Source organism: Neobacillus cucumis (genome assembly GCF_002860255.1).
In the GTDB taxonomy this organism is placed as follows: domain Bacteria; phylum Bacillota; class Bacilli; order Bacillales; family Cytobacillaceae; genus Neobacillus; species Neobacillus cucumis_A.
Genome location: NZ_PGVE01000004.1, coordinates 1 through 81821 on the forward strand (window position 1 = coordinate 1; position 81821 = coordinate 81821).

The 81821-nt window shown below is 40.2% G+C and carries 97 protein-coding genes and 2 other annotated features; of the genes, 87 read left to right on the forward strand and 10 right to left on the reverse strand.

Annotation, left to right across the window (positions count from 1 at the left end; all coding sequences use genetic code 11):
• Positions 1-69 precede the first annotated feature (69 nt).
• On the reverse strand, positions 70-1221 hold the full coding sequence (locus tag CVD27_RS00215) for an acyltransferase family protein (protein WP_101645903.1): 1152 nt from the start codon (positions 1219-1221) through the stop codon (positions 70-72).
• 237 nt (positions 1222-1458) lie between these two features.
• Here CVD27_RS00215 and CVD27_RS00220 point away from each other — a divergent pair, with 237 nt between their 5' ends.
• The 31 genes from CVD27_RS00220 (at position 1459) to tuf (ending at position 34793) form a co-directional block, all read left to right on the forward strand.
• Positions 1459-1920 carry a CtsR family transcriptional regulator gene (locus CVD27_RS00220; RefSeq protein WP_101645904.1) on the forward strand — a complete coding sequence of 154 codons (462 nt, stop codon included), beginning with the start codon at positions 1459-1461 and terminating at the stop codon, positions 1918-1920.
• Positions 1921-1946: 26 nt separating this feature from the next.
• Entirely contained in the window at positions 1947-2495 is a 549-nt protein-coding gene (locus CVD27_RS00225; RefSeq protein ID WP_101645905.1) for a UvrB/UvrC motif-containing protein, read from the forward strand.
• Position 2496: 1 nt separating this feature from the next.
• Complete coding sequence (locus CVD27_RS00230; protein WP_101645906.1) at positions 2497-3567, forward strand: protein arginine kinase; 1071 nt, start codon at positions 2497-2499, stop codon at positions 3565-3567.
• Positions 3568-3584: 17 nt separating this feature from the next.
• Entirely contained in the window at positions 3585-6026 is a 2442-nt protein-coding gene (clpC, locus tag CVD27_RS00235; RefSeq protein ID WP_101645907.1) for an ATP-dependent protease ATP-binding subunit ClpC, read from the forward strand.
• A 132-nt stretch (positions 6027-6158) separates the two neighbouring features.
• A complete protein-coding gene (radA, locus tag CVD27_RS00240) occupies positions 6159-7541 on the forward strand; it encodes a DNA repair protein RadA (RefSeq protein ID WP_101645908.1) in 1383 nt (460 codons plus the stop codon).
• Between the two features lie 3 nt (positions 7542-7544).
• Entirely contained in the window at positions 7545-8618 is a 1074-nt protein-coding gene (disA, locus tag CVD27_RS00245; protein WP_101645909.1) for a DNA integrity scanning diadenylate cyclase DisA, read from the forward strand.
• A 204-nt stretch (positions 8619-8822) separates the two neighbouring features.
• Positions 8823-9911: a PIN/TRAM domain-containing protein gene (locus CVD27_RS00250; protein ID WP_101645910.1), complete on the forward strand. Its 1089-nt coding sequence runs from the start codon at positions 8823-8825 to the stop codon at positions 9909-9911.
• Positions 9912-9988: 77 nt separating this feature from the next.
• On the forward strand, positions 9989-10681 hold the full coding sequence (ispD, locus tag CVD27_RS00255; RefSeq protein ID WP_101645911.1) for a 2-C-methyl-D-erythritol 4-phosphate cytidylyltransferase: 693 nt from the start codon (positions 9989-9991) through the stop codon (positions 10679-10681).
• Complete coding sequence (gene ispF / locus CVD27_RS00260) at positions 10681-11163, forward strand: 2-C-methyl-D-erythritol 2,4-cyclodiphosphate synthase (RefSeq protein ID WP_101645912.1); 483 nt, start codon at positions 10681-10683, stop codon at positions 11161-11163. Before ispD ends, ispF begins: the two co-directional genes overlap by 1 nt.
• A 73-nt stretch (positions 11164-11236) precedes the next feature.
• Positions 11237-12694, forward strand: a complete 1458-nt coding sequence (gltX, locus tag CVD27_RS00265; protein ID WP_101645913.1) for a glutamate--tRNA ligase — start codon at positions 11237-11239, stop codon at positions 12692-12694.
• A 220-nt stretch (positions 12695-12914) separates the two neighbouring features.
• Positions 12915-13165: a binding site (T-box leader), on the forward strand.
• Between the two features lie 50 nt (positions 13166-13215).
• Positions 13216-13890: a serine O-acetyltransferase gene (cysE, locus tag CVD27_RS00270; RefSeq protein WP_101645914.1), complete on the forward strand. Its 675-nt coding sequence runs from the start codon at positions 13216-13218 to the stop codon at positions 13888-13890.
• Positions 13871-15268, forward strand: a complete 1398-nt coding sequence (gene cysS / locus CVD27_RS00275; RefSeq protein ID WP_101645915.1) for a cysteine--tRNA ligase — start codon at positions 13871-13873, stop codon at positions 15266-15268. The genes cysE and cysS overlap by 20 nt, the downstream gene beginning before the upstream one ends.
• A 3-nt stretch (positions 15269-15271) precedes the next feature.
• Positions 15272-15679 carry a Mini-ribonuclease 3 gene (locus tag CVD27_RS00280; RefSeq protein ID WP_101645916.1) on the forward strand — a complete coding sequence of 136 codons (408 nt, stop codon included), beginning with the start codon at positions 15272-15274 and terminating at the stop codon, positions 15677-15679.
• A 39-nt stretch (positions 15680-15718) separates the two neighbouring features.
• Positions 15719-16462, forward strand: a complete 744-nt coding sequence (rlmB, locus tag CVD27_RS00285; protein ID WP_101645917.1) for a 23S rRNA (guanosine(2251)-2'-O)-methyltransferase RlmB — start codon at positions 15719-15721, stop codon at positions 16460-16462.
• A gap of 3 nt (positions 16463-16465) precedes the next feature.
• Positions 16466-16975 (forward strand): NYN domain-containing protein, encoded by a 510-nt coding sequence (locus tag CVD27_RS00290; protein WP_101645918.1) that lies wholly within the window; start codon positions 16466-16468, stop codon positions 16973-16975.
• A gap of 70 nt (positions 16976-17045) precedes the next feature.
• Positions 17046-17696, forward strand: a complete 651-nt coding sequence (sigH, locus tag CVD27_RS00295; protein WP_101645919.1) for an RNA polymerase sporulation sigma factor SigH — start codon at positions 17046-17048, stop codon at positions 17694-17696.
• 116 nt (positions 17697-17812) lie between these two features.
• A complete protein-coding gene (gene rpmG / locus CVD27_RS00300) occupies positions 17813-17959 on the forward strand; it encodes a 50S ribosomal protein L33 (RefSeq protein WP_101645920.1) in 147 nt (48 codons plus the stop codon).
• 49 nt (positions 17960-18008) lie between these two features.
• On the forward strand, positions 18009-18191 hold the full coding sequence (gene secE / locus CVD27_RS00305; protein ID WP_101645921.1) for a preprotein translocase subunit SecE: 183 nt from the start codon (positions 18009-18011) through the stop codon (positions 18189-18191).
• A gap of 183 nt (positions 18192-18374) precedes the next feature.
• Positions 18375-18908, forward strand: coding sequence for a transcription termination/antitermination protein NusG (nusG, locus tag CVD27_RS00310; RefSeq protein ID WP_101645922.1), 534 nt, complete (start codon positions 18375-18377; stop codon positions 18906-18908).
• Between the two features lie 213 nt (positions 18909-19121).
• Entirely contained in the window at positions 19122-19547 is a 426-nt protein-coding gene (gene rplK / locus CVD27_RS00315; RefSeq protein ID WP_141561102.1) for a 50S ribosomal protein L11, read from the forward strand.
• Positions 19548-19659: 112 nt separating this feature from the next.
• Positions 19660-20358, forward strand: coding sequence for a 50S ribosomal protein L1 (gene rplA / locus CVD27_RS00320; RefSeq protein ID WP_101645924.1), 699 nt, complete (start codon positions 19660-19662; stop codon positions 20356-20358).
• Between the two features lie 53 nt (positions 20359-20411).
• Positions 20412-20559, forward strand: a sequence feature (ribosomal protein L10 leader region).
• A gap of 33 nt (positions 20560-20592) precedes the next feature.
• Positions 20593-21093, forward strand: a complete 501-nt coding sequence (rplJ, locus tag CVD27_RS00325) for a 50S ribosomal protein L10 (protein WP_101645925.1) — start codon at positions 20593-20595, stop codon at positions 21091-21093.
• A 59-nt stretch (positions 21094-21152) separates the two neighbouring features.
• The gene (rplL, locus tag CVD27_RS00330; protein ID WP_101645926.1) at positions 21153-21515 is read left to right on the forward strand and encodes a 50S ribosomal protein L7/L12; all 363 of its coding nucleotides are present in this window, start codon (positions 21153-21155) and stop codon (positions 21513-21515) included.
• A 151-nt stretch (positions 21516-21666) separates the two neighbouring features.
• On the forward strand, positions 21667-22266 hold the full coding sequence (locus tag CVD27_RS00335; RefSeq protein WP_101645927.1) for a class I SAM-dependent methyltransferase: 600 nt from the start codon (positions 21667-21669) through the stop codon (positions 22264-22266).
• 254 nt (positions 22267-22520) lie between these two features.
• A complete protein-coding gene (rpoB, locus tag CVD27_RS00340) occupies positions 22521-26081 on the forward strand; it encodes a DNA-directed RNA polymerase subunit beta (protein WP_101645928.1) in 3561 nt (1186 codons plus the stop codon).
• 215 nt (positions 26082-26296) lie between these two features.
• Positions 26297-29896 (forward strand): DNA-directed RNA polymerase subunit beta', encoded by a 3600-nt coding sequence (gene rpoC / locus CVD27_RS00345; protein ID WP_101645929.1) that lies wholly within the window; start codon positions 26297-26299, stop codon positions 29894-29896.
• Between the two features lie 163 nt (positions 29897-30059).
• Positions 30060-30308 carry a 50S ribosomal protein L7ae-like protein gene (locus CVD27_RS00350; protein WP_101645930.1) on the forward strand — a complete coding sequence of 83 codons (249 nt, stop codon included), beginning with the start codon at positions 30060-30062 and terminating at the stop codon, positions 30306-30308.
• Between the two features lie 102 nt (positions 30309-30410).
• On the forward strand, positions 30411-30833 hold the full coding sequence (rpsL, locus tag CVD27_RS00355) for a 30S ribosomal protein S12 (protein WP_101645931.1): 423 nt from the start codon (positions 30411-30413) through the stop codon (positions 30831-30833).
• A 41-nt stretch (positions 30834-30874) separates the two neighbouring features.
• Positions 30875-31345 (forward strand): 30S ribosomal protein S7, encoded by a 471-nt coding sequence (gene rpsG, locus CVD27_RS00360; RefSeq protein WP_101645932.1) that lies wholly within the window; start codon positions 30875-30877, stop codon positions 31343-31345.
• Positions 31346-31393: 48 nt separating this feature from the next.
• Positions 31394-33475, forward strand: coding sequence for an elongation factor G (gene fusA, locus CVD27_RS00365; protein WP_101645933.1), 2082 nt, complete (start codon positions 31394-31396; stop codon positions 33473-33475).
• A gap of 130 nt (positions 33476-33605) precedes the next feature.
• Entirely contained in the window at positions 33606-34793 is a 1188-nt protein-coding gene (tuf, locus tag CVD27_RS00370) for an elongation factor Tu (protein WP_101645934.1), read from the forward strand.
• A 198-nt stretch (positions 34794-34991) separates the two neighbouring features.
• Here tuf and CVD27_RS27825 read toward each other — a convergent pair whose 3' ends face one another.
• Complete coding sequence (locus CVD27_RS27825; protein ID WP_180960104.1) at positions 34992-35135, reverse strand: hypothetical protein; 144 nt, start codon at positions 35133-35135, stop codon at positions 34992-34994.
• A gap of 363 nt (positions 35136-35498) precedes the next feature.
• Here CVD27_RS27825 and rpsJ point away from each other — a divergent pair, with 363 nt between their 5' ends.
• The 50 genes from rpsJ (at position 35499) to CVD27_RS00620 (ending at position 70686) form a co-directional block, all read left to right on the forward strand.
• Positions 35499-35807 (forward strand): 30S ribosomal protein S10, encoded by a 309-nt coding sequence (gene rpsJ / locus CVD27_RS00375; RefSeq protein ID WP_007085291.1) that lies wholly within the window; start codon positions 35499-35501, stop codon positions 35805-35807.
• A 38-nt stretch (positions 35808-35845) separates the two neighbouring features.
• Entirely contained in the window at positions 35846-36472 is a 627-nt protein-coding gene (rplC, locus tag CVD27_RS00380) for a 50S ribosomal protein L3 (protein ID WP_101645935.1), read from the forward strand.
• A gap of 30 nt (positions 36473-36502) precedes the next feature.
• Complete coding sequence (gene rplD, locus CVD27_RS00385) at positions 36503-37126, forward strand: 50S ribosomal protein L4 (protein ID WP_101645936.1); 624 nt, start codon at positions 36503-36505, stop codon at positions 37124-37126.
• Entirely contained in the window at positions 37126-37410 is a 285-nt protein-coding gene (rplW, locus tag CVD27_RS00390; RefSeq protein WP_101645937.1) for a 50S ribosomal protein L23, read from the forward strand. Before rplD ends, rplW begins: the two co-directional genes overlap by 1 nt.
• A gap of 29 nt (positions 37411-37439) precedes the next feature.
• The gene (gene rplB, locus CVD27_RS00395) at positions 37440-38270 is read left to right on the forward strand and encodes a 50S ribosomal protein L2 (protein WP_101645938.1); all 831 of its coding nucleotides are present in this window, start codon (positions 37440-37442) and stop codon (positions 38268-38270) included.
• 60 nt (positions 38271-38330) lie between these two features.
• Positions 38331-38609, forward strand: a complete 279-nt coding sequence (gene rpsS / locus CVD27_RS00400) for a 30S ribosomal protein S19 (RefSeq protein ID WP_026565526.1) — start codon at positions 38331-38333, stop codon at positions 38607-38609.
• A gap of 17 nt (positions 38610-38626) precedes the next feature.
• Positions 38627-38968 (forward strand): 50S ribosomal protein L22, encoded by a 342-nt coding sequence (gene rplV / locus CVD27_RS00405; protein WP_098533214.1) that lies wholly within the window; start codon positions 38627-38629, stop codon positions 38966-38968.
• Positions 38969-38971: 3 nt separating this feature from the next.
• Positions 38972-39628, forward strand: coding sequence for a 30S ribosomal protein S3 (rpsC, locus tag CVD27_RS00410; RefSeq protein WP_101645939.1), 657 nt, complete (start codon positions 38972-38974; stop codon positions 39626-39628).
• Between the two features lie 2 nt (positions 39629-39630).
• On the forward strand, positions 39631-40065 hold the full coding sequence (rplP, locus tag CVD27_RS00415) for a 50S ribosomal protein L16 (RefSeq protein WP_098533210.1): 435 nt from the start codon (positions 39631-39633) through the stop codon (positions 40063-40065).
• Complete coding sequence (gene rpmC, locus CVD27_RS00420) at positions 40055-40255, forward strand: 50S ribosomal protein L29 (protein ID WP_098533209.1); 201 nt, start codon at positions 40055-40057, stop codon at positions 40253-40255. Before rplP ends, rpmC begins: the two co-directional genes overlap by 11 nt.
• Positions 40256-40278: 23 nt before the next feature.
• A complete protein-coding gene (gene rpsQ, locus CVD27_RS00425; RefSeq protein WP_101645940.1) occupies positions 40279-40542 on the forward strand; it encodes a 30S ribosomal protein S17 in 264 nt (87 codons plus the stop codon).
• A gap of 39 nt (positions 40543-40581) precedes the next feature.
• The gene (gene rplN, locus CVD27_RS00430) at positions 40582-40950 is read left to right on the forward strand and encodes a 50S ribosomal protein L14 (protein WP_034676100.1); all 369 of its coding nucleotides are present in this window, start codon (positions 40582-40584) and stop codon (positions 40948-40950) included.
• 36 nt (positions 40951-40986) lie between these two features.
• Positions 40987-41295 carry a 50S ribosomal protein L24 gene (rplX, locus tag CVD27_RS00435; RefSeq protein ID WP_101645983.1) on the forward strand — a complete coding sequence of 103 codons (309 nt, stop codon included), beginning with the start codon at positions 40987-40989 and terminating at the stop codon, positions 41293-41295.
• A gap of 26 nt (positions 41296-41321) precedes the next feature.
• Positions 41322-41861: a 50S ribosomal protein L5 gene (gene rplE / locus CVD27_RS00440; protein ID WP_101645941.1), complete on the forward strand. Its 540-nt coding sequence runs from the start codon at positions 41322-41324 to the stop codon at positions 41859-41861.
• A 24-nt stretch (positions 41862-41885) separates the two neighbouring features.
• On the forward strand, positions 41886-42071 hold the full coding sequence (rpsN, locus tag CVD27_RS00445; protein ID WP_007085277.1) for a 30S ribosomal protein S14: 186 nt from the start codon (positions 41886-41888) through the stop codon (positions 42069-42071).
• A gap of 29 nt (positions 42072-42100) precedes the next feature.
• The gene (gene rpsH / locus CVD27_RS00450) at positions 42101-42499 is read left to right on the forward strand and encodes a 30S ribosomal protein S8 (RefSeq protein ID WP_101645942.1); all 399 of its coding nucleotides are present in this window, start codon (positions 42101-42103) and stop codon (positions 42497-42499) included.
• Positions 42500-42530: 31 nt separating this feature from the next.
• A complete protein-coding gene (rplF, locus tag CVD27_RS00455) occupies positions 42531-43067 on the forward strand; it encodes a 50S ribosomal protein L6 (protein WP_101645943.1) in 537 nt (178 codons plus the stop codon).
• Between the two features lie 32 nt (positions 43068-43099).
• The gene (gene rplR / locus CVD27_RS00460; protein ID WP_101645944.1) at positions 43100-43462 is read left to right on the forward strand and encodes a 50S ribosomal protein L18; all 363 of its coding nucleotides are present in this window, start codon (positions 43100-43102) and stop codon (positions 43460-43462) included.
• A 24-nt stretch (positions 43463-43486) separates the two neighbouring features.
• Entirely contained in the window at positions 43487-43987 is a 501-nt protein-coding gene (gene rpsE, locus CVD27_RS00465) for a 30S ribosomal protein S5 (protein ID WP_101645945.1), read from the forward strand.
• Positions 43988-44000: 13 nt separating this feature from the next.
• Positions 44001-44183 carry a 50S ribosomal protein L30 gene (gene rpmD, locus CVD27_RS00470; protein WP_101645946.1) on the forward strand — a complete coding sequence of 61 codons (183 nt, stop codon included), beginning with the start codon at positions 44001-44003 and terminating at the stop codon, positions 44181-44183.
• 32 nt (positions 44184-44215) lie between these two features.
• On the forward strand, positions 44216-44656 hold the full coding sequence (rplO, locus tag CVD27_RS00475) for a 50S ribosomal protein L15 (protein WP_101645947.1): 441 nt from the start codon (positions 44216-44218) through the stop codon (positions 44654-44656).
• Positions 44656-45951 carry a preprotein translocase subunit SecY gene (secY, locus tag CVD27_RS00480; protein ID WP_101645948.1) on the forward strand — a complete coding sequence of 432 codons (1296 nt, stop codon included), beginning with the start codon at positions 44656-44658 and terminating at the stop codon, positions 45949-45951. Before rplO ends, secY begins: the two co-directional genes overlap by 1 nt.
• A 58-nt stretch (positions 45952-46009) precedes the next feature.
• Positions 46010-46660 carry an adenylate kinase gene (locus CVD27_RS00485; RefSeq protein ID WP_101645949.1) on the forward strand — a complete coding sequence of 217 codons (651 nt, stop codon included), beginning with the start codon at positions 46010-46012 and terminating at the stop codon, positions 46658-46660.
• Positions 46661-46936: 276 nt separating this feature from the next.
• Positions 46937-47155 carry a translation initiation factor IF-1 gene (gene infA, locus CVD27_RS00490; protein ID WP_007085268.1) on the forward strand — a complete coding sequence of 73 codons (219 nt, stop codon included), beginning with the start codon at positions 46937-46939 and terminating at the stop codon, positions 47153-47155.
• Between the two features lie 41 nt (positions 47156-47196).
• Complete coding sequence (gene rpmJ / locus CVD27_RS00495) at positions 47197-47310, forward strand: 50S ribosomal protein L36 (protein WP_000868344.1); 114 nt, start codon at positions 47197-47199, stop codon at positions 47308-47310.
• A 21-nt stretch (positions 47311-47331) separates the two neighbouring features.
• Positions 47332-47697 (forward strand): 30S ribosomal protein S13, encoded by a 366-nt coding sequence (rpsM, locus tag CVD27_RS00500; RefSeq protein ID WP_098533190.1) that lies wholly within the window; start codon positions 47332-47334, stop codon positions 47695-47697.
• A gap of 22 nt (positions 47698-47719) precedes the next feature.
• Positions 47720-48109: a 30S ribosomal protein S11 gene (rpsK, locus tag CVD27_RS00505; protein ID WP_026574109.1), complete on the forward strand. Its 390-nt coding sequence runs from the start codon at positions 47720-47722 to the stop codon at positions 48107-48109.
• Between the two features lie 173 nt (positions 48110-48282).
• On the forward strand, positions 48283-49227 hold the full coding sequence (locus tag CVD27_RS00510) for a DNA-directed RNA polymerase subunit alpha (RefSeq protein ID WP_101645950.1): 945 nt from the start codon (positions 48283-48285) through the stop codon (positions 49225-49227).
• 55 nt (positions 49228-49282) lie between these two features.
• A complete protein-coding gene (gene rplQ / locus CVD27_RS00515) occupies positions 49283-49645 on the forward strand; it encodes a 50S ribosomal protein L17 (RefSeq protein WP_101645951.1) in 363 nt (120 codons plus the stop codon).
• A 363-nt stretch (positions 49646-50008) separates the two neighbouring features.
• A complete protein-coding gene (locus CVD27_RS00520; protein ID WP_101645952.1) occupies positions 50009-50848 on the forward strand; it encodes an energy-coupling factor ABC transporter ATP-binding protein in 840 nt (279 codons plus the stop codon).
• Positions 50824-51690 (forward strand): energy-coupling factor ABC transporter ATP-binding protein, encoded by an 867-nt coding sequence (locus CVD27_RS00525; RefSeq protein ID WP_101645953.1) that lies wholly within the window; start codon positions 50824-50826, stop codon positions 51688-51690. Before CVD27_RS00520 ends, CVD27_RS00525 begins: the two co-directional genes overlap by 25 nt.
• The gene (locus tag CVD27_RS00530) at positions 51687-52484 is read left to right on the forward strand and encodes an energy-coupling factor transporter transmembrane component T family protein (protein ID WP_101645954.1); all 798 of its coding nucleotides are present in this window, start codon (positions 51687-51689) and stop codon (positions 52482-52484) included. The genes CVD27_RS00525 and CVD27_RS00530 overlap by 4 nt, the downstream gene beginning before the upstream one ends.
• 12 nt (positions 52485-52496) lie before the next feature.
• Positions 52497-53237 (forward strand): tRNA pseudouridine(38-40) synthase TruA, encoded by a 741-nt coding sequence (gene truA, locus CVD27_RS00535; RefSeq protein WP_180960105.1) that lies wholly within the window; start codon positions 52497-52499, stop codon positions 53235-53237.
• A gap of 252 nt (positions 53238-53489) precedes the next feature.
• Positions 53490-53927: a 50S ribosomal protein L13 gene (gene rplM, locus CVD27_RS00540; protein WP_098533177.1), complete on the forward strand. Its 438-nt coding sequence runs from the start codon at positions 53490-53492 to the stop codon at positions 53925-53927.
• Between the two features lie 22 nt (positions 53928-53949).
• Positions 53950-54342, forward strand: coding sequence for a 30S ribosomal protein S9 (rpsI, locus tag CVD27_RS00545; RefSeq protein ID WP_098533175.1), 393 nt, complete (start codon positions 53950-53952; stop codon positions 54340-54342).
• 356 nt (positions 54343-54698) lie between these two features.
• Entirely contained in the window at positions 54699-56621 is a 1923-nt protein-coding gene (locus CVD27_RS00550; RefSeq protein WP_257984211.1) for an outer membrane protein assembly factor BamB family protein, read from the forward strand.
• A 74-nt stretch (positions 56622-56695) separates the two neighbouring features.
• Positions 56696-57205, forward strand: a complete 510-nt coding sequence (locus CVD27_RS00555) for a hypothetical protein (protein ID WP_101645957.1) — start codon at positions 56696-56698, stop codon at positions 57203-57205.
• A 325-nt stretch (positions 57206-57530) separates the two neighbouring features.
• Positions 57531-57605 carry a pyrroloquinoline quinone precursor peptide PqqA gene (gene pqqA / locus CVD27_RS29025; RefSeq protein ID WP_205182009.1) on the forward strand — a complete coding sequence of 25 codons (75 nt, stop codon included), beginning with the start codon at positions 57531-57533 and terminating at the stop codon, positions 57603-57605.
• A 54-nt stretch (positions 57606-57659) separates the two neighbouring features.
• The gene (locus tag CVD27_RS00565; RefSeq protein WP_101645959.1) at positions 57660-57899 is read left to right on the forward strand and encodes a hypothetical protein; all 240 of its coding nucleotides are present in this window, start codon (positions 57660-57662) and stop codon (positions 57897-57899) included.
• Complete coding sequence (gene pqqB / locus CVD27_RS00570) at positions 57895-58821, forward strand: pyrroloquinoline quinone biosynthesis protein PqqB (RefSeq protein WP_257984212.1); 927 nt, start codon at positions 57895-57897, stop codon at positions 58819-58821. The genes CVD27_RS00565 and pqqB overlap by 5 nt, the downstream gene beginning before the upstream one ends.
• 2 nt (positions 58822-58823) lie before the next feature.
• Complete coding sequence (gene pqqC / locus CVD27_RS00575) at positions 58824-59552, forward strand: pyrroloquinoline-quinone synthase PqqC (protein WP_101645961.1); 729 nt, start codon at positions 58824-58826, stop codon at positions 59550-59552.
• Positions 59553-59580: 28 nt separating this feature from the next.
• Positions 59581-59919, forward strand: a complete 339-nt coding sequence (gene pqqD, locus CVD27_RS00580; protein WP_257984213.1) for a pyrroloquinoline quinone biosynthesis peptide chaperone PqqD — start codon at positions 59581-59583, stop codon at positions 59917-59919.
• Positions 59900-61042, forward strand: coding sequence for a pyrroloquinoline quinone biosynthesis protein PqqE (gene pqqE, locus CVD27_RS00585; protein WP_101645962.1), 1143 nt, complete (start codon positions 59900-59902; stop codon positions 61040-61042). Before pqqD ends, pqqE begins: the two co-directional genes overlap by 20 nt.
• Positions 61043-61412: 370 nt before the next feature.
• On the forward strand, positions 61413-62657 hold the full coding sequence (locus tag CVD27_RS00590) for an MFS transporter (protein ID WP_101645963.1): 1245 nt from the start codon (positions 61413-61415) through the stop codon (positions 62655-62657).
• Between the two features lie 923 nt (positions 62658-63580).
• Complete coding sequence (locus CVD27_RS00595; protein WP_101645964.1) at positions 63581-63874, forward strand: heterocycloanthracin/sonorensin family bacteriocin; 294 nt, start codon at positions 63581-63583, stop codon at positions 63872-63874.
• Between the two features lie 286 nt (positions 63875-64160).
• The gene (locus CVD27_RS29030; protein WP_101645965.1) at positions 64161-64502 is read left to right on the forward strand and encodes a heterocycloanthracin/sonorensin family bacteriocin; all 342 of its coding nucleotides are present in this window, start codon (positions 64161-64163) and stop codon (positions 64500-64502) included.
• A 173-nt stretch (positions 64503-64675) separates the two neighbouring features.
• Positions 64676-66640, forward strand: coding sequence for a putative thiazole-containing bacteriocin maturation protein (locus CVD27_RS00605; RefSeq protein WP_101645966.1), 1965 nt, complete (start codon positions 64676-64678; stop codon positions 66638-66640).
• The gene (locus CVD27_RS00610; protein WP_101645967.1) at positions 66637-68577 is read left to right on the forward strand and encodes a TOMM precursor leader peptide-binding protein; all 1941 of its coding nucleotides are present in this window, start codon (positions 66637-66639) and stop codon (positions 68575-68577) included. The genes CVD27_RS00605 and CVD27_RS00610 overlap by 4 nt, the downstream gene beginning before the upstream one ends.
• Before the next feature lie 22 nt (positions 68578-68599).
• Positions 68600-70183: a SagB family peptide dehydrogenase gene (locus CVD27_RS00615; RefSeq protein ID WP_101645968.1), complete on the forward strand. Its 1584-nt coding sequence runs from the start codon at positions 68600-68602 to the stop codon at positions 70181-70183.
• Between the two features lie 248 nt (positions 70184-70431).
• A complete protein-coding gene (locus tag CVD27_RS00620; RefSeq protein WP_101645969.1) occupies positions 70432-70686 on the forward strand; it encodes a hypothetical protein in 255 nt (84 codons plus the stop codon).
• Between the two features lie 35 nt (positions 70687-70721).
• Here CVD27_RS00620 and CVD27_RS00625 read toward each other — a convergent pair whose 3' ends face one another.
• Together CVD27_RS00625 and CVD27_RS00630 are read right to left on the reverse strand one after the other, a co-directional pair.
• Entirely contained in the window at positions 70722-70967 is a 246-nt protein-coding gene (locus tag CVD27_RS00625) for a hypothetical protein (RefSeq protein ID WP_180960106.1), read from the reverse strand.
• 18 nt (positions 70968-70985) lie between these two features.
• Positions 70986-71186, reverse strand: a complete 201-nt coding sequence (locus CVD27_RS00630) for a hypothetical protein (RefSeq protein WP_101645971.1) — start codon at positions 71184-71186, stop codon at positions 70986-70988.
• A 194-nt stretch (positions 71187-71380) separates the two neighbouring features.
• On the opposite strand from CVD27_RS00630, the gene CVD27_RS00635 reads away from it, so the two are divergent.
• Positions 71381-71893, forward strand: coding sequence for a hypothetical protein (locus CVD27_RS00635; protein WP_101645972.1), 513 nt, complete (start codon positions 71381-71383; stop codon positions 71891-71893).
• Between the two features lie 27 nt (positions 71894-71920).
• Here CVD27_RS00635 and CVD27_RS00640 read toward each other — a convergent pair whose 3' ends face one another.
• The 4 genes from CVD27_RS00640 to CVD27_RS00655 form a co-directional block, all read right to left on the reverse strand.
• Positions 71921-72313, reverse strand: a complete 393-nt coding sequence (locus CVD27_RS00640; protein ID WP_101645973.1) for a hypothetical protein — start codon at positions 72311-72313, stop codon at positions 71921-71923.
• Between the two features lie 280 nt (positions 72314-72593).
• Positions 72594-73655, reverse strand: a complete 1062-nt coding sequence (locus CVD27_RS00645; RefSeq protein ID WP_101645974.1) for a Ger(x)C family spore germination protein — start codon at positions 73653-73655, stop codon at positions 72594-72596.
• Entirely contained in the window at positions 73652-74740 is a 1089-nt protein-coding gene (locus tag CVD27_RS00650; protein ID WP_101645975.1) for a GerAB/ArcD/ProY family transporter, read from the reverse strand. Before CVD27_RS00650 ends, CVD27_RS00645 begins: the two co-directional genes overlap by 4 nt.
• Positions 74741-74757: 17 nt before the next feature.
• A complete protein-coding gene (locus CVD27_RS00655; protein WP_101645976.1) occupies positions 74758-76239 on the reverse strand; it encodes a spore germination protein in 1482 nt (493 codons plus the stop codon).
• Positions 76240-76460: 221 nt separating this feature from the next.
• Between CVD27_RS00655 and CVD27_RS00660 the strand changes: the two genes are divergently transcribed.
• The 3 genes from CVD27_RS00660 to CVD27_RS00670 all read left to right on the forward strand — a co-directional run bounded on the left by CVD27_RS00660 (position 76461) and on the right by CVD27_RS00670 (position 78955).
• Positions 76461-76904, forward strand: coding sequence for a YbaK family protein (locus CVD27_RS00660; protein ID WP_101645977.1), 444 nt, complete (start codon positions 76461-76463; stop codon positions 76902-76904).
• 159 nt (positions 76905-77063) lie between these two features.
• The gene (gene cwlD, locus CVD27_RS00665; protein ID WP_308301696.1) at positions 77064-77786 is read left to right on the forward strand and encodes an N-acetylmuramoyl-L-alanine amidase CwlD; all 723 of its coding nucleotides are present in this window, start codon (positions 77064-77066) and stop codon (positions 77784-77786) included.
• A 116-nt stretch (positions 77787-77902) separates the two neighbouring features.
• The gene (locus CVD27_RS00670; RefSeq protein WP_101645979.1) at positions 77903-78955 is read left to right on the forward strand and encodes a P-loop NTPase; all 1053 of its coding nucleotides are present in this window, start codon (positions 77903-77905) and stop codon (positions 78953-78955) included.
• Between the two features lie 49 nt (positions 78956-79004).
• On the opposite strand, the gene gerD is transcribed toward CVD27_RS00670, so the two are convergent.
• Positions 79005-79562, reverse strand: a complete 558-nt coding sequence (gene gerD / locus CVD27_RS00675) for a spore germination lipoprotein GerD (protein ID WP_180960107.1) — start codon at positions 79560-79562, stop codon at positions 79005-79007.
• 153 nt (positions 79563-79715) lie between these two features.
• Here gerD and CVD27_RS00680 point away from each other — a divergent pair, with 153 nt between their 5' ends.
• Positions 79716-80405, forward strand: coding sequence for a KinB-signaling pathway activation protein (locus tag CVD27_RS00680; protein WP_101645980.1), 690 nt, complete (start codon positions 79716-79718; stop codon positions 80403-80405).
• A gap of 22 nt (positions 80406-80427) precedes the next feature.
• On the opposite strand, the gene pdaB is transcribed toward CVD27_RS00680, so the two are convergent.
• Positions 80428-81180 carry a polysaccharide deacetylase family sporulation protein PdaB gene (gene pdaB / locus CVD27_RS00685; protein WP_101645981.1) on the reverse strand — a complete coding sequence of 251 codons (753 nt, stop codon included), beginning with the start codon at positions 81178-81180 and terminating at the stop codon, positions 80428-80430.
• 137 nt (positions 81181-81317) lie between these two features.
• Between pdaB and CVD27_RS00690 the strand changes: the two genes are divergently transcribed.
• The gene (locus CVD27_RS00690) at positions 81318-81548 is read left to right on the forward strand and encodes a hypothetical protein (protein ID WP_101645982.1); all 231 of its coding nucleotides are present in this window, start codon (positions 81318-81320) and stop codon (positions 81546-81548) included.
• Positions 81549-81821: the final 273 nt, after the last annotated feature.

The window sequence follows — 81821 nt, forward strand, 5'->3', positions numbered from 1 at the left end:
AGTAGGACGTTGCCAGGCAAGTAAAAGGACAATCCGGAAGGATTGTCCTTTTTTGTTCTTATTTTATCATCAAGATTTCAGATTTTTATTTTTAGAATCCTCCAACACAGAAATTATTTTTTTAATTTTAACTCCAAACAAAAGCCGTGTAATACTAGTGCGTTTTATAATGAATTCATAAATCAAAAGAGAAACAGTTAGAGTAGAAAACATGATCAATAGATATTTCAAAGGAACACCCAAATTTAGTCTTATCATATAATATCCAACAATCACTAGAGCGGTTTGATGAATGATGTAAACAGGAAAGGCTGCTTCATTCAGATATGGCAGCAATCTATGTTGAAAATTTAAAAACTTATACCCATACCCTAGAATCACCAGTAAGCCGACCCAAACATTAAACGATCTTAAGAGTGTTAATAAAATAGCCATTGCAGGAAAGTTATCAACATGTGGATAAACTCTAGCTAAAAAGATCCAGACAGGTACTAAAATCATTATTGATATAAGCAGTTTTGACCGAAGCCGGTTTAACATTTGTTGAAATCGCAGATCACTGCTTGATATATATCCCATAACAAAAAGTACAAAAAAGTAAAATGGGTTTTGTCCACCGGGGGCAGGCAAGGCTGTTGATAAAGCTAACAATATAAAAAGCATAATATAAACAAATGGTTGAGCAAGGAAATTGTTTATAGATGATCTCCTTTGTTCACTTTTTAAAATAAGAAAGATTGGCAATGCTGCTACTGAGAGAACAAAAAGATAGAGGATAAACCAAAGATGTGCGGGAGTAAAGCTTCCAAAATACCCTGATAAATCACTGAAATCAGTGAAGAATTTCTTTAGAAATATAAAATACGAGTCCGGTGCCTCCCCAGTGTGATCTAGAATGGCATAATAGCCTTGAGGAGGAACAATTAATATCACTCCTGTAACAAGCGGAATCAATAAACGTTGAATTCTCTCTTTTATGTAAAATGCACTAGATTTAGTTTTTAAGGCATACCAGCTTGCAGATCCCGCTAACCAAAAAAGCAGGGGCATAAACCATAAATTGGTGATAGAGATGAACCAGCTCAATCCCCAGCTTAATGTTTCATTTTTTACATAAAATGGATCCCAATGATCAAATACTCTGGCCGAGTGAAAAGGAAATAGAAGCAGGATCCCGAAAATTCTAAGCCAATCCATATCATATCTGCGAATTACACCCATTTTTTACCCCCGTTAAGTAATTTTACCTAATATTTATATTACATGCTGTACAGCAATTTAGATAGACCAGAATTACGAAAAAAGTCGAATCTTTTAGTGGCTTATTTTATAGGCTTTTTGGTTTTACAACCGTGAAATTTGGAGAAAATCAGTAGTAGTGAATCATTGCATATCCTTGAAGTTTTCAGTATAATTAAAGTCAAATATAGTCAAAGTCAGAAGATGGGGGGTGGGAAGATGAGAAACATCTCCGATATTATTGAAAAATATCTAAAGCAGGTATTAGAAATGAGTGAAGCCGACCTTGTTGAGATAAAGCGAAGTGAAATTGCTGATAAATTTCAATGTGTCCCTTCGCAAATAAACTATGTGATTAATACGCGTTTTACGATTGAAAGAGGGTATATAGTAGAAAGTAAGCGGGGCGGCGGTGGATATATTCGGATAATGAAGGTACAATCCCACGACTTAGCCCATTTAATTGACCATTTGCTTTCCCTAGTCGAAAATCGAATAAGCCAAACTAGCGCGGAAGACGTAATTATAAGGCTTGTTCACGAGGAGGTCATTACAAAACGAGAAGCAAAAATTATGCTGAGTGTCATTGATCGTTCTGTATTATATATTGATCTTCCATTCCGAGATGAATTAAGAGCTAGAATGTTAAAAGCGATGTTAACTTCCTTAAAATATAAGTAATTGTTAGTAGCCCAAGAGGTGAGAATATGATTTGTCAAGAATGCAATCAAAGACCTGCAGCACTTCATTTCACCAAAATCATTAATGGTGAAAAAACAGAAGTCCATCTATGTGAGAAGTGTGCTCAGGAAAAAGGTGAAATGTTTATATTAAACGGAGAATCTGGTTTTGGCTTTAATAACCTTTTGGCAGGTTTATTGAATATTGACCCGTCGTTTCAAAAACCAAGCCAAAGTCCATTTCAACAGGAGGAAATTCTTCAATGTCAGCATTGCTCGATGACATTTCCTCAGTTTTTAAAAGTAGGCAGATTTGGCTGTGCTCATTGCTATGAAACGTTTAAAGACCAGCTAAAGCCTGTTTTAAAGCGGCTGCACAGTGGTAATTGGACACATAATGGTAAGATTCCAAAACGAATTGGCGGGGAATTCCAACTTCGTAAACAAATTGAAGAGTTTAAACTTGAATTGCGAGATGCAATCTCCCATGAAGAATTTGAAAAAGCTGCGGAAATACGTGATCAAATTCGTAAATTAGAGAGACAACTAGCTGGCAATGATGAGGGAGGGGAATAACGTGTCGCTTGAGCGATTTTTTAATCAAGCCGTCAGTTCCTGGATGAGCGCGGAGGGTCCGGATTCCGAAATTGTCCTTAGTTCCCGGATCCGGTTAGCTCGTAACTTTGAATCTAATAAATTTCCGACTGTTTTTTCACATGAAGAGGCAAAAGTAATTATCGATACGATGGAGGATATTTTAATAAAATCGCCAATCGAAAAATTCGATAAAATGGAATTATTAAAAATGGATGAGATGCAGCCACTCCAAAAACGAGTATTAGTAGAAAAGCATTTAATCAGCCCACAGCTTGCAGAGGATTCTCCACATGGTGCCGTCCTATTAACGGAAAATGAAGAAGTTAGTATTATGATAAACGAAGAGGATCATATAAGGATCCAATGTTTGTTCCCCGGTTTGCAAATAGCAGAAGCTCTGCAGGCGGCGAATGAAATAGATGACTGGCTTGAAAACCATATTCATTATGCCTTTGATGAAAAATATGGCTACTTAACAAGCTGTCCAACCAATGTAGGAACAGGGCTTCGAGCCTCTGTGATGATGCATTTGCCTGGGTTGATTCTAACTCAGCAAATTAACCGGATCATTCCTGCCATCCATCAGTTAGGCCTAGTAGTCAGAGGGATCTATGGTGAAGGAAGCGAAGCGCTGGGTAATATTTTTCAAATTTCTAATCAGATTACCCTGGGAAAATCAGAAGAAGATATCTGCCGTGATTTAAAAGGGGTAGCGAGTCAGCTAATTTCACAAGAAAGGTCTGCTCGTGAAGCATTACGAAAAACTTCTAACATACAATTAGAAGACAGGGTGTTTCGTTCACTGGGTGTGTTATCTAATAGCCGGATTATTGAATCGAAGGAAGCGGCCCGTTGCCTATCGGATGTTCGGCTTGGTATAGATATGGGGTATATAACAAATATGCCTAAAACAATTTTAAATGAGTTGATGATTTTAACCCAGCCGGGTTTTCTTCAGCAGTATGCAGGAGGTCCATTACGGCCCCATGAAAGGGATATTAGAAGGGCAGCATTAATTAGGGACCGAATAAAAATGGAGAATGAAAAATAGGTGAGGAGGAAGAGAATATGATGTTTGGACGTTTTACTGAGAGAGCACAAAAGGTTCTTGCACTGGCACAGGAGGAAGCTATTCGTCTTGGTCATAATAACATTGGAACTGAGCATGTTTTATTAGGACTGGTACGCGAAGGTGAAGGCATTGCAGCAAAAGCGCTTTATGGTCTTGGTTTAGGATCTGAAAAAATTCAAAAAGAAGTGGAGAATTTAATCGGCAAAGGACAGGAAACTTCTCAAACCATTCACTATACTCCAAGAGCTAAAAAGGTTATTGAATTATCAATGGATGAAGCTCGGAAATTAGGGCATTCTTATGTTGGTACTGAACATATCCTCCTTGGTTTAATCCGTGAAGGAGAAGGTGTGGCAGCCAGGGTATTAAATAATCTTGGTGTCAGCTTAAATAAGGCACGTCAGCAGGTACTTCAGTTACTAGGCAGTAACGAATCAGGTTCTCACCAAGGCGGGGCATCTGCTAGCGCTAATACGCCAACACTTGATAGTCTTGCTAGGGATTTAACAGCGATTGCCCGTGAAGGCAGCCTGGATCCAGTCATTGGCCGCAGTAAAGAAATTCAACGTGTTATTGAGGTATTAAGCCGCCGAACAAAAAATAACCCTGTTTTAATTGGGGAGCCAGGGGTAGGTAAGACAGCAATTGCTGAAGGGCTTGCTCAACAAATTGTAAATAATGAAGTGCCTGAGATTCTGCGTGATAAGCGTGTAATGACACTCGATATGGGTACAGTTGTTGCTGGGACGAAATACCGTGGTGAATTTGAAGATCGTCTGAAAAAAGTAATGGACGAAATTCGCCAAGCAGGAAATATTATTCTATTCATCGACGAATTGCACACCTTAATTGGAGCGGGTGGGGCAGAAGGTGCCATTGACGCTTCTAACATCTTAAAGCCATCCCTTGCCCGTGGTGAGTTACAATGTATTGGTGCTACCACATTAGATGAATATCGTAAATATATTGAAAAAGATGCTGCTCTTGAACGACGCTTCCAGCCGATTCGGGTGGATGAACCAACTGCTGAGGAATCTATTCAAATTTTAGCAGGCTTACGCGACCGTTATGAGGCTCATCACCGTGTGTCAATTACAGATGAAGCAATAGAAGCTGCTGTTAAGCTCTCTGACCGTTATATCTCTGACCGTTTCCTTCCTGACAAAGCGATTGACTTGATAGATGAAGCGGGTTCAAAAGTAAGACTTCGTTCTTATACCACACCACCTAATTTAAAAGAATTAGAGGTGAAATTAGAGGAAGTCAGAAAGGAAAAGGATGCAGCTGTTCAAAGTCAAGAATTTGAAAAAGCCGCTTCCTTAAGAGATTCGGAACAGCGACTTCGTGAACAATTAGAAGAAACAAAGAAAACTTGGAAAGAAAAACAAGGAAAAGAAAATAACGAAGTAACTGTTGAAGATATTGCAAGTGTTGTTTCAAGCTGGACGGGTGTACCAGTATCCAAGCTTGCTGAAACCGAAACGGCAAAATTACTGAATTTAGAAGAAGCCTTGCATTCTCGCGTCATTGGGCAAGAGGAAGCCGTTATAGCTGTTTCTAAGGCAGTTCGTCGTGCAAGAGCAGGATTAAAGGATCCAAAACGTCCAATCGGTTCATTTGTATTTCTTGGTCCTACTGGGGTAGGGAAAACGGAATTAGCCCGCGCCCTTGCGGAAGCCATGTTTGGTGATGAGGATTCAATGATCCGAATTGATATGTCCGAGTATATGGAGAAACATTCCACTTCCCGTCTTGTTGGTTCTCCTCCAGGATATGTTGGTTATGAAGAAGGCGGCCAATTAACAGAAAAGGTCCGCAGAAAGCCATACTCCGTCATCTTGTTGGATGAAATTGAAAAAGCACACCCAGATGTCTTTAATATCTTGCTTCAAGTTCTTGAAGATGGCCGCTTAACAGATTCAAAGGGAAGAACGGTTGATTTCCGAAATACTGTACTCATAATGACCTCTAACGTAGGAGCAGAAGCCTTAAAACGAAATAAGTATGTAGGCTTTAATATTCAAGACGGAGCACAGGATTATAAAGATATGAAGGGCAAGGTTATGGATGAGCTTAAAAAGGCCTTCCGCCCTGAGTTCTTGAACCGTATTGATGAAATTATTGTCTTCCATGCTTTAGAGAAAAAGCATCTAGAAGAAATCGTGACTTTATTATCCGATCAGCTAGTAAAACGATTAAAAGAGCAAAATATTTCGTTAGAGTTAACAGCAGCAGCAAAAGAAAAAATCTCTCAGGAAGGCTACGATCCAGAGTATGGAGCAAGACCGCTTCGCCGTGCCATTCAAAAGCATATCGAAGATCGTCTTTCTGAAGAGCTATTAAAAGGAACATTATTAACGGGTCAGCATGCAATCATTGATGTAGTAAATGGTGAGTTCGTTGTTAGAATGGCAGAAAAAACAAGCTTAGTAAAATAGGATTTTTATGACTTAAGAATAATTTTAGTGTCTAACAACACATGCAAGAGGTACACGTGAATAAAGCCAACCCGTGTACCTCTTTTTTCTTTTCTGAACGGGACACTTGTGCAATTAGAAAGGTTGAAGGTAATGGTAAAAAGGAAAACAAAGTTCATCTGCCAAGAATGCGGTTATGAATCTCCAAAATGGATGGGTAAATGCCCAGGGTGTGGACAATGGAATAAGATGGTCGAGGAAGTAGAGATAACGGGACCTGCTAGAAGAGGGGCATTTGCTCATACACAGCCTGGATCGAATCTATTAACTAAACCAATGAAAATCAATGCGATAGAGATGGAGAATGAACCGAGAATCCTGACCGATCTAAACGAGCTAAACCGTGTACTTGGCGGCGGTGTTGTTAAGGGGTCGTTAGTATTAATTGGCGGGGATCCCGGAATTGGGAAATCTACACTTCTGCTTCAAGTTTCTTCACAGCTTGCCAACAAAGGGAATTCAGTCTTATACATATCTGGTGAAGAATCATTAAGACAAACGAAACTACGTGCAGAACGGCTCGGGATTTCGTCCGAAAATCTGTTAGTTTTCTCTGAAACCAATCTCGAAGAAATTAGTCGCACGATTGACAGTGAGAATCCGAGCTTTGTCATTATTGATTCCATTCAAACGGTTTTTCATCCAGAAGTAACCTCGGCCCCGGGAAGTGTTTCCCAAGTCCGGGAATGTACAGCTGAATTGATGAGGATTGGAAAAACAAAAGGAATTGCCATATTTATTGTTGGGCATGTGACAAAGGAAGGATCCATTGCCGGTCCAAGGCTATTAGAACATATGGTCGATACCGTACTTTATTTTGAAGGTGAACGGCATCATACCTACCGTATTCTTCGAGCAGTTAAAAACCGTTTTGGTTCCACAAATGAAATGGGTATTTTTGAAATGAAGGAATTTGGACTTGAAGAAGTAGAAAATCCATCGGAAATTTTCCTGGAGGAACGATCTCGCGGTGCTGCTGGATCAACGGTTGTTGCTTCGATGGAGGGAACACGCCCTGTTTTGGTTGAAATACAGGCGCTTATTTCTCCTACAAGTTTTGGAAATCCACGACGTATGGCTACTGGGATCGATCATAACCGGGTTCCGCTTTTAATGGCAGTTTTGGAAAAGCGGGTTGGAATGCTGCTAGCTAACCAAGATGCTTACTTGAAAGTGGCTGGAGGAGTGAAACTTGATGAACCGGCGATCGATCTAGCTATTGCCGTAAGCATAGCCTCAAGCTTTAGAGATCGCCCTACAAGACCAACTGACTGTATTATCGGGGAGGTTGGTTTGACTGGGGAGGTAAGAAGGGTGTCAAGAATAGAACAGCGCGTTCAAGAAGCAGCGAAATTAGGCTTTGAGCGTGTGATCTTACCGGCCAATAATTTAAGTGGCTGGACGGGTCCAAAGGGGATTAAGCTTATAGGTGTTTCCTCTGTTAGTGAGGCACTGCAAGCAGCGTTAGGAGAGTAGCAGATGGAAGTTAAGAAATCTGGAGAGGTAACGATAAGTGATGTTTTACAGTTAATTGCCCCTGGAACCCCCCTTAGAGAGGGAATTGATAATGTGCTACGAGCTAATACGGGTGGTCTGATTGTGATAGGATATAACGAAAAGGTAAAGAGCATTGTCGATGGAGGATTTTCAATAAATTGCGCTTTTTCTCCCAGCAATTTATATGAACTTGCCAAAATGGATGGTGCTATTATCTTAAACGAGTTAGGGAACAAAATTCTGTTTGCAAATGCCCAGCTTGCACCAAACGCCGAAATCCCTTCAACAGAAACAGGAATGCGTCACCGTACGGCCGAAAGAGTCGCCAAACAAACAAAAGCGTTAGTGGTTGCTATTTCGCAAAGAAGAAATGTCATTACTTTATACCAAGGGAATTTCCGTTATTCATTAAAAGATATAGCCAACATTTTAACCAAGGCTAACCAAGCTATTCAAACACTTGAAAAATATAAAGTTGTTCTTCAACAAAGCATAACGAACTTAAGTATATTAGAGTTTGAGGAATCGGTGACGTATAACGACTTTTTACTAGTTCTGCACCGTTTTGAAATGGTACTAAAAATTAAAAATGAATTATTAACTTTTTTATATGAACTTGGGACAGAGGGCCGGCTGATCCGCCTGCAAATGAATGAAATTCTAACAGCACTGGAAGAAGAAATTATGTTGATCATTAAAGATTATGCTTTTGATCGGGATATCCAGGCTCATCATGTTCTTCAGCGGATGCAGTCGTTAGCTGCCAGCGGAACGCTAGAGGACACGGTTTTATTAAAATTAATGGGCTATCTTGGCTATGTTCCTCTTGATGAAAATAAAATTCCACGCGGCTATAGAATTCTTCATAAAATTCCGAGATTACCCTTAATCATTATTGAGAACTTAATCACAAGTTTTGGAGAGTTATCGAAAATCATTACGGCTACCGTTGAAGAACTCGATGAAGTTGAGGGCATAGGTGAAGTACGTGCAAAAAAAATTAAAGAGGGTTTTAAATTAATAAAAGACCGGCTTTATACAGACCGGCATTTATAAAATAATTGAATAAGAAAATCCTGTGTGCTAATATGTGCAGCCTGTATTTGTTTGACAGAGAAATTTTCCAATGCTACCCTATGAGGAGTAAGAATTTAACAAATCATTTTTTATTTCAGGCTGATTACAATTGGGAAAAATAATCACAAAATCAAGGTTTCAATTTTGAGAATATGTTTATAATGAATTAGAGGAGGTGAAGGAATGTTAAAAAGAATTGTTCAGGCATGCTTCCTCATTATTGGAGGTACGCTGGGAATCCTGTTATTACCGGAATTGTTTAAATTACTTCATATCAATGACATTCCACTGATTAATAACTCATATGTTACTGCTATTATAGGTGCTATTATTTTTTATCTTATTACCTTTTGGGCAGTAGATTATGTCTTTAATTTTATTAAATGGACAGAAGATTCACTAGTAAAAATCCCTGTAACAGATGTACTTTTTGGCAGTGTCGGATTAATTTTTGGGTTGTTTGTCGCCTTTTTAATTAGTTTTGCTCTTAATGCCGTTCAAGTGCCAATTTTAAATGCCGTTGCACCTATCCTTCTAACCTTATTGTTTGGTTATCTTGGATTTCAGGTTGGTTTTAAAAAGCGTGATGAGCTTTTAGGTCTGTTTGGAAATCGTGGTAACAAGAAAAAGTCCGGTGAGGAAGAAGTTGACCCTGCAGCCGGCAAAGCTTTGAAAATATTAGACACGAGTGTTATTATCGACGGCCGGGTAGCTGATATTTGCCAGACTGGATTTTTGGAAGGGACCATTGTCATTCCACAATTTGTTCTTGAAGAGTTACAGCATATCGCAGATTCCTCCGATGTGTTAAAACGAAATCGCGGCCGCAGAGGCTTGGATATATTAAATCGCATCCAAAAGGAACTCTCCATAAAAGTAGAAATCTATGAGGGTGATTTTGAAGAGATTAGCGAGGTAGACTCCAAACTTGTTAAGCTGGCAAAGTTAACAAATGGGATACTTGTAACAAATGATTTTAATTTAAACAAAGTATGCGAATTACAAAATGTCTCTGTGCTGAATATCAACGACTTAGCCAACGCGGTGAAGCCTGTTGTCCTTCCTGGGGAGGAATTGACAGTTCAAGTCATTAAAGACGGAAAAGAATATCATCAAGGCGTAGCTTATTTAGATGACGGAACAATGATTGTAGTGGAAGAAGGAAGAGAGTATATCGGAAAAAGAATTGAAGTTCTTGTTACAAGTGTCCTGCAAACATCTGCCGGCAGGATGATCTTTGCCAAACCGAAATTACTAGAAAAGGCACTATAAGCAAAGTATGGGGAAGTGCTCTGGGTAAAATGGAGTGCTTCCACAGGATAAAAGAGAAGACAGATAGGGGTTTTTATATGACTTATCAAGTCATTATTCCAGCCGCTGGCCTGGGGAAAAGAATGCAAGCGGGGAAAAATAAACTTTTATTAGAAATTAATGACATACCTGTCCTGGTCCATACCCTAAGGGTTTTTGAAGAGGATGAAGCGTGCAGTGGTATTATATTGGCTATACATCCTCAGGATGAGAGGGAAATTAGTGCGCTGTTGAAAAAGTACCTTATTTCAAAAGTATTAAGTCTGGTACCTGGTGGAGATGAACGCCAGCATAGTATTTATAATGCGCTTAAAACAGTCAAAACAGATGGAATTATTCTTGTTCATGATGCAGCTCGTCCGTTTATTCGTAAGGACCATATCCACCGCTTAACACAGAAAGCAGAAGAAACAGGTGCTGCGATTATGGGTGTCCCGGCAAAAGACACAATGAAAAAAGTAATAAATGGTGTGGTAATGGAGACTGTCGAACGTTCAAGCTTGTGGGCTGTTCAAACCCCACAAGCTTTTCGCGTTTCCTTACTTAAGAAGGCCTATAAAACGGCTGAAAAAGACAAATTTCTTGGAACGGATGATGCCAGTTTAGTGGAACAGTTAGATCATCCTGTGTCTATTGTCGAAGGGGATTACGATAATATTAAGCTGACAACACCTGAAGATTTATACTTTGCTGAAGCGATTATAAAAAAGAGAGAAAAGGAGTTTTACTAATGTTTCGAATCGGACAGGGCTTTGATGTTCACCAATTAACAGAAGGACGCCCTCTTATCATTGGCGGCATTACAATCCCATATGAAAAGGGACTGTTGGGCCATTCGGATGCGGACGTTTTATTACATACGGTTTGCGATGCCTGCCTTGGTGCTATTGGCGAGGGGGATATTGGAAAACATTTTCCGGATACTGATCCAAATTTCAAGGATGCAGACTCGGCAAAGCTTACAGAACATGTATGGCAGCTAGTGAAAGATAAAGGATATGAGCTAGTCAACGCAGACTGTACCATTATTGCACAAAAGCCCAAAATGGCTCCCTATATTGAAGAGATGCGGGGACGAATTGCTGAATTGCTAGAGGCATCCCCAGAGCAGGTGAATGTAAAGGCCACAACAACTGAAAAACTCGGCTTTACCGGCAGGGGCGAGGGAATTGCTTCCCAAGCAGTTGTTTTGTTAAAAAAGGTGTCGGATTAGACTTTATAGATAGAATTCACAGTGGTAAAATGAATCGGTTGAGACAATATATATCGATGGAGGCAGCATTATTATGTCAAACGAAGTTCGTGTAAGGTATGCTCCAAGTCCAACGGGACATTTACATATTGGAAACGCCCGTACTGCATTATTTAATTATTTATTTGCCCGCAATAAAGGCGGTAAATTCATTATCCGGATAGAAGATACCGATAAAAAGAGAAATATCGCCGGCGGGGAAGAAAGTCAATTAAAATATTTAAAATGGCTCGGAATGGATTGGGATGAAAGTGTGGATGTCGGCGGTGAATATGGTCCATACCGGCAATCAGAGAGGAATCACATCTATGAGACATACTATAAACAGTTATTAGAAACAGGCCATGCCTATAAATGTTATTGTACGGAAGAAGAACTGGAGAAAGAGCGTGAAGCTCAAACGGAAAGAGGAGAAACTCCTCACTACTCAGGTAAATGCCGTCACTTAACGGAAGAACAGCGCCGTCAATATGAAGCAGAAGGCCTTAAGCCTAGTATTCGTATTGCTGTACCAGAAGGTAAAACCTTTACATTTGACGATATGGTCAAAGGGGTTGTATCGTTTGAATCGGAAGGTATGGGTGATTGGGTAATGGTGAAGAAAGATGGAACGCCAACTTATAACTTTGCTGTTGCCATCGATGATCATCTTATGGAAATCAGTCATGTACTTCGCGGAGATGACCATATTTCAAATACTCCAAAACAATTAATGGTTTATGATGCATTAGGCTGGGAGCCGCCAGTTTTTGGACATATGACTCTAATTGTAAATGAAAGCCGGAAAAAGTTAAGTAAGCGTGATGAATCGATTATTCAATTTATTGAACAATATGAGGAATTAGGTTATCTGCCTGAAGCATTATTTAACTTTATTACCCTATTGGGCTGGTCGCCGTCTGGTGAAGAGGAACTATTTTCAAAAGAGGAATTCATTGAGATTTTTGATGCGAGCCGTCTTTCGAAATCCCCAGCATTATTTGATAAGCAAAAGTTAACATGGATGAATAACCAATACATGAAAAAGATTGAGGTTGATCGGGTACTCGAACTTGCTCTGCCGCATCTAATTAAAGCAGGACGTCTAAGAGAAAGCCTAACAGATGAGGAGCATGAATGGGCTCGTGGCCTAGTGGCTCTTTTACAGGAAAAGATGAGCTATGGTGCTGAAATTGTAGAATTATCAGATATGTTTTTCCAAGATGATGCCGTTTATGAGGAAGATGCAAAGGAAATCCTATCAGGTGAAACAGTACCTGAAGTACTGCGGGCATTTTCTCACGAGCTTGATCAACTTGAGAGCTTCCGGGCTGATGGAATTAAAGCAGCGATGAAGGCCGTGCAAAAATCAACCGGTCAAAAAGGGAAAAATTTGTTTATGCCAATTCGTGCAGCGGTTACAGGACAGACACATGGTCCAGATCTTCCGCAGACAATCGAATTATTAGGGAAAGCTAAGGTACAAAACAGAATAAATAAAATTATTAGTTAACAATCATGAAAAAATGTAATATAGTAAAAGAAATAAGAAAAGCGGAAGCACCTGTTTAGCGGCGTATGGACTGGAGCGCCTCGACTGAGATAAAGGAAACACGGAGAGCGATAGCGATCCGATGTTGACTTATCGTAGGGAGAAGAGCGAAGTCCACTAGCCGCTGGGTGCTGGAGCTGGACAGTTATCGAGGTCCAATGTTAGAATCCTAATAATATAAGCAAAAGCGAAGAAGAGGAAAAGTAAAAAAATGATGCTTCAAAGAGAGAACCATCACCGGCTGAGAGTGGTTTAAGCCTCCCATTTTTTGAAATGCACCTCCGAGCCCCATTTCGAAAGGAGTCAACTCGAGTAGATTTGGGCGGACGGGTCCGTTAACAAGTAGAGTGAGGTATGGTTGAGCATCCTGCAGTTGGGAGATGGCTTGATAGACCTAATCAGAGTGGAACCACGTATTAATGCGTCTCTGTCGATTACGACAGGGGCGCTTTTTATATATTAAAACAAAGGGGGGAAGAGCGGTGTTCAAACGGATGAAAGAGGACATAGAGGTTGTTTTTGAACAAGATCCCGCGGCGAGGAGCGCATTAGAAGTCGTGTTGACTTATTCAGGTTTGCATGCCATTTGGGCACATCGGATTGCCCATGCACTCTTCAAACGGAAATTATATTTCTGGGCTCGTGTGATTTCACAAGCAAGCCGTTTCTTTACGGGAATCGAAATACATCCTGGGGCTAAAATAGGCAGGAGATTTTTTATTGATCATGGAATGGGTGTTGTCATAGGGGAAACCTGTGAAATTGGGGATAATGTAACTATATACCAAGGTGTTACGCTTGGAGGAACAGGTAAAGAAAAGGGAAAACGGCATCCAACCATTAAGGATAATGTTTTAATTGCTACTGGTGCTAAGGTGCTTGGCTCTATTACTGTTGGTGAAAATTCTAAGATTGGCGGCGGTTCCGTTGTTTTAAAAGAGGTACCTCCCAACTCAACGGTGGTTGGAATCCCGGGAAGAGTAGTCATTCAAGATGGTATTCGGATACCAACAGCAAAAGATTTAAACCATTGTGATCTCCCTGATCCAATCGCTGACCGCTTCCGCGAAATGGAAAGTGAAGTAATTGAATTAAGACAAGAGCTTCAAGAATTAAAAAATGAAAGGATAAAAATTAATGGCCATTCAAATATATAACACATTGACCAGAAAAAAAGAAACCTTTGTTCCTCTTGAGGAAGGAAAGGTAAAAATGTATGTCTGCGGACCGACAGTCTATAATTATATTCATATAGGGAATGCCCGTCCTGCTATCGTTTTTGATACGGTTCGCCGCTATCTTGAGTACCGTGGATATGATGTTAAATACGTATCAAACTTTACAGATGTGGATGATAAATTAATTCGAGCAGCAAACCAGCTTGGCGAAGATGTTCCGACTATTGCCAACCGCTTCATTGAAGCATACTTTGAGGATGTCTCAGCTCTAGGCTGCCAAAAGGCAGATGTTCACCCGAGGGTAATGGAAAATATGGACATCATTATTGATTTCATCAGTCAATTAGTGAAAAAGGGTTTTGCTTATGAGTCAGAGGGGGATGTTTATTTCCGTACAAGAAGTTTTGATGAGTACGGAAAGCTCTCCCATCAATCGATTGATGACCTTCAAGTAGGAGCTAGAATTGAAGTCGGTGATAAGAAAGAAGATGACTTGGATTTTGCTCTGTGGAAAGCTGCCAAAGAAGGAGAAATCTACTGGGAAAGCCCATGGGGACTAGGACGTCCGGGCTGGCATATTGAATGCTCGGCAATGGCAAAGAAATATCTTGGCGAGACGATTGATATCCATGCAGGGGGGCAAGATTTAACCTTCCCGCATCATGAAAATGAAATTGCTCAATCAGAAGCCCTTTCCGGTAAATTATTCTCCAGGTACTGGATGCATAATGGGTATATTAATATCGACAATGAAAAAATGTCTAAGTCACTTGGAAACTTTGTCCTTGTGCATGACATTATCAAAAAACATAATCCACAAGTACTAAGGTTCTTTATGTTGTCTGTTCATTATCGAAATCCGATTAACTATAGTGAGGAACTCTTAGAAAGTACAAAGGCTGCATTTGAACGTTTAACAACGTCTTACCAAAATTTAAAGCATCGAAAAGAGGCAAGTACTAACTTAACTGACCATAATCAAGAGTGGTTAGATAAACTGACGGTTCTCCATGACCAATTCATCGAGGCAATGGATGATGATTTTAATACCGCCCTTGCTATTTCCATTCTATTTGAAATATCCAAACTGGCAAATTATTATCTTTTAGAAAAAAATACAGCAGTAGAAGTAATTGAAGCCTTTACTAATAAATTTGAAGAGTTATTGGGTGTACTTGGCCTAACGTTTGGAAGTGATGAGATGTTAGATGGAGAAATTGATGCTTTAATTGAAAAGCGGAACCAGGCCCGAAGAGACCGAAACTTTCAATTGTCTGACCAAATTAGGGACCAACTAAAAGAAATGAATATTATTTTAGAGGATACACCACAGGGTACAAGGTGGAAAAGAGGCTGATTCATGCTGGATTATGAGAATAATATTGATGCCAAACAATTGAATGGTCTTGCGCTTGCTTATATGGGAGATGCTGTGTTTGAGTCTTATGTTAGACGGCACCTCCTCTATAGCGGGAAGGTCAGACCCAATCAGTTGCACAGGATGGCAACTAGATACGTTTCAGCGAAGGCGCAGTGCAAGATCCTTTTTCAATTAATGGATGAAAAGCTTTTAAATGAAGAGGAATCTGCAGTAGTCTTGCGAGGCAGGAATGCAAAATCAGGAACAGTCCCTAAAAATACAGATGTACAAACCTACCGATACAGTACAGCATTTGAAGCATTGATGGGTTATTTATTTTTAGAAGGAAGAGTAGAACGAATGGAAGAGCTGGTGGAAAAAGCCTTCAGCTATGTCGAAAACGAATAGTGATTAAACTTGCACCTTTTTGAAAGGAGGAGCGTTAATATGAGTCAAGAATATATCGTTGGTAAAAATCCAGTTATTGAAGCACTTAAATCCGAAAGAGATATTAATAAAATATTGATTGCCGAGGGTTCACAACGGGGGCAGATGCAGCAGATCACACAGTTGGCGAGAGAAGCTAATGTCCTTGTGCAATTCGTCCCAAAAAAGAAGCTTGACCAAATCTCGGAAGAAAATCATCAGGGTGTGCTTGCCTATGTAGCTGCCTACCAATATGCAGAAATAGACGATTTGTTTGCTGCAGCTGAAAAGAAGAATGAGGCACCTTTTTTCTTATTGCTGGATGAAATTGAAGATCCGCATAACCTTGGGTCCATTATGCGGACTGCGGATGCGGTTGGAGCCCATGGGATTATTATCCCAAAACGAAGAGCAGTGGGGTTAACAGCGACGGTTGCTAAAGCTTCGACAGGTGCGATTGAATATATACCGGTAGTTCGGGTAACAAATATGGCACGTACGATTGACGAGTTGAAAGAGCGGGGCGTATGGATTGCTGGAACAGATGCCAAGGGGAAGGAAGATTACCGTCAAATGGATGGCACACTTCCGCTCGGATTAGTGATTGGCAGTGAAGGGAAAGGAATGGGGCGGTTAATCCGCGATAAATGCGATTTTCTTATTCATTTACCGATGGCTGGAAAAGTTACTTCGTTAAATGCCTCTGTTGCTGCATCACTACTCATGTATGAGGTTTATCGCAAACGGCATCCGCTTGGCAGGTAATTTATGGACATCCTGCTTGTCGACGGATATAACATTATTGGAGCATGGCCCGAACTAAAAGCACTAAAGGATCGAGATTTACCGGCTGCTAGAGACCGTCTGGTTGAAAAAATGGCTGAATATCAAGCGTATTCTGGATATCGAGTTATTGTTGTTTTCGATGCCTATTATGTACAAGGGACAGAGAAAAAATATAAAAATCATAAAGTTGAGGTCATCTTTACAAAAGAAAATGAAACAGCCGATGAGCGGATCGAGAAAATGGCGATTAGTTTAAGTAATCGAAAAACACAAATCCATGTAGCCACTTCTGATTTTACAGAACAATGGGCAATCTTTGGACAAGGTGCATTAAGAAAATCCGCTCGTGAGTTGTTAATTGAAATGTCCTCCATTGAAAAAGGGATAGAAAAGAAGGTAAAAAAGATTCAAGAGGATAAACCCTTCTATAAAATACCTATTAGTGAACAAATGGCAGAAATTTTTGAAAAATGGCGCAGAGGCGAAAAATGAGCTCTCGACTTCAAAATATTTCTAATGTATACTAATAATATGTATGCATGTTCGGTGGAGGGGATCTACTTTGAGTACGGACTTCGGAGCAAAGATTAACGAGCGTTTTTTCGTAATGGAAGACGAGGAAATTGTCGACTTGGTACACCAAGGTGATAGTGAAGCATTGGATTATTTGATTCACAAGTATCGTAATTTTGTGCGTGCAAAAGCAAGATCCTATTTTTTAATTGGTGCGGATAAAGAAGATATTGTCCAGGAAGGCATGATTGGTTTATACAAGGCGATTCGTGACTTCCGAGAGGACAAGCTGACTTCTTTTAAAGCGTTTGCGGAACTCTGTATAACCCGCCAAATTATCACAGCGATTAAGACAGCAACAAGGCAAAAGCATATTCCGTTAAATTCTTATGTATCATTGGACAAGCCTATTTATGATGAAGAATCTGACCGGACATTAATGGATGTTTTGTCAGGTGCAAAGGTTCTCGATCCTGAAGAATTGATAATCAATCAAGAGGAATTCGACCATATAGAAGTAAAAATGACCGAATTATTAAGCGACTTAGAGCGTAAGGTATTGGCCTTATATTTAGACGGCCAATCTTATCAGGAAATTTCTGAAGAGCTAAATCGTCATGTGAAATCCATCGATAATGCCTTGCAGCGGGTAAAAAGGAAACTTGAGCGGTATCTGGAAATCCGGGAATTCTCGTTGTAGGTATTTAAATTTGGCATAATTGTCAATATTGTTAATCTGTTTTAGGATTATTGACATTAATTAGGGGTCATGTTACATTTTTAGTGAAAATGAGAGAATAGTTGAAGGTGTCGAATATGAGCAAAAAGGTCATCTTAGCTTGTGTAGCGTGCGGCTCGCGAAATTATTCGACAGCTAGCAAGGAAACACAAACAGAACGATTAGAATTAAAAAAGTTTTGTAAGACTTGTGCGACCCATACCATCCACCGGGAAACAAAATAAAGATAGATACTAGCACTGCCTACTTATGATTGTTGGGGGTTACGAAATAATGCAACGCATAACGAAATTCTTCAGTGATGTATTCCGTGAAATGAGAAAAGTTAGCTGGCCAAAACGCAGTGAATTAGTTCGTTCAACTGTTACAGTTCTAACAACTGTAGTGTTTTTTGCAGCGTTTTTTGCCGTTCTAGATTTGGGGATTTCTAAATTGATTCGATTAATTCTTGAATAATACGCTATCATTCATGGTATAATGGAAAATAATAAAGGAAATTTTATCTAAAAGCCCGTATAAACGGGTTTTTTAATTTGTCTTAAAACGGAATAATCAAGGTTCAAAGCCGTTGGACGCAATAAAAGGTTGTTAAAATTTCGACAAAAAATGAGGGAGGGACGGACGATCTAGTCCTCTTAAATGGAAAAGAATTGGTATGTTGTTCATACTTACTCAGGTTATGAAAATAAAGTAAAAGCTAACTTAGAAAAAAGGGTAGAATCAATGGGCATGGCAGATAAAATATTCCGTGTTGTTGTGCCTGAAGAAGAAGAAACAGAAATCAAAAACGGCAAAAAGAAGGTTGTCAAACGAAAGGTTTTCCCTGGTTATGTATTAGTTGAGTTAGTCATGACAGATGATTCTTGGTATGTCGTACGTAATACTCCGGGTGTAACGGGATTCGTTGGCTCTGCAGGTTCCGGCTCCAAACCTACACCATTGCTTCCTGAGGAAGTCACCGTTTTACTTAAGCGTATGGGTGTAGAAGAAATGCGTGTGGATGTGGATTATGAAATTGGAGAAACTGTCCGCGTGAAGGAAGGTCCTTTTGCTAACTTTACAGGGTCTATTGAAGAGATGGATAAAGACCGCGCCAAGCTTAAGGTTCTTGTCAATATGTTTGGCCGTGACACCCCGGTAGAACTTGATTTCACACAGATAGAAAAGCTATAAAGAACTCAATCTCAAAGAAAAAATAATCAGTTATTGTAAAAAAACTTGAAATCATTTTTAAAAAATGTTAATATTTCATAGGTCAGTATGTCTCCGTTGTGAGGCTAGACTAATGTTTAAGTTCTTTATGATTTTTATATAAAGACATATGATGAGTGGGAGGGTCTGAATAGTCCCTATTACCACATCACGGACTTTAAGGAGGTGTGTCTCGTGGCTAAAAAAGTAATTAAAGTCGTTAAATTACAAATCCCTGCTGGAAAAGCAAACCCAGCGCCGCCAGTTGGTCCTGCACTAGGTCAAGCAGGTGTTAATATCATGGGATTCTGTAAAGAATTTAACGCTCGTACAGCAGATCAAGCTGGATTAATCATTCCTGTTGAAATTACGGTATTTGAAGACCGTTCATTTACATTTATTACGAAAACTCCTCCTGCTGCCGTTCTTTTAAAAGTAGCAGCTGGAATTCAGTCTGGTTCAGGTGAACCTAATCGTAATAAAGTAGCAACAGTAAAGCGTGATAAAGTACGCGAGATTGCGGAACAAAAAATGCCTGACCTTAACGCAGCTAGCGTTGAAGCAGCAATGCGCATGGTTGAAGGTACTGCACGCAGCATGGGTATCGTTATCGAAGACTAATCCATGTAAAAGTTTATTGTTGAAATGAAGGGGTTGCGTAGCTGAATGTTCACTCGCAACCTTTTTCGTGGGAGAATAATTCGCTAAAACCACATTCTAGGAGGAAATAAAAATGGCTAAAAAAGGTAAAAAGTATTTAGAAGCTGCTAAGCTTGTAGATAGCTTAAAAGCATATCCAATTGCAGAAGCAATTGATCTTGCTAAAAAAACAAGCTTTACAAAATTTGATGCAACTCTTGAAGTGGCTTTCCGTTTAGGTGTTGACCCTAAGAAAGCTGACCAGCAAATCCGTGGTGCAGTTGTGCTTCCAAATGGAACTGGTAAAACTCAACGCGTATTAGTATTCGCGAAGGGTGAAAAGGTGAAAGAAGCTGAAGCAGCAGGTGCTGATTATGTAGGTGATTCTGAATACATCAACAAAATCCAACAAGGTTGGTTCGATTTTGATGTAATCGTAGCAACTCCTGACATGATGGGTGAAGTTGGTAAGATTGGACGTGTATTAGGACCTAAAGGCTTAATGCCAAACCCTAAAACTGGTACTGTTACATTTGATGTTACAAGAGCAATCAATGAAATCAAAGCAGGTAAAGTTGAATACCGTGTAGACAAGTCTGGTAACATTCATGTCCCTATCGGTAAAGCATCTTTTGAAAACGAAAAGTTAGTTGAAAACTTCAACACTATTTTCGAAACAATGCTTAAAGTTAAGCCTTCAGCTGCAAAAGGTACTTATATGAAGAACGTAACCGTTTCTTCAACAATGGGACCTGGCGTAAAGATAGACCCTTCTACTGTTGCAGCGAAGTAATTAATTACCAATTGACAATCTAGGGTATATTTTATATAATCTATTTTGTTGTTTAAAATAAAACATTTGTACTGTAGACAGCAGGTGCGATTTGATCGCTTAATTTCCTGCCGAGGTAGAGCGATATAGAATTGGCTGATTATTCAGCTGTTGTATACTGCCTCCATGTCTCGATTGATGTGGAGGTTTTTACTTGCCTGGTATAAATGTAGATAATCTACAGGAGGTGTAAAGATGAGCAGTGTAATCGAACTAAAGAAACAATTAGTTGACGAAATTACTGATAAGTTAAAAGCAAGTGTATCAACTGTCGTTGTTGATTACCGTGGTCTTTCAGTTGCAGAAGTAACTGAACTTCGTAAACAACTTCGTGAAGCAGGCGTTGAATTTAAAGTTTATAAAAACTCAATGGTACGCCGTGCAGCTGAAGCAGCTGAGCTTTCTGGCTTAAACGAAGCATTAACTGGTCCAAACGCAATTGCGTTCAGTACTGAAGATGTAGTAGCACCAGCTAAAATCTTGAATGACTTTGCGAAAAAACATGAGGCACTTGAGCTTAAAGCGGGTGTAATCGAAGGAAACGTCGCAACGGCTGATGAGATTAAAGCTCTTGCTGATCTACCATCACGCGAAGGCTTGCTTTCTATGCTACTCAGCGTACTACAAGCTCCAATTCGCAATCTTGCCCTTGCTGCAAAAGCAGTGGCAGACCAAAAAGAAGAACAAGGCGCGTAAGCTAACGCTAACAGCCTAACAAAATAAAACGTAACGAAAACTAAGGAGGAAACTTAATCATGACTAAAGAACAAATCATTGAAGCAGTTAAATCTATGACTGTTTTAGAACTTAACGATCTTGTAAAAGCAATCGAAGAAGAATTCGGCGTAACTGCTGCTGCTCCTGTAGCAATGGTAGGCGGAGCTGGAGCTGCTGCTGTTGAAGAGCAAACTGAATTTGATGTAATCCTAGCTAGCGCTGGCGATCAAAAAATCAAAGTTATCAAGGTTGTACGTGAAATCACTGGTCTTGGTCTTAAAGAAGCAAAAGACCTTGTTGATAACACTCCAAAAGCAATTAAAGAAGGCGTTGCTAAAGAAGAAGCTGAAGCAATCAAAGCTAAGCTTGATGAAGTTGGAGCTAACGTTGAAGTTAAGTAATTCTACTATAAAAAAGCTCGCTGCATAAGCGGGCTTTTTTTGGCTTAACTTAAAATGTTAGAGAACCCTCGTTATTAAAATCTTAACTTAATAACTGATTAGCTCCGCGCCTATGGGCGTTTCCGCTTTTAATTCTCCGGAGGTGAGTCTATTGTCCGAACACTACTATTCTCGAACTCAGAAGGTTGAAAGTGACCCGAAATATTGGGATTATAAATTGCGAAATCATTCCTTTCGCTTTAAGACTGATAACGGTGTGTTTTCAAAAAGAGAAGTAGATTTTGGCTCACGTTTACTCATAGAGTCTTTTATGATGCCAGACGTTGAAGGACATGTTCTTGATGTAGGCTGTGGTTATGGACCGATTGGTTTATCAATTGCAAAAGAATTTAGTAACCGCTACGTTCATATGGTAGATGTAAATGAGCGGGCCATCGAGTTAGCGAAAGAAAATGCCTCTATAAATCATATTACGAATGTTGATATTTATGTAAGCGACCGCTTATTAAATGTTAAAGGTGATATTTTCGCGGCCATATTAACAAATCCGCCGATTAGAGCAGGTAAACAGATTGTTCATGATATTTTTGAACAAAGCTATGAGCATCTTGCACAGAATGGCGAGCTATGGGTCGTTATTCAAAAGAAACAAGGTGCACCGTCTGCGCTTGAAAAATTAAAAACCCTATTTTCTAATGTCGAGACAGTTGACAAATCCAAAGGTTATTTTATTTTTAAAGCAACAAAATAGTTGACTCGAATTTGTCGTTGTGATAGCATTATAAAATGCCATCATAATAATTTCCGAATTATTCCTAAAAAAACTTATTTCTAAGTATAAAAACGGCATAAGAAGGAAATGATGACAAAATAATAATCAAAATGTGAAAATGTGGTTTTTGAGTAAAAAACCCTTTTTCTTTTTGTCTAATTGGTGGAGTCTTTGATTCTGCTATTAGACGTAATAGATTTATTAAAAAACGCTTGATTTGAGGGGTGAATCAGTTGACAGGTCAACTAGTTCAGTATGGACGACACCGCCAACGTAGAAGTTACGCACGAATCAGTGAAGTTTTAGAATTACCAAATCTCATTGAAATCCAAACCTCATCTTATCAATGGTTTCTAGATGAGGGATTACGTGAAATGTTTCAGGATATTTCACCAATTGAGGACTTTACTGGTAACCTATCACTGGAATTTATTGATTACAGCCTTGGCGATCCAAAGTATTCTGTTGAAGAATCGAAAGAACGGGACGTTACATATTCTGCTCCATTACGTGTAAAAGTACGTCTTGTAAACAAAGAAACAGGTGAAGTAAAAGACCAAGATGTATTTATGGGTGATTTTCCTTTAATGACAGAAACAGGTACATTTGTCATTAATGGGGCAGAACGCGTTATTGTATCACAGTTAGTGCGTTCACCGAGCGTTTACTTTAGTGGAAAACTTGATAAAAATGGCAAGAAAGGATTTACTGCTACAGTAATTCCGAACCGCGGCGCTTGGCTGGAGTATGAAACAGATGCCAAAGATGTCGTATATGTAAGAATAGATCGTACTCGGAAACTGCCCGTTACGGTTCTTTTGCGTGCATTAGGCTTCGGCTCCGATCAAGAAATCATTGAATTGATTGGAGATAACGAGTACATCCGCAATACCCTGGAGAAGGATAACACAGAGGGTGTTGACAAAGCACTTTTAGAAATTTATGAGCGTCTTCGCCCAGGCGAACCGCCTACAGTTGATAACGCAAAGAGTTTATTAGTGTCTCGTTTCTTTGACCCTAAGCGTTATGATTTAGCGAATGTGGGACGTTACAAAATTAATAAAAAGCTTCATATTAAAAATCGCTTATTCAACCAACGGTTAGCAGAAACACTTGCTGATTCTGAAACTGGTGAAATCATTGCTGAAAAAGGAACCCTTCTCGATAGAAGAAACCTTGACAGAATTATTCCTGCCCTTGAAAAGGATATCAATTTCAGAGGCTATAATCCTGTTGGCGGTGTAGTAGAGGATGAAATCATCCTTCAAGGCATTAAGATTTATGCTCCTGGCGATGAAAATGAAAAAGTTATTAATGTATTAGGTAATGCATATGTTGCAGAGCCAATTAAAAATATTACACCGGCTGATATCATTGCATCAATTAGCTACTTCTTCAATTTATTACATGGAGTAGGCGATACAGATGATATCGACCATTTAGGTAACAGACGTCTTCGTTCTGTTGGTGAACTATTGCAGAATCAATTCCGGATTGGATTGTCCCGTATGGAACGTGTTGTCCGTGAAAGAATGTCTATCCAAGATACTGCAACCATTACACCACAGCAATTGATCAATATTCGTCCGGTAATTGCCTCAATTAAAGAGTTCTTCGGAAGCTCGCAATTATCGCAGTTCATGGACCAAACCAATCCGCTTGCAGAATTAACTCACAAGCGACGCCTATCAGCATTAGGACCTGGTGGTTTAACACGTGAACGTGCTGGGATGGAAGTACGTGACGTACACTACTCCCACTATGGACGTATGTGTCCAATTGAAACGCCTGAAGGTCCAAACATCGGTTTGATCAACTCGCTATCATCATATGCGAAGGTAAATCGTTTTGGTTTTATTGAAACACCATATCGTCGTGTTGACCCAGATACCGGTAAGGTTACAAGCCGAATCGATTACCTGACTGCGGATGAAGAAGATAACTATGTAGTAGCCCAGGCGAACTCTCGTCTTGGAGATGACGGTGCCTTCCTCGATGAAGAGGTAGTAGCTCGTTTCCGTGGTGAAAACACGGTTGTAAAACGCGAACGCATCGACTACATGGATGTATCACCGAAACAGGTAGTATCTGCAGCGACAGCGTGTATTCCGTTCCTTGAAAATGATGACTCTAACCGCGCCTTGATGGGTGCGAACATGCAGCGTCAAGCGGTTCCTTTAATGCAGCCAGAAGCGCCAAGAGTTGGTACTGGTATGGAATATGTATCAGGAAAAGACTCCGGTGCCGCTGTTATCTGTAAGGAAGATGGTATTGTTGAGCATGTTGAGGCTCGTGAAGTTTGGGTACGTCAAGTTAAAGAAGTAGATGGCCAAGAAGTAAAAGGCGATCTTAGAAAATATCGTTTATTGAAATTTATCCGTTCTAACCAGGGTACTTGCTATAACCAACGTCCAATTGTGGCAGTTGGCAACCGAGTGAAAAAAGGTGAGATTTTAGCAGACGGTCCTTCCATGGAATTAGGAGAGTTAGCGCTTGGGCGTAACGTTCTTGTTGCCTTCATGACATGGGATGGTTATAACTATGAAGATGCTATCATTATGAGTGAACGTCTTGTTAAAGATGATGTCTATACTTCTATTCATATTGAAGAATATGAATCAGAATCTCGTGATACAAAGCTAGGACCTGAGGAAATTACCCGTGATATACCAAACGTTGGGGAAGATGCTCTTCGTAACTTGGATGAACGCGGTATTATCCGTACAGGTGCCGAAGTAAAAGATGGCGATCTGCTTGTTGGTAAGGTAACACCAAAGGGTGTAACAGAATTAACAGCTGAAGAACGTCTCCTTCACGCAATTTTTGGTGAAAAAGCTCGCGAAGTCCGCGATACATCACTAAGAGTTCCGCATGGCGGCGGCGGTATCGTCCATGATGTTAAAGTCTTTAACCGTGAAGATGGAGATGAACTGCCACCAGGTGTAAACCAGCTTGTTCGTGTTTATATCGTTCAAAAACGTAAGATTCATCAAGGTGATAAAATGGCGGGACGTCACGGTAACAAAGGGGTTATCTCACGGATTCTTCCGGAAGAAGATATGCCTTATTTACCAGACGGTACACCGGTTGATATCATGTTAAACCCATTAGGGGTACCATCTCGTATGAATATCGGTCAGGTACTTGAACTCCATCTAGGTATGGCAGCAAGATACCTCAACATTCATGTTGCAACGCCAGTATTTGACGGTGCTCGTGAAGAAGATGTTTGGGGTACGATTGAAGAAGCAGGTATGGCTCGCGATGCTAAAACTGTTCTGTATGATGGCCGCTCAGGAGAACCGTTTGATAACCGTGTATCAGTCGGAGTCATGTATATGATTAAACTGGCACACATGGTTGACGATAAACTCCATGCGCGTTCTACTGGACCATACTCACTTGTTACACAGCAGCCATTGGGCGGTAAAGCTCAATTCGGTGGCCAGCGTTTCGGTGAGATGGAGGTTTGGGCACTTGAGGCATACGGTGCAGCCTATACGCTTCAAGAAATCCTAACTGTTAAATCAGACGACGTTGTTGGTCGTGTGAAAACATATGAGGCTATTGTAAAGGGTGAAAATGTACCGGAGCCAGGTGTTCCTGAATCATTCAAAGTATTAATTAAAGAACTTCAAAGCTTAGGTATGGATGTAAAAATTCTTTCTGGTGATGAAGAAGAAATTGAAATGCGCGATATGGAAGATGAAGATGACTTACAACAAGTTGACACATTAAACATCGTGCCAGATGCACCAAACTTTGAATCTGAAAAAGTAGGATCAAAAGAGTAATTTTTTGAGCTGCAGCGCACGGGAGTCCGTTCGCTCCGGCTTTGATAAGATTGTCTAGCTGCAGCGCACAGCCCCTCGAGGTCGTAAGCTAAAATCATCCAGAAGGCAAAAAACGCCTTTCGGCTGATTTCGTCTTACGCTGGTCGGGGCTAAGACGTGCGCTTCCGCTTTTCTAATAAGGGTAAAACCTGGATATCGAAAGGGAGGTAGGCCCCTTGCTGGACGTTAATAATTTTGAATATATGAAAATTGGTCTTGCTTCACCGGATAAAATCCGTTCATGGTCATTCGGAGAAGTGAAAAAGCCAGAAACCATTAACTATCGTACGTTAAAGCCTGAAAAAGACGGCTTATTCTGTGAGCGAATCTTCGGTCCAACAAAGGACTGGGAATGTCATTGCGGAAAATATAAGCGTGTCCGATACAAAGGCGTTGTTTGTGATCGCTGTGGTGTTGAAGTAACACGTGCAAAGGTACGTCGTGAACGTATGGGTCACATCGAATTAGCTGCACCTGTCTCACATATTTGGTATTTCAAAGGTATTCCAAGCCGAATGGGTCTTGTGTTAGATATGTCCCCTCGTGCATTAGAAGAAGTAATTTACTTTGCTTCTTATGTTGTGACAGAATCAGGTGATACTCCGCTTGATAAAAAACATCTTTTATCTGAAAAAGAATATCGTGCCTATCGTGAAAAGTACGGAAACAAATTCCAAGCTGCCATGGGGGCAGAAGCGATTAAAAAACTTCTTTCTGATATTGATTTAAATAAAGAAGTAGACATCCTGAAGGAAGAACTTAAGACAGCACAAGGCCAGCGCCGTACTCGTGCGATTAAGCGCCTTGAAGTGTTGGAAGCTTTCCGTAATTCTGGTAATGAGCCATCTTGGATGATTCTTGATGTGCTACCAGTTATTCCACCGGAACTTCGTCCGATGGTTCAATTGGATGGCGGACGCTTTGCTACTTCTGATTTAAATGACCTTTATCGACGTGTTATTAACCGTAATAACCGCTTAAAGCGTTTATTGGATCTTGGTGCACCAAGCATTATCGTTCAAAACGAAAAGCGTATGCTTCAAGAAGCGGTCGATGCGTTAATTGATAACGGCCGACGCGGCAGACCTGTTACTGGTCCTGGTAACCGTCCGTTAAAATCTCTTTCTCATATGTTAAAAGGTAAACAAGGCCGTTTCCGTCAAAACTTGCTCGGTAAACGTGTTGACTATTCTGGCCGTTCCGTTATCGTTGTAGGTCCTAACCTAAAAATGTATCAATGTGGTCTTCCGAAAGAAATGGCACTTGAACTCTTTAAGCCATTTGTCATGAAGGAACTAGTTGAAAAAGGTTTAGCACACAACATTAAATCAGCAAAACGTAAAATCGAACGTGTATCACCAGATGTTTGGGATGTGCTCGAAGATGTAATTAAGGAGCACCCGGTATTACTTAACCGTGCCCCTACACTGCATAGATTAGGTATTCAGGCATTTGAACCAACCCTTGTTGAAGGACGGGCAATTCGTCTTCATCCACTTGTATGTACAGCATACAATGCGGACTTCGACGGTGACCAAATGGCTGTTCACGTACCTTTATCATCTGAAGCTCAAGCTGAAGCTCGTCTATTGATGCTTGCTGCTCAAAATATCTTGAACCCTAAAGACGGTAAGCCAGTTGTTACGCCGTCACAGGACATGGTATTAGGTAACTATTACCTAACATTAGAGCGTGAAGGCACAATTGGAGAAGGAATGGTCTTCAAAGATACAAGCGAAGCCATCCTTGCCTACCAAAACGGGTATGTACATTTCCATACACGTGTTGCTGTTCATGCGGGTTCATTGGGTAATGAAACGTTTACTGAAGAACAAAACAATAAGTTATTAATCACTACGGTTGGTAAGCTTATTTTTAATGAAATTCTTCCAAAGTCATTCCCATATATTAACGAACCAACAAGACATAATTTAGAAGTCGAAACACCTGCAAAGTATTTCGTTGAAAAAGGTGAAGACGTTAAAGCTAGAATTAAAGAAATGCCTTTGATTGATCCGTTTAAAAAGAAAATCCTCGGAAATATCATTGCTGAGGTTTTCAAACGTTTCAAAATCACCGAAACTTCTAAAATGCTTGATCGCATGAAGGATTTAGGCTTTAAGCATTCAACTAAGGCTGGCTTAACAGTTGGTGTGGCAGATATTGTCGTACTTCCTGAGAAGTCGCAAATCCTTCATGATGCACAAGATAAAGTAGATAACGTAATGAAACAATTCAGACGCGGTCTTATTACTGAGGATGAGCGTTATGACCGTGTTATTGCAATCTGGAGCGCAGCGAAAGACACCATTCAAGGAAAACTGATGAAGTCCTTGAATAAAACGAATCCAATCTTTATGATGAGTGATTCCGGTGCTCGTGGTAACGCCTCTAACTTTACACAGCTTGCTGGTATGCGTGGACTGATGGCCAACCCGGCTGGACGTATCATTGAATTACCAATTAAATCAAGTTTCCGTGAAGGATTAACGGTATTAGAGTACTTTATCTCGACTCACGGTGCTCGTAAAGGTCTTGCCGATACAGCCCTTAAAACAGCGGACTCTGGTTACTTAACACGTCGTCTAGTTGACGTTGCTCAAGATGTTATTGTTCGTGAAGACGATTGTGGAACCGACCGTGGTTTCTTAATCAGTGCCTTAAAAGATGGTACAGAAACCATCGAAGGTTTGGACGAACGTTTAATTGGACGCTATGCTCGTACGCCAATTAGACACCCTGAAACAAATGAAGTGCTCGTTCCTGAAAATGGCCTAATTACTGAGGACTTAGCAGAAATTATCGTTGGTGCAGGAATTGAAGAAGTAAAAATTAGATCTGCCTTTACATGTAATACCCGTCATGGTGTATGTAAGAAATGTTATGGCCGCAACTTGGCAACAGGTCAAGAGGTTGAAGTTGGTGAAGCGGTTGGTATTATTGCAGCCCAATCGATCGGTGAACCAGGAACACAGTTAACAATGCGTACATTCCATACTGGTGGGGTTGCCGGAGACGATATTACTCAAGGTTTACCGCGTATCCAGGAGATTTTTGAAGCGCGTAACCCTAAAGGTCAAGCTGTTATTTCTGAAATTGAAGGTGTTGTTGTAGGCATTAATGAAGGCCGTGACCGCCAGCATGAAATTGTGGTTCAAGGTGAGGTTGAATCTCGTACCTATAATGCTCCATATACTGCCCGCTTAAAGGTAGCGATCAATGATCGTGTTGAGCGTGGTCAAGAATTAACAGAAGGATCTATTGACCCTAAAGAATTAATCAAAGTAAAAGACGTTACTTCCGTACAAGAATACTTATTGCGTGAGGTTCAGAAGGTTTACCGTATGCAAGGGGTAGAAATTGGCGATAAGCACGTTGAGGTAATGGTCCGTCAAATGCTTCGTAAAATCCGCGTTAGCGATGCAGGGGAAACAGATGTACTTCCAGGTACGCTTCTTGATATTCATCAGTTTACTGATGCAAACGAGAGAGCATTACTTGAAGGGAAACTGCCTGCAACTGGCCGTCCAGTTTTACTTGGTATTACAAAAGCATCACTTGAAACAGATTCATTCTTGTCAGCAGCATCATTCCAAGAAACAACAAGAGTTCTTACTGATGCCGCGATCAAAGGAAAACGTGACGAGTTACTCGGCTTGAAAGAAAATGTTATCATCGGTAAACTAGTTCCTGCTGGTACAGGAATGCAGCGCTACCGTAAAGCAGAGCCAGTACTGCGTGATACGACTTCCGAAGAAACTGTTACAATTGATTAATTAAATTCACGGTACCTGCTTTTGGCAGGTACCGTATTTTAAGGGAAAACTTACTAAAAGCATGTTTGAATAAAAAATTTAAACATTAGTTGACATCTATTTTATAAGATGTTACTATATCAAAGGTGCTCCTATTCAACGGATACTTTGGAGGATATGATTTATGTCTTATGAAAAAGTATTAAAAGCACACAAGATTGTTATTGGTACTAAACAAACAGTGAAAGCACTGAAAGAAGGAAATGTTCAAGAACTTCTCGTTGCAAGCGACGCTGAAACAAAATTAACAGCGATTGTCGTTCAAGAAGCAAACTTGAAACAGATCCCTATCCAATATGTTGACTCGATGAAAAAGCTCGGAAGGTCATGTGGGATAGAAGTTGGCGCGGCAGCTGTTGCTATTATCCGTTAAAAACTGTTTTTGTAGATAGAGGATCTGCAAGAACTTTGTTTTTGCAAAAAAATGAACCACCTGGATGTGTGGGCTTACAAATAACGAAGGGAGGAAAAATTCATGCCTACTATTAACCAATTAGTGCGCAAGCCTCGTCAATCAAAAGAGGAAAAGTCAAAATCACCTGCGCTTAACAAAGGTTACAACAGCTTCAAGAAATCACAAACAGATGTATCTTCACCACAAAAACGCGGAGTATGTACTCGTGTTGGTACAATGACTCCAAAGAAACCAAACTCAGCGTTACGTAAATATGCACGTGTACGTTTGACAAATGGTATCGAGGTGACTGCATACATTCCTGGAATCGGCCACAACCTTCAAGAGCACAGTGTTGTTCTTATTCGCGGAGGACGTGTAAAGGACTTACCGGGGGTACGTTATCACATCGTACGTGGAGCGCTTGATACTGCTGGTGTAAACAACCGTATGCAAGGCCGTTCTAAATATGGTACTAAGAGACCAAAAGCAGCTAAGAAATAAATCACATTAAAATAGAAGCTTCATTGAAAGGAGGAAACAAAATGCCACGTAAAGGTCCTGTAGCAAAAAGAGACGTGTTACCTGATCCGCTTTACAATTCAAAATTAGTTACACGTCTAATCAATAAAATGATGATCGATGGTAAAAGAGGTAAATCTCAAGAAATTCTTTATTCTGCGTTTGATACAATTCGCGAACGCACTGGCAAAGAGCCGATGGAAACTTTTGATGCAGCTATGAAAAACATCATGCCTGTACTAGAAGTTAGAGCTCGTCGTGTAGGTGGTGCGAACTACCAAGTACCAGTTGAGGTGCGTCCTGATCGCCGTACAACTTTAGGTCTTCGTTGGTTAGTAAACTATGCGCGTCTTCGCGGTGAAAAAACGATGGAAGAGCGTTTAGCGAACGAAATCATGGATGCAGCTAACAACACTGGTGCATCTGTAAAGAAACGTGAAGATACACACAAAATGGCAGAAGCAAACAAAGCGTTTGCTCACTATCGTTGGTAATTTAACCTTCAATATAAAAACTTTCATACTAGGAAGGAGAAAGACCCAATGGCAAGAGAGTTCTCCTTAGCAAACACCCGTAATATCGGTATCATGGCTCACATCGATGCCGGTAAAACGACTACCACTGAGCGTGTCCTTTATTACACTGGTCGTATCCATAAGATTGGTGAAACACATGAAGGTGCATCTCAGATGGACTGGATGGAGCAGGAACAAGAACGCGGAATCACAATCACTTCCGCAGCAACAACAGCACAATGGAAAGGCCACCGTGTTAACATCATTGACACTCCAGGACACGTAGACTTCACAGTAGAAGTTGAACGTTCACTTCGTGTACTTGATGGTGCGGTTGCTGTACTTGATGCGCAGTCTGGTGTTGAACCTCAAACTGAAACAGTTTGGCGTCAAGCAACAACCTACGGTGTACCACGTGTTGTTTTCGTTAACAAGATGGATAAAATCGGAGCGGACTTCCTATATTCTGTAGGAACCATTCATGACCGTCTTCAGGCGAATGCACACCCAATTCAACTTCCAATTGGTGCAGAAGACCAATTCGAAGCAATTATCGACCTTGTGGAAATGAATGCAGTATTCTACAGCAATGACTTAGGTACAGATATTGAAGTACGTGAAATTCCAGAAGAATTCCGTGCTCAAGCAGAAGAGTACCATGAGAAATTAGTAGAAGCAGTTGCTGAGTTAGATGAAGAGTTAATGGAAAAATACCTTGGTGGAGAAGAAATCTCTAAAGAAGAGCTTAAAGCTGCAATTCGTAAAGGTACTGTTAACGTTGAATTCTACCCAGTAATCTGTGGATCAGCATTCAAAAATAAAGGTGTTCAGTTAATGTTAGATGCCGTTATTGACTACCTTCCATCTCCACTAGATGTTCCTGCAATCAAAGGACATGCTGTTGATGATGAAGAAGATGTTATTGAACGTCATTCAAGCGATGAAGAGCCTTTCTCTGCTCTTGCATTTAAAGTTATGACTGACCCTTATGTCGGTAAATTAACATTCTTCCGCGTTTACTCTGGTACTTTAGAATCTGGATCATACGTTCAGAACTCAACTAAAGGTAAGCGTGAGCGTATCGGACGTATTCTGCAAATGCACGCGAACAGCCGTCAGGAGATCTCTAAGGTTTATGCTGGTGACATCGCTGCTGCTGTAGGTTTGAAAGATACAACTACTGGTGATACTCTATGTGATGACAAAAATCCTGTTATCCTTGAGTCAATGCAATTCCCAGAGCCTGTAATCCAACTTTCAGTTGAACCTAAGTCAAAAGCTGACCAGGACAAAATGACTACAGCTCTACAAAAACTTCAAGAAGAAGATCCAACATTCCGTGCACACACTGACCAGGAAACTGGACAAGTAATCATCGCTGGTATGGGTGAACTTCACCTAGATATCATCGTTGACCGTATGCGTCGTGAATTTAAAGTTGAAGCTAACGTTGGTGCACCTCAGGTTGCATACCGCGAAACTTTCCGTGCTTCTGCACAAGTTGAAGGTAAATTCGCACGTCAATCTGGTGGTCGTGGACAATATGGTCACGTTTGGATTGAGTTCTCACCTAACGAAGAAGGTAAAGGATTTGAATTCGAAAACGGTATCGTCGGTGGTGTAGTTCCTCGTGAATACATCCCTGCTGTTCAAGCTGGTCTAGAAGATGCACTTGATCGTGGTGTTCTAGCTGGATTCCCGTTAGTCGATGTTAAAGCTCGTCTATTTGACGGTTCTTACCATGATGTTGACTCATCTGAGATGGCGTTTAAGATTGCTGCATCAATGGCACTTAAAAATGCTGCTTCTAAGTGTAGCCCGGTTATCCTTGAACCTATGATGAGGGTAGAAGTTGTAATACCTGAAGAGTATTTAGGGGATATCATGGGACAAATCACTGCACGTCGCGGCCGCGTTGAAGGTATGGAAGCACGTGGTAACGCCCAAGTAGTTCGTGCGATGGTTCCACTTTCAGAGATGTTTGGTTATGCAACTGCACTTCGTTCAAGCACTCAAGGTCGTGGAGTATTCTCTATGCACTTCGATCACTACGAAGAAGTTCCAAAATCAGTTTCTGAAGAAATAATCAAAAAAAATAAAGGTGAATAATTGATTTTCACCTTCGTATAAAGTATAACTACTTATGTAAGAATAGAGACTGTGAAATATGGATAACTATATTCGCAGTTTCTATCTAATATACTTATAACTTTTATAATCCAAAGGAGGATTTTCCAAAATGGCAAAAGCTAAATTCGACCGTTCAAAGCCACACGTTAACATTGGTACAATCGGACACGTTGACCATGGTAAAACTACTTTAACAGCTGCAATCACTTCTGTTCTTGCTAAGCAAGGTAAAGCAGAAGCTCGTGCATACGATCAAATCGACGGTGCTCCAGAAGAAAGAGAACGTGGTATCACAATCTCTACTGCACACGTTGAGTATGAAACTGATGCACGTCACTATGCACACGTTGACTGCCCAGGACACGCTGACTATGTTAAAAACATGATCACTGGTGCTGCTCAAATGGATGGCGGTATCCTAGTTGTATCTGCAACTGATGGTCCAATGCCACAAACTCGTGAGCATATCCTTCTTTCTCGTCAGGTAGGCGTACCTTACCTTGTTGTATTCATGAACAAGTGTGATATGGTTGATGACGAAGAATTACTTGAGTTAGTTGAAATGGAAATCCGTGACCTATTATCTGAATATGAATTCCCTGGCGATGACACTCCAGTTATCAAAGGTTCAGCTCTTAAAGCCCTAGAAGGCGACGCAGCTTGGGAAGAAAAAGTTATTGAATTAATGAATGCTGTTGATGAGTTCATTCCAACTCCAACTCGTGATACTGACAAACCTTTCATGATGCCAGTTGAGGATGTATTCTCAATCACTGGTCGTGGAACAGTTGCTACAGGACGTGTTGAGCGTGGTGTAGTTAAAGTTGGTGACGTAATTGAAATCGTTGGTTTCACTGAAGAACCAAAATCTACAACTGTAACAGGTGTAGAAATGTTCCGTAAGCTTCTTGACTATGCTGAAGCTGGTGACAACATTGGTGCCCTTCTTCGTGGTGTAGCTCGTGAAGAAATCGAGCGTGGACAAGTTTTGGCTAAGCCAAAATCAATCACTCCACACACAAAGTTCAAAGCACAAGTTTACGTTTTATCTAAAGAAGAAGGTGGACGTCATACTCCATTCTTCTCAAACTACCGTCCACAATTCTATTTCCGTACTTCTGATATCACTGGTGTTGTTAACCTTCCAGAAGGCACTGAAATGGTTATGCCTGGCGACCACATCGAAATGGATGTTGAGCTAATCGCTCCAGTTGCGATCGAAGAAGGAACTAAGTTCTCTATTCGTGAAGGCGGACGTACAGTTGGTTCAGGTTCAATCACAACTATCGTTGAGTAATTAATATAAGAAGAAGCAGATGGGTGACGATCCATCTGCTTTTTTTATTATTGTCAAAATACAAAATCACAAATTAACACGACTGAAAAGTCATTTCTTATACTACAACCTGGGCGAAGAAACTCCTGGTGTCTATGAAGGTGATTTCATTTACCGAAACTGGTAAAAGAAAACTCTATATGGCCATGAAAGGTCACTTTATTTTACTGTAACCATGCAAAGAAGACTCGCCAAGTCCATGAAATGCTCTGTCATATACCGAATAACCATAGAGTGAACTACACCAGTCAAAGAAATATTCACATCCACTCCATCCTCGGATCTATCAACAATCAAACTCATAAAAACCCCTCCATCCTTATATATAAACCGTGTTTCTTCTATAATACTAGTTAGACAATTTAGAATATAAATAACAACTTTACAAGTAAATTAGGAGATTTTTGGAGATTAACAATAAATGTTGAAAAAGAGATTAACAGCCGCTATAATAGGAAAAGTGTTCAAGACAGAAAGCATAAAGAAAAATTCATAATAAATGTTGCGTTTGCTTTATGTTTTATGTATAATAGACAATGTTGGTCTTTGACTGCGATGATGTGGAAGGTTGCTGACACACCCGGCCGCTTTGCCATGGCGAGTGTGTGGGAAATTTTCACTGAGAAATGTCTATTTTGAAAATAGGCGAATAAAGGAGGGAAAATAATGGCAAAACAAAAAATTCGTATCCGTCTTAAAGCGTATGATCACAGAATCCTTGATCAATCTGCAGAAAAAATCGTTGAAACAGCAAAACGTTCAGGTGCGGCAGTTTCTGGTCCGATTCCACTACCAACTGAAAAGTCTGTTTACACAATTCTTCGTGCGGTTCATAAGTACAAAGATTCTCGTGAACAATTCGAAATGCGGACACATAAGCGTCTAATCGACATCGTTAACCCAACTCCACAAACAGTTGATGCGTTGATGCGTTTAGATTTACCATCTGGTGTAGATATCGAAATCAAACTTTAATCTAATAAACAATTATAAAACTAGGAGGTGTGACTTACATGACCAAAGGAATCTTAGGAAGAAAAATTGGTATGACTCAAGTATTTGCAGAAAACGGAAACTTAATTCCAGTAACTGTTGTTGAGGTAGCTCCAAACGTTGTTCTTCAAAAGAAATCAGTTGATAGCGATGGTTACGTTGCTGTTCAAGTTGGTTTTGAAGACAAGCGTGAAAAGTTAGCTAACAAACCTGAAAAAGGACATGTTGCCAAAGCAAATACTGCTCCTAAGCGCTTCATTCGTGAATTCCGCGGAGATGACTTAGCAGCATATGAGGTTGGTCAAGAAGTCAAAGTTGATATTTTCGCTGCAGGCGATATCGTAGATGTAACAGGAATCTCAAAGGGTAAAGGTTTCCAAGGTGTTATCAAACGCCACGGACAATCACGCGGCCCAATGGCCCACGGTTCACGTTATCATCGTCGTCCTGGTTCAATGGGACCTGTTGCTCCAAACCGTGTATTCAAAGGTAAAAAGTTAGCAGGACGCATGGGCGGAGAGCAAGTTACTGTTCAAAACCTTGAAATCGTTAAGGTTGACACAGAGCGCAATCTACTATTGATCAAAGGTAACGTACCAGGTGCTAAAAAAGCATTATTAAAAATTAAAGGTGCGGTTAAAGCATAAGTCACTTTGTAAGAAAGGAGGAACAAAGGAATGCCTAAAGTAGCATTATTAAACCAAAACGGTTCACAAGTTGGAGATATCGAACTTAACGATACAGTTTTTGGTATTGAGCCTAACCAACACGTATTATTTGAAGCAATTGTTATGCAAAGAGCTTCTTTACGTCAAGGAACTCATAAAACAAAAGTTCGTTCAGAAGTAGCAGGCGGTGGCCGTAAGCCATGGCGCCAAAAAGGAACAGGCCGTGCTCGTCAAGGGTCTATCCGTTCACCACAATGGCGCGGAGGTGGTACTGTATTTGGTCCAACACCACGCAGCTATAGCTATAAATTACCTAAAAAAGTTCGCCGTTTAGCGATCAAATCTGCACTTTCATCAAAAGTGTTAGAAGAAAACATTTTAGTACTTGAAAGCTTAGCTTTCGATGCACCAAAAACAAAAGAATTCAAATCAGTATTAGGTGGCCTTTCTGTTGAGAAGAAAGCTCTAATCGTTACTGCTGATCTAGATGAGAACGTAGCATTATCTGCACGTAACATCCCTGGTGTAACAGTTGTAACAGCTGATGGAATCAACGTATTAGACGTTGTAAATCATGATAAGTTAATCATGACTAAAGCAGCGGTTGAAAAAGTAGAGGAGGTGCTTGCATAATGGATGCACGCGATATCATTAAGCGCCCCGTTATCACTGAGCGGTCTACTGACCTAATGTCTGAAAAGAAATATACGTTTGAAGTGGATGTTAGAGCTAACAAAACACAAGTTAAAGATGCGATTGAAGAAATCTTTGGCGTAGATGTTGAGAAAGTTAACATCATGAACTATAAAGGTAAGTTCAAGCGTATGGGTAAATTCGGCGGTTACACAAACAAGCGTCGTAAAGCAATCGTAAAATTAACTGCTGATAGCAAAGAAATCGAAATCTTTGAAGCATAAGAACCTATCAAGAAGAGGAGGGAAATTAAATGGCGATTAAAAAGTACAAACCTACCTCTAATGGTCGTCGCGGAATGACAGTTTCTGATTTCGCAGAAATCACAACTAGCACTCCAGAAAAATCATTATTAGCTCCATTAAAGAGCAAAGGCGGCCGTAATAACCAAGGTAAGTTAACTGTTCGTCATCAAGGTGGCGGCCATAAGCGTCAATATCGTATCATCGATTTTAAACGTAACAAAGATGGCATTCCAGGACGCGTTGCTACAATTGAGTACGATCCAAATCGTTCTGCGAATATCGCATTAATTAATTATGTTGATGGAGAAAAGCGTTATATCTTAGCTCCTAAAAACTTAGAAGTTGGTATGGAAGTAATGTCTGGTCCTGAGGCTGACATTAAAGTGGGTAACGCCCTTCCATTAGTTAATATTCCTGTTGGTACTGTAGTACACAACATTGAATTAAAACCAGGTAAAGGCGGACAATTAGTTCGTTCTGCAGGAACTTCTGCTCAAGTACTTGGTAAAGAAGGTAAATACGTATTAGTACGTTTAACTTCTGGTGAAACTCGTATGATCCTGGCTGAGTGCCGTGCTTCTATCGGTCAAGTAGGTAACGAGCAACACGAACTTATTAACATTGGTAAAGCAGGTCGTTCACGCTGGTTAGGCAAGCGTCCAACTGTACGTGGATCTGTTATGAACCCTAACGATCACCCACACGGTGGTGGTGAAGGACGTTCACCAATCGGACGTAAGTCACCTATGTCTCCATGGGGTAAACCAACTCTTGGATACAAAACTCGTAAGAAGAAAAATAAATCAGATAAGTTTATCGTACGTCGTCGTAAAAAATAACGGGACTAGAGCTACGGTTCATAGTAGAGCCGTAGAACAGTCACGAAGGGAGGTTCCTTCATGGGTCGCAGCTTGAAAAAAGGACCATTTGTTGATGATCATTTAATGGTTAAGGTCGAAAAGTTAAATGAAACTGAGAGTAAACAAGTTATTAAAACTTGGTCTCGCCGTTCTACGATCTTCCCACAATTTATCGGCCACACTATCGCAGTTTATGATGGTCGCAAACATGTGCCTGTATATGTTACTGAAGACATGGTAGGACACAAGCTTGGAGAATTCGCTCCAACTCGTGCTTACAAAGGCCATGGTAATGATGACAAGAAAACAAGACGTTAAGAGAGGAGGGCATCCAAATGCAAGCTAAAGCTGTTGCAAGAACAGTTCGTATTGCTCCTCGTAAAGCACGTTTAGTCGTTGATTTAATCCGAGGTAAGCAAGTTGGTGAAGCGGTGGCGATTTTAAATCTCACTCCTAAGGCTGCTTCTCCAATCGTAGAGAAAGTATTAAAATCTGCTATGGCAAATGCTGAGCACAACTATGAAATGGACGTTAACAATCTAGTTGTTGCACAAGCATTCGTTGACGAAGGACCAACTTTAAAACGTTTCCGTCCTCGTGCTATGGGCCGTGCTAGCCAAATCAACAAACGCACAAGCCACATTACTATCGTTTTAACAGAAAAGAAGGAGGGATAAGCTGTGGGTCAAAAAGTAAATCCAGTCGGTTTGCGTATCGGAATCATCCGTGATTGGGAATCTAAGTGGTACGCAGGTAAAGACTTCGCTGAACTTTTACACGAAGACCTTAAAGTTCGTGAGTATATCACGAAGCGTTTAAAAGATGCTTCTGTTTCTAAAGTAGAAATCGAACGTGCTGCTAACCGTGTGAATGTAACTGTTCATACTGCGAAACCAGGTATGGTTATCGGTAAAGGCGGTACTGAAGTTGAAGCACTTCGTAAAGCATTAAATCAATTAACTGGCAAACGCGTTCACATCAACATTCTTGAAATCAAGAGAGCTGACGTTGATGCTAAACTAGTTGCTGAAAATATTGCTCGTCAATTAGAAAACCGTGTATCCTTCCGTCGTGCACAAAAGCAAGCTATTCAACGTGCAATGCGCGCAGGTGCAAAAGGTATTAAAACAATGGTATCTGGTCGTTTAGGCGGAGCTGATATTGCTCGTTCTGAACACTACAGTGAAGGAACTGTTCCACTTCATACACTTCGCGCTGATATCGACTATGCTACAGCTGAAGCTGATACTACTTATGGTAAGCTAGGCGTTAAAGTATGGATCTATAAGGGAGAAGTCCTTCCTACTAAGAAGAAAAATGCGGAAGGAGGCAAATAATTATGTTATTGCCAAAACGCGTAAAATATCGCCGTCAACACCGTGGGAAGATGCGCGGTCAAGCTAAGGGCGGTACTGAAGTAACTTTCGGTGAATACGGCCTACAAGCTTTAGAAGCTTCTTGGATTACAAATCGTCAAATCGAAGCAGCTCGTATTGCGATGACTCGTTACATGAAACGTGGCGGTAAAGTTTGGATTAAAATTTTCCCTCACAAGCCTTACACTGCTAAGCCGCTAGAAGTCCGGATGGGTTCTGGTAAAGGGGCGCCTGAAGGTTGGGTAGCTGTTGTTAAGCCTGGAAAAATCATGTTCGAAATCGCTGGTGTATCTGAAGAGATCGCTCGTGAAGCGCTTCGTCTTGCTATGCACAAACTTCCTGTAAAATGTAAGTTTGTAAAACGTGAAGAAATTGGTGGTGAATCAAGTGAAAGCTAATGAACTACGTGAACTTACCACTGCTGAAATAGAACAAAAAGTTAAATCATTAAAAGAAGAGCTTTTCAACCTTCGCTTTCAATTGGCGACAGGACAACTTGAAAACACAGCTCGTATTCGTGAAGTACGCAAATCGATTGCTCGCATGAAGACAGTTGTTCGTGAAAGAGAAATCAGCGTTAATAAGTAATTACCTGAGAGGAGGTTCACAGAATGAGTGAACGTAACCAGCGCAAAGTTTACACTGGACGCGTAGTTTCTGACAAAATGGATAAAACCGTTACTGTTCTTGTTGAAACTTACAAAAAGCATCCACTATACGGTAAACGCGTTAAGTACTCTAAAAAATTCAAAGCTCATGATGAGCAAAACCAGGCAAAAATCGGCGATGTTGTACGCATCATGGAAACTCGCCCACTTTCAGCTACTAAACGCTTCCGTTTAGTCGAAGTAGTAGAAAAAGCAGTTATCATTTAATTGTTCGGATAAGCTTCATTCCGAAGGGAGGTTACACACATGATTCAACAAGAATCACGTTTAAAAGTTGCTGACAACTCTGGTGCTCGTGAAGTACTAACGATTAAAGTTCTTGGTGGTTCTGGCCGCAAAACCGCTGGTATTGGTGATGTCATCGTTTGTACAGTAAAACAAGCAACACCAGGTGGCGTTGTTAAAAAGGGTGACGTTGTTAAGGCAGTTATCGTTCGTACAAAGAGCGGTGCACGTCGTCCTGATGGGTCATACATCCGTTTCGATGAAAACGCATGTGTTATTATCAAAGATGATAAGAGCCCTCGTGGAACTCGTATCTTTGGACCAGTTGCCCGCGAACTTCGCGACAACAACTTTATGAAAATCGTTTCTTTAGCTCCAGAAGTACTATAATTTTAAAATCAATTGCCTTTAAGGAGGTGCTAAATGATGCATGTAAAAAAAGGTGATAAAGTAAGAGTCATCTCTGGTAAGGATAAAGGCAAAACAGGTGTGATCCTAGCTGCTTATCCAAAAGAAAGCCGTGTATTGGTTGAAGGTGTTAACATTGTGAAAAAACACTCTAAGCCTTCTCAAGTGAACCCACAAGGCGGAATTATCAGCTTTGAGGCTCCTATCCATGTATCAAACGTAATGCCTATCGATCCTAAAACTGGTAACCCAACTCGTGTAGGTTACAAAACGGTTGATGGTAAGAAAGTACGCGTAGCAAAATCCGGTGAAGTATTAGATAAATAGTTTAAAAAAGAAGGGAGGTACAATGAATGAACCGCCTAAAAGAAAAGTTTATTAAAGATGTAACACCTGCTCTAATGAGCAAGTTCAACTATAAATCAATTATGGAAGTTCCAAAAATTGAAAAGATCGTAATCAACATGGGTGTTGGTGACGCAGTTGCAAATGCAAAAGCACTTGACAATGCTGTTGAGGAGTTAACAACTATTACTGGTCAAAAACCAGTTGTAACTCGCGCGAAAAAATCTATCGCTGGTTTCCGTCTTCGTGAAGGTATGCCAATCGGTGCAAAGGTAACACTTCGCGGTGAGCGCATGTACGAATTCTTGGATAAATTAGTTTCCGTTTCTTTACCTCGTGTACGTGACTTCCGTGGGGTTTCTAAAAAAGCCTTTGATGGTCGCGGTAACTACACTTTAGGTATCAAAGAACAATTAATCTTCCCTGAAATTGATTATGATAAAGTAAGCAAAGTTCGTGGTATGGATATCGTTATCGTAACGACTGCAAACACTGATGAAGAATCACGTGAACTTTTAACTCAATTTGGAATGCCATTCCAAAAGTAATCGTTAAATAAGGGAGGCGAAAACGTGGCTAAAAAGTCAATGATTGCGAAACAACAGCGCACGCCTAAATTCAAAGTACAAGAGTACACACGCTGCGAACGTTGCGGCCGTCCACACTCTGTATACCGTAAATTTAAGCTTTGCCGTATTTGTTTCCGTGAATTAGCATACAAAGGACAAATTCCTGGTGTTAAAAAAGCTAGCTGGTAAAACTAGAAGTTGGGAAGGAGGTAAAAATAATGGTCATGACAGATCCAATTGCTGATATGCTTACTCGCATTCGTAATGCGAACATGGTACGTCACGAAAAATTAGAAGTGCCTGCTTCTAATGTAAAGAAAGAAATCGCTGAGATCTTAAAGCGCGAAGGTTTCGTACGTGACGTTGAGTTTATCGAAGACAACAAACAAGGGATTATCCGTATCTTCTTAAAGTACGGTGCAAATAACGAACGTGTTATTACTGGTCTTAAGCGCATAAGCAAGCCTGGTCTTCGAGTTTACGCTAAATCAAATGAGGTACCACGTGTACTTAACGGTCTTGGTATCGCATTAGTTTCAACATCTACTGGTGTTATTACTGATAAAGAAGCTCGTGCAAAACAAATCGGCGGCGAAGTATTAGCTTACGTTTGGTAATCGAGTTTTTGAATGAATGGAGGTGCACTAAATGTCTCGCGTAGGAAAAAAACCAATCGAAATTCCAGCAGGAGTTACGGTTACATTAAACAACAATACTGTGACTGTTAAGGGACCTAAAGGCGAACTAACTCGTACTTTTAATCCTGATATCACAATTAACGTAGAAGAAAACATTGTAACAATCACTCGTCCATCTGACGTGAAAGAACACCGCGCATTGCACGGTACAACTCGTGCGGTAATCGCAAACATGGTTGAAGGTGTTTCCACTGGCTTCACTAGAGGCTTAGAGCTAATCGGGGGTGGATACCGTGCACAAAAGCAAGGTAACAAGCTTGTATTAAACGTTGGTTACTCTCATCCAGTTGAAATCGAACCTGAAGCTGGCCTTGAAATTGAAGTGCCTGCCAATACAAAGATCATTGTAAAAGGTACTGACAAGGAACGTGTTGGTGCATTAGCAGCCAATATCCGTCAAGTTCGTCCTCCAGAGCCTTATAAAGGTAAAGGAATCCGTTACGAAGGTGAATTTGTACGTCGTAAAGAAGGTAAAACTGGTAAGTAATGCCGCATAAGTAAACGAAAGGAGTGACCTAAATGATTACGAAGCAAGATAAGAACGCTACTCGCAAGAAAAGACATGCTCGTGTTCGTGCGAAACTTAGCGGTACTTCATCTCGTCCACGTCTAAATGTGTTCCGTTCAAATCAACACATTTATGCACAAGTTATCGATGACATGAATGGTGTCACTTTAGCAAGTGCTTCTACTATAGAAAAAGATTTCGGTCTTGAATCTACTGGAAACGTTGAAGCTGCTAAAAAGGTCGGAGAATTAGTCGCTAAACGTGCGGTTGAAAAAGGTATCACTGCTGTTGTATTTGACCGTGGGGGATACCTATATCACGGACGTGTGCAAGCATTAGCTGATGCTGCTCGTGAGAACGGCTTACAATTTTAATAGTCAAAGGAGGGACACAAAAAGATGCGTCGTATTGATCCAAACAAACTTGAACTTGAAGAACGCGTAGTAACGGTTAACCGTGTTGCGAAAGTTGTTAAAGGTGGACGTCGTTTCCGTTTCTCTGCTCTTGTAGTAGTTGGGGATAAAAACGGTCATGTAGGTTTCGGTACTGGTAAAGCGCAAGAGGTACCAGATGCGATCCGTAAAGCCATCGAAGATGCTAAGAAAAATTTAGTGGAAGTGCCAATGGTTGGAACTACTGTTCCTCACCAAGTAATTGGACGTTTTGGTGCTGGTGAAATTCTATTAAAACCTGCTTCTGAAGGTACAGGAGTTATCGCTGGTGGACCAGTTCGTGCAGTATTAGAATTAGCAGGTGTTGCTGATATCCTTTCTAAGTCACTAGGAACGAACACTCCAATTAACATGGTACGTGCTACAATTGATGGTTTAAAACAATTAAAACGTGCTGAAGACGTAGCAAAACTACGCGGTAAATCAGTAGAAGAACTGTTAGGATAAGGGGGGAATTCAAATGGCGAACAAACTATTAGTTACCCTTAGCCGCAGCGTAATTGGTCGCCCTGAAGACCAACGTGCAACAGTAACAGCATTAGGATTACGTAAAGTGAATCAAACAGTTGAGCATCAAGATAATGCTGCTATTCGCGGTATGATCAATAAAGTTGCTCACCTTGTAACAGTAAAAGAACAATAATTAGTTGTTTTCTTTCATAAGGAGGTGCCAATATGAAACTTCATGAATTAAAACCTGCAGAAGGTTCACGTCACGAACGTAAGCGTCTAGGCCGCGGTATCGGTTCTGGTCAAGGTAAAACAGCAGGTAAAGGTCATAAAGGTCAAAATGCTCGTTCTGGCGGCGGTGTACGCGTTGGATTCGAGGGTGGTCAAACACCTTTATATCGTCGTTTACCAAAACGTGGTTTTACTAATATCAGCCGTAAAGAATATGCAGTTGTTAACCTTGATGCTTTAAATCGCTTTGAAGAAGGTACAGAAGTTACTCCAGAACTTCTTATCGAAACAGGCGTAGTAAGTAACGAAAAAGCAGGGATCAAAATTCTTGCTAAAGGGAACGTAGAGAAAAAGTTGACTGTTAAAGCTCACAAATTCTCCTCTGCTGCTAAGGAAGCGATCGAAGCTGCTGGTGGAACTACTGAGGTGATCTAATGTTCCAGACTATCTCCAATTTTATGCGCGTGGGTGAGATAAGACGTAAAATCATTTTCACCCTTTTAATGTTAGTCGTTTTTCGACTAGGTACATTTATTCCTGTACCGAACGTAAATGCTGAAGTTCTTGCTAATCAAGATAAGCTAAGTGTTTTCGGTATCCTTAATACCTTCGGAGGTGGAGCATTAAAACAATTCTCCATCTTTGCAATGGGTATTATGCCTTACATTACTGCATCGATTATCATTCAGCTTTTACAAATGGATGTTGTTCCAAAGTTTACGGAATGGTCCAAGCAAGGTGAAGCAGGCCGTCGCAAGATTGCCCAATTTACCCGATACTTTACTGTTGTGCTTGGATTTATCCAAGCATTAGGTATGTCCTATGGTTTTAACAACCTAGCCAGCGGTCAATTGATTGAGAACCCTGGTATTGGCACTTATCTTCTTATTGCAGTTACGCTAACAGCGGGTACTTCATTTTTGATGTGGCTGGGCGAGCAAATTACTGAAAAAGGTGTAGGAAATGGTATTTCTATTATCATCTTTGCGGGGATTGCAGCTGGTATCCCAAACACAGTTAATCAAATTTATGTACAGCAATTTGAGAATGCAGGTGAAGCACTATTCCTACGTATTGTTACAGTACTAGTAATTGTACTTGCAGTAATTGCGATCGTAGTTGGAGTTATCTTCATACAGCAAGCCAATCGTAAAATTCCAATTCAATATGCTAAGCGCATGGTTACGGGACGTAATCCTGTTGGCGGACAGTCCACTCATATGCCGTTAAAAGTTAACGCTGCGGGTGTAATCCCTGTTATCTTTGCGGTGTCCTTTATTGTAACGCCAAGAACGATTGCTTCATTTTTTCCTACAAATGACGTAACTCTCTGGATTACAAAATATCTCGATTACACGCATCCTATTGGGATGACGCTATATGCAATCTTAATTATCGCGTTCACTTATTTCTATGCTTTCATTCAAGTTAACCCTGAACAAGCAGCGGAAAACTTACAAAAGCAAAGCGGCTATATTCCTGGCATTCGTCCAGGTAAAAGCACACAGGAATACTTAACTCGCGTCCTATACCGTTTAACATTTGTGGGTGCCATTTTCTTAACCATTATTGCGATACTTCCTACTATTTTTATAAAATTAGCGAACCTACCGCAATCTGCTCAAATTGGTGGAACTAGTTTGTTGATCGTTGTCGGCGTTGCGCTTGATACGTATAAACAGCTTGAGGCACAGCTTGTTAAACGTCATTATAAAGGCTTTATAAAATAAAAGGTTTTAGGGCCCTTTTGGTCCCTGAAACCAACTTATAGCACGAGGGGGAACACGTGTGAATTTAGTATTAATGGGGCTTCCGGGTGCTGGAAAAGGCACACAAGCTGAAAGAATCGTCGAAGAATACGGCATCCCTCATATCTCAACTGGAGATATGTTCCGTGCAGCGATGAAAGAAGGAACAGAACTAGGCTTACAAGCGAAATCATTCATGGATAAGGGTGAACTTGTACCTGATGAGGTTACAATTGGCATTGTTCGTGAAAGACTAAGCAAAGAGGATTGTCAAAAGGGTTTCCTTTTAGACGGTTTTCCTAGAACTGTACCTCAAGCTGAGGCTTTGGAAAATCTACTCACTGATTTAAATAAAAAGATAGACTATGTAATCAATATTAATGTTGATAGAAGTATATTAATGGACCGTTTGACAGGACGTCGAATCTGTAAGGAATGTGGTTCAACTTATCATTTAATCTTTAATCCTCCTGCAAAAGAGGGTGTCTGCGACAAATGTGGCGGAGAACTGTACCAAAGAGCGGATGATAATGCTGAAACAGTTCAAAATCGATTAGATGTTAATATCAAACAACAAGAGCCATTACTAACTTTCTATGAAACAAAAGGCTATCTTCGCACGATCGATGGTCAGCAGGATATTCGTAAAGTATTTGCTGATATCGAACAATTACTAGAGGACTTACGTTAATGGTCATTGGTACAACCGTGCGAGCGACTCTCGACAACTCTTCAAGAAGTTTCAGAAGTATGTGCTAGAAAATTGCTTTTCTATAATACTGAGTATGTAGAACCGAGAGTTGGGCAAGACTTACATGAGGAATTACTTATTCTGCTTATGTAGAAAAAACTTGCGGACAGATGACGAACAATATGGTAATATTAAAAGGTTGCTATTGTTGTACGATTAAAAGGTTTGCATTACATTTTCGAACACTATTTTTGAAATTAGAAGGGAGACGAGACAATGGCCAAAGACGATGTTATTGAAATTGAAGGTAAAGTTATTGAAACTTTGCCAAATGCGATGTTTAAGGTAGAATTAGAAAATGGTCATACAGTGCTGGCTCATGTTTCCGGTAAAATTCGTATGCATTTTATTCGAATTCTTCCTGGTGATAAAGTAACAGTTGAGCTTTCTCCATATGACTTAACACGCGGAAGAATTACCTACCGCTTCAAATAAACTGCTTGCTTGCACTCCGTACTATTAAGGAGGTTAGGATAATGAAAGTAAGACCATCTGTCAAACCGATCTGCGAAAAGTGCAAAGTTATCCGTAGACGCGGAAAAGTTATGGTTATCTGTGAAAACCCTAAACATAAACAAAAACAAGGTTAATTTTAAGGAGGTGCGCTCATTATGGCACGTATTGCTGGTGTAGATATTCCACGTGAAAAGCGTGTAGTTATCTCTTTGACTTACATTTATGGTATTGGTAAAGCCACTGCACAAAAAGTATTAGCTGAAGCTGGTGTTTCTGAAAATACTCGTGTACGTGATTTAACTGAAGACGAATTAAACAAAATCCGTGACATCATCGACAAATTAAAAGTCGAGGGTGATCTTCGCCGTGAAATTTCTCTTAACATTAAGCGTTTAATGGAAATCGGCTGCTACCGCGGATTACGTCACCGTCGTGGTTTACCGGTTCGTGGACAAAATACGAAAAACAACGCTCGTACACGCAAAGGTCCTCGTAAGACTGTTGCGAACAAGAAGAAGTAATCGGCAAAGGAGGTTAATTTAAATGGCACGTAAAACTAATACACGTAAACGTCGTGTTAAAAAGAATATTGAATCTGGGATCGCTCATATCCGTTCAACTTTTAACAATACGATTGTAACTATCACTGATGTTCATGGGAATGCAATTTCTTGGTCAAGTGCAGGTGCGCTTGGATTTAAAGGTTCTCGTAAATCTACTCCATTCGCAGCTCAAATGGCAGCTGAAACTGCAGCTAAGACTTCCATTGAACATGGTATGAAGACATTAGAGGTTACTGTTAAAGGACCTGGTGCAGGCCGTGAAGCTGCCATCCGTGCTCTTCAAGCTGCTGGTCTAGAAGTAACTGCTATTAAAGACGTTACACCTGTTCCTCATAATGGATGCCGTCCACCAAAACGTCGTCGTGTTTAATTTTTCTGTATAGAATTTGTATCATGTGTCTATAATGGGATATGATATTAATTATTTGCACTAATACAGAAGATTTATTCCAGTTGTTGTGCACAAAACGGGAACGTATACATGGGGGAATTTCAGTTAGGAATACCTAATGAAGTTTCGACGTTTTGAAGGAGGGTTATTTGATGATCGAAATAGAAAAACCAAAAATCGAAACGATTGAGATCAACGATGATGCCAAGTACGGAAAGTTCGTCGTAGAGCCACTTGAGCGTGGATATGGTACCACTTTGGGTAACTCCTTACGTCGTATCCTATTATCTTCACTCCCAGGTGCCGCTGTTACATCGATTCAAATCGATGGGGTACTTCATGAGTTCTCAACAATTGAAGGCGTCGTAGAGGATGTAACATCCATCATTTTAAACATTAAAAAATTAGCGTTAAAAATCTACTCTGACGAAGAGAAAACTCTTGAGATTGATGTGCAGGGTGAAGGACCTGTCAAGGCAAGCAATATTACGCATGATAGTGATGTTGAGATTTTAAATCCAGACCTTCATATTGCTACATTAGCTGCAAATGGACATCTTCGCATGCGTTTAACGGCTAAACGCGGTCGTGGATACACTCCGGCTGAACAGAACAAAAGAGAAGATCAACCGATCGGTGTTATTCCAATTGATTCAATTTATACGCCTGTTGCTCGTGTGTCATATCAGGTAGAAAACACTCGTGTAGGTCAATTATCAAATTATGATAAGCTAACGCTTGATGTTTGGACAGATGGAAGCACTGGGCCAAAAGAAGCGATTGCTCTTGGTTCGAAAATTTTGACCGAGCATTTGAATATATTCGTAGGTTTAACCGACGAAGCTCAAAATGCTGAAATTATGATTGAAAAAGAAGAAGATCAAAAAGAAAAAGTTCTTGAAATGACTATTGAAGAACTAGACCTTTCTGTTCGTTCTTATAACTGCTTAAAACGTGCTGGAATCAACACTGTTCAGGAATTAGCTAATAAGACTGAAGAAGATATGATGAAAGTTCGTAACTTAGGCCGTAAATCACTTGAAGAAGTGAAGGCAAAACTAGAAGAGCTTGGATTAGGCTTACGTAAAGACGACTAGTCGAGAGTAAAAGCTGATATCCGTTTTATGACTTCAACAAAGGAGGGAACCCTTCATGGCATACAGAAAGTTAGGACGCACAAGCGCACAGCGTAAAGCTATGCTACGTGATTTAACTACAGATTTAATTATCAACGAGCGCATCGAAACAACAGAAACTCGTGCGAAAGAAATTCGTTCAACTGTTGAAAAAATGATCACACTTGGTAAACGCGGAGATCTACATGCTCGCCGTCAAGCTGCTTCTTACGTTCGTCACGAAGTAGCAAATGCTGAAAATGGTCAAGATGCAGTTCAAAAACTTTTCGCTGATATCGCTCCACGTTACCAAGAGCGTCAAGGTGGATACACTCGTATTATGAAACTTGGACCTCGCCGCGGTGACGGTGCGCCAATGGTTATTATCGAGTTAGTTTAATACACTTTAACAGACAACAAGGGCGCTGGACAGTTTAAAATCAAACTTGTTCTTTGCCCTTTTTCTGTAAAGGAAATTTTAATAGTATTGCGACACAAGCCAAACGAGTGTTATGATGAGCGTGACCTCAATCTATTGGGGCCAAAAGGTTATATTCTAATTCTTTGAATGAAAACGTTTAAGGATATGTGTTTTCTTCTTCACGTCTCGTCTAGCTCATGCACCTCCTCCCATTTCTTTTTAGAAATCCCTTTATCTGCAGTTGAATAAGTACTGCTTAGGGACGAGGTGCGGGCTTTTTTTGTTATATATTAATGAATGAGAACACGAGCAGAGTATAGTCTAGCTAGGGAGAATTGTGCGATGAAAAAGTCAATTGTATCTCTTAAGGGAATTTCTTTTCAATATGATACACAGGAACGCTATGCCCTGAAAAATGTGAGCTTTGATATCTATGAAGGTGAATGGCTCGCTATTGTCGGGCATAATGGCTCTGGTAAATCAACTATGGCAAAATTATTAAACGGTCTTCAGTTTCCCCAAGAAGGCGAAATCCTTATTGATAACTTAAAGCTGACGGAAGAAACGATTTGGGACATTCGAAAAAGAATTGGAATGGTTTTTCAAAATCCTGATAACCAATTTGTGGGAACGACGGTACAGGATGATGTGGCTTTTGGTTTAGAAAATAATGGGGTACCTCGTGAAGAAATGGTGCAGCGTGTGGAGGATTCATTGAAAAAAGTAAAGATGGATCAATTTCTATATCAAGAGCCACACCATCTATCAGGTGGACAGAAGCAACGCGTAGCCATTGCTGGTGTTTTAGCGTTAAGGCCGTCAATTATAATTCTCGATGAAGCAACCTCTATGCTGGATCCTAGAGGGCGTGAGGAAGTATTGGAGACAGTTCGTTTGTTAAAACAAGAGAAGTCCTTAACCGTTATCTCCATTACCCATGACCTTGACGAGGCAGCTAAAGCTGACCGAATTATTGTAATGAATCGTGGAGAAGTATTTCGTGAGGGCACACCAGAAGAGATTTTTGCCATGGATGAACAATTGATTGAATTAGGATTAGACATTCCTTTCTCAGTTAAAATGAGTAAGGCATTTCGTCAGCATGGATTGAAACTATCAAAGTATTATTTATCGGAAGAAGAGTTGGTGACAGAGTTATGGACATCTCGCTTCAGCATGTAGATTACCGATATCAAGCAAATACACCTTTTGAGCGGCTGGCCATTGAAGATGTCTCCATTGAAATTCCAGCAGGCACCTATTTGGCCATTATTGGTCATACTGGTTCGGGGAAATCAACAGTCTTGCAGCACTTAAATGCACTCCTGCAGCCCTCCAATGGGAAGGTGAAAATCGGTCAGCATGAAATTATAGCAGGGCAAAAAAATAAACAGTTAAAACCTGTCCGACAAAAGGTAGGGATAGTGTTTCAATTCCCAGAGCATCAATTATTTGAGGAAACTGTTGAAAAGGATATTATTTTTGGCCCAATGAATTTTGGTGTCTCCGAAACGGAGGCTAAGGAGAGGGCAAGACGTGCCTTAAAACAAGTCGGCCTTACAGAAGATATCTTAGAAAAATCGCCATTTGATCTATCAGGCGGGCAAATGAGGCGTGTGGCTATTGCGGGTGTACTCGCAATGGAACCTGAGGTCATCGTCCTAGACGAGCCTACGGCAGGTTTAGATCCGAGAGGCCGTAAAGAAATTATGGATATGTTTTATGCACTCCATAAGGAAAGAAAACTCTCTACCATCCTAGTTACTCATAGTATGGAAGATGCTGCAAGGTATGCCGACCAAATTGTGATCATGCAGCAAGGGAAAGTGGCGAAAAAAGGGACTCCTGAGGAAATCTTCTCTTCAACGGATGAGCTATTGAAAATGGGGCTAGATGTACCGGAAGTAGTTCGTTTTCAGTTAAAGCTAGAAGAGCAAGGCATAAAGCTAGATAAAATTTATCTCACGATTGACGAATTAACGTCAGAGGTTACTGAGGTATTAAGCAGGGGTGTCCGCTCATGATGGAAAAAATGATTTTTGGCCGTTATGTCCCTGCGGATTCAACTGTTCACAAAATGGACCCTCGCTCAAAACTGGTCATTATCTTTTTATTTGTTTGTATTATCTTTTTGGCTAATAACTGGATTACCTATGCACTTATTGGTATTTATACTTTCTATATGCTTGGTATGTCAAAGATTCCTGCCCGTTTTTTATACGGTGGGCTCAAACCGGTAATATGGCTTGTTTTATTTACTTTAATCCTGCAGTTATTTTTTACTAAGCAAGGGGACCTTCTATTTAAATTTGGACCTGTAGAGATATATGAAGAAGGAGTTAGACAAGGGATCTTTATTTCCCTCAGATTCTTCTTCTTAATTCTTATGACATCTTTATTGACACTAACGACAAGTCCGATTGAAATCACAGATGGTATGGAAACTCTTTTAAATCCATTAAAGAAGATCCGGTTTCCAGTACATGAGATGGCGTTAATGATGTCTATCTCTTTACGTTTTATCCCTACGCTGATGCAGGAAACGGACAAGATTATGAAAGCACAAATTGCTCGAGGTGTTGAGTTTGACAGCGGACCGTTAAAGGAGCGGATGAAAGCGGTAATTCCGCTTTTGATTCCTTTGTTTGTCAGCGCCTTTAAACGTGCAGAGGAGCTTGCTATAGCCATGGAGGCACGGGGCTACCGCGGCGGTGAGGGAAGGACAAAATACCGTCAGCTCAGCTGGGGAACAGTGGATACAATCCAAATCCTTTTATTAGCTGTGTTAACTATTTTACTAATCCTATTACGGTCATAATGGAGCGAAATGATGCAAAGGTATAAGTCGATTATTTCTTATGATGGATCAGGGTTTTCCGGTTACCAAGTTCAGCCAAATAAACGTACCGTTCAATCCGAACTGGAAGCAGTCTTAGCTAAGATGCATAAAGGGAAGCCTATTAAAGTTTCTGCATCTGGAAGAACTGATGCAGGAGTCCATGCAAAAGGGCAGGTCATTCATTTTGATTCACCCCTTCCGATTTCAGAGGAAAAATGGGAAATAGCCCTTAATTCACTGCTGCCGGTGGATATATCTGTCCTTTCAGTTATAAAAGTAGATTCGTCGTTTCATGCTAGATTTGATGCGAGAGGAAAAGAATATCACTATGTCCTGCAGCTTTCGAAGAAAAGGGATCCCTTTCAGCGGCATTTTGCTTATCAATATCCCTACTCATTAAATTTAGAGGCTATGATGCAAGCGAGTCGTCATTTCATTGGGACCCATGATTTTACGAGTTTTTGCTCTGCAAAGACGGAGGTTGAGGATAGAATTCGCACCATTGAGACGATTGATTTTTTCCTTGATGGGGATTTTCTGACGCTTCGTTTTGTGGGTAATGGGTTTTTATATAACATGGTTCGCATTCTGACAGGTACTTTAATAGAAGTTGGTACTGGAAAACGAAAGCCGGAACAAATGGTGGATATTTTGGGAGAAAAGGATCGCCGTGTTGCCGGTAAGACCGCTCCATCTCAAGGTCTATATCTTTGGAAAGTATTTTATGATTAAAATTTCTAAAACAACCTAACCTGGTGTAACATTTTCTTGACATTTAGACCTGTAGTATTTATTATATTAAATGTGCGTGTTTTTAATCCCACGATAAAGCCCCGGAAAGTCTTCATCGTGATTGAAAATATATGATTTGAAAAATTACTGCACGAGGGCATTAGATGTTTATTCCCGGAACAGAATAGAACGCTGATAGCTTTAAAAGTGCGAAAATAATAATCTTTAATGGATTTAATAGGAGGGAAACTCATGCGTTCAACGTTTATGGCAAATGCCAACAATATCGAGCGTAAATGGTATGTGATTGATGCAGAAGGCAAAACTCTTGGTCGTCTTGCTTCTGAAGTAGCTTCAATCTTACGCGGTAAAAACAAACCAACTTTTACACCACATGTTGACACTGGTGATAATGTAATTATCCTTAATGCTTCTAAAGTAGAACTAACTGGTAAGAAATTAACTGACAAGATCTACTACCGTCACACAATGCACCCAGGTGGTTTGAAAACTAGAACTGCTCTTGAAATGCGTACAAACTACGCTGAGAAAATGATCGAGCTTGCTGTTAAAGGCATGCTTCCAAAGAATTCTCTTGGTCGTCAAATGTTCAAAAAATTACACGTGTATGCTGGCAGTGAGCATCCACACCAAGCACAAAAACCTGAAGTTTACGAACTTCGCGGTTAATTAAGAGGGAGGGACAAAAACTATGGCACAAGTTCAATATATCGGTACTGGTCGCCGTAAGAGCTCTGTCGCACGTGTGCGCTTAGTTCCTGGCACAGGTAAAATTGTAGTTAATGGTCGTGAAATCGAAGATTATATCCCATTCGAAGCATTACGTGTTGTTGTAAGACAACCACTAGTTGCAACTGAAACAGTTGGCAGCTATGATGTTCTTGTAAACGTAAGCGGCGGTGGATACACTGGTCAAGCTGGCGCAATCCGCCACGGTATTGCCCGTGCATTACTTCAAGCTGATCCAGAATTCCGTCCAACATTAAAGCGCGCAGGTTTATTAACTCGTGATGCACGTATGAAAGAGCGTAAGAAATACGGTCTTAAAGGTGCTCGTCGTGCGCCTCAGTTCTCAAAACGTTAATTTTGGCGTTTCAAAGACTCTCAGTCATTTTGGCTGGGGGTCTTTTTTATGCTTAAAATGAGTAATTGATCGTACAACAGTACAATTAAACTTTTGATTAAAGAACTATTTGTTCATTAAGGGGATTGGTCATCATTTATGAGATAAAGTTGAATTCATCGAAAACTAATCACTAGCATTTTTAAAAGTGGAAGGAAAAATTAGTTGCTATTTGCATAATTTTTGTGCTTTGGGTAATTATACCATTGTTCTTATAAAAATTAGAATCCTTAAGGAGGTTTAAAGACTCTAAGTGGAATAATTTATCATCAAAAATTCAATTTATTATTTCATAATGTCAGGAGGGTATTTCCGTGATGCGATTTTTAAAGTCATTAGGTTTAGTTTTGCTAGCGAGTATGGTTATAGTTGGCTGTCAGTCGAATAACAAGAATAATGCAAAAAACAAAGGGGAAACCAAGGAATCCAACCAGGCAAATCAGGAAGATGAGACAGGATTCCCAAATTGGGGGTATGACTTTCAACATACCCGACATGTGCCCTATAAAGAGATTACAAAAGCTAATGTAAAAAAAATGGGGATTGCATGGCAGCAGGATATATTAGATTGGAATAAGGATGTTCCAAATTTACAAGAGGATTTCCCTGTCATCCACGACGGGGTCATGTATGTGACCAGCGCGAAAAATCATGTGTTTGCGATTGATGCCGCAAGTGGAAAGAAACTATGGGTATGGACACCGCCCAAGGACGTACTTGATCATCTTAATAGTTTGCCATGGCAGTCCAATGTGGCAAGCAGGGGTGTCGCAGTGGCCAATGGAAATGTATTTGTCTTAATGATAGATAATCGGCTGGCTAAACTTGATGCGAAGAACGGAAAACTGTTAAAAATGGTCAACTTTTGGGACCATGAACCTTCTATCAAGTTGGAAAACAGATATTATGAATCTTCAGCTCCGATGTATTATGATGGCAACGTTTACGTTGGAAGCAGTGGCGGTGATAATGGTACACGAGGTTTTGTTTGGGCGTTTAAAGCAGATACCTTGGAACCGCTATGGAAAGAGCCGTTTTGGACCGTTCCTGAAAGAGGAACGGGCTGGGCGAAGGGTAAATATACGGGCGGAGGCTCCGTATGGACACCGATGTCATTTGATCCAGATACTGACATGATGTATTTTGCAGTAGGGAATCCAGCTCCGGACTTTTACGATGCAGATAGAAAAGGAAAAAATCCATATACCGATTCTATTGTTGCTTTAGATAGTAAAACAGGGAAATTTAAGTGGTCATCCAATCAAGTAGACCATGATATATGGGATTATGACGCTGCCGCAACACCGATGATTCTCAATGCAAAGGTGGGTGGGAAAAAACAAAAGGTTGTGGTTGAAGGCGGTAAGAATGGAAAGTGGTATGCATGGGACGCAAAAACAGGGAAAACCATTTATGATGGGGTACCTTTTGTAAAAATTCAACATTCAGACGTACCAAGCGATGAGAGTAAAGCTGTACTTCAATGGCCAGGAACGCCAGGTGGAGAAAGCTATGCTCCAGAGACTTATGACCCTGAAACCAACTATGTGCTTATTCCAGGTATTAATAGTCCTAATTTAATGGTAGCAGCTAAAGATGCAGAAGAGATTGCAAAAGATAATAATACCTTCCCAGGAACAAAGATCCTTCCTTTGCCAAAGGATGTTGATGTTTCTGGTACCATTACAGCAATTGATATGAATACAGGGAAAAAAGTATATCAAAATAAAACGGACGATCCGATGTATGGCGGTTTCACAAGTACTGCTGCCGGTCTTGCTTTTTACGGGGAATTGGGTGGAAACGTAAATGCTCTTGATATTAAAACAGGTAAAGTATTATGGAGTATGCAAAGTGGAGGAAAACAAATCAAAATGGCACCTTCCATATATACAGTTGACGGCAAAGAATATGTTGCAGTCATTACTGGCGGTACGAAGGTTGTTGTTTATGGTCTCGGAGGGAAGTTAAAACCTGGAGCTATAAATAAAAATGCAAAATTACAAGGGGAAGCAGACGTTGTTATCGATCCGGAAAAGGTTTACAAAAGAAGTTGTGTATCTTGTCACGGGGATCAGCTTCAGGGCGCAACAGCTCCAAATCTTCAACACATAGGTAAAACTATGACCAAAGATGAAATATTGAATCAAATACTAAATGGCGGCGATCGCATGCCAGCGGGCCTAGCTAAAGGTGCAGAGGCTGAAGCACTAGCAGATTGGCTATCCAAAAAGAAATGATTTTTACTCTAGAAGCAATCCGAGTCTGATTCCTTTAACGGACTCAGATTGTTTCTTAAAAGGATGAATATAGATTGGCGAAACATCAGATATTCACGAAAAATAAGGATGGTGTTAAAATGAGGAAATTACCGAACTATACCGTGCGATTCATTGGTGCCGCCTTATGTATTTCCTTACTCTTTGGATTTGCCTTCCCAACTTTGACTAATGCTCAATCGAGTAAAGGCTTAGGTTCATCCGAGGATAACGGAATCAGGTTAACCATCAATGACTATTCCATAATAAACCACGGCCAAGACATTCAGCTGCATTATACGATAACCTCAAATTCAAATATACAAGTTAGTTCGAATACTAAAAGTTTAATTGAAAACCCGTATATTTGGATTGGGCATACGTTAGTTCGTGAGGAATCAGAATCGTTTAAGAAAGTAAGTAATAATGAGTATAAAGGAACGATAATAGCACAGATGCATCATTACCGAACCGATAATACTGAAATGTCATTTCATACACATGGCATAGTGAATCAAAAGGGTCAATGGACAGTTAATTTTATGTTAAAGAGTAGTCAGTACTGAGGTAGATGTTGAAAAACTAAAAGTATCACGTATCATACTTAAATCGTACGGGATAAATCTTTTGAAGTATTAAAGACCGTTTACAATTGAAGAATTTGTGAATAAATGGATGTTTTTAACCTGAGTTTTGATAAGCTCAGGTTGTTTTTTTTGTCAGGTAAATTTGCAGCATTTTGCAAAATACGAGTTTACTTTTGGACAACTTCAGGTTGAATTTTTAGTTATTTTGGTGTTTCAGCCGACATAAGATAGTTTTGAAAAGTAAAATACGACACCCCTTTAATAAATAATTATTATTGAAGGTGTCTTGAAAGGGGGGGAGCACATGTGGTTAAAGCCTGAGTACGAAATTATCAACACGTCTTGCGAGGTGACGATGTATTCGTACATCGCCAAGTAACACAGACTGTTTGCCTCTTGTTCATGATTTTACCAAAACACGGAGGGTGTGCCAATGAATCGTTACTTAAAATCAGTGATGGGCTTGATGGTCGGGGGTGCTACAGCAGGAGGATGGCTGCTTGTCGATCTCCTGCTTCCTGATCCAATAGGGGACTATTTGCTATTTATCCTGATGGCTGTAGTAAATATGGCGATAGGTTGGCAGGTTGGCAGGTTATTTGGAAAATCGAAGAATATTGAAAAAAACAATGCCCTCATTGAAGGGAAGGGACTGAAACCAAATTCGAATTAGAGTATTAGGAGCAGCGGCTGGAGGAGGTTTTCCGCAGTGGAACTGTGCCTGTCCCAATTGTCGGGCTGTCCGCTCAGGAAACGATTCACTCCGGCCGTTATTACAATCTTCGCTTGCGGTAACTGCCAATGAAAAGGACTGGTACCTCATCAATGCAGGCCCGGATATTCTCAGGCAAATTGAATCGTTTGCTTCCCTAAATGCAGGTCCTGGGATAAGAGAGACCCCTATTGCAGGTGTTTTTTTAACCGATGCGGAGCTCGACCATACGATCGGGTTATTGTCACTGCGGGAGGGCTCTAGTATGACGATTTATGGGACCAAGATGGTAAGAAGCTGCTTGCAGTCCGCTTTTCCGGTGTTTCCAATGCTAAAAAACTATTGTTCATGGGAATGGCAGTCTTTTAATCCAGGCATTCGGCAAAAAGTGGGACCATTACATGAAGAAGATGGAGGAACCATCATCGTGGAGCCGGTTCCCGTTTCGAAAAAACCGCCGCTCTATGCCAAGTCGACCCAAGAGCTGGACTGTCATGAAGAGATTTGGGAGGTTGGACTTGTTCTTCATAATGAGGGTTCGGGCAGGTGTCTTGCTTTTTTTCCTACATTAGAAAAGATCACTCCTGCTATAGAAGCTTGCTTAAAAAAAGCCGATATCCTGATGGTAGATGGAACTTTTTGGTCGGAAGATGAATTAACCGGGATGGGGGCAGCCGCTCGTGACGCAAAAAGCATGGGCCACTTACCGATTAGCGGACCAACAGGCACTTTGGAATTATTAGCCTCTTTCCCGGCAGAAAGAAAAATTCTAATCCACATTAATAACAGCAACCCTATTTTGAAAAAGGATTCAGTGGAAAGGAATATATTAGAGCGGCTTGGTATTGAAGTTGCCTATGATGGCATGGAACTGGAGGTGTGATGATGCTGGAACAAAAAGGATTCGTCAACCGTAATAAAGAAAGAGAGGAGCTTTGGACGGCGGATGAATTCACGGGGCGGCTAAGGAATGTAGGGCGTTCTTCCTATCATGACAAACATCCATTTCATATCGTAATGCACCAAGGAAACTTAAGCAAAGAACAGATCCGCGGCTGGGTGGCCAACCGATACTACTACCAGAAATCAGTCCCAATTAAAGATGCAGCCATCCTGTCCAATCTGCCGTCAAGGGAAATGAGGCGAGAGTGGATCGGCCGTATTCTTGATCATGACGGAAGGCCTGGAGAAGATGGCGGCATTGAAGCATGGCTGCGGTTGGGAGAAGCGGTAGGATTGTCTCGGGAAGAAGTCATACGGGAGGAACATGTTGTCCCGGGTGTTCGATTTGCTGTGGATGCTTATGTGAACTTCGCCCGGACAAAACCGTGGATTGAAGCTGTTGCCTCCAGCTTGACGGAATTGTTCTCGCCTGACCTTATCTCAAAAAGGATAAAAGTTTTTGAGCAGCTGTATCCTTGGATTGACCGTTCAGGGCTTGATTATTTTCAAAGCCGCTTGACTCAAGCACCAAGTGATTCGGATGTGGCACTTAGACTTGTTTTAACTCATTGTCAAACACCAGAAGCACAGCAACGGGCTGTTAACGCCTTGCGGTTCAAATGTGATGTATTATGGGCACAGCTTGATGCGATTGAAAAGGCCTATCCCTGAATCGTAAAATGGGAAGAATAAATGATTGGTGGTGGAGTTTATTTTTGTAGCTGGCAGTCTTCCAAAACTCGCTGCAAAGGCGCGATTAAAATTTGATAAGGTGAGAGAAAAACATCTCCTTTTGCTACCGGAAAAGGTTGTAGTCCTAAACGAAACGGCAGCATCGATCCTTCGTTTATGCGACGGGAGCCAGACCGTGAACACCATCACTGAATCCATCAGGACCTCTCTAATGGTAGGCTCAGAAACTAGGAATTCGGGTGCTTTGCCTGATTTGAAAACAATGGAGGCAGACATTTCCGGATTTTTACAGGAGATGGCGGATCAGGGATGGGTGGTGCTTCACCATGAAAGCGAATTACCATAGTGCGGTTCAACCTCCTTATTCGCTGCTTGCTGAGTTAACCCATCGCTGTCCTTTGAATTGTCCGTATTGTTCAAACCCTATTGAAATGGCTAAAGAATCAATGGAACTTTCAACGGAGGAATGGAGCCGGGTTTTGTGGGAAGCTGCTGAATTGGGAGTAGTAGAAGTTCATTTTTCTGGCGGCGAACCGCTTTTGCGGGATGATCTGGAACCCCTTATCAGACACGCTGCTGCATTAGAGATGTATAGCAATCTCATTACAAGCGGCATCGGCTTAACAACGGAAAAAGCGATACGGCTTAAGGAAGCCGGTTTAGTAAATGTGCAGGTGAGCTTTCAAGCGGCAGAAGCGAAGCTTTCCGATTTTATCGGCGGATACAAAGCCTTTGAAAAAAAACGGGAAGCTATCACTGCTGTAAAAAAGGCAGAAATGCATTTATCATTAAATGTGGTGTTACACCGAATGAATCTTGATCAGGTGGATGAGATCATTCGGTTTGCGGAAGAAATGGGGGCCGAACGGTTGGAGCTGGCGAACACCCAGTATTATAACTGGGCGCTGCTAAATCGGGAGAAACTGCTGCCAAGCTGGGACCAGATTGAGCGTGCAAGTGCAGTCTATGAAGCCGCCAAAGCACGACTGAAGCAAAAAATGGAAATTATATGGGTTATTCCTGATTATTATGCATCTGCACCCAAGCCTTGTATGGGGGGATGGGGAGCTATTGGTCTTACGGTAGCGCCGAATGGAATTGCCCTGCCGTGTCCAACCGCCGGTATAATAAAAGGGTTATCTTTTGAAAACGTCCGTGAGTCATCGCTAGAATATATTTGGTATGAATCAGAATCTTTTAACTGTTTCCGGGGGGAAGAAGGGATGCCCCAAGCTTGTCTCAGCTGTGATTTAAGGCACCAAGATGGAGGAGGTTGCCGCTGTCAGGCTTTTGCCTTAACGGGAGATGCTTATGCGACGGACCCAGTCTGCCAATGGGCACCGGAACATCATTTAATTGAAAAAGCTGTACAGGATGCCAACAACAAACCGATTGAATCATCCTCACCCCTAATCTATCGGAGGTATTCTCAGGATCGATCTGCAATAAAACGGTTATTAAAAAAATAGGGGTTACCAAAGTGGTGCTGCAGGGGACACGTACATACCCTGCAGCACCACTTTTTTTCGTCTTTGTTCATATCAATAGTGAAAGGGCTTAGCATACCCTGAGGTTTCCGGGTGATGGTAAGCAAAATATCAATATTCTGTTTTAAAATTTTTGAATAAGTCCCTTCCATTTACCTGGTATATCAAATCTCCCTTTCCAGTCCTTAAGGTTATCCATCCATTTACAATAAATCCTCTGTAAATAGGTAATGCCACGGTTAACTTTGTTTGTTTATCAAATAAAATAAAGGAAATTGAGAATTGACGGCATTTTAGGTAGAAACTGGGTAAACTAAATATTACCTACATAAATGAAAAGGTAGTGATCAAAATGAAGTTTCCAGGAATTGATCAAATTCACCCGGTGGTCAAGCGGCTCATGCTGATAAATTTTATTCGCAGTATTGGACAAGGCATGATGGTAGTGGAACTAGCTTTGTATCTCGATGTGCTAGGGTGGAGCACGGCAGCGATTGGCAGTGTGCTTGCTGCAGGAGGATTACTCGGTGTTTTCCTTGCACCCTTTATAGGTGTTTATAGTGACAGGCTTGGCAGAAAACCGTTTGTCCTTATTTCTGAACTAGTTACCGCCGGATGTGCACTGGTCGGGGTATTAACCACTAACCCCATTTTTTTGTCTATTGCGATTACACTTTCTGGATTTGGAAAAGCAGACGCTGGTTCACCCAGTCCATGTGCCCCTGCAGAGCAGGCCTGGCTGGCATCCTTTGTCCCAACAGCAGAACGCGGCAGAATATACAGTTTGAATAATGCTCTCAGTTTTTTCGGAATGGGGGTTGGAGCAGTGCTAGCGGGGGCTGCATCTCTTTTGAAAACTGGAGTATCTCCTTATGTCCTTTTATTCTGCTATATTCTCGTTGCATCGTTGATCACAGCCTCCATCATTCTAACCATTCAAGGAGGAGAAGCCGAAAACCGACAAGGAAACAAAAAAGAGGGACGGAGGAATGAAGAAAAGAAAATCTTGCATGAAGAAAATGCAGCAGTATTGAAACTTGCAGCCATTAACATACTTAATGGGATTGCCATCGGGCTTACCGGGCCGATGATGTCCTATTGGTTTTCGGCTAAATTTGGGGCAAGCCATGCTCAAATTGGTAGCACATTGGCTGTTACTTTCTTCATGACCGGAATTACCTCCATTTTACAAGCAAGATTATCTCATAAACATGGGACAATCCGGTCCATTGTTTTCATCCGTTTTATCGGAAGTCTGCTTTTAATTTTGATGCCCTTACTATCATCATACGCACTCGTTTCTGTCATTTATATGCTTCGAACGGCTTTAAATCGAGGTACGCAGGGGGCACAGCAGGCGCTAAGTGTGAGTTTAACACGTAACCAGCGGAGCGGCTTTGCGTCAAGCATCAATCTTTTTTCAATGAGGCTGCCCACCTCCATTGGACCGTATATTACAGGCTATCTTTTTGGATTGGGTTCCCTATCCCTGCCTTTTTACATAGCCTCATGTCTACAACTCAGTTTCGCTTATTTATACGGTAGACTATTTTCTTCTTACGATATTCGCATGAGATCGCATGCTTCATCGGGTTGAGGGTCTTAGGTTAAAAATACAGTCCCTGGAGTTTCTGAAAAAACCAAAGAACATGTAGACGGTTTAAAAATATATAAATAAGTAAAAGGAGCTCTATAAAATGGTAACGGGTTCCGTTCCCTATCGCAAACCTTAAAAATGTAAGTTTAAATGAGTGCCAATTTGCATATGAAATTGACACTCATTTTTTATTGGGGTAAAACCATTTGTGCTGAAATTTCATAAAAATTTGTATAGGGAAATGCACCCTAAAATGTGGGGGTACAATGGCTGTTGTACCCCTACAATTTCCCCCTCAATTTGTCTTACAAAAAATGCTACACAACACATTATAATTGGGATATATATGTTAAGATGAAGTCTTATCCTTACTTGTGTAACCGGTGATATTTTTAAAACTTCCACTAACGAGTAGCGATTCTTGAAAAATTAGGAATTACTAATTGAAGTATCAGGGGCGTTATGTACAACTGACAAAAAAATGGATAGTAAAAACGGCTCAGTATAGTGAACTGAGGCATTTTTTTATAATTGCAAAAACAGATACAAAAAGCAGTACAAATTGGACTACATTTTCGATTTCATTTTTGGGTTTTGCGACTGGAAACGGAACCGTTTAAAAAAAGCGATTGACTATATTTCGATTAATTACTACACAGCCACTTCTACTGCTGTACTCTCATCACAATTGCATTTTAGATCCCTCCTAAATTTAAACTTCTACTAACAAGCAGATTCCTTTTGATCCTCAAATTAAAATAGGCTTTTACATTAGTAACAACGCCCCAGAAAAGACCATATTTTGTTGAAGGGAGTACATCAGTACCAGAAATTTCATTTACACAAATTGACCAATTTACTTATTCCACTCTCAATTCAGGTTTCTGTTTTACCTGGGGATTAAATACAAAGGGGAGGATAAAATGCAAAATTATCAAAATGAGCTGCAAGGGTTGGCAATTGACCCTTATCAAACTGGTGAGTTAGTTCCAATCGGTCCACAAATCCAGGATTCTCGCATGTGGGGACGCTGCGGGGGCTTTCGTTGCGGAGGCTTTGGTCGTTGCGGGGGCTTCCATCGTTGCGGAGGCTTCGGCTGTTTCGGTTGTGGTGGTTGTGGCGGTTGTGGAGGCTGTGGAGGCTGCTTTGGTTGTGGCGGCTTTGGCTGCGTAGGCATTGGCTTTGGTTGTTTTGGCTTTGGCATCGGTTTTATTTAATCTTGTCTATTGAGAACTACAGGAAGAGATATTGTTTTATGAAGAAAGTGCTCCCGCACCGACTTGTGCTGCGGGGGCACTTCTTAGTTTTTACGTCTGAGCTTCCTGACGTAACGGTTAGATCCTCAAAGTAAAATAGGCTTTTACATCAGTAACAATGTCCTAGAAAAAACATAATTTGTTGAAGAGAGTACACGAATGTCAGATTGTTATACAAAACTGAATATTAACACACATCACTCTCTACCAGAGTTACCTGATGATTAAATACAAAGGGGAGGAAAAAATGCAGAATTTTCAAAATGATTTACAAGGATTGGGATTGGATCCATATCAAACTGGTGCGTTAGTTCCAATGGATCTACAGAGCCAGGATCCGCGCTTGCATGGCGGTTTCCGATGTGGCGGCGGGATGCGTTGCGGAGGTTTCGGTGGTGGCGGTTTCCGATGCGGTGGCTTCCGTTGTGGCGGCTTCCGATGTGGTGGTTTCCGATGTGGAGGTTTTGGCTGCTTTGGTTTTAGCTGTTTCGGCTTTGCTTGTGGAGGCTGTGGCGGTTGTGGCGGTTGCTATGCCGGCTATGACGGCTACTATAGCTGTTATAACTGTGTCAGCGTTGTTGTTGTTTAAATATTGTTTTGACTGCTTGAAATTTCCTGACAAATTTTATAATAAATGCTGTAAAGAAGTGTCCCTAGGATTGTGCATGGGCACTTCTTTATTGCATTTATCATATTGGACAAAAAATCATACATAAACTGATAGTGCGTAAGTAGTAATAATTATGAATAAGGAGGTACGAAATGGCAGAACTTAACTCGTCCTCGCTTTTGAAGGTCAAAAGGGATACATTTTTTCTCCCGGATCCAAAAGGGGGTGTCTACTTTAGAAATAACTTAAGTTCATTCCGAATGGAAGGCAATACAATCTATCAGTGGATTGAAAAATTACTGCCGATGTTTAATGGGGAGCAAACATTGGAAGAATTGACTCGAGGCTTAACTGGACCGTACCGTGATAGGGTATATGAAATCGGAGAAACGTTGTACAAGAATGGGTTTCTACGGGATATCAGCAAAGATAGTCCCCATGAATTAAGTCGACAAGTTCTTGAAAAGTATGCTTCACAAATTGAATTCATTGAGAGTTTTACCGATTCGGGTGCGTTCCATTTTCAAAAATATCGTCAAACTAAGGTTCTGGCTATTGGCTCTGGATCCTTCTTGGTATCGTTGGTTTCTGCCCTAGTAAATTCGGGACTGCCTAAAATAAATGTAATGGTAACAGATTCGGACCAAACGAATAAGAAGCGGCTCCGTGAACTGGTGCAGGATGCGAGGAAGAAAGATTCCGATGTGGAATTTGTGGAAGTACCCTATCATATAGGTGTGGGGAAGAATTTTTGGAAAGAAACTGTTCAGGCTTATGATTGGATTTTGTATGTTTCTCAGGATGGAAATGTAAATCAATTAAGAAATCTAAATCATGTTTGTAAAGAAGAAAAGAAGGCATTTCTCCCGGCAATATGTTTAGAAAAAGTTGGACTCTCGGGTCCGTTAACTCATCCAGAATCAGAGGGATGCTTCGAGTCTGCATGGCGCAGAATTCATCAATCTTCCCTACAGGCCGATGGGCAGCCAAAGTCTTTCTCTTCCACATCAGGGGCGATTTTGGCAAATGTTTCTGTATTCGAATTATTCAAGAAGGCTGCAGGAATAGCAGATTCAAATCAAAGTAATCAAATTTACCTGCTTGATCTTGAAACGATGGAGGGAGACTGGCTTTCATTCATCACACATCCATCAGTAATGTCTTCAAATCTTACACCTGAACAGGTTGAAGATCTTAATTTAAAATTAAAACAAGAATCAGACAGGATTAAACAGCAAGGGCTGCTTTTGGAATATTTCAGTCGCTTAACTTCAAAAGAAATAGGTATTTTCCATACCTGGGAGGAACGTAATTTAATACAGCTTCCTCTTTCCCAGTGCTATGTCCAGGCCGTTGATCCAGTGTCAGAGGGACCGGCAAAACTGCTGCCGGAAGTTATCTGTTCGGGAATGACACATGAAGAAGCAAGAATAAATGCCGGTCTGAAGGGCATTGAAATGTATGTTTCCAAAATGATCGATTCCCTTAAGCTTGGCTTCCATAAACAGACAGATATAGTGGGCGTTAATCTTCCAGAGGGGTTTCTTGGCATCGGTGCAGGGGAAACAACCGCAGAAGCTGTTTGTCGAGGGCTGCAAGCCTATCTGGATGAAAAATTGAAAAAGGGACAGGAGGACCACCTGAATAAGGTTTTTCGTGTGCCGATTGGAGTTATAGAGGATAAAAGATGCAGATTTTATTTAAATGCCCTGACTACCTTGAACGGTACGCCGGCCATTGGTTTAAAAGAAGATGTATTAGGCTTCCCGATTGTATGGGTAAGGTCAAATGGCTGTTGGTACACAGGGACAGGTTTAAACACAACATTGGCATTACAAAATACATTGCGGCAAGCTTTGATGGACGCTCAAAACCAAATAAATTCTGTTGTTAGGCAAGAGAAGGAGTCTATGATTTATCTGGAAAAAGAGGAAACCAAACTCGAAATCCCCTCTTGTGATGACATAACACAATTAGAGTTATTACAATCTTCAATAGATGTCTTGAAAAGAAACGGCAAAAAGCTATTTGTCTATGACCTGTCAATAGAGCCTTTTTTAAAACAAGAATTGGCAGGGGTGTATGGTGTGCAGGTACGAGAGGGGGATTCCCTATGACTGCCCATATTCTCATTAATGGAGACGGTTTATTAGCGGATTATGTCTCGGGTCAATTGTCCACCAACTATCTAGTAAGACGTCAAGGCATTTTCGAAGAGATTCCAGAACAAACAGATTTAGCTCTGGTGCTCAGCGATGCTTGGCATCCATCCCTCCATCAAAAAGCGGAAGAGAGATTTAGGGCAGCAGGTATCCCTTGGCTTCGAGGTTTCGTTTCGTTTGGTGAGGGGATCATTGGTCCATTAGTACGGCAAGACAGGCCAGGATGTTCTCTCTGTGCTGACAAACGGCGCCTGATAGCCGGACCTGATCGCCCTGAAATGCGGGACATTCAAATAAGATTGACAGCAGGGGCGGGTGTCCAGCGTGATGCATGGGCTTCAAGAACGGGCCTATCGCAAATGGCCATCTTCATCAGTAACGAAGTGAAGAAAGTGCTTCAAGGAGAACCCTCCCCCTTAGAAGAAAGGATGTTCATTACCAATCTGAGAACGTTAACTATCTCCAGTCACGTTTTCTTGCCTGATCCATTGTGCTCGATTTGCAGTCCATTACCTGAAGACACGCCAGAATTAGCTCATATTAGGTTAGAGTCAAGCCCAAAATTAAATGGTATCGGTTATCGCTGCCGTTCGATGGATGAATTGAAAACAGTGCTGGTCGAAGACTATCTGGATGATCGTACGGGCATCATGAATGGAAAAATGGAGGATCTCAGGCTGCCATTTGCCGATGTTTTGGTTAACATGCCGTTGTTTGGGGCTGACGAGGGCGTAGCTGGCCGTTCTAATTCTTATGAAATAAGTGAGTTAACGGCCATTTTGGAGGGGTTAGAGCGATATTGTGGAATCGAGCCTCAAGGTAAAAGAAAGAAAGTTCGTGATAGTTATCATCATTTAAAGCATATCGCATTAAATCCGGCTAGTGTCGGTTTACATGATCAGGAACAATATGCAAAACCCCATTTTCCGTTTAAACCGTTTCATCCTGATGACCCAATGAATTGGGTCTGGGGTTATTCGTTTTTACAAGAACGTCCTGTACTCGTTCCAGAGTTACTCGCCTATTACAGTTTGGGCTTTGGGGAGGGCTTTGTTTATGAAACCTCAAACGGGTGTGCATTAGGAGGAAGCATGGAGGAAGCTATATTCCATGGCATTATGGAGGTTATCGAGCGGGATTCCTTCTTGTTAACATGGTATGCACAGCTGCCCCTTCCTCGTCTTGATCTTCGTTCAGCAAATGATAAAGAATTAGAGTTGATGGTGGATAGGATACGTGAGGTTCAGGGCTATGACGTTTATTTTTACAATTCGACGATGGAACATGAGATCCCAAGTGTTTGGGCAGTGGCAAAAAACAGAAGATCAAAGGGTGTGAACCTCATTTGCGCGGCAGGAGCAAATCCGGATCCTGTAAGAGCGGTAAAGAGCTCGATTTACGAGCTCGCTGGAATGATGGTTAGGCATGACGATAAATTGGAGGGAAACCGGCAGAAATATGAAGAAATGCTAAAAGATCCATTTGCAGTTCGTACCATGGAGGACCATGGGCTGCTCTATGGTCTGAAGGAGGCAGAGGAACGGTTCAATTTTTTATTACATGATCATCGTCCATTACGAACGTTTGCGGAGGAGTTTAAACAGCCTCTGGAGAATACCGATTTGAAGGATGATCTTCAGGATATTCTTCAGAAATTCCGCCAGTTAGATCTTGAGGTCATTGTGGTGGACCAAACAACGCCAATAACCAAACGAAACGGATTATTCTGTGTTAAGGTATTGATTCCTGGTATGCTGCCGATGACATTCGGGCATCACCTTACCCGTGTCCAAGGGCTGGAAAGGGTGTTTCAAGTACCGATGAAACTTGGATTTACCAAACAGAGGTTAACGTATGAACAGCTAAATCCTTATCCCCATCCGTTCCCATAATTGAAATGTAGGAGGTTTAAGATTGAAACTGGAAACATTTCTGCACCACCTTCACTTTGACCCGGAAAAAATCAATCCTCCGGATTGGGAAGTAAATTGGGAAGATGCGCCGCTTCCCTATAAACTGTACCGCGGCCTGCCAGAGATTCCACTATCCGGAGAGGTACCGTTAACTCTTAAGACACGAGAAACTCATGCAGAACCCCGGCTTGAGGAGCTTGGTCATTTCTTATGGTATGTGTACGGCCTTACTCAATACGCTCAATCCGCTTTCATCGAGGACCCAGAAGAAAAAGCTGCTGTAAGCTATGCCCAGTTATTACGAAGATTTGTTCCTTCTGGAGGGGCATTGTATCCTAATGAATTATATGTGTATATAAAGCTGGAAGACACACCACCGGGAATTTACCATTACGATGTAGCCCATCATCGTCTTCTATTGCTCCGTGAAGGAAATTATGATCCGTACTTATCCAGATGTCTTGGAAATAGCTTTGATCTTACAGATTGTTTCTGTACTGTTTTTGTCTCGACGGTTTTTTGGAAAAACTACTATAAATATAATAATTTTTCCTACAGGCTTCAGGGGCTCGATGCAGGTGTAGCGATTGGGCAAGCGTTGGAAGTGGCCAATCAGATGGGGTTTTCATCACGGGTATGTTACCAATTTCTTGATCGTTCGATAAATCATTTACTTGGGTTATCCGAACAGGACGAAAGTGTATATGCGGTGCTCCCATTATCCATTTATCCATCTATCCATTGTGTTGACAGCTTTAATAGTCAAGAAAATGTTTCAGCCATTGAATTGTCCAAGGAAGTACCCATGCTGAAGTATGAAACGTATAACCGTTCAAAGAAAATTCTGGAATACCCGCTGCTTAAGAAGATGAATGAGGAATCGATGTTTGAAACAACGCAGTCATTTGTGAAGATAAAAAAAGATGAGCGTGATAACCTTTCTTTAGGTACAGAATTCATCATGCTGCCATTTAATGAGCCCTTTTCATATGACCTTGCTTCTGTTTGCAGAGAGCGGCATTCTCCTAATACTGATTTTATGATAGGCAAAGTCAGTCAAACTCAACTATCCATTTTGCTTAAGGAAACTTTTTCTAAACCGTATCAGAATGACCTGGACGACACGCAGAGGGAATCTAAGACTCGTGTTTCTTTGTATGGCTGTTTGTATAATGTGGAGGGAGTTCCAAATGGGGCTTACGCTTATGACAAATGCGCTCATGGACTTTCCAGAATAGCTCATGGAGATTATCGGGAGTTTTTACAATATGGATTAACCATGCCCACTGTAAATCTTTTTCAAGTGCCGCTTTGCCTTCATATTGTTGGAGAAAAGGATCACCTCAAAGAGAAGTTGGGATATAGAGGATATCGTATTCAACAGATGGAGGCCGGTATTCTCTTACAACGTCTGCTCTTAGTGTCATGTGCCTTAGGGATGGGAGGGCACCCGCTGCTGGGATTCGATGCAAACCAAACGGATGAACTTTATAGGATCAATTTGAAAGGAGAAACAAGCTTGATCCAAATTCCAGTAGGCTGGTACCGCCCCCGCGCTTGGTTAAAAGGGAGTTTGCTTAGTTAGAAGAGACCATTTTGTTTATAGTTCTAGTTCTTTTAATTTATAAAATTTTACTGATTTTCATAAATCCCAAGACTCTAAACCATATTGGTTGGAGTCTTTTTTGCTTATAAAATTTTATATATCTCAAATGTACTATCCAAGGGTAATGATTGCCCGTATACATTAATAAACATTAGGGTTATTTCCTCACGCGATCAATTGTAAATACATAAGATAGTTTAACAGGACTGAGAAAGGGGGATATTACAGTGCCTTCAGTTATTAATTTAGGAATTATGAACATAAATTCTACTCAGCCAAGTTCGGCCGTTTTCGTTGGCGAAGGTGTGGTAAATGGAATGGATGCTAACAGGAAATATAATTTAAGCATGGGCGGTGTCTATGGCTTTAATAATGTAACTGCAGGAAATATAAATAATATTGCAGATAGTTTTGAAATGATAGACGGGGTTATTTTTGATCAGGATCTAAAGCCGAATATTGGAGGCGGAGGGAATATATAAGGAGTTAACATGATAAAAAACAATAAACCCTCTGATTAATCAAGGGTTTTTTTGCAATCCTCTTTTTGGGGTTCTACGTTTGCTTTGGGCTCTTGTTCATGATTGGTTAATGAGGCGGTCATTGAGGCCAAGTTATTACGATCACCATGAATATTTCCTAAGCCTTGGTTGTGTTTTTTGTTGTTTTTAAAGTCTTCGATAAAATTGTTCCCAATACTAAAGCATGAAGCACCTTCGATCGTTCCGATTTTAATCGTGCCAATATGAAAGGTTGGAGACAAAATGGGGGAAGCCATGATTTATTCATTCCTCTCTTTTTGGTTGTTTTCGATCCATAGGTTTTCTATGACCGTATTTTCATCTCCGGATAATACCCCAAGCACTTCGTTAACCGCCTGTTTTGAACGAAACTTATTAAGTGTATTTTTTTCACCCATAAAATATCCTGATGAATGACCGATGTTAGTAATGGTAATATCCCCTAAGTTTAAATTAATCATTAAATTTGTTCTCCTTTCCCCACCCTGCCTTAAGAATAGAAAACATTTTCGCGCATGATTTAGCCGACTTCAGATAACTACATTAGTCTATTCAAATAATGGGCGGATGACACAGTTTTTTTAGTTAGGGAACCAGACCCCTTTTAGTTACATAAAGTAAGAATACCTAAATGTAGATAAAGTGGTGACAATAGATGTTAAGATCATTAAATTTTAATTTTGCCGGTGGTATTCATATTCAAACGATGCAAAGGCAATCTGGTATTTTTATTGGAGAGAGAAATGTTGCGGTTGGCTGGAGTTCACATGGTAAAGAAAACAGTGTGATTGGAGCTATTAGTGGCCAATCCAATCTTCTGCTTCATAATATTTCTATACTAAATGATCCTGATCTTGTAGATACACCAATTGATGATCGTGACATCAATATCTCTTTTGAAAATCCAGGTGATGAAAATACAACAACAAATCTTACACTTGAAAGTATCAATGTCAATAGAATGGAACAAAACAGCTCTGTCTTCCTTGGAAGGGCTCATGTTACTGGGATGGACGCCAATCAAAAATCAAATACTTCACAGGCTGCTGTAAACGGAAATTACAATCAACAGGTAAGTAATTTAAATATCAATAATGACCAGGATATGATAGATGCAATAATTGACGATCGGGATATTAAAATAACGAATATGGAAAGAGATATCTGATGTTGATTTTACCAGGAATACAATTTGTTACTGATCATAATGAAATCGAAATCCTTTTGAAGTTTTAATAATATTATCTTCATTAGAGGGGGATTTTGCAGACATGGTCTCCTTTTTAATATCTTTAGGATTCAATTGCATATTTAGTGATTCAGCTAATTCATTTGTCGTACTAATATTATTTCCTATAATTAACTTTCCGCTTAATTCGTCAATTTTAATATTGTCTAAACGAAAGACTATATTTTCTAAATGTTCTATTTGGACCGTGTCGAAATGTATATTTCGCATCCGACTTTCTGATGGCTGCTGTTCTAATAACTCAATAATCCGATCTAATTTGTTTATAATGTGAGAGTTTAATTTATTTTCCTCTTCCTTTTCATTCTTTTTCTTTCGAAAAGAAAACAGTCCAAACATATTTTCCCTCCTTTACAAGGCGGTACAGGGGGACCAAATAATTCATTGGCTTTTTTTAAATCATGATGAAGCTTACCATTTTTAAGCTTGTTATTAATATATGGCAACATGGTCAAATGAATATCTATATTTGAATGAAAGCTGTACTTAAAAGGGGAGAAACGTATGGTTTTTTACCCGGAAAAATTATCAGTTAAAACAAATAAAAACTCTCGGCTTAAAGACCGAGAGTTTTGTACTTTTAATATCAGATACAAATCTAGATGGAACAAGAGATAGATTAATCTATAACCCCTGACTCCGTAATCGTAACATTTGCACGAATGTTCACTTTTAAATGATGATAGTCCGTTTCCCATTTATTAAAATTGAATCCTCTTGTTTTGCTTTTAATAAAATGTCCGAATCCTACAGGGTCAATATTTTTTGATTGAAACCTTTTTGTTAACTTGAGACATTCGTTTTCAATTTCTTTTTCCAGTTTTTTTTCTAACTGATCAATTAACTTTGGTGTCACACGAACACCAGAATATTCATTTAATATGGCTTTTACCTTTATCTGAACATTAACCTTATAGGGATTTCTTGAGGAAAGCTTCATTTTATAATTTGAGCGGATACTTTCAATAACTGCTGAATTCTTGTTATGCTCCACTTTTAACGTTCCTTGACTATATTTATCTACTAGCAGCTTAAAATAAAACATCTTAGAGGCGGGGATCGTATCGACGACCAAACCATACCTAAAAAAGCTAAGACCGCTAATCTCCACATTTGTCTTCCCCAATTTGCTTAACTGAGGAAGATAGGGTGTCTTACCTTTTTGATTAAAATCAAATAAAAAACGTTGAAGGTCCGTTTTAGGTACATCCTTTGATTTCATATTTTGGCGGATCAGATTGGATAGATAAATCGCATTTCCTCTTTTTCCATAATCCCCTTTAATGATGTCCTTTGATTCACCTTCTGTTACAGCAAGGTATAATCTTGCACCAATACTGGGATCCCGTTGAAAGGAATCAATTAAGTCAAGAATTCCTTTATCCTTCGCAAGTTTTTCGCCAAAAAGGACGACTTTAAGACTCCCTGTGACAAGCGGATCGGACGATTGACGCTGTACATCTCTTAAAAAATCCCTGCTTAAATTAGAAGAAGCTGAGAATGTTTTGTTTTCTACATTTTTATCCGGTAAATAGACAGGTACTAATGCGGTTCCACGAATCTTACCATTTATATAGTCATAAGCTGATCCGGTTTCAAGATTAACATCATCTAAGATTTCCTTTTGTACACATCCTCCAAGAAATATAGTAAAGATAATGAGGGATAGTCTCTTTCTCATTTTTTCTTCACCTTCTTCACAATCAAAACTAGAAAAAAGAGTAAGGGAATATAAACATAATTCAGGAAAAAGGCAATCTTACCAGTATAGTCGATGAGAGTGTTAATTTGTCCGCGTGTTTTAAAGAAATTGATTGTAACTAACACAATCATTGATAGTAACAAAACTCCATACTTCTGTTTTATCTTAGTCACTCGTTTTAAAATACGGCTTCCACACCAAAGGGCAATACAAAAATTAGGCAGGATCAGGATGTTCCAGTTTGCAATCCCGATGTATTCAAACCGTTCCACAAAAGGCATCTCTACCACTTTCCACATCGTCAAAGTAGCCCAGATACTTTTCTGAAGCTGTCCTTCAGAAAAATAAGCAAAGGTGATAATGGTAATAGATGTATAGAGAAAGGTCGTATAAAAGACACCCCAATGCGCCCATTTCTTTGATTTTTGCGGATCCTTGATATACGGATAAAAAAACAAAAGTATTTCATACCCAAGATAAGTAAGTGAAGTATGGTATGCAGCCATAATGAGATCCTTGATGGAGTGATCAAAGACTGGCAGTAAATTTCTTAAATCAGCATATGGAACGGTAAAGAAAAAAGTAAAGATTAAATAAGCAGGAAGGACAACTCCAAAAAAAGCCACGCCCGTTACCGTTCGAAAACCGCCAAATATAATATAAATGGCTAAGCCGCAAAAAGCGAGGGAATACCAAAAGGTACTCATATCCTGAAACATCCAGACTTGGATGACTTCTATAAAGGTTCGAAGTGTCGTTAAAGCAACAAGTATAAAATAAAGAATGAAAGGCAAGGATAGCAGCTTGCCTATTTTATTGCCAAAAATGTACGTATGGGCTGTGATTACATCTCCATTTACAGTTTCAAGGATTCTGTACATCATCCATAAAATGAGATGAATACTTAACCCGGCAAACAAAACTGAAATCCAAGCGTCATATCCTGCTGTCATAGCGATAATCCGCTGGAATCCTAAAACCCCAATCCCAATTTGCATCGTATGGACGAGAAAAAAAACTAAAAAAGGCGATATCTTTGCTTTTTCAGGTACTAATTGTTCCATAGCCCTTCCTCCGCTTCCTATTCGTCAATATCGCCTTTTTTCTTGACGGGATAACGAACAGGATTTTTTGTCCTTAGTGTTTGTGGTCTTAAGGATTGTTTGCTAAATGGGAGCCTGATCAGTGAATCCTTAAGATCTGTCAGTCTTGGTGGGTATAATGGTTCTAAAAAAGGCCTGTTTAAGGAGGTCAGTCGTATTAAATGGGTCATTAAAATGCAAAAGCAAAAAACGATGCCAAGCAGTCCCCAAAGCTCTGCAAAAAACAAAAATGGAAATCGGAGCAAACGGATCGCATTGCCCATTTTATAAACGGGAGTTGTAAATGAGGCTAATGCTGCGAGTGCTACAATAATCAAGAGAACATTACTTGTTAATCCTGCTTCAACGGAAGCTGTTCCAATGACAATACCTCCAACGATACCGATTGTCTGACCTACCTTAGTAGGAAGACGTGCTCCTGCTTCCCGAAGCAATTCAATCGTCAGCTCTAAAAAAAGAGCTTCTAAAATGGGAGGGAGCGGTATTTCCCGTCTGGAGGTAACTAAGGTATTCATTAAATCTTTAGGTATTAGTTCGTAATGATACGACAATGTCGCAACATAAACAGGTGTTACTAAAATAGAAAACGCAACCGCAAACAGGCGGATTAACCGGAAAAAGGAAGATAACATCCAATTTAAAAAATAATCTTCAAATGAGCTGAAGAACTCAACTAGTGTTGTCGGAGTGATTAAGACGTGTGGTGATCCATCTACGATTATCGCTATTTTCCCTTCAGCCAAAATAGCTGTTACCCTGTCGGGACGCTCGGTATCTAAAAGCTGTGGAAAAGGGGAGTTTTTATTATCGGATATCAACTGAACGATATATGAACTATCCGTAATTGCATCAAATTCCACATTTTTCAGCCGCTCCATAACGGTTTTGACATTGGCAGGGTCAACAATCCCGTCAAGATATAAGACCGATACCTTTGTTTTTGAAAGAGAGCCTATTGTCAGCTCTTCTACAATTAACTCTTTTATAGGGAGACGTTTTCGAATCAGATTTACATTTTGTGCCATCGATTCTACAAAGGCTTCTTTCGGGCCTATGACACTAAATTCAACCTCAGGTGGTGAGATGCTTCGGACAATTTCTTTCTGTGCGGCTAAAAACGCAAAATTTTTGCTGTCAGAATCCAACGTTAAAAGGGCATAACCATTGAATAATTTCTGTTCAATGGCACTTATATCATTACTAATTTGAACATCGGCAAGTGCAACAAGTTTCTTAACATCTTCAACCCTTTCAAACGGCTCCTCCAATAAAAATGGGAGGGCAGAATCCTGTAAAACACTCTCGTCTATAAGGGTTGTAATAAACCAAAAAGAGAACTGACTATTCGTGGGTTTATTGATGTAAGAAACTTTCTTAAAATCATTGGACCGCTTAAGAAAATTCTCTAACTCCTCTCTCTCTTGTTGTTGATTTTGTTTCTTTGTAAAAAAGCCCATCATTAAAGTCACCGCCCATTCTGCCTTATTAATATCATTTCCTATAATGGAAGAATTATGAATAGGAATAGAAGTAAAGAGGGAGCAAAATTATTCCTACTTAGGAACTCTTTCAATGCTTTAAGAATGGCTAATCTTAATAAGTTGATATTAAAAATTGGAAATGAGGAGTTTGTATTTCTTAAGACAGAGGGATAAAGAATAGTCTTAAGAGGTGAAAAGAAGTGACTATTATTACTACCTTTAAAGAAAAAAGACGAGAAAAGCAGATAAAATATGAACGTTCCGTCCTGCGGGACTTATCCATTAATACATTGAAAGAAAGGGTTAGACAATATTTTGGTTCCACGAATCTAGCTCAAAGTTTTGTGATGAATACAGGAATCGAGGAAGCGTGTTATGATGTCGCATTGGAAGCCTTTCTTTTAGGGGCGAAATTTAGTAAATTTGGTTATTATGGTGAAAACTTAGATGAAGTGCGCCAAAGATGTTTCCGAGAGGAAAAACATTTGATTGATACTCTTTACAACTTTTTGCTTTATTGGGGAAATGGTCAAGAAGGCACGATGAGTGAGTCCCTTTATTATCTATGTGAACAATACATTTTTGTCTGGTGGAAAGAAGGATTTGAAAAAGGCCAGAGACGTCATAAGTTGAGATTACATTAAGTCCCAGTTGAAACATAAGCACCCAGCATATTCGTGCCAGTTAGTTCTGTCTAAAATGGAATTTCGTGTACTTTGCTTAAGGGGTGCTTTTACTGTTCTAAAACTCCCTCTTGTCCCATATAGTTAACTGAACAGGGACGAGCGGGAAGGATGATATGGGTGGCTAAGCGCAGATTAAAGATAATTAGCTTTATTACGGGATTAATTTTGTTATTTTTTATCCTACAGCATGATTTTAGTGAAAATAATTCATGGAAAACTTGGAATCTCCCGTTGTCAGGAAAAATTATCTTGTTGGATGCAGGCCATGGAGGACCAGATGGCGGGGCGGAATCAGGAGAAACACTTGAAAAGGACATTGCTTTAGAAATTACCAAAAATGTCCGTGACTTTCTTCAGCAGCAAGGGGCTCTTGTGATTATGACAAGGGAAAAGGATGAGGATTTAGCGGATCCTGATACGCGAGGCTACAGCCGCAGAAAGGTAGAAGACCTCAAAAAGAGATTAAAAATGATTAATCATACCGATATTGACTTATTTGTCAGTATTCATTTAAATGCTATTCCTTCTTCAAGATGGAGCGGTGCCCAGACCTTTTATGCCCCTCATTATAAGGAAAATGCACGTGCCGCAAAGTTTATTCAAGAAGAACTCCGAAGAAATCTTGAAAACACGGAACGTAAAGCCAAGCCAATTAATCAAGTGTATATCTTGAAAAACGCCAAAAAGCCGGGAGTCCTGGTAGAAGTAGGATTCCTTTCAAATCCTAGGGAAAGGTCACTTTTAAAAAAGGAATCTTATCAAGAAAAAGTGTCTGCTTCAATAAATAATGGGATCCTTCGTTACTTTACGAATGAAAAAGAATTAAAAGAATCAGATTAAGGAGGATGGAAGCATCTTCCGTTTTTTTATTTTTGTCATGTGATTGAATTAACTGTTTCTTATCTAGGTTATGGTATACTGAAATTGGAAAAGAATTCGTAGGTGAGGTGCATTTTATGTTAACAGAGAAAAAAGTCCGTGAAGTTCTGGGTGCCATTAAAGAGCCCTTTTTACATAAAGAATTAGTTGAGCTTAATGCCATTGAAGAAATTAAGATTAAAGAAGAAAAGAACCATGTTAGTATTAAGGTATTGATTGCTAAGACGGGCACCAGCGAGCAGCTGCAGCTTCAGACACAAATTGTAAATGTGTTAAAAGAAGCAGGCGCGGCTACTGTTGGAATCCGCTTTGCTGAGCTGCCAGAAGAAGTATTGGCACAACATCGCGATCCGGAGCCAGAGAAGGGCCGAAATCTACTTAATTCAAAAAATACAACCTTCATTGCGATTGCCAGCGGAAAAGGCGGCGTAGGTAAATCAACGGTTTCCGTTAACCTTGCTGTGGCCTTGGCTCGTTTAGGAAAAAAGGTGGGTTTAATTGACGCCGATATCTACGGGTTTAGTGTACCAGATATGATGGGCATAACTAATCGTCCTGTGGTCCGCGGCGAAAAAATTATTCCTGTTGATCGCTTTGGCGTTCAGGTGATTTCAATGGGCTTCTTTGTAGAGGACAATGCCCCGATCATCTGGCGTGGACCAATGTTAGGGAAGATGTTGAATAGTTTCTTCAGTGAAGTCGAATGGGGAGAACTTGATTATTTGTTATTAGATTTGCCTCCTGGAACAGGGGACGTTGCTTTAGATGTTCATACTATGCTGCCTTCTTGTAAGGAAATTATCGTCACAACTCCACATCCAACGGCTGCGTTTGTAGCTGCTCGTGCGGGAGCAATGGCTTTACGTACAGAGCATGAAGTCCTTGGAGTTATTGAAAATATGGCCTACTTCGAAAGCAAATTAACTGGGGAAAAAGAATATGTGTTTGGTCGTGGTGGAGGAGATAAACTTGCTGAAGAATTAAACACGGTTCTCCTTGGACGACTGCCGCTAAACCAGCCTGATTGGAATGATCAAGATTTTGCACCATCAGTCTATCAAGAAGATCATCAAATCGGTAAGATCTATTTAGAAATTGCAGAAAAGGTAACAAGCCTGCTAAAAAAATAAGAAAAATACCTCTTCCTAAATTGGGAAGAGGTATTTTTCTGCTAGTTCATCATTTTTTTGATGCTTCCTCTGCAGCCTTTAAAAGTAATTCCTGTATTTTAGCTTTATAAAGAGGGCTATTAATTGTTTCTGTAATCACATCTTGAAGATAGTCCCGGTATTCTTTAGTTTTTAGAGCATCAGTCATTTGTTTTTGAATTTCAGGCTCTTTAAATACTTGAACCATCATGGTTCTATACTGAGGATCATTCATTAATTCCTTTAATAAGGCCTTATTTTCATTTTTCATGTTTTTAGCAACGCCCTTAGCAAAAGCAGGATCACTAAAAGCCTTCTTCCAGAATTCAATGGCTTTATCTGATGTAAGAGTGGTTTGAATGGTATCGGCAACAACCTTTTGATCCATAACAAGCTTTTCCTTCATCGCATCAGAAGTCATTACATCTTGTATTGCCTTCTTACCATCATCGGTTTTAAGGATATCAACCACCATTTTTTTAGTCTGGTCATAGTCGATTTGCCCGGTCCCGCTTAAGTCATTACTAGAAGAGCAACTGGCTAGGAACAACATGATGGGTAGGAGGAGCAATATACTATATCTTTTCATTTTCAAGCCCCTTTCACATATAAATCCTTAATTTTAGGATGAGGAATTAAAGCGAGATTATTCGCCTAAAAAAATGAAATTATGGATTTTTTACGTCTTGATTGGTACAATCAGAAGGGAAATAATATATTTAGTATTATGGAGGTTTGAGGTGTGACAAGCCGTAATTGGGTAAGACTATTTATGTCCACATTATTAGTTGGCGGGGTCACCACGGCTATTGTGGGGTTTATTATACGCTGGGATGAGTTTCAGCCTTACTTTATTCATTTTCAAATTATTGATATTTTATCGACGTTAGTTTGGCTCATTGTTATGGGCTTTCTGTTCAGTGTAATCAGCCAAATGGGCTTCTTTTCTTATTTAACGATTCACCGCTTTGGTTTGGGTATATTTAAATCTGTATCTTTGTGGAACTCCGTGCAAGTTGTTCTCGTGGTTTTTGGTTTATTTGATTTAGTTTACTTACGTTATGAGAACTTTGCCAAGCCGGGTGATTCCGTTGTCCCTTATTTTGGGCCGGCCTTTCTTTTATTAGCGGTTTCCCTTGTTGTAGCTTGGTATAAAGTAAAACAAACAAACAGAGGAGCTTTTATCCCTGCATTATTTTTTATGATTGTTGCTACCTTGGTGGAGTGGGTTCCAGTTCTTCGTGAGAATGAAAAGAACTGGTTTTATCTCATGATGATTTCGTTACTAGCATGTAATGCCTATCAATTAATAATTCTTCATAAATTAAATGCCCAATCAGTGCAAGAAAGGCAAAAACGGGCAGAACAAACGAATTCGAAAGCTAAAAACACAAGCAAAAATAGAAAAATGACTAAAAAACCGTCCATGTAACATGGCGGTTTTTTGTCAGAGGTTAATTTATTTCCTTCGACTGAACTTCTCCATTAGCAATCATTTCGGATACGGAAACGAGCTTTAGCCCTTTTTGTCGAATATTAGCCAGAATCTGAGGCAGAGCTTTGGCTGTTTGTTTTGCAGAATCTGAGGCATGGAGCAGGACTATATCCCCATTATCTACCTTACTAACATTTTCTACTATTCTTTCTACACCAGGATTTTGCCAATCCTTAGAGTCGATCTTCCAATGAACAACTGTATACCCGTATCGCTTGGCAATTTTTAATGTACGCTCATCGAAGTGTCCAGTCGGAGCGCGTAAAAGCTTGATATCTTTAACATTTAACTTAGTAAAGGCTTCTTGAGCTTTCGAAATATCTTTTGCAATTTGTGCATCTTCTACATCAAGGTAATCTACATAATCATATCCCAATATCCCAATTTCGTAACCTTCTTTTACAATACGATTGACAATGTCAGGGTGACGTTCGGCCCATGAACCTGCTAGAAAGAAAGTTGCTGATCTAACATTCTCTTTTTTCAATACATCTAAAATAGGTTCCGCCTTTTCATCGCCCCAGCCAATATTAAATGTGAGGGCCAAATCTTTCTCACCGCGATAAATAGCATTTGAGCTATCCTTTGTTGAAAAGACAGGAATCTGTACGAGATTTTCCATGTAGAGGAACCATGCTGTAAAAAAAGCTGCAATGAGAATCAGTGATACATTTTTTAATGATTTACCGTTTAATACAAAAAAGAAATTCATCATTCCCACCTCGTCCAATACTATCCTCGTCTCAAACTTATGCTTTGAATTTAGATATTATGATTAAACTTTTTGATTATAAAATTTCTAATTTGGAAAATACTACTAGAACTACATACTTCGCTGGAGGTTTTTCAATGTTTGGACTTCTGATTAATGAAAAGGAAGTAAAAGAAATGGAATACCTTATTAAGAGAGAGATGGATGAAATACTATTTGATTTAAAAGACGACCGAATTGATCATGTTGTAAAGAGGTCGATGGAAGAGAGATACAAAATACTATTTGCATTATTTAAGCGAGTTGCTTCTCCACAAGAATGCTTTAAATACATGCGAAGAGGAAAAAAAGATAGAAAAAAAGGATAAGTTTTAAATTTTTTATAAAATGCGTTGACATTTAATATGTATCTTGTTATATTAATAAACGTCGCTGATGACAGTAAAAAAATAATTAAAAAAGTTATTGACTTTACTGTCTAAGGGTGATATATTAATAAAGTCGCTTTGAGCGACGGACTGATTGTTCTTTGAAAACTAAACAAACAAAAACGTCAACAAACAATAATTAATAGTTTCTAAATTGAAGCTATGCCAACGTAACTTTTATGAGCTAATCAAAACTTTCTTGGAGAGTTTGAT

Bases quoted from the DNA above. Each gene is read 5' to 3' on its own strand.
- rplD (WP_101645936.1), top strand. From the start codon at position 36,503: ATGCCTAAAGTAGCATTATTAAACCAAAACGGTTCACAAGTTGGAGAT.
- rpsL (WP_101645931.1), top strand. From the start codon at position 30,411: ATGCCTACTATTAACCAATTAGTGCGCAAGCCTCGTCAATCAAAAGAG.
- CVD27_RS00635 (WP_101645972.1), top strand. From the start codon at position 71,381: ATGTTAAGATCATTAAATTTTAATTTTGCCGGTGGTATTCATATTCAA.
- rpsQ (WP_101645940.1), top strand. From the start codon at position 40,279: ATGAGTGAACGTAACCAGCGCAAAGTTTACACTGGACGCGTAGTTTCT.
- nusG (WP_101645922.1), top strand. From the start codon at position 18,375: ATGGAAAAGAATTGGTATGTTGTTCATACTTACTCAGGTTATGAAAAT.
- CVD27_RS27825 (WP_180960104.1), bottom strand. From the start codon at position 35,135: ATGAGTTTGATTGTTGATAGATCCGAGGATGGAGTGGATGTGAATATT.
- CVD27_RS00250 (WP_101645910.1), top strand. From the start codon at position 8,823: ATGTTAAAAAGAATTGTTCAGGCATGCTTCCTCATTATTGGAGGTACG.
- clpC (WP_101645907.1), top strand. From the start codon at position 3,585: ATGATGTTTGGACGTTTTACTGAGAGAGCACAAAAGGTTCTTGCACTG.
- rpsM (WP_098533190.1), top strand. From the start codon at position 47,332: ATGGCACGTATTGCTGGTGTAGATATTCCACGTGAAAAGCGTGTAGTT.
- CVD27_RS00610 (WP_101645967.1), top strand. From the start codon at position 66,637: ATGACTGCCCATATTCTCATTAATGGAGACGGTTTATTAGCGGATTAT.
- tuf (WP_101645934.1), top strand. From the start codon at position 33,606: ATGGCAAAAGCTAAATTCGACCGTTCAAAGCCACACGTTAACATTGGT.
- rplM (WP_098533177.1), top strand. From the start codon at position 53,490: ATGCGTTCAACGTTTATGGCAAATGCCAACAATATCGAGCGTAAATGG.
- CVD27_RS29030 (WP_101645965.1), top strand. From the start codon at position 64,161: ATGCAGAATTTTCAAAATGATTTACAAGGATTGGGATTGGATCCATAT.
- rplP (WP_098533210.1), top strand. From the start codon at position 39,631: ATGTTATTGCCAAAACGCGTAAAATATCGCCGTCAACACCGTGGGAAG.
- rpsG (WP_101645932.1), top strand. From the start codon at position 30,875: ATGCCACGTAAAGGTCCTGTAGCAAAAAGAGACGTGTTACCTGATCCG.
- disA (WP_101645909.1), top strand. From the start codon at position 7,545: ATGGAAGTTAAGAAATCTGGAGAGGTAACGATAAGTGATGTTTTACAG.
- CVD27_RS00215 (WP_101645903.1), bottom strand. From the start codon at position 1,221: ATGGGTGTAATTCGCAGATATGATATGGATTGGCTTAGAATTTTCGGG.
- CVD27_RS00690 (WP_101645982.1), top strand. From the start codon at position 81,318: ATGTTTGGACTTCTGATTAATGAAAAGGAAGTAAAAGAAATGGAATAC.
- gerD (WP_180960107.1), bottom strand. From the start codon at position 79,562: ATGAAAAGATATAGTATATTGCTCCTCCTACCCATCATGTTGTTCCTA.
- rplA (WP_101645924.1), top strand. From the start codon at position 19,660: ATGGCTAAAAAAGGTAAAAAGTATTTAGAAGCTGCTAAGCTTGTAGAT.
- rplO (WP_101645947.1), top strand. From the start codon at position 44,216: ATGAAACTTCATGAATTAAAACCTGCAGAAGGTTCACGTCACGAACGT.
- ispF (WP_101645912.1), top strand. From the start codon at position 10,681: ATGTTTCGAATCGGACAGGGCTTTGATGTTCACCAATTAACAGAAGGA.
- CVD27_RS00655 (WP_101645976.1), bottom strand. From the start codon at position 76,239: ATGATGGGCTTTTTTACAAAGAAACAAAATCAACAACAAGAGAGAGAG.
- CVD27_RS00280 (WP_101645916.1), top strand. From the start codon at position 15,272: ATGCTGGATTATGAGAATAATATTGATGCCAAACAATTGAATGGTCTT.
- rlmB (WP_101645917.1), top strand. From the start codon at position 15,719: ATGAGTCAAGAATATATCGTTGGTAAAAATCCAGTTATTGAAGCACTT.
- CVD27_RS00650 (WP_101645975.1), bottom strand. From the start codon at position 74,740: ATGGAACAATTAGTACCTGAAAAAGCAAAGATATCGCCTTTTTTAGTT.
- pqqC (WP_101645961.1), top strand. From the start codon at position 58,824: ATGCTGGAACAAAAAGGATTCGTCAACCGTAATAAAGAAAGAGAGGAG.
- CVD27_RS00605 (WP_101645966.1), top strand. From the start codon at position 64,676: ATGGCAGAACTTAACTCGTCCTCGCTTTTGAAGGTCAAAAGGGATACA.
- CVD27_RS00520 (WP_101645952.1), top strand. From the start codon at position 50,009: ATGAAAAAGTCAATTGTATCTCTTAAGGGAATTTCTTTTCAATATGAT.
- cysS (WP_101645915.1), top strand. From the start codon at position 13,871: ATGGCCATTCAAATATATAACACATTGACCAGAAAAAAAGAAACCTTT.
- rpsE (WP_101645945.1), top strand. From the start codon at position 43,487: ATGCGTCGTATTGATCCAAACAAACTTGAACTTGAAGAACGCGTAGTA.
- rplX (WP_101645983.1), top strand. From the start codon at position 40,987: ATGCATGTAAAAAAAGGTGATAAAGTAAGAGTCATCTCTGGTAAGGAT.
- rplV (WP_098533214.1), top strand. From the start codon at position 38,627: ATGCAAGCTAAAGCTGTTGCAAGAACAGTTCGTATTGCTCCTCGTAAA.
- pdaB (WP_101645981.1), bottom strand. From the start codon at position 81,180: ATGAATTTCTTTTTTGTATTAAACGGTAAATCATTAAAAAATGTATCA.
- CVD27_RS00565 (WP_101645959.1), top strand. From the start codon at position 57,660: ATGAATCGTTACTTAAAATCAGTGATGGGCTTGATGGTCGGGGGTGCT.
- CVD27_RS00670 (WP_101645979.1), top strand. From the start codon at position 77,903: ATGTTAACAGAGAAAAAAGTCCGTGAAGTTCTGGGTGCCATTAAAGAG.
- CVD27_RS00645 (WP_101645974.1), bottom strand. From the start codon at position 73,655: ATGAGAAAGAGACTATCCCTCATTATCTTTACTATATTTCTTGGAGGA.
- radA (WP_101645908.1), top strand. From the start codon at position 6,159: ATGGTAAAAAGGAAAACAAAGTTCATCTGCCAAGAATGCGGTTATGAA.
- pqqE (WP_101645962.1), top strand. From the start codon at position 59,900: ATGAAAGCGAATTACCATAGTGCGGTTCAACCTCCTTATTCGCTGCTT.
- CVD27_RS00290 (WP_101645918.1), top strand. From the start codon at position 16,466: ATGGACATCCTGCTTGTCGACGGATATAACATTATTGGAGCATGGCCC.
- CVD27_RS00550 (WP_257984211.1), top strand. From the start codon at position 54,699: ATGCGATTTTTAAAGTCATTAGGTTTAGTTTTGCTAGCGAGTATGGTT.
- rplB (WP_101645938.1), top strand. From the start codon at position 37,440: ATGGCGATTAAAAAGTACAAACCTACCTCTAATGGTCGTCGCGGAATG.
- CVD27_RS00640 (WP_101645973.1), bottom strand. From the start codon at position 72,313: ATGTTTGGACTGTTTTCTTTTCGAAAGAAAAAGAATGAAAAGGAAGAG.
- rpsH (WP_101645942.1), top strand. From the start codon at position 42,101: ATGGTCATGACAGATCCAATTGCTGATATGCTTACTCGCATTCGTAAT.
- rplL (WP_101645926.1), top strand. From the start codon at position 21,153: ATGACTAAAGAACAAATCATTGAAGCAGTTAAATCTATGACTGTTTTA.
- secY (WP_101645948.1), top strand. From the start codon at position 44,656: ATGTTCCAGACTATCTCCAATTTTATGCGCGTGGGTGAGATAAGACGT.
- rpsK (WP_026574109.1), top strand. From the start codon at position 47,720: ATGGCACGTAAAACTAATACACGTAAACGTCGTGTTAAAAAGAATATT.
- CVD27_RS00510 (WP_101645950.1), top strand. From the start codon at position 48,283: ATGATCGAAATAGAAAAACCAAAAATCGAAACGATTGAGATCAACGAT.
- infA (WP_007085268.1), top strand. From the start codon at position 46,937: ATGGCCAAAGACGATGTTATTGAAATTGAAGGTAAAGTTATTGAAACT.
- truA (WP_180960105.1), top strand. From the start codon at position 52,497: ATGCAAAGGTATAAGTCGATTATTTCTTATGATGGATCAGGGTTTTCC.
- rplJ (WP_101645925.1), top strand. From the start codon at position 20,593: ATGAGCAGTGTAATCGAACTAAAGAAACAATTAGTTGACGAAATTACT.
- rplF (WP_101645943.1), top strand. From the start codon at position 42,531: ATGTCTCGCGTAGGAAAAAAACCAATCGAAATTCCAGCAGGAGTTACG.
- rpsS (WP_026565526.1), top strand. From the start codon at position 38,331: ATGGGTCGCAGCTTGAAAAAAGGACCATTTGTTGATGATCATTTAATG.
- rplN (WP_034676100.1), top strand. From the start codon at position 40,582: ATGATTCAACAAGAATCACGTTTAAAAGTTGCTGACAACTCTGGTGCT.
- rpmG (WP_101645920.1), top strand. From the start codon at position 17,813: ATGAGCAAAAAGGTCATCTTAGCTTGTGTAGCGTGCGGCTCGCGAAAT.
- rplW (WP_101645937.1), top strand. From the start codon at position 37,126: ATGGATGCACGCGATATCATTAAGCGCCCCGTTATCACTGAGCGGTCT.
- rpmJ (WP_000868344.1), top strand. From the start codon at position 47,197: ATGAAAGTAAGACCATCTGTCAAACCGATCTGCGAAAAGTGCAAAGTT.
- CVD27_RS00220 (WP_101645904.1), top strand. From the start codon at position 1,459: ATGAGAAACATCTCCGATATTATTGAAAAATATCTAAAGCAGGTATTA.
- ispD (WP_101645911.1), top strand. From the start codon at position 9,989: ATGACTTATCAAGTCATTATTCCAGCCGCTGGCCTGGGGAAAAGAATG.
- rplE (WP_101645941.1), top strand. From the start codon at position 41,322: ATGAACCGCCTAAAAGAAAAGTTTATTAAAGATGTAACACCTGCTCTA.
- rplQ (WP_101645951.1), top strand. From the start codon at position 49,283: ATGGCATACAGAAAGTTAGGACGCACAAGCGCACAGCGTAAAGCTATG.
- rpsJ (WP_007085291.1), top strand. From the start codon at position 35,499: ATGGCAAAACAAAAAATTCGTATCCGTCTTAAAGCGTATGATCACAGA.
- CVD27_RS00225 (WP_101645905.1), top strand. From the start codon at position 1,947: ATGATTTGTCAAGAATGCAATCAAAGACCTGCAGCACTTCATTTCACC.
- CVD27_RS00525 (WP_101645953.1), top strand. From the start codon at position 50,824: ATGGACATCTCGCTTCAGCATGTAGATTACCGATATCAAGCAAATACA.
- fusA (WP_101645933.1), top strand. From the start codon at position 31,394: ATGGCAAGAGAGTTCTCCTTAGCAAACACCCGTAATATCGGTATCATG.
- CVD27_RS00590 (WP_101645963.1), top strand. From the start codon at position 61,413: ATGAAGTTTCCAGGAATTGATCAAATTCACCCGGTGGTCAAGCGGCTC.
- rplC (WP_101645935.1), top strand. From the start codon at position 35,846: ATGACCAAAGGAATCTTAGGAAGAAAAATTGGTATGACTCAAGTATTT.
- rpmD (WP_101645946.1), top strand. From the start codon at position 44,001: ATGGCGAACAAACTATTAGTTACCCTTAGCCGCAGCGTAATTGGTCGC.
- CVD27_RS00595 (WP_101645964.1), top strand. From the start codon at position 63,581: ATGCAAAATTATCAAAATGAGCTGCAAGGGTTGGCAATTGACCCTTAT.
- secE (WP_101645921.1), top strand. From the start codon at position 18,009: ATGCAACGCATAACGAAATTCTTCAGTGATGTATTCCGTGAAATGAGA.
- CVD27_RS00630 (WP_101645971.1), bottom strand. From the start codon at position 71,186: ATGATTAATTTAAACTTAGGGGATATTACCATTACTAACATCGGTCAT.
- rplR (WP_101645944.1), top strand. From the start codon at position 43,100: ATGATTACGAAGCAAGATAAGAACGCTACTCGCAAGAAAAGACATGCT.
- CVD27_RS00530 (WP_101645954.1), top strand. From the start codon at position 51,687: ATGATGGAAAAAATGATTTTTGGCCGTTATGTCCCTGCGGATTCAACT.
- CVD27_RS00350 (WP_101645930.1), top strand. From the start codon at position 30,060: ATGTCTTATGAAAAAGTATTAAAAGCACACAAGATTGTTATTGGTACT.
- rpsI (WP_098533175.1), top strand. From the start codon at position 53,950: ATGGCACAAGTTCAATATATCGGTACTGGTCGCCGTAAGAGCTCTGTC.
- gltX (WP_101645913.1), top strand. From the start codon at position 11,237: ATGTCAAACGAAGTTCGTGTAAGGTATGCTCCAAGTCCAACGGGACAT.